At 64.5% G+C, this 111,045-nt stretch carries 110 protein-coding genes, 1 tRNA gene, 1 other RNA gene and 2 pseudogenes (1 of these 114 only partly in view); 76 read left to right on the top strand and 38 right to left on the bottom strand.

Going from position 1 to position 111,045, the window contains the following annotated elements; translation table 11 throughout:
- Nucleotides 1-744, bottom strand: the 5' portion of a protein-coding gene (locus E0501_RS13690) for a PLP-dependent transferase (protein WP_137701951.1). The gene continues 303 nt to the left of window position 1, outside the view; only the first 744 of its 1,047 coding nucleotides appear in the window; its start codon is at nt 742-744; its stop codon lies beyond the left edge, outside the window.
- Between the two features lie 152 nt (nt 745-896).
- Here E0501_RS13690 and E0501_RS13685 point away from each other — a divergent pair, with 152 nt between their 5' ends.
- A complete protein-coding gene (locus E0501_RS13685) occupies nt 897-1,316 on the top strand; it encodes a DUF1330 domain-containing protein (RefSeq protein ID WP_137701950.1) in 420 nt (139 codons plus the stop codon).
- A gap of 176 nt (nt 1,317-1,492) precedes the next feature.
- Here the strand turns inward: E0501_RS13685 and E0501_RS13680 are convergent, their stop codons facing one another.
- The 5 genes from E0501_RS13680 to rpsF all read right to left on the bottom strand — a co-directional run bounded on the left by E0501_RS13680 (nt 1,493) and on the right by rpsF (nt 4,790).
- On the bottom strand, nt 1,493-2,701 hold the full coding sequence (locus E0501_RS13680; protein WP_137701949.1) for a cytochrome P450: 1,209 nt from the start codon (nt 2,699-2,701) through the stop codon (nt 1,493-1,495).
- Between the two features lie 67 nt (nt 2,702-2,768).
- On the bottom strand, nt 2,769-3,395 hold the full coding sequence (locus E0501_RS13675; RefSeq protein ID WP_137701948.1) for a CatB-related O-acetyltransferase: 627 nt from the start codon (nt 3,393-3,395) through the stop codon (nt 2,769-2,771).
- 133 nt (nt 3,396-3,528) lie between these two features.
- The gene (rplI, locus tag E0501_RS13670; protein WP_137701947.1) at nt 3,529-4,170 is read right to left on the bottom strand and encodes a 50S ribosomal protein L9; all 642 of its coding nucleotides are present in this window, start codon (nt 4,168-4,170) and stop codon (nt 3,529-3,531) included.
- Nucleotides 4,171-4,182: 12 nt separating this feature from the next.
- Nucleotides 4,183-4,410: a 30S ribosomal protein S18 gene (gene rpsR / locus E0501_RS13665; RefSeq protein WP_009805008.1), complete on the bottom strand. Its 228-nt coding sequence runs from the start codon at nt 4,408-4,410 to the stop codon at nt 4,183-4,185.
- Between the two features lie 26 nt (nt 4,411-4,436).
- Nucleotides 4,437-4,790 (bottom strand): 30S ribosomal protein S6, encoded by a 354-nt coding sequence (gene rpsF, locus E0501_RS13660; protein ID WP_137701946.1) that lies wholly within the window; start codon nt 4,788-4,790, stop codon nt 4,437-4,439.
- A gap of 308 nt (nt 4,791-5,098) precedes the next feature.
- Between rpsF and E0501_RS13655 the strand changes: the two genes are divergently transcribed.
- The 8 genes from E0501_RS13655 to E0501_RS13620 all read left to right on the top strand — a co-directional run bounded on the left by E0501_RS13655 (nt 5,099) and on the right by E0501_RS13620 (nt 12,113).
- The gene (locus E0501_RS13655) at nt 5,099-5,581 is read left to right on the top strand and encodes a hypothetical protein (protein WP_137701945.1); all 483 of its coding nucleotides are present in this window, start codon (nt 5,099-5,101) and stop codon (nt 5,579-5,581) included.
- A gap of 109 nt (nt 5,582-5,690) precedes the next feature.
- Nucleotides 5,691-6,632, top strand: a complete 942-nt coding sequence (gene fabD, locus E0501_RS13650) for an ACP S-malonyltransferase (RefSeq protein WP_137701944.1) — start codon at nt 5,691-5,693, stop codon at nt 6,630-6,632.
- 52 nt (nt 6,633-6,684) lie between these two features.
- A complete protein-coding gene (gene fabG, locus E0501_RS13645; RefSeq protein ID WP_137701943.1) occupies nt 6,685-7,422 on the top strand; it encodes a 3-oxoacyl-[acyl-carrier-protein] reductase in 738 nt (245 codons plus the stop codon).
- A 127-nt stretch (nt 7,423-7,549) separates the two neighbouring features.
- Nucleotides 7,550-8,131: a TetR/AcrR family transcriptional regulator gene (locus tag E0501_RS13640; protein WP_137701942.1), complete on the top strand. Its 582-nt coding sequence runs from the start codon at nt 7,550-7,552 to the stop codon at nt 8,129-8,131.
- Nucleotides 8,132-8,401: 270 nt separating this feature from the next.
- Entirely contained in the window at nt 8,402-8,635 is a 234-nt protein-coding gene (locus tag E0501_RS13635; RefSeq protein ID WP_137701941.1) for an acyl carrier protein, read from the top strand.
- A gap of 185 nt (nt 8,636-8,820) precedes the next feature.
- Complete coding sequence (gene fabF / locus E0501_RS13630; protein ID WP_137701940.1) at nt 8,821-10,077, top strand: beta-ketoacyl-ACP synthase II; 1,257 nt, start codon at nt 8,821-8,823, stop codon at nt 10,075-10,077.
- A 4-nt stretch (nt 10,078-10,081) separates the two neighbouring features.
- A complete protein-coding gene (gene mltG / locus E0501_RS13625) occupies nt 10,082-11,245 on the top strand; it encodes an endolytic transglycosylase MltG (protein WP_137701939.1) in 1,164 nt (387 codons plus the stop codon).
- Nucleotides 11,246-11,528: 283 nt separating this feature from the next.
- The gene (locus E0501_RS13620) at nt 11,529-12,113 is read left to right on the top strand and encodes an HNH endonuclease (protein WP_137702341.1); all 585 of its coding nucleotides are present in this window, start codon (nt 11,529-11,531) and stop codon (nt 12,111-12,113) included.
- Nucleotides 12,114-12,183: 70 nt separating this feature from the next.
- On the opposite strand, the gene E0501_RS13615 is transcribed toward E0501_RS13620, so the two are convergent.
- From E0501_RS13615 to E0501_RS13600, 4 genes are all read right to left on the bottom strand, one after another.
- The gene (locus tag E0501_RS13615) at nt 12,184-12,699 is read right to left on the bottom strand and encodes a bactofilin family protein (RefSeq protein WP_137701938.1); all 516 of its coding nucleotides are present in this window, start codon (nt 12,697-12,699) and stop codon (nt 12,184-12,186) included.
- Nucleotides 12,689-14,026 carry a M23 family metallopeptidase gene (locus E0501_RS13610; protein ID WP_137701937.1) on the bottom strand — a complete coding sequence of 446 codons (1,338 nt, stop codon included), beginning with the start codon at nt 14,024-14,026 and terminating at the stop codon, nt 12,689-12,691. The genes E0501_RS13615 and E0501_RS13610 overlap by 11 nt, the downstream gene beginning before the upstream one ends.
- 167 nt (nt 14,027-14,193) lie before the next feature.
- The gene (locus E0501_RS13605; protein WP_235857858.1) at nt 14,194-15,027 is read right to left on the bottom strand and encodes a ferritin-like domain-containing protein; all 834 of its coding nucleotides are present in this window, start codon (nt 15,025-15,027) and stop codon (nt 14,194-14,196) included.
- Nucleotides 15,028-15,489, bottom strand: a complete 462-nt coding sequence (locus E0501_RS13600) for a peroxiredoxin (protein ID WP_137701936.1) — start codon at nt 15,487-15,489, stop codon at nt 15,028-15,030. It abuts the gene before it with no gap.
- 108 nt (nt 15,490-15,597) lie between these two features.
- Between E0501_RS13600 and E0501_RS13595 the strand changes: the two genes are divergently transcribed.
- The 6 genes from E0501_RS13595 (at nt 15,598) to E0501_RS13570 (ending at nt 24,204) form a co-directional block, all read left to right on the top strand.
- Nucleotides 15,598-18,909, top strand: a complete 3,312-nt coding sequence (locus E0501_RS13595; RefSeq protein ID WP_137701935.1) for a hypothetical protein — start codon at nt 15,598-15,600, stop codon at nt 18,907-18,909.
- A 4-nt stretch (nt 18,910-18,913) separates the two neighbouring features.
- Nucleotides 18,914-19,969: a tRNA preQ1(34) S-adenosylmethionine ribosyltransferase-isomerase QueA gene (gene queA, locus E0501_RS13590; RefSeq protein WP_137701934.1), complete on the top strand. Its 1,056-nt coding sequence runs from the start codon at nt 18,914-18,916 to the stop codon at nt 19,967-19,969.
- Nucleotides 19,970-20,052: 83 nt separating this feature from the next.
- A complete protein-coding gene (locus E0501_RS13585) occupies nt 20,053-21,300 on the top strand; it encodes an MFS transporter (RefSeq protein ID WP_137701933.1) in 1,248 nt (415 codons plus the stop codon).
- 103 nt (nt 21,301-21,403) lie between these two features.
- Nucleotides 21,404-21,988 carry a DUF924 family protein gene (locus E0501_RS13580; protein WP_137701932.1) on the top strand — a complete coding sequence of 195 codons (585 nt, stop codon included), beginning with the start codon at nt 21,404-21,406 and terminating at the stop codon, nt 21,986-21,988.
- Nucleotides 21,989-22,197: 209 nt separating this feature from the next.
- Entirely contained in the window at nt 22,198-23,607 is a 1,410-nt protein-coding gene (lpdA, locus tag E0501_RS13575; RefSeq protein WP_137701931.1) for a dihydrolipoyl dehydrogenase, read from the top strand.
- Between the two features lie 48 nt (nt 23,608-23,655).
- On the top strand, nt 23,656-24,204 hold the full coding sequence (locus E0501_RS13570) for a methyltransferase domain-containing protein (RefSeq protein WP_137702339.1): 549 nt from the start codon (nt 23,656-23,658) through the stop codon (nt 24,202-24,204).
- On the opposite strand, the gene E0501_RS13565 is transcribed toward E0501_RS13570, so the two are convergent.
- On the bottom strand, nt 24,201-24,563 hold the full coding sequence (locus E0501_RS13565; RefSeq protein WP_235857857.1) for a rhodanese-like domain-containing protein: 363 nt from the start codon (nt 24,561-24,563) through the stop codon (nt 24,201-24,203). The two genes, E0501_RS13570 and E0501_RS13565, sit on opposite strands and share 4 nt — an antisense overlap.
- A 188-nt stretch (nt 24,564-24,751) precedes the next feature.
- Between E0501_RS13565 and uvrA the strand changes: the two genes are divergently transcribed.
- The gene (gene uvrA / locus E0501_RS13560) at nt 24,752-27,613 is read left to right on the top strand and encodes an excinuclease ABC subunit UvrA (RefSeq protein ID WP_137701930.1); all 2,862 of its coding nucleotides are present in this window, start codon (nt 24,752-24,754) and stop codon (nt 27,611-27,613) included.
- 5 nt (nt 27,614-27,618) lie between these two features.
- Nucleotides 27,619-28,518 carry a patatin-like phospholipase family protein gene (locus E0501_RS13555; RefSeq protein ID WP_137701929.1) on the top strand — a complete coding sequence of 300 codons (900 nt, stop codon included), beginning with the start codon at nt 27,619-27,621 and terminating at the stop codon, nt 28,516-28,518.
- A gap of 19 nt (nt 28,519-28,537) precedes the next feature.
- Here the strand turns inward: E0501_RS13555 and E0501_RS13550 are convergent, their stop codons facing one another.
- From E0501_RS13550 to E0501_RS13520, 7 genes are all read right to left on the bottom strand, one after another.
- Nucleotides 28,538-28,738: a YgaP family membrane protein gene (locus E0501_RS13550; protein ID WP_137702337.1), complete on the bottom strand. Its 201-nt coding sequence runs from the start codon at nt 28,736-28,738 to the stop codon at nt 28,538-28,540.
- 66 nt (nt 28,739-28,804) lie between these two features.
- Entirely contained in the window at nt 28,805-29,461 is a 657-nt protein-coding gene (locus E0501_RS13545) for a Crp/Fnr family transcriptional regulator (protein ID WP_137701928.1), read from the bottom strand.
- Entirely contained in the window at nt 29,458-30,330 is an 873-nt protein-coding gene (mmsB, locus tag E0501_RS13540; RefSeq protein WP_137701927.1) for a 3-hydroxyisobutyrate dehydrogenase, read from the bottom strand. The genes E0501_RS13545 and mmsB overlap by 4 nt, the downstream gene beginning before the upstream one ends.
- Before the next feature lie 13 nt (nt 30,331-30,343).
- Nucleotides 30,344-31,372, bottom strand: a complete 1,029-nt coding sequence (locus E0501_RS13535) for a 3-hydroxyisobutyryl-CoA hydrolase (RefSeq protein WP_137701926.1) — start codon at nt 31,370-31,372, stop codon at nt 30,344-30,346.
- Nucleotides 31,369-32,514, bottom strand: coding sequence for an acyl-CoA dehydrogenase family protein (locus E0501_RS13530; protein ID WP_137701925.1), 1,146 nt, complete (start codon nt 32,512-32,514; stop codon nt 31,369-31,371). The genes E0501_RS13535 and E0501_RS13530 overlap by 4 nt, the downstream gene beginning before the upstream one ends.
- Before the next feature lie 99 nt (nt 32,515-32,613).
- On the bottom strand, nt 32,614-33,747 hold the full coding sequence (locus E0501_RS13525; RefSeq protein ID WP_137701924.1) for a carboxylate-amine ligase: 1,134 nt from the start codon (nt 33,745-33,747) through the stop codon (nt 32,614-32,616).
- 93 nt (nt 33,748-33,840) lie between these two features.
- Nucleotides 33,841-34,245 carry a hypothetical protein gene (locus tag E0501_RS13520; RefSeq protein WP_137701923.1) on the bottom strand — a complete coding sequence of 135 codons (405 nt, stop codon included), beginning with the start codon at nt 34,243-34,245 and terminating at the stop codon, nt 33,841-33,843.
- Nucleotides 34,246-34,486: 241 nt separating this feature from the next.
- Here E0501_RS13520 and E0501_RS13515 point away from each other — a divergent pair, with 241 nt between their 5' ends.
- The gene (locus E0501_RS13515; RefSeq protein WP_137701922.1) at nt 34,487-34,933 is read left to right on the top strand and encodes a DsrE family protein; all 447 of its coding nucleotides are present in this window, start codon (nt 34,487-34,489) and stop codon (nt 34,931-34,933) included.
- 73 nt (nt 34,934-35,006) lie between these two features.
- Here the strand turns inward: E0501_RS13515 and E0501_RS13510 are convergent, their stop codons facing one another.
- A complete protein-coding gene (locus E0501_RS13510; protein ID WP_137701921.1) occupies nt 35,007-36,506 on the bottom strand; it encodes a CoA-acylating methylmalonate-semialdehyde dehydrogenase in 1,500 nt (499 codons plus the stop codon).
- Nucleotides 36,507-36,617: 111 nt separating this feature from the next.
- Between E0501_RS13510 and E0501_RS13505 the strand changes: the two genes are divergently transcribed.
- The 3 genes from E0501_RS13505 (at nt 36,618) to coaD (ending at nt 38,595) form a co-directional block, all read left to right on the top strand.
- Nucleotides 36,618-37,514 carry a LysR family transcriptional regulator gene (locus E0501_RS13505; RefSeq protein ID WP_137701920.1) on the top strand — a complete coding sequence of 299 codons (897 nt, stop codon included), beginning with the start codon at nt 36,618-36,620 and terminating at the stop codon, nt 37,512-37,514.
- A gap of 59 nt (nt 37,515-37,573) precedes the next feature.
- Nucleotides 37,574-38,008, top strand: coding sequence for a CBS domain-containing protein (locus tag E0501_RS13500; protein ID WP_137701919.1), 435 nt, complete (start codon nt 37,574-37,576; stop codon nt 38,006-38,008).
- A 92-nt stretch (nt 38,009-38,100) separates the two neighbouring features.
- Nucleotides 38,101-38,595, top strand: a complete 495-nt coding sequence (gene coaD, locus E0501_RS13495; protein ID WP_137701918.1) for a pantetheine-phosphate adenylyltransferase — start codon at nt 38,101-38,103, stop codon at nt 38,593-38,595.
- 18 nt (nt 38,596-38,613) lie between these two features.
- Here the strand turns inward: coaD and E0501_RS21285 are convergent, their stop codons facing one another.
- Nucleotides 38,614-38,757 carry a hypothetical protein gene (locus E0501_RS21285; RefSeq protein WP_170222782.1) on the bottom strand — a complete coding sequence of 48 codons (144 nt, stop codon included), beginning with the start codon at nt 38,755-38,757 and terminating at the stop codon, nt 38,614-38,616.
- A 76-nt stretch (nt 38,758-38,833) separates the two neighbouring features.
- Nucleotides 38,834-39,832, bottom strand: coding sequence for a type I glyceraldehyde-3-phosphate dehydrogenase (gap, locus tag E0501_RS13490; protein ID WP_137701917.1), 999 nt, complete (start codon nt 39,830-39,832; stop codon nt 38,834-38,836).
- 413 nt (nt 39,833-40,245) lie between these two features.
- Here gap and E0501_RS13485 point away from each other — a divergent pair, with 413 nt between their 5' ends.
- Together E0501_RS13485 and E0501_RS13480 are read left to right on the top strand one after the other, a co-directional pair.
- The gene (locus E0501_RS13485) at nt 40,246-41,802 is read left to right on the top strand and encodes a trimethylamine methyltransferase family protein (protein WP_161594619.1); all 1,557 of its coding nucleotides are present in this window, start codon (nt 40,246-40,248) and stop codon (nt 41,800-41,802) included.
- Between the two features lie 85 nt (nt 41,803-41,887).
- The gene (locus E0501_RS13480) at nt 41,888-42,853 is read left to right on the top strand and encodes a DUF808 domain-containing protein (protein WP_137701915.1); all 966 of its coding nucleotides are present in this window, start codon (nt 41,888-41,890) and stop codon (nt 42,851-42,853) included.
- A 169-nt stretch (nt 42,854-43,022) separates the two neighbouring features.
- Here E0501_RS13480 and E0501_RS13475 read toward each other — a convergent pair whose 3' ends face one another.
- Nucleotides 43,023-43,829: a hypothetical protein gene (locus E0501_RS13475; RefSeq protein WP_137701914.1), complete on the bottom strand. Its 807-nt coding sequence runs from the start codon at nt 43,827-43,829 to the stop codon at nt 43,023-43,025.
- A gap of 98 nt (nt 43,830-43,927) precedes the next feature.
- On the opposite strand from E0501_RS13475, the gene E0501_RS13470 reads away from it, so the two are divergent.
- The 10 genes from E0501_RS13470 to E0501_RS13425 all read left to right on the top strand — a co-directional run bounded on the left by E0501_RS13470 (nt 43,928) and on the right by E0501_RS13425 (nt 54,176).
- Complete coding sequence (locus E0501_RS13470; RefSeq protein WP_137701913.1) at nt 43,928-44,707, top strand: IclR family transcriptional regulator; 780 nt, start codon at nt 43,928-43,930, stop codon at nt 44,705-44,707.
- Nucleotides 44,704-45,699 (top strand): thiamine pyrophosphate-dependent dehydrogenase E1 component subunit alpha, encoded by a 996-nt coding sequence (locus tag E0501_RS13465; RefSeq protein WP_235857856.1) that lies wholly within the window; start codon nt 44,704-44,706, stop codon nt 45,697-45,699. The genes E0501_RS13470 and E0501_RS13465 overlap by 4 nt, the downstream gene beginning before the upstream one ends.
- A complete protein-coding gene (locus E0501_RS13460; protein WP_137701912.1) occupies nt 45,699-46,673 on the top strand; it encodes an alpha-ketoacid dehydrogenase subunit beta in 975 nt (324 codons plus the stop codon). The genes E0501_RS13465 and E0501_RS13460 overlap by 1 nt, the downstream gene beginning before the upstream one ends.
- Nucleotides 46,670-48,406, top strand: a complete 1,737-nt coding sequence (locus E0501_RS13455; RefSeq protein ID WP_137701911.1) for a thiamine pyrophosphate-binding protein — start codon at nt 46,670-46,672, stop codon at nt 48,404-48,406. The genes E0501_RS13460 and E0501_RS13455 overlap by 4 nt, the downstream gene beginning before the upstream one ends.
- Nucleotides 48,407-48,440: 34 nt before the next feature.
- A complete protein-coding gene (locus E0501_RS13450) occupies nt 48,441-49,472 on the top strand; it encodes a TRAP transporter substrate-binding protein (RefSeq protein WP_235857855.1) in 1,032 nt (343 codons plus the stop codon).
- A gap of 74 nt (nt 49,473-49,546) precedes the next feature.
- On the top strand, nt 49,547-50,098 hold the full coding sequence (locus E0501_RS13445; protein WP_137701910.1) for a TRAP transporter small permease subunit: 552 nt from the start codon (nt 49,547-49,549) through the stop codon (nt 50,096-50,098).
- On the top strand, nt 50,086-51,453 hold the full coding sequence (locus E0501_RS13440; RefSeq protein WP_137701909.1) for a TRAP transporter large permease: 1,368 nt from the start codon (nt 50,086-50,088) through the stop codon (nt 51,451-51,453). Before E0501_RS13445 ends, E0501_RS13440 begins: the two co-directional genes overlap by 13 nt.
- A complete protein-coding gene (locus tag E0501_RS13435; protein ID WP_137701908.1) occupies nt 51,450-52,229 on the top strand; it encodes an SDR family NAD(P)-dependent oxidoreductase in 780 nt (259 codons plus the stop codon). The genes E0501_RS13440 and E0501_RS13435 overlap by 4 nt, the downstream gene beginning before the upstream one ends.
- 478 nt (nt 52,230-52,707) lie before the next feature.
- A complete protein-coding gene (locus E0501_RS13430; RefSeq protein ID WP_161594618.1) occupies nt 52,708-53,502 on the top strand; it encodes a c-type cytochrome in 795 nt (264 codons plus the stop codon).
- 83 nt (nt 53,503-53,585) lie between these two features.
- The gene (locus E0501_RS13425; RefSeq protein WP_137701906.1) at nt 53,586-54,176 is read left to right on the top strand and encodes a NapC/NirT family cytochrome c; all 591 of its coding nucleotides are present in this window, start codon (nt 53,586-53,588) and stop codon (nt 54,174-54,176) included.
- Nucleotides 54,177-54,573: 397 nt separating this feature from the next.
- Here E0501_RS13425 and tkt read toward each other — a convergent pair whose 3' ends face one another.
- Entirely contained in the window at nt 54,574-56,589 is a 2,016-nt protein-coding gene (gene tkt, locus E0501_RS13420) for a transketolase (RefSeq protein ID WP_137701905.1), read from the bottom strand.
- Between the two features lie 238 nt (nt 56,590-56,827).
- Between tkt and E0501_RS13415 the strand changes: the two genes are divergently transcribed.
- Complete coding sequence (locus E0501_RS13415) at nt 56,828-57,316, top strand: hypothetical protein (protein WP_137701904.1); 489 nt, start codon at nt 56,828-56,830, stop codon at nt 57,314-57,316.
- A complete protein-coding gene (locus E0501_RS13410; RefSeq protein ID WP_137701903.1) occupies nt 57,316-57,717 on the top strand; it encodes a cell division protein ZapA in 402 nt (133 codons plus the stop codon). Before E0501_RS13415 ends, E0501_RS13410 begins: the two co-directional genes overlap by 1 nt.
- 6 nt (nt 57,718-57,723) lie before the next feature.
- On the opposite strand, the gene E0501_RS13405 is transcribed toward E0501_RS13410, so the two are convergent.
- The 5 genes from E0501_RS13405 to ssrA form a co-directional block, all read right to left on the bottom strand.
- Nucleotides 57,724-57,942, bottom strand: a complete 219-nt coding sequence (locus E0501_RS13405) for a ribbon-helix-helix domain-containing protein (RefSeq protein ID WP_137701902.1) — start codon at nt 57,940-57,942, stop codon at nt 57,724-57,726.
- A complete protein-coding gene (locus E0501_RS13400) occupies nt 57,939-58,115 on the bottom strand; it encodes a DUF4169 family protein (protein WP_137701901.1) in 177 nt (58 codons plus the stop codon). Before E0501_RS13400 ends, E0501_RS13405 begins: the two co-directional genes overlap by 4 nt.
- Complete coding sequence (gene fumC / locus E0501_RS13395; RefSeq protein ID WP_137701900.1) at nt 58,115-59,506, bottom strand: class II fumarate hydratase; 1,392 nt, start codon at nt 59,504-59,506, stop codon at nt 58,115-58,117. Before fumC ends, E0501_RS13400 begins: the two co-directional genes overlap by 1 nt.
- Before the next feature lie 78 nt (nt 59,507-59,584).
- A complete protein-coding gene (locus tag E0501_RS13390) occupies nt 59,585-60,049 on the bottom strand; it encodes an SspB family protein (protein ID WP_137701899.1) in 465 nt (154 codons plus the stop codon).
- Between the two features lie 116 nt (nt 60,050-60,165).
- Nucleotides 60,166-60,520: a transfer-messenger RNA gene (gene ssrA / locus E0501_RS13385) on the bottom strand.
- A 119-nt stretch (nt 60,521-60,639) separates the two neighbouring features.
- Between ssrA and E0501_RS13380 the strand changes: the two genes are divergently transcribed.
- Nucleotides 60,640-61,575, top strand: coding sequence for a DMT family transporter (locus E0501_RS13380; protein ID WP_137701898.1), 936 nt, complete (start codon nt 60,640-60,642; stop codon nt 61,573-61,575).
- Here the strand turns inward: E0501_RS13380 and E0501_RS13375 are convergent.
- Nucleotides 61,572-62,312, bottom strand: coding sequence for a FadR/GntR family transcriptional regulator (locus tag E0501_RS13375; RefSeq protein WP_137701897.1), 741 nt, complete (start codon nt 62,310-62,312; stop codon nt 61,572-61,574). The two genes, E0501_RS13380 and E0501_RS13375, sit on opposite strands and share 4 nt — an antisense overlap.
- A 115-nt stretch (nt 62,313-62,427) precedes the next feature.
- Here E0501_RS13375 and E0501_RS13370 point away from each other — a divergent pair, with 115 nt between their 5' ends.
- The 19 genes from E0501_RS13370 to E0501_RS13280 all read left to right on the top strand — a co-directional run bounded on the left by E0501_RS13370 (nt 62,428) and on the right by E0501_RS13280 (nt 81,561).
- The gene (locus E0501_RS13370) at nt 62,428-63,165 is read left to right on the top strand and encodes a DUF2182 domain-containing protein (protein ID WP_137702334.1); all 738 of its coding nucleotides are present in this window, start codon (nt 62,428-62,430) and stop codon (nt 63,163-63,165) included.
- 16 nt (nt 63,166-63,181) lie between these two features.
- Nucleotides 63,182-63,817 carry a DUF1326 domain-containing protein gene (locus tag E0501_RS13365; protein WP_137701896.1) on the top strand — a complete coding sequence of 212 codons (636 nt, stop codon included), beginning with the start codon at nt 63,182-63,184 and terminating at the stop codon, nt 63,815-63,817.
- Between the two features lie 7 nt (nt 63,818-63,824).
- Nucleotides 63,825-64,343: a DinB family protein gene (locus tag E0501_RS13360; protein WP_328591477.1), complete on the top strand. Its 519-nt coding sequence runs from the start codon at nt 63,825-63,827 to the stop codon at nt 64,341-64,343.
- On the top strand, nt 64,334-65,437 hold the full coding sequence (locus tag E0501_RS13355) for a dimethylsulfoniopropionate demethylase (RefSeq protein ID WP_137701895.1): 1,104 nt from the start codon (nt 64,334-64,336) through the stop codon (nt 65,435-65,437). The genes E0501_RS13360 and E0501_RS13355 overlap by 10 nt, the downstream gene beginning before the upstream one ends.
- Before the next feature lie 95 nt (nt 65,438-65,532).
- Entirely contained in the window at nt 65,533-66,528 is a 996-nt protein-coding gene (gene acuI / locus E0501_RS13350) for an acryloyl-CoA reductase (protein WP_137701894.1), read from the top strand.
- 184 nt (nt 66,529-66,712) lie between these two features.
- Nucleotides 66,713-67,165, top strand: a complete 453-nt coding sequence (locus E0501_RS13345; protein ID WP_161594617.1) for a GNAT family N-acetyltransferase — start codon at nt 66,713-66,715, stop codon at nt 67,163-67,165.
- A 48-nt stretch (nt 67,166-67,213) separates the two neighbouring features.
- Entirely contained in the window at nt 67,214-67,639 is a 426-nt protein-coding gene (locus tag E0501_RS13340; protein ID WP_137701892.1) for an HIT family protein, read from the top strand.
- Nucleotides 67,640-67,746: 107 nt separating this feature from the next.
- On the top strand, nt 67,747-69,075 hold the full coding sequence (locus E0501_RS13335; protein ID WP_137701891.1) for a GGDEF domain-containing protein: 1,329 nt from the start codon (nt 67,747-67,749) through the stop codon (nt 69,073-69,075).
- Nucleotides 69,076-69,335: 260 nt separating this feature from the next.
- Nucleotides 69,336-69,752, top strand: coding sequence for a universal stress protein (locus E0501_RS13330; RefSeq protein WP_137701890.1), 417 nt, complete (start codon nt 69,336-69,338; stop codon nt 69,750-69,752).
- Nucleotides 69,753-69,786: 34 nt separating this feature from the next.
- Nucleotides 69,787-71,481 carry a BCCT family transporter gene (locus E0501_RS13325; protein WP_137701889.1) on the top strand — a complete coding sequence of 565 codons (1,695 nt, stop codon included), beginning with the start codon at nt 69,787-69,789 and terminating at the stop codon, nt 71,479-71,481.
- 103 nt (nt 71,482-71,584) lie between these two features.
- The gene (locus E0501_RS13320; RefSeq protein ID WP_137701888.1) at nt 71,585-72,805 is read left to right on the top strand and encodes an aminotransferase class V-fold PLP-dependent enzyme; all 1,221 of its coding nucleotides are present in this window, start codon (nt 71,585-71,587) and stop codon (nt 72,803-72,805) included.
- Between the two features lie 57 nt (nt 72,806-72,862).
- Nucleotides 72,863-74,278, top strand: a complete 1,416-nt coding sequence (locus E0501_RS13315) for a cryptochrome/photolyase family protein (protein ID WP_137701887.1) — start codon at nt 72,863-72,865, stop codon at nt 74,276-74,278.
- Nucleotides 74,279-74,355: 77 nt separating this feature from the next.
- Entirely contained in the window at nt 74,356-75,564 is a 1,209-nt protein-coding gene (locus tag E0501_RS13310) for an SAM-dependent methyltransferase (protein WP_137701886.1), read from the top strand.
- The gene (locus tag E0501_RS13305; protein ID WP_137701885.1) at nt 75,564-76,004 is read left to right on the top strand and encodes a TrgA family protein; all 441 of its coding nucleotides are present in this window, start codon (nt 75,564-75,566) and stop codon (nt 76,002-76,004) included. Before E0501_RS13310 ends, E0501_RS13305 begins: the two co-directional genes overlap by 1 nt.
- A 26-nt stretch (nt 76,005-76,030) precedes the next feature.
- Entirely contained in the window at nt 76,031-77,182 is a 1,152-nt protein-coding gene (locus E0501_RS13300; protein WP_137701884.1) for a gamma-glutamylcyclotransferase, read from the top strand.
- Between the two features lie 57 nt (nt 77,183-77,239).
- The gene (locus E0501_RS13295) at nt 77,240-78,280 is read left to right on the top strand and encodes a cysteine synthase A (RefSeq protein ID WP_137701883.1); all 1,041 of its coding nucleotides are present in this window, start codon (nt 77,240-77,242) and stop codon (nt 78,278-78,280) included.
- Nucleotides 78,277-80,697, top strand: coding sequence for a DUF3772 domain-containing protein (locus E0501_RS13290; RefSeq protein ID WP_137701882.1), 2,421 nt, complete (start codon nt 78,277-78,279; stop codon nt 80,695-80,697). The genes E0501_RS13295 and E0501_RS13290 overlap by 4 nt, the downstream gene beginning before the upstream one ends.
- Nucleotides 80,694-81,410 (top strand): alanyl-tRNA editing protein, encoded by a 717-nt coding sequence (locus E0501_RS13285; protein WP_137701881.1) that lies wholly within the window; start codon nt 80,694-80,696, stop codon nt 81,408-81,410. The genes E0501_RS13290 and E0501_RS13285 overlap by 4 nt, the downstream gene beginning before the upstream one ends.
- Before the next feature lie 61 nt (nt 81,411-81,471).
- Nucleotides 81,472-81,561 (top strand) — tRNA-Ser (locus E0501_RS13280).
- Nucleotides 81,562-81,925: 364 nt separating this feature from the next.
- Here E0501_RS13280 and E0501_RS13275 read toward each other — a convergent pair.
- Genes E0501_RS13275 through E0501_RS21280 form a run of 3 tightly spaced genes read right to left on the bottom strand, consistent with a single transcriptional unit; the run spans nt 81,926 to nt 84,230 of the window.
- Nucleotides 81,926-83,599 (bottom strand): recombinase family protein, encoded by a 1,674-nt coding sequence (locus E0501_RS13275; protein WP_137701880.1) that lies wholly within the window; start codon nt 83,597-83,599, stop codon nt 81,926-81,928.
- Complete coding sequence (locus E0501_RS13270; RefSeq protein ID WP_137701879.1) at nt 83,596-84,003, bottom strand: DUF2924 domain-containing protein; 408 nt, start codon at nt 84,001-84,003, stop codon at nt 83,596-83,598. The genes E0501_RS13275 and E0501_RS13270 overlap by 4 nt, the downstream gene beginning before the upstream one ends.
- Nucleotides 84,000-84,230: a DUF3489 domain-containing protein gene (locus tag E0501_RS21280; RefSeq protein ID WP_170222781.1), complete on the bottom strand. Its 231-nt coding sequence runs from the start codon at nt 84,228-84,230 to the stop codon at nt 84,000-84,002. Before E0501_RS21280 ends, E0501_RS13270 begins: the two co-directional genes overlap by 4 nt.
- A 572-nt stretch (nt 84,231-84,802) precedes the next feature.
- Here E0501_RS21280 and E0501_RS13260 point away from each other — a divergent pair.
- The 4 genes and pseudogenes from E0501_RS13260 to E0501_RS21570 all read left to right on the top strand — a co-directional run.
- Nucleotides 84,803-86,197: a site-specific DNA-methyltransferase gene (locus E0501_RS13260; protein ID WP_235857854.1), complete on the top strand. Its 1,395-nt coding sequence runs from the start codon at nt 84,803-84,805 to the stop codon at nt 86,195-86,197.
- Complete coding sequence (locus E0501_RS13255) at nt 86,190-86,639, top strand: DUF5681 domain-containing protein (RefSeq protein ID WP_137701877.1); 450 nt, start codon at nt 86,190-86,192, stop codon at nt 86,637-86,639. The genes E0501_RS13260 and E0501_RS13255 overlap by 8 nt, the downstream gene beginning before the upstream one ends.
- The gene (gene terL / locus E0501_RS13250; RefSeq protein ID WP_137701876.1) at nt 86,626-88,101 is read left to right on the top strand and encodes a phage terminase large subunit; all 1,476 of its coding nucleotides are present in this window, start codon (nt 86,626-86,628) and stop codon (nt 88,099-88,101) included. Before E0501_RS13255 ends, terL begins: the two co-directional genes overlap by 14 nt.
- Nucleotides 88,102-88,559: 458 nt before the next feature.
- Nucleotides 88,560-88,706: pseudogene (locus tag E0501_RS21570) on the top strand (IS6 family transposase); the annotation flags it as partial.
- Nucleotides 88,707-88,724: 18 nt separating this feature from the next.
- On the opposite strand, the pseudogene E0501_RS21820 reads toward E0501_RS21570, so the two are convergent.
- A pseudogene (locus tag E0501_RS21820) lies at nt 88,725-88,832 on the bottom strand (hypothetical protein); the annotation flags it as partial.
- A gap of 253 nt (nt 88,833-89,085) precedes the next feature.
- Complete coding sequence (locus E0501_RS13240) at nt 89,086-89,505, bottom strand: RrF2 family transcriptional regulator (RefSeq protein ID WP_137701875.1); 420 nt, start codon at nt 89,503-89,505, stop codon at nt 89,086-89,088.
- A 599-nt stretch (nt 89,506-90,104) separates the two neighbouring features.
- Here E0501_RS13240 and E0501_RS13235 point away from each other — a divergent pair.
- Genes E0501_RS13235 through E0501_RS13205 form a run of 7 tightly spaced genes read left to right on the top strand, consistent with a single transcriptional unit; the run spans nt 90,105 to nt 98,698 of the window.
- On the top strand, nt 90,105-92,291 hold the full coding sequence (locus tag E0501_RS13235) for a NosR/NirI family protein (RefSeq protein WP_137701874.1): 2,187 nt from the start codon (nt 90,105-90,107) through the stop codon (nt 92,289-92,291).
- A complete protein-coding gene (nosZ, locus tag E0501_RS13230; protein ID WP_137701873.1) occupies nt 92,284-94,227 on the top strand; it encodes a TAT-dependent nitrous-oxide reductase in 1,944 nt (647 codons plus the stop codon). Before E0501_RS13235 ends, nosZ begins: the two co-directional genes overlap by 8 nt.
- Before the next feature lie 2 nt (nt 94,228-94,229).
- The gene (locus tag E0501_RS13225) at nt 94,230-95,567 is read left to right on the top strand and encodes a nitrous oxide reductase family maturation protein NosD (RefSeq protein ID WP_137701872.1); all 1,338 of its coding nucleotides are present in this window, start codon (nt 94,230-94,232) and stop codon (nt 95,565-95,567) included.
- Nucleotides 95,542-96,429 carry an ABC transporter ATP-binding protein gene (locus E0501_RS13220; protein ID WP_137701871.1) on the top strand — a complete coding sequence of 296 codons (888 nt, stop codon included), beginning with the start codon at nt 95,542-95,544 and terminating at the stop codon, nt 96,427-96,429. Before E0501_RS13225 ends, E0501_RS13220 begins: the two co-directional genes overlap by 26 nt.
- Complete coding sequence (locus tag E0501_RS13215) at nt 96,426-97,247, top strand: ABC transporter permease (protein WP_137701870.1); 822 nt, start codon at nt 96,426-96,428, stop codon at nt 97,245-97,247. Before E0501_RS13220 ends, E0501_RS13215 begins: the two co-directional genes overlap by 4 nt.
- The gene (locus E0501_RS13210; protein ID WP_137701869.1) at nt 97,244-97,792 is read left to right on the top strand and encodes a nitrous oxide reductase accessory protein NosL; all 549 of its coding nucleotides are present in this window, start codon (nt 97,244-97,246) and stop codon (nt 97,790-97,792) included. Before E0501_RS13215 ends, E0501_RS13210 begins: the two co-directional genes overlap by 4 nt.
- A gap of 9 nt (nt 97,793-97,801) precedes the next feature.
- Entirely contained in the window at nt 97,802-98,698 is an 897-nt protein-coding gene (locus E0501_RS13205; protein ID WP_137701868.1) for an FAD:protein FMN transferase, read from the top strand.
- A 58-nt stretch (nt 98,699-98,756) separates the two neighbouring features.
- Here the strand turns inward: E0501_RS13205 and E0501_RS13200 are convergent, their stop codons facing one another.
- From E0501_RS13200 to E0501_RS13190, 3 genes are read right to left on the bottom strand one after another with little or no spacing between them, the layout of a single operon-like run.
- Entirely contained in the window at nt 98,757-101,858 is a 3,102-nt protein-coding gene (locus E0501_RS13200; RefSeq protein ID WP_137701867.1) for an efflux RND transporter permease subunit, read from the bottom strand.
- Nucleotides 101,855-103,153 carry an efflux RND transporter periplasmic adaptor subunit gene (locus E0501_RS13195; protein ID WP_137701866.1) on the bottom strand — a complete coding sequence of 433 codons (1,299 nt, stop codon included), beginning with the start codon at nt 103,151-103,153 and terminating at the stop codon, nt 101,855-101,857. Before E0501_RS13195 ends, E0501_RS13200 begins: the two co-directional genes overlap by 4 nt.
- A gap of 4 nt (nt 103,154-103,157) precedes the next feature.
- Nucleotides 103,158-103,655, bottom strand: a complete 498-nt coding sequence (locus tag E0501_RS13190; protein WP_137701865.1) for a cytochrome b — start codon at nt 103,653-103,655, stop codon at nt 103,158-103,160.
- Nucleotides 103,656-103,793: 138 nt separating this feature from the next.
- On the opposite strand from E0501_RS13190, the gene E0501_RS13185 reads away from it, so the two are divergent.
- Complete coding sequence (locus tag E0501_RS13185) at nt 103,794-104,366, top strand: TetR/AcrR family transcriptional regulator (RefSeq protein WP_235857853.1); 573 nt, start codon at nt 103,794-103,796, stop codon at nt 104,364-104,366.
- Nucleotides 104,359-104,736, top strand: coding sequence for a hypothetical protein (locus E0501_RS13180; protein ID WP_137701863.1), 378 nt, complete (start codon nt 104,359-104,361; stop codon nt 104,734-104,736). Before E0501_RS13185 ends, E0501_RS13180 begins: the two co-directional genes overlap by 8 nt.
- Here the strand turns inward: E0501_RS13180 and E0501_RS13175 are convergent.
- Complete coding sequence (locus E0501_RS13175) at nt 104,715-105,128, bottom strand: RrF2 family transcriptional regulator (protein WP_137701862.1); 414 nt, start codon at nt 105,126-105,128, stop codon at nt 104,715-104,717. The genes E0501_RS13180 and E0501_RS13175 overlap by 22 nt on opposite strands.
- A gap of 118 nt (nt 105,129-105,246) precedes the next feature.
- On the opposite strand from E0501_RS13175, the gene E0501_RS13170 reads away from it, so the two are divergent.
- Genes E0501_RS13170 through E0501_RS13135 form a run of 8 tightly spaced genes read left to right on the top strand, consistent with a single transcriptional unit; the run spans nt 105,247 to nt 110,869 of the window.
- Nucleotides 105,247-105,729, top strand: a complete 483-nt coding sequence (locus tag E0501_RS13170) for a hemerythrin domain-containing protein (protein ID WP_235857852.1) — start codon at nt 105,247-105,249, stop codon at nt 105,727-105,729.
- Nucleotides 105,730-105,736: 7 nt separating this feature from the next.
- On the top strand, nt 105,737-106,270 hold the full coding sequence (locus tag E0501_RS13165) for a DUF2478 domain-containing protein (RefSeq protein WP_137701860.1): 534 nt from the start codon (nt 105,737-105,739) through the stop codon (nt 106,268-106,270).
- A complete protein-coding gene (locus tag E0501_RS13160) occupies nt 106,267-106,953 on the top strand; it encodes a 5-formyltetrahydrofolate cyclo-ligase (RefSeq protein WP_235857851.1) in 687 nt (228 codons plus the stop codon). Before E0501_RS13165 ends, E0501_RS13160 begins: the two co-directional genes overlap by 4 nt.
- Entirely contained in the window at nt 106,950-107,477 is a 528-nt protein-coding gene (ubiT, locus tag E0501_RS13155; protein WP_137701859.1) for a ubiquinone anaerobic biosynthesis accessory factor UbiT, read from the top strand. The genes E0501_RS13160 and ubiT overlap by 4 nt, the downstream gene beginning before the upstream one ends.
- Complete coding sequence (gene ubiU, locus E0501_RS13150) at nt 107,474-108,472, top strand: ubiquinone anaerobic biosynthesis protein UbiU (RefSeq protein WP_137701858.1); 999 nt, start codon at nt 107,474-107,476, stop codon at nt 108,470-108,472. Before ubiT ends, ubiU begins: the two co-directional genes overlap by 4 nt.
- A gap of 5 nt (nt 108,473-108,477) precedes the next feature.
- Nucleotides 108,478-109,389, top strand: a complete 912-nt coding sequence (gene ubiV / locus E0501_RS13145; RefSeq protein WP_235857850.1) for a ubiquinone anaerobic biosynthesis protein UbiV — start codon at nt 108,478-108,480, stop codon at nt 109,387-109,389.
- Nucleotides 109,390-109,409: 20 nt separating this feature from the next.
- Nucleotides 109,410-110,165, top strand: coding sequence for an NnrS family protein (locus tag E0501_RS13140; protein WP_137701856.1), 756 nt, complete (start codon nt 109,410-109,412; stop codon nt 110,163-110,165).
- Nucleotides 110,162-110,869, top strand: a complete 708-nt coding sequence (locus tag E0501_RS13135) for an IS6 family transposase (RefSeq protein ID WP_137701855.1) — start codon at nt 110,162-110,164, stop codon at nt 110,867-110,869. The genes E0501_RS13140 and E0501_RS13135 overlap by 4 nt, the downstream gene beginning before the upstream one ends.
- Nucleotides 110,870-111,045: the final 176 nt, after the last annotated feature.

Genomic DNA, 111,045 nt, shown 5'->3' with positions numbered 1-111,045 from the left:
GGCGCGGGCGTTTTCGCACATGCGGGCGAGCCGTATCTCCAGTGTTTCCAGCCCGCGCAGCAGCAGCCAGGCTTCCATCGGGGCGGGGATTGCGCCGGCCAGCGTGCGGGTGGCGTGCAGTTTTTCCATCAGCGCCGTGTCGCGGCTGGCGACATGGCCCATGAGCAGGTCGGAATGGCCGGCCATCGCCTTGGTGTCCGACACGATCACCGCGTCGGCGCCTAGGTCGAGTGGCTGTTGCAGGAGCGGGGTGCAGACCGTGTTGTCGACGACGAGGCGGGCGCCCGCGGCACGGCAGCGTGCCGAAAAAGCCGCAATATCAACAACCTGCAGGCCCGGGTTCGACGGTGTTTCGATCACGACCATGGCGTAGCCTTCGAGTGGGGCGGTCGCGATACCATCAGCGGGCACGGTATCCATGGAGATGCCGAAGGGGGCGAGGATCTGCTCGGTCAGGGCGCGGGCGGCGAAATAGCCGTCCGACAGCAGAAGCACCCGGTCGCCGGACTGCAGCGCAGCCATGAGCAACGCGCCGTAAGCCCCCATCCCGGAAGGGAAAAGCAGGCAGGGTGCGTCTTCGATCAGCGAAAGGCGCTGTTCCACCGCCGAGACGCTGGGGGTGGCGGTGCGGCCATAGGTGCGGTCGGGGTCTGGCTGCTCGGGCAGGGCGAAAGCCGAGGTCATGACCAGCGGTTCCGGCACCGGATCGCCCGGCGTAAGCGCCGCGGAACGGGCGTGCAACATATTGAAAAAGCGGGATAAAGCCTGAGCCTGGGTCACCGGAATCTCCTTCGGAATCGGGGGCACTATGTCGGCTCTGTCGCGGCGTCACAAGCGGCGATGCGTTGACGCAGGGACAGGGCCGCGACAGGCTGGCCTGAAAGGGAGGTGCTGCCATGGATTACGTCGGGTTTACGGGCGAGGAATTTCGCGGGTTTCGGGATGTGCCGCGGGAGGGGCCGATCCACATGCTGAACCTGGTGAAGCTGAAGGAGAAGGCGGATTACCCCGACGGGCGCACGGCCACTGGTGCCGAGGCCTATGTCGCCTATGGCCGGGAAACATTCCATATTCTCAAGCGGTTGGGCGGGCGGATCGTGTGGCGCGGCCGGATGGAATTCATGCTGATCGGGCCGCAGGACAGCGAAAAATGGGACCTGTGTTTCATCGCCGAATACCCGTCGGTCGATGCCTTTGTCAGCATGATCAAGGACCCGGAATACCGCGAGGCGATGGTGCATCGGCAGGCCGGTGTGCAGGATTCCCGGCTGATCCGGATGGAGCCGCAAGAGGTGGGCGAGGGGTTCGGCGACTAGGGTGTTGCGCCAAAGGTTAACGCCGGAAAAGCAGGGGGCACAGGGCGTGCACGCTGCGTGCACCGCCCGGCTGCCGGGGCGTTTGTGGACCGGACAAGGGTAAACACAAGGTACGATGCCGTGTGCGGACGTGTGGCGGGCTGAAGCCCGCCCTACGGTGCCGTGACCGGAGCGCGTCAGGTCACGCGGATCGGCAGGGTGGCATAGCCACGGAACCGGGCCAGCGGCACGAGGCTGCGGGGGCCGGCCTGCTGCAGTTTCGGGAAGCGTTTCACGAACTTGCCGAGCGCAATCCGCCCCTCGATCCGCGCCAGCGTGGCGCCAAGACAGACATGGATGCCGGTGATGAAGGCGATGTGCCGGTTGGGCTTGCGGGTGATGTCGACCCGGTCGGGATCGTCGAACACCGCCGGATCGCGGTTGGCGCCGGCGATCGAGGTGTGAATGTAGGTGCCGGCGGGCAGGATCTGGTCTTCGAGCTCGATATCGCTGGAGGCGAGGCGGTTGCCGATCTGCAGCGGCGATTGCACGCGCAGGAACTCTTCGACCGCGCTGTCGATGAGGGTGGGATCATCGAGCAGCATGCGGTGCTGCGCGGGTTCGTCGAGCAGGATACCGATGGAGTTGCCGACGAAGCTGGTGGTGGTTTCGTGGCCCGCGTTGAGCAGGAAGATGCAGTTCTGGATCAGCTCTTCCTGGGTCAGCTGCCGCCCGTCATGTTCACCGAAGATGAGCGCTTCGAGCACTTCGCCCCGATGCGCGCCCTCGGGATTGGCGCGGCGGTGGTTGATCAGGTCGTCGAGGATTTCGCTGAATTCCGTGACCGCCCGGTTGCCGGCCTGCAGCCGGTCCTCGGGCACCACGGGATCGAGCGCGCCGAGGATGGCGAGCGAGTAGCCACGCAGTTTCGAGCGGTATTCCTCGGGGATGCCGAGCATGAAGGAGATGATCTCGGTCGGCAGGACCTTGGCGAAATCCTCGATCAGGTCGAGCTCGCCCTTGTCCTCGACGCGGTCGAGCAGGCGGTCGACGATCTCGTCGATGAGCGGCTCGAACTCGGCCAGCTTGCGCGGGGTGAAGGCGCCCGAAATGAGCTTGCGCACCACGGTGTGATAGGGCGGGTCGTTGAAGATGAGCGAGGTGGTGTGGTGGGTGAGCAGCGGGCACTGGCCGAATTTCTTGCCGAATTCCTGCTTCTTGTCGCTGAGCATGTCGCGCGACTGGTAGACCTTGAGGCAATCGGCGTGGCGGGTGAGGAAGACCGAGCCATCGGCGTTGCGGTGAACCGGGCTGGTTTCACGCAGGGCGCGGAGCGTGGGGAAGGGATCTTCGATGAAGTCCTGCCCGATGCTCATCAGGTCGAAATCGCGGATATTGCCGTCCATTGGTGCCTCCCTCTCCGATGCTCATGGTAGGCATGCTTACGATAGAGGGCAAGCGGCAGGTGGCGGGCTATTCGGGATCAACGGGGAGCGGGGCCATCGCCTCGAGTAGGTCGAGAGCCTGTTCGATATTGTCAAAGGGGAGATGCGAGATTTCTTCGAGTGGGCGGTTCCACCAACGCGAAGCCAGAAGCCGGTCGATGATATCTGGCGGGAAACGATACTTGATGATCTTGGCCGGAGCGCCGGCGACAATGGCATAGGGGGGCACGTCGTCCTTGACGACGCTGCCGGCGGCGATGACGGAACCATCGCCCACGGTGACGCCGCGCAGGATGGTGACCTTGGTGCCGATCCAGACGTCGTTGCCGATCTGCGGGCCGCGGGGGCGTTCAAGAGGGACGCGGGTGATCGCCTCCCACTCCGGCTGGCCCGTGAAATGACCGTGCGAATACTGGAACGGGTGGGTCGACAGGAAATGCATCGGGTGGTCGAACACGCCGATTTCGACAAACCGGGCAATCGAACAGAACCGGCCGACATGGCTGTCACTGGCGAGATAGGAGAAATCGGAGATGTAGCTGAGACGCCCCACCGAGCAGTTTGCGTCGATCTTGACGAAGCGCGCGAGGCGCACCGGGGTTTCCAGCTTCGCGGACTTGTCGACGATAACACGCCGGTGGATCACGTTTTCCATGGGGCCTCACTGCTCGGCCGGGGTGGTCTTTGCCCGCAGACTATGACCCGAATGGCAAAGAGAGCAATGCCGGACAAGAAAAAGGCCGCGCCCGTAAGCGCGGCCTTTCCGATTTGTGCGAAGCGGTGAAAGCTCAGCTTTCCTCTTCGCTGCCTTCTTCGGCGGCTTCTTCCTCGGTCTCGACACCTGCGGCTTCGGCCAGGTCCTCGTCTTCCGAGGCGGCGGCGCCGATGTCTTCGAAGAGTTCCGCGATCTCGAAATCGGCGGCGGCTTCTTCTTCCGCGGCCAGTTCCTGGATCGACTTGCCCGACGCCTGGAGCTCGGCCTCTTCAGGCGAGCGGGCGACGTTCAGCTGGATTGTCGCTTCGACCTCGGGGTGCAGGACGATCTGCACGTCGTGCAGGCCCAGCTCCTTGATCGGGGCGGACAGAACGACCTGCTTGCGATCGACCGAGAACCCGTCTTCGGTGGCGGCATCGGCGGCGTCGCGGGTGGTGACGGAGCCGTAGAGCGCGCCGGAATCGGAAGCCGAGCGAATCACGATGAACTGCTGTCCGTCGAGCTTGGCGGCGAGCGCCTCGGCTTCTTTCTTGGTTTCCAGGTTACGGGCTTCGAGCTGGGCTTTCTGGGCTTCGAAGGCGGCGATGTTGGCCTTCGAGGCGGTCAGAGCCTTGCCCTGCAGCAGCAGGTAGTTGCGGGCGTAACCGGGTTTGACGTCGACGACGTCACCCATCTGGCCCAGCTTGGCCACGCGTTCGAGAAGGATAACTTGCATGTCAGTCTCTCCTTACTTCACGGCGTAGGGCAGAAGGGCGAGGAAGCGGGCGCGCTTGATCGCGCGGGCCAGTTCACGCTGCTTCTTGGCCGAGACGGCGGTGATACGGGAGGGCACGATCTTGCCGCGCTCGGAGATGTAGCGCTGCAGGAGCTTGGTGTCCTTGTAGTCGATCTTGGGTGCGTTCTCGCCCGAGAAGGGGCACACCTTGCGACGGCGGAAAAACGGTTTTGCTGCCATGGTTTAGCGTCCTTTCTTCAGGCTGATCAGCGGCGTTCGCGGCGGTCGCCGCGCTCGTCGCGCTTCTGCATCTGGACCGACGGGCCTTCCTCGTGCTCGTCGACCTTGATGGTCAGCACGCGCATCACGTCGTCATGCAGGCGCATGAGGCGTTCCATTTCCTGAATGGCCGGCGCCGGGGCGTCGGTTTTCAGGAAGGCGTAGTGCCCCTTGCGGTTCTTGTTGATCTTGTAGGCCATCGTCTTGACGCCCCAGTACTCGCTGTCGAGTACCTGGCCGCCGTTGTCGGACAGCACAGCGCCGAAGTGTTCGATGAGTCCTTCGGCCTGGGTGTTGGACAGGTCCTGGCGCGAGATGAATACATGCTCGTAGAGCGGCATGCGGTCTTCCTCTTTGTACAAGCGCATTTCAAAGGAGGGGCCCCTGAGATCCTTTCGCGACCCCCTCCACGAGAGACTGCGCGGTTCATGAAAACTGCGAAAGGACGCGGGCGTATACGATGGTTTCGACCACAGCGCAACCCGTGATCGGCACGGGGATCGGCATGGGCGCGGTGCCCCGTTCCTGCCGCAATTGCCGGGAAAAGACCAAATTTGCGTCGAATTGGGGACGCCTTCTTTGGGGATTCTCGTTCAGGTAGAGGTGGCGTCCGCCGCCTTGCCAGGCCCTGAGAAGAGAGGCGAATGACATGGTTGCGCAAGCGAAGGCCATTGCGGCCGAGATCGAGGAAACCAAGGTAATCCCCGGCCATGCGACAAGCGGCTATCTGAGTGCGATCGTCGGCACGGCGCTGTGCGCCGCGGCCCTGGGGCTTTGGTTCGTGCCGGGCGCGAACTGGGATCCGGCACTGATGCTGGTCAAGCTGGGCATGTCGGGCTTTTTCCTGGGCGGCGGGGCGATGTTCATCCTGGCGGCGCGCCGCAAGAGCCCGCCCGAGGTGATCCTGGATGGCCGCCGCGGGCGCCTGACGCTGATCCAGCACGACATCGACGGTGCGCCCTGCGCCACCGAGGTGAACTATGACGACCTGAGCGAGGTGGATTTCCGCGAGGGCATGCTGATTGCGCGCAATCATCACGGCCAGCCCGTGGTGGAGATGCCGGTGGAACATGCCGGCGATCTTGACGAGATCCGCGCGGCGCTTGGCCCGGCCTTTGCGCGCAGCGCCTGATATCACGCGGCATTTCCGGTTCTGAATTGCAGGCGGCGGCCACTGTGCCGTTGCGCCTGAGACGCGGCCACGCTATCCCGTCGCAAAGCGAGAAGCGAGGGAGGGGCAGATGAGCCGCGCATTCGTATTTCCCGGGCAAGGTGCCCAGACCATCGGCATGGGCAAGGACCTGGCCGAGGCCTATCCGGCGGCGAAAGCCGTGTTCGACGAGGTCGACGAGGCCCTGGGCGAGAAGCTGAGCGCGCTGATCTGGGAAGGTGAGCAGGACGAGCTGACCCTGACGCAGAACGCCCAGCCGGCGCTGATGGCGACGTCGATGGCGGCGATGCGGGCGCTGGAGGCCGAGGGGGTTGCCATCACCGATGCGGCCTTTGTCGCCGGGCATTCGCTGGGCGAGTATTCGGCGCTGGCGGCGGCGGGCGCGCTGAGCGTGGCCGATACCGCGCGCCTGTTGCGTGCGCGCGGCCAGGCGATGCAGGAGGCCGTTCCGGTGGGCGTGGGCGCGATGGCCGCGATCCTGGGGCTGGACCTGGCGACAGTGCGGGCGGTGGCCAAGGCCGCGGCGCAGGGCGAAGTATGCCAGGCGGCAAATGACAACGATCCGGCGCAGGTGGTGGTTTCGGGCCACAAGGCGGCGGTAGAGCGCGCGGTGGAACTGGCCAAGGACAAGGGCGCCAAGCGCGCGGTGCTGCTGCCGGTCTCGGCGCCGTTTCACTGCAGCCTGATGAAGCCCGCCGCGAAGGTAATGGCCGACGCGCTGAGCCATGTGGAGATCAAGCGGCCCGCGGTGCCGGTGGTGGCCAACGTGCTGTCCGAGCCGGTGAGCGATCCGTCGACGATCCGGTCGCTGTTGGTCGAGCAGATCACCGGATCGGTGCGCTGGCGCGAAACCATCGAGCACATGGGCGGCGACGGCGTTACGGAAATCTGGGAGATCGGGGCCGGCAAGGCACTGTCGGGCATGGTGCGGCGGATCAACCGCGATATCGCCACCCGCGCAGTGGGTACGGCCGAGGATGTGAAAGCCGCGGCGGAAAGCGTGAAGGGCTGAGCCAGACAAGGTGCCCGGGAAAAGGGACCCGGGAATAGGAAAGGAAAACCCAATGTTTGATCTGACGGGGAAAAACGCGCTGGTCACAGGCGCTTCGGGCGGGATTGGCGGTGCGATTGCCGCGGCGTTGCACGGCGCGGGCGCCACCGTGGGCCTGAGTGGCACGCGGGTGGAGCCGCTGGACGCGCTGGCCGGAGAGCTGGGGGAGCGCGCCCATGTTCTGCCCTGTAACCTGAGCGATGCCGAGGCTGTCGAGGCGCTGCCGGGGCAGGCGGCCGAGGCGATGGGATCGGTCGATATCCTGGTCAACAACGCGGGTATCACCCGTGACCAGGTGTTCATGCGCATGTCGGACGAGGACTGGCAGAGTGTACTGGACGTGAACCTGACGGCGACGATGCGGCTGTGCCGGGGCGTGATGCGGCCGATGATGAAGGCCCGCTGGGGCCGGATCATCAATATCTCGTCCATCGTCGGGGCCACAGGCAACCCGGGGCAGGCCAATTACGCGGCGTCGAAGGCCGGCATGGTCGGCATGACCAAGTCGATCGCCTATGAGGTGGCGAGCCGCGGCATTACCGCCAACGCGGTGGCGCCGGGGTTCATCGCCACGGCGATGACCGACAAGCTGAACGACGATCAGAAGGCCAAGATCAACGCGCAGATCCCGGCGGCCCGCATGGGCACGCCCGAGGAGATCGCCGCCGCGGTGCTCTACCTGGCGAGCAACGAGGCCGGATACGTGACCGGCACGACGCTGCATGTCAACGGCGGGATGGCGATGCTCTGACGGGGTCCGGGCGAGTCCGAAATGTCACGGACGCCGGCGGGATTTCCCCTGCCGGCGTCTTTTCTTTTGCGGCAGGGTGCTGCTTTTGTAGAATCGCGTCACCAATAAAGAAAAAACGGAGCAGGTTATGGGCAGGAAAGCAGGCTTTGCCGATGAAGACGTCTATGCCGTGGTGGCCAAGGGGATCACGGGCGATGCGATGCCGGGAATCAAGGATATTTCGCTGGCCTCGGGGGTGTCCGTGGGCTCGCTTTATCACCGGTTCGGATCGTTCGAGGGGTTGTTGACCGAGGTCTGGGCCTGGTCGGAAGGTGCTTATCTGAAGGGTGTGTTGAACATCATGGAGGCGGGCGGGGTGCGCTCGGGGTTGCGCGCGGCGCTGCACATGGTGCGCTATTGCCGGAAGTCACCCGAGGCGGCGCCGGTTCTGACCAGTGCGCAGCGGGCCGCATTGCGGCAGGCCGCGCTGAGCGGTCCCTATGCGAGCGAGGCGCGTGCGCTGCTGGATGACATGGAGGCGGCGCTGGAAAAATTCGCGTCGGATCATGGCATTACCCGGGAAGAGGCCGAGCTGGCGATCATGGGCTTCCCGCGGGCGATCGTGCGCACCTACCTGGCGCATGGCAGCCTGCCGGGCGACGTGGATGTGCAACTGCGCCAGAGTTTCTGGGGCGTGATCAGCGCCAACCAGCGCAAGAAAGCGGCCTGACGCCGCGGCACGCGCGCCGGGCCGCCGGTGGCGGAAACCGGCGCGGTGCTTGTCGCTGCCGCGCGGCGGGCAAAGGGAAAGCGTTTGCCTTCGGGGTTTCCTGTGCTATAGGCGGCGCAGATTCACTTGCGCCTCTCGTGAAACAGGGGCGGTGATGGCCCGCCTGCGGGGGGCAGACAACGCCCTGAACGGGGCATCACAGGACCGACGACCCCGAGGGGCGAGGGCAAGAACCGGGCCGCAAGGCCCCGAAGTTGTGAGGAACAGAACATGAGCGACGTCGCAGACCGCGTGAAGAAAATCGTTGTGGAACACCTTGGGGTGGAAGAGGACAAGGTTGTCGAGAACGCTTCGTTCATCGACGATCTGGGCGCAGACAGCCTCGACACTGTCGAGCTGGTCATGGCGTTCGAAGAAGAGTTCGGCATCGAGATCCCGGACGATGCAGCCGAAACCATCCAGACCTTCGGCGACGCGGTGAAGTTCATCAACGACGCTGCCTGATCTGAATACGCGCCGCTGGCGCAGGAGGCCCCCGCCTGATTGGCGGGGGCCTTTTTCATGCGCGGGCCGAAGATTCGCCGGGGTGGCCGGGCGCACAGCCGCGCATCGGCGGTCAGACAGGCTTGCCCCGCTGCGCCAAGCCGCGTAAACAGCCCGTCAAGAAAGCGAAAGCAAGGGGCATCAACATGCGTCGAGTGGTTGTCACCGGATTGGGTCTTGTTACTCCGTTGGCCTCGGGGGTCGAGGAAACATGGGAACGCCTGCTGGCCGGGCAATCGGGGGCTGGGAAGATCACCCAGTTCGATACCAGCCGGGTGGTGACCGATTACGCCTGCGAAGTGAAGCATGGCGATGGCAGCGATGGCACGTTCAACGACGATGCCTATTGCGACGCCAAGGAACGCCGCAAGATCGACGATTTCATCCTGTATGGCATCGCCGCCGCCGACCAGGCGGTGAAGGATGCGAACTGGACCCCGGAGGACGAGGAAAGCCTGTTGCGCACCGGCGTAATGATCGGGTCGGGGATCGGCGGGCTGAAGTCGATCGAGCAGACCACGCTGATGATGGCCGAGAAGGGGCCGCGGCGGGTGTCGCCTTTCTTCATTCCCGGTGCGCTGATCAACCTGATTTCGGGGCAGGTGAGCATCCGTTACGGCTTCAAGGGGCCGAACCACGCGGTGGTGACGGCCTGTTCCACCGGCGCGCATGCGATCGGCGATGCCGCGCGGCTGATCAAGTATGGTGATGCCGACGTGATGGTGGCCGGCGGGGCCGAGGCGGCGATCTGCGAGATCGGCATTGCCGGGTTCAACGCGTGCAAGGCGCTGAGCACCAAGCGCAGCGACGATCCGAAGGCCGCAAGCCGGCCCTATGATGCCGACCGTGACGGGTTTGTCATGGGCGAAGGCGCCGGTGTGGTCGTGCTGGAGGAATACGAGCACGCCAAGGCCCGCGGCGCGAAGATCTATGCCGAGGTGGCGGGCTATGGCCTGTCGGGCGATGCCTATCACATAACCGCGCCCAGCGAGGACGGCGATGGCGGGTTCCGTTCGATGAGTGCCGCGCTGAAGGATGCGGGGCTGGAGCCGGGCGCGATCGACTATATCAACGCGCATGGCACCAGCACGATGGCCGACGTGATCGAGCTGGCGGCGGTGGAGCGCCTTCTGGGCAATGCGGCGGCAACCGCGACGATGAGTTCCACCAAGTCGATGACCGGGCACCTGCTGGGCGCGGCGGGCGCGATCGAGGCGATCTTCTCGATCCTGGCGATCCGCGACCAGGTGGTGCCGCCGACGATCAACCTGGACAACCCGGCGGTGGAGACCCCGCTGGACCTGGCCCCGAATGTCAAGCGCGAGCGCGAGGTCAACGTGGCGCTGTCGAACAGCTTCGGCTTTGGCGGCACCAATGCCAGCGTGATTTTCAGAAAGGTCTGAACGCATGTGGCGGCACATCGCCTCGAACGCGATCACATTGCTGATCGTGATCGTTTTCCTGATGGGCGGGCTAATCCTGTGGGGCCAGTCGCAATACGTGGCCGAGGGCCCGCTGGAAGAGCCGATCTGCCTGCGGGTTGAGCGCGGCAGCAACGTGACCCGCGTGTCGCGGTCGCTTGAGGACGAGGGCGCGATCAGTTCGGGCACGATTTTCCGGCTGGGGATGGATTACGCCGACAAGACCAGCCAGTTGAAGGCGGGCAGCTACCTGGTGCCGGGTGGCGCATCGATGGCGGAGATCGCCGATATCATCACCCGCGGCGGGGCCTCGACCTGCGGCACCGAGATCGTCTACCGGATCGGGGTGACGCGCTCTGCGGTGCAGGTGCGCGAGCTGGACCCGGCGACGAGCCGGTTTGTCGAGCTGGCGGATTTCGACCCGGTGGCCGAAGAAGCGCCCCAGGCGTTCACACAGATGCGCGAGCGGGGCGATACGCGCTATCGCATCGCCATGGCCGAGGGGGTGACCAGCTGGCAGGTGGTGGATGCGCTGAACCGGATCGACGTTCTGGAGGGCAAGGTGCCCGAGATCCCGGCCGAGGGCACGCTGGCGCCGGACAGTTACGAGGTGCGCGTGGGCGATGACCGCGCCGCGCTGATCGCGCGGATGCAGGAAGCGCAGCAGGTTCTGCTGGCCGCGGCGTGGGAAAGCCGGGCCGAGGGCCTGCCGCTGGCAAGCCCGGAAGAAGCGCTGATCCTGGCCTCGATCATCGAAAAGGAAACCGGCACGCCGGAGGAACGCGGGCAGGTGGCGAGCGTGTTCCTGAACCGGCTGGAGCGCGGCATGCGGCTTCAGACCGACCCGACGGTGATCTATGGCATCACCGAGGGGCAGGGGGTTCTGGGCCGTGGCCTGCGCCAGAGCGAGCTGCGCGGCGAAACGCCTTGGAACACCTATGTGATCGAGGGTCTGCCGCCGACGCCGATTGCCAATCCGGGCCGCGCCAGCATCGAGGCGGCAGTGAACCCGGCCGATACGGACTTCATCTATTTCGTGGCCAAGACCCTGGACCCGGCCGACGGCCACAATTTCGCGGTGACGTTGGAAGAGCATAACGCCAATGTCGCGGCCTATCGCCAGCTGGAGGCCGAGCGCGCCAACGAGTGATCGCAACGCGTGATTCCCGTGGCGCCGGCGGGGCCAGGGTGACGCGGACGCAGGCCGGGAGGCAGGCCGTGGAAGGGCACGTCGGCCTGCACAATCGGAAAAACCAATGCAACGGCAATGGGTTGCGCGAGCGGCTTGCGGTTGTCACGCAGCTGTCGCAGGGACGGATTATCCACAGGCTGAACCCGGATATCGTGGGGCTTGCCGGATGCCAACCACGATATATAGTGAATGCAAAGACAAGGGCGGATGGCAACGCCTGCAGGCAATGGGCGGCAAGGGCATGGACGGAGATTTCAGGAGCGATTTCGTAAGGCAACCCGGGGCGTTGAGACAGTTTCCCGCACTGGTTCTGAACGCGGATTTCAGGCCGCTCTCCTATTACCCGCTGAGCCTGTGGCCGTGGCAGGAGGCGGTCAAGGCGGCCTGGCTGGACCGGGTGGATATCGTGGCCGAATACGACCATGTGGTCAGGTCCCCCAGCACCGAGATACGCGTTCCGAGCGTGGTGGTGCTGAAAGATTACGTCAAACCCCAGAAGCGCGTGGCCTTCACGCGCTTCAATCTTTTTCTGAGGGACGAATTTCGCTGCCAGTATTGCGGGTCGAAGGGCGATCTGACCTTCGATCACGTGGTGCCGCGCGCGGCCGGTGGCGTGACCAGCTGGGAGAACGTTGTGGCGGCCTGTTCGCCCTGCAACCTGAAGAAGGGCTCAAAAAGCCTGCGGCAGGCGCGGATGCATCTGCGCAAGCCGCCGCGTCAGCCCGGCGCCGAGGAGTTGCGCAACCTGGGCCGCAAGTTCCCGCCGGGGCATCTGCACGAAAGCTGGATGGACTTCCTTTATTGGGATGCCGAGCTGGAGGCCTGACGCTTTTTGCACAAACGAAAAGGGGCGCCGACAGGCGCCCCTTGCATTTCTACCGCGGCTCAGCGGCTGGTTACGAAGCGGGCTTCGCTGCCGGAGCCGCCCCGGTCTTTCCCGGCGAGAGCGGATCGTCCTGACGCTGCACCGAGCCTTCGAAATGAGCGCCGGATTCGATGGCGATCGTCTTGTGAATGATGTCGCCTTCGACACGGGCGGTCGAGGTGAGGCGGACCTTAAGGCCGCGCACGCGGCCGACGATGCGGCCATTGACGACGACGTCATCGGCAACGACCTCGCCCTTGACGGTGGCGCCTTCGCCCACGGTCAGCAGGTGGGCGCGGATGTCGCCCTCGATCGTGCCTTCGATCTGGATGTCACCGGTGGTTTTCAGATTGCCGGTGATGTGCAGATCGGAGGAGAGCACCGATGCGGGCGGCTTGGCCTTGGGCGGCGTTGGCTTGAAATCCGAAGCGCCGGTTGCGGGCTTCGACGCGGCGGCGCCAGAGGCGCTGTCGGGCGTGGTGCCAGTCGGTTTCGGGGTTTCCGGTGTCTTGGTGCCGGGGTCGTTGATTTTGCTTTTAGAAAACATCGTTTGCAGCCTTGATGTAGATCATTGGGTTGACGGCCTTGCCGCCGACGCGGACTTCGTAGTGGAGATGGGGGCCGGTCACCCGTCCAGATGCTCCCATATCACCAATACGCTGGCCACGCGAGACTCTTTGTCCGACGCTCACGCGAATTTTGGACATGTGCGCATAGCGGGTTTCGATACCGAACTCGTGCTGGATCTTGACCAGTCGGCCATATCCCGAGCCCCAGCCGGCATGGGTGACGACGCCGTCGGCGGTGGCATAAAGCGGCGTGCCGACGGGACCGGCGAAATCGACGCCCTTGTGCAGGCGCTTGCCGCCGGTCTTGGGATCGCGGCGATAACCGAAGCCGCTGGTAAAGCGGTAGGCGTTCTTGACCGGGATGGCGAAGGGGGCCTTTTCGGCGGCGATGCGGTAGAGGTTGAGCCGGTCCATCTGGTTGATGATGCGGTTCGCGCGCGTCGCATCGGGCGAGGGTTCTTCGCCCTTGGTGGAAAAGGTCAGCGGTGTCAGCGGGCCGCCCTGGCCGGAATAGCCGCGGCGGACCTGGCTGATGATGCTTTCGGTGTTCATGCCAGCGGCGCGGAACATCTTGTCCAGCGGTTTGACCGAGACGGTCATCGCCTCTTCCAGCTGGCGGAAGATCTGATCGTTCTGGTCCTGCATGAGCTTGATCTGGAAGGCCATGTCGTCGGCCTGTTGCAGGGCGTCCTGCGCGTCGGCGATGACCTTGTCACGCTCGGCCGCGGTATCGGCCAGCGCCATCGCCAGCATGTCGAGCGCGCTGTCGCTGCCCGTGCCGGACTGCGCCACGCCGCCCTGGCCGGCGTTTTCCGCCATGGCCACGCGCAGCTCTTTCTCGGCCTTGCGGGCGAAATCGCGTTCCTTCATGGCGCGGCGCAGGGTGGTCTGGATCACCTCGACCCCGGTTTCCAGCTCGCGCCGGCGGGTTTCGGATTCCAGGAGCTGCGACTGCATCCGCGAAATCTGCTGAAGCGCCGAGTTGAAGCGTTCCTGCGCGGCCAGCGCCTCTTCGGCGCGGCGGTCGCGTTCGCTGGCGAGGTAGTTCAGGCGCGCCTCGTAGGTGCGCTGATCACGTTTGGCCTGTTCACGGAAATTGCCCGAGCCGATCGAGTCCATCAGCAGGATCGCGGTGGCGATGATCGCCCAGGCGACGATCGCGGTGCTGCCCGCGAAGCCGATCAGCTGCACATGCGGGCGCAGCCGGATGAACCTTGTATCCTTGTCCGAGCGCAGGAAGACGCGCCGTTCAGGAAAATACCGCTCGAGAAGCGAATGAACGCGAATAGCCAGTCGTGAACGCAAAGAGCCTGTCCTTGTCCCATCCCAGTTCGGGCGCATGTCCCCGGACGCACCCAGAGAGTGCTTACCCAGTGGGATTTCGAAGGGCAACATTTTTAGGCCAAGTGATTCGATCTGACGCGGGGTCATGCCGATATCCGGCAGAAAACCGCCGATATTTAAGGGCTTGGCTAGCCGCTGCGGTTCTTGACCGGCGTTTCGTCGGCGAGTGGCCAGTAGAAATCGGGGGGCAGGCCGGCCTCGGCGCGCTTTTCCTCGTTGAAGGGCGGCTTGAGAGGGCCATGGAAATACTGGCGCACCAGGCGGTGAAATTCGTCGCGCGGATCGATGTCGTGGCGGCCGCACAGGAAGTGAAACCATTTCGAGCCATAGGCGACATGGCCGACCTCTTCGGCGTAGATGGTCTCGAGTGCGGCGACGGCGCCGGTGTCGCCGGCCTTGCGGAAGATCTCGATCATGCCCGGCGTCACGTCGAGGCCGCGGGCCTCGAGCACCATGGGCACGACGGCGAGCCGGCCCATGATGTCCTCCACGGTATCCTCGGCCGCGCGCCACATGCCGGCGTGGGCGGGCAACGCGCCGTAGTGGCTGCCCAGTGCTTCAAGACAATCGCATACAAGATTGAAATGCTTTGATTCCTCGTCTGCGGCCTTGACCCAGTCATCGTAGAAACCGGCGGGCATCGGGATGTCGGTGAAACGCGCGATGATGTCCCAGTGCAGGTCGACGGCGTTCAGCTCGATATGGGCGACGGCATGCAGAAGCGCGATGCGGCCCTGGGGGCTGCCGGGTTTGCGCTTGGGCACGTCGCGCGGATCGAGGAGCTCGGGCCGGTCCGGACGCGACGGGCGCAGGGGCGGGCTGGCCGTGCCGACGGGAATCTCCCGCCCCGCCTTGCGCGCGGCGAACCATGTCGCGGCATGGGCATGCGACAGGGCGGTCTTTTCGCGGCCGTCCGCGGTGGTCAGCACCTCGGTCGCCATCTGGGCGAGGGTCTGGGCCATTCAGAGCGCCTTTGCGGCCTCGAGCACGGCCTCGGCATGGCCATCGACCTTGACCTTGCGCCATTCGGCGACGATCTGGCCCGCCCCGTCGATCAGGAAGGTCGAGCGCTCGATGCCCATGAAGGTTTTCCCGTACATCTTCTTTTCCTTCCAAACGCCGTAGGCTTCGCAGACGCCGTCGAGTTCGTCGGACAGAAGGCCGATGGTCAGGTCCTGCTTGGTGCGGAATTTCTCGTGATCGGCGAGGCTGTCCTTGGAAATGCCGAAGACCTTGACGCCGAGCGCGTCAAACTCGGGTTTGAGCGCGGAAAAGCCCTTGGCCTCCTTGGTGCAGCCCGAGGTGTTGTCACGCGGGTAGAAGAACAACACGACCGGGGCCGGGCGCAGTTCCGAGAGCTTGACTCGGGGTCCATCGTCGGCGGGCAGCGAGAAATCGGGCGCGGGGCGGGGCAGATCGGACATGGGCGGCTCCTGACTGATTTGAAAATTGGCGCTTTCATATTAATTCCCATGCGGGGAGAATAGAACCGGATAAGATGGCATCGACAAGAAGATGCCGGCACAGGCCCTATGAGCGAAACCCAGGACCAGCAGACCGAGACGCCTGAGACGGCGCAGCAGGACACGGCCCCGCGCAGGCGGCGGGGCCGTGTTGGCCTGATCGCGCTGCTGACGCTGGCGGCGCTGGCGCTGCTGGTGGCGTTGGCGGGCTTTGCCATGATCGGGCGTCCGGTGGCGCTGCCGGACTGGGCGGAAGAGCGGATCGAGTCGCAGGTGAACAGGCAGCTGGGCGGGGCGGCGCTGGATTTCGGCCAGGTGAGCGTGGTGGTCGAAAACGGCTGGCAGCCGCGCATCCGCCTGCGCGACGTGGATTTCAGGGATGCGCAGGGCCGGCATGTTCTGACCCTGTCGGACGTGGAGGGCACGGTGGCGCTGCGCCCGCTGCTGTCGGGCGAGGTGCAGCCGTCGCGCGTCTGGCTGAGCGGGATGCAGCTTGTCCTGCGGCGGGATGCCAGCGGCCAGGTGGGGCTGAGCCTGGGCGATGCCCCGCGAGTGAGCCGCGAGGCCGCGAGCCTGGCCGGGCTGATCGAGGAGATCGACCGCTACCTGGTGTTGCCGCAGCTGGCGCAGTTCGAGGGCTTGTCGGCCGAGAGCCTGACCCTGCGCTATGAAGATGCCCGCGCCGGACGCGCGTGGACGGTGGATGGCGGACGGATCGACCTGGAGCGGGCGGGTGAGGACCTGAAGCTGCGCGGCGATTTCGCGCTTCTGGGCGCGCGCGATTATGCCTCGACGCTGGAGTTGAGTTACCAGAGCCGGATCGGATCGCCCGAGGCGGCATTCGGCATGAATTTCAAGGACCTGGACACGGGCGATATTGCCGCGCAGTCGGCCGCGCTGGTCTGGCTCGACGTGATGCGCGCGCCGGTGTCGGGGGCGCTGCGGGCGACGACGGATGCCGAGGGCAACCTGGGCCCGCTCAACGCGACATTGCAGATCGGCGAGGGGGTGCTGCAGCCCACCGACGAGACCCGGCCGATCCCGTTTCGCAGCGCGCGCAGCTATTTCACCTATTCGCCGCAGACCCAGGTGATGCAGGTCGCCGAGATGTCAGTGGACAGCGAATGGGGCAGCATGCGCGCGGAGGGGCAGGTGATCGTGGGCGAGCTGATCGACGGCTGGCCGGCCGATTTCATCGGCCAGATGCGCATCGCCGAGATCAGCGCCAACCCCGACAGCCTGTACGAGACCCCGGTCAACATCACCGACGTGACGATGGATGCGCAATTGAAGCTGGAGCCGTTCCGCCTGCGGCTGGGACAGATGGTGGTGCGCGATGACGACCGGCGGCTTGTCCTGTCGGGCCAGCTGGACGCGAAGGAGAAGGGTTGGGACCTGGCGCTGACGGGCCAGATGGACCGGATGGGGCCCGAGCGTCTGCTTGAGCTGTGGCCGCGGGAGGTGAAGCCTCGCACGCGCGACTGGATCGCGGAGAATATCCTGGGCGGGACGATGTCGAACATCCAGCTGGCGCTGCGCAGCCTGCCCGAAGAAGATCCCGACGTGTATCTCGGCTTCGAGTTCGAGGGGCTCGACACGCTGTTCATGAAGTCGATGCCGCCGATCCGGGGGGCGCGGGGCCATGCCACGCTGCACCGCAACGTCTTTACCGTGACCGCCGATGGCGGGCGGGTGCGGGCCGAAAAGGGGGGCGAGATCGAGATTGCGGGCACCACATATCGCGTGCCCGATGTGGGCGATCGCCATGGCCCGGCCGAGGTGCTGCTGCAGACCAGGAGCACGATCACCGCCGCGCTGTCGCTGCTGGATCGTGAGCCGATGCAGTTCCTGACCAAGGCGGGGCAGAGCGTGACGCTGGCCGATGGCCGGGCCGAGGCGCAGGGGCGCATCGGGTTCCTGCGCAAGGAAAAGCTGCCAATCGAAGAGGTGGATTTCGACGTGACCGCCACGCTGCGAGACGTTCGCAGCGAAACGCTGGTGTCGGGGCGGGTTCTGGCCGCGCCGGTGCTGGACGTGCGCGCGGCGGGTGGCGAGCTGCGTATCGCCGGGGCGGGCCGGATCGGCGCGGTGCCGTTCGAGGGCCGGTTCGTGGCGCCGCTGGGCAAAGACAGCGGCGGCGGCAGCCGGGTGTCGGGCTGGATCGAGCTGTCGCAGCGTTTTGTCGAGGAGTTTCGCGTGGGGCTGCCGCCGGGCAGCGTGTCCGGGGCGACGCGGGGCGATGTGCGCATTGATCTGAAACGGGGGGAGCGGCCGCGTTTCCTTCTGTCCTCGGACCTGGCGGGCATGGGGATGCGGATCGCGCCGATCAGCTGGACGATGTCGAAGGGCGCCAAGGGCAGCCTGCGGCTGGGCGGGCGGCTGGGCGATCCGGTAGACATCAGCGAACTGGTGCTGGATGCGCCGGGGCTGCGCGCGGCCGGGCGGCTGGAGCTGGGACCGGGCGGCGTGTTTCGCAGCGCGACCTTCGACAGGGTGCGCGCGGGCAGCTGGCTGGATGCGTCCGTGGCGCTGATCGGGCGCGGAGCGGGGCAGGCGCCCGAGGTGCGCGTGACCGGGGGCACGGTGGACCTGAGCCAGACCGAGATCGGCAGCGGCACCGGCAACAGCGGACAGCAGGGCGGCGGGCCGATCACCGCGACGCTGGACCGGCTGCGCATCAGCGAGAGCATTTCGCTGACCGGTTTCAAGGGCGAGTTCAGCACCGCGCGCGGCATGGATGGCAGTTTCACCGGGCGGGTGAATGGCGGCGCGCCGGTGACCGGCCGGGTGGCGCCGCGCGACGGGCGCAGCGCGTTTCGCATCCTGTCACAGGATGCGGGCGGGGTTCTGGCCTCGGCCGGGTTGCTGAAAAGTGCGCGGGGTGGCGATTTCGACCTGACCCTGCTGCCAGCGGGTGGCAAGGGGGCCTATAACGGGGCGCTGGAGATCAAGAATATCCGGCTGCGCGACGCCCCGGCGATGGCGGCGCTGTTGAACGCGATCAGCGTGATCGGCCTGCTGGAGCAGCTGGCCGGCAATGGCATCCTGTTCACCGATGTCGAGGCGCGGTTCCACATGAACGACGACAAGGTGACCCTGACCCGGTCGAGCGCGATCGGCGCCTCGATGGGGATTTCGATGGACGGCTATTACTATTTCGCCAACAAGCAGATGCAGTTCCAGGGCGTGGTGTCGCCGATCTATGTGCTGAACGCGGTGGGCCAGATCCTGACCCGCAAGGGCGAGGGGCTTGTCGGGTTCAACTATATCCTGAAAGGGACGCCGGACAGCCCCATGGTGCGGGTCAATCCGCTTTCGCTGTTGACGCCGGGCATGTTCCGCGAGATTTTCCGTCGCCCGGTTCCGAAGGTGACGCAATAGCCCGATGAAGCTTTCCGATTTCGATTTCGATCTGCCCGAGGCGCTGATCGCGACGCGGCCAGCGAGCCCGCGGAGTTCTGCGCGCCTCTTGGTGGCCGAGGGCGACCGCATCACCGATGCGCATGTTTACGATCTGCCCGGCTGGCTGCGGCCCGGCGACCGGCTGGTGCTGAATGACACGCGGGTGATCCCGGCGCGGCTGACCGGGCAGCGGGTGCGGCAGGGTGAGGCGGGGGAGACGCGCGCGGGCATCGAGGTGACGCTGCTGGAGCCGCAACCCGGGGGGCGCTGGGCGGCGCTGGTCAAGCCGTTGCGCAAGCTGAACGAGGGCGAGGTGGTGGAATTTGCCGCCGGGCTGAGCGCGGTGTGCGTGGAAAAGGCCGAAGGCCAGGCGGTGCTGGAGTTCAACCTGGCGGGCGAGGATTTCGACGCGGCTTTGAACGAGGCGGGCGCGATGCCGCTGCCGCCCTATATCGAGGCCAAGCGCAAGGCCGACGCGCAGGACAAGACCGATTACCAGACGGTCTGGGCGCGCAATCCCGGCGCGGTCGCCGCGCCGACGGCGAGCCTGCATTTCGACGCGCCGCTTCTGGAGGCGCTGCGCGACAAGGGTGTCAACTTCACCCACGTGACGCTGCATGTCGGCGCAGGCACCTTCCTGCCGGTGAAGGTGGAGGATGTGACCACCCACCGGATGCATGCCGAATGGGGCGAGGTGAGCGAAGAGGCGGCGGCGGAAATCGCCGCGACCAAGGCGGCAGGCGGGCGGGTGATCCCGGTGGGGACGACCGCGCTGAGGCTGATCGAGACGGCGGCGCGGGAGACAGGGCAGATCGCGCCCTGGCAAGGCGAGACGGATATTTTCATCTATCCGGGCTTCGTGTTCCGCGTCACCGACGCGCTGATGACCAATTTCCACCTGCCGAAATCGACGCTGCTGATGCTCGTCTCGGCGCTGATGGGGCGGGAGCGAATGCTGCGGGTTTACGAACATGCGGTTGCGGAACGCTATCGGTTCTTTTCTTATGGGGACGCCTCGCTTTTGGTGCCCGGAGACTGAAACCGGCACGAAAACGTCGCTGCGAAGCCTGAAACCCGGGGCGACGGTCTGGCAAGGGGCGGGGAACGACGAAGGGAATGGGTATGTTTCAGGTTCTGGGCTCGATCTGGGCGTTGCTGTTGGGGATGATGCTCCTGATGGTTGGCAACGGCCTGCAGGGCACGCTTCTGGGTGTGCGCGGCGATATCGAGGGTTTTTCGACCTTCGAGATGTCGATCGTGATGTCGGCCTATTTCGTCGGATTCCTGGGCGGGTCGCGCCTGACGCCGGAACTGATCCGGCGGGTGGGGCATGTGCGGGTGTTCGCGGCGCTGGCCTCGTTCATCTCGGCGGTGCTGGTGCTTTATGCGACCTGGGCCAACCCGTGGTTCTGGATGCTGATGCGTGTGGTCATCGGCTTCTGCTTTTCCGGGGTCTACGTGACCGCCGAAAGCTGGCTGAACAATGCCGCCACCAACGAAACCCGCGGCAAGGCGCTGTCGCTTTACATGATCGTGCAGATGGTGGGGATCATCGTGGCGCAGATGCTGCTGCTGGTCGCCGATCCGGCGGGGTTCATCCTGTTCATCATCCCCTCGGTGCTGGTGTCGATCTCGTTCGCGCCGATCCTGTTGTCGATCGCGCCGACGCCCGCGTTTGAAAGCACCAAGCCGATGAGCCTGCGCGAGCTATACGCGATTTCCCCGCTGGGGATCGTCGGCATGTTCCTTTTGGGCAGCGTGTTTTCCGCGCAGTTCGGGATGAGCGCGGTTTACGGCGCCGAGGCGGGGCTCAGCCTGGTGCAGATCTCGATGTTCGTATCGGCCTTCTACGTGGGCGCGACGCTGATCCAGTATCCGCTGGGCTGGATTTCCGACCGGATGGACCGGCGGCTCTTGATCATGGTGGTTTCGCTTCTGGGGGGCGCGGGGGCCGTGGTGGGCCTTGCCTTTGGCGGGGCGTTCCCGGCGCTGCTGGTGGCGGCGTTCCTGATCGGCGGCACGTCGAACCCGCTTTATTCGTTGCTGATCGCCTATACCAACGATTTCGTCGACCTGGAGGATATGGCCGCCGTGTCCGGGGGGCTGGTCTTTACCAACGGGTTGGGCGCGATCGCGGGGCCGGTGGCGACAGGCTGGATCATGGGGCTGGTCGGATCGGGCGGATACTTCTTTTTCCTGGGCGTGCTGCTGTTTGCGCTGGGGGGCTATGCGGCCTGGCGGATGACACAACGCGCCGCGCCGGCGGTGGAAGACACCAGCTCTTATGCGCCGGTGATGATGTCGCAATCGCAGGTCGCGGTGGAGATTGCGGTGGAAGATATGGAAGAGCACGAAGCGGCAGAGTCATAAAATGTCGCATTTGGACACAAAACTTTACTATTCATTCGCGGAAAAAGATGTGTAACACTTTCATGAAAGCTTGGAGCATTTTGCCAGGGTAGGAGGCGACCCGATGCACGGCGCGAACGAGATTTTGGAGTTCTGGCTCGACAAGGTCGGGCCGAAGGGATGGTATGATGCGTCAGACGCGCTGGATGCCGAGGTGCGCGAGAGGTTCGGCGATATCTGGCAGAAAGCGCGGGAAGGGGCGTTTTCGCTCTGGCTAACCTATCCCAGCGGCACGCTTGCCTATATCATTCTTCTGGACCAGTTCCCGCGCAACATGCATCGCGGATCGGCCGAGGCCTTTGCCACCGACAAGATTGCCCGGGCCACGGCCAAGGCGGCGATCCACAAGGGCTGGGACATGAAGATCGACGAGCCGGCCCGGCAGTTCTTCTATATGCCGCTGATGCATTCGGAAAACCTGTGCGACCAGGAACATTGCATTCGCCTGATGAAGGAGCGGATGCCGGAGACCGGGGCGGACAACCTGCTGCATGCGCAGGCGCATCGCGAGGTGATCCGCCAGTTCGGGCGGTTCCCCTATCGCAACGAGGCGCTTCAGCGCGCATCGACCGCGCAGGAGAAGCAATACGTGGCCGATGGCGGCTATGGCAGCACGGTGAAGGCTTTGCAGGTGGCGAAAGCCGCGTGACGCCGGCGCCAACTCGACGGACAAGCCGGAAGCGCCGCGTCTCGCGGCGCTTTTTCGTTGTGGAAGCGTCTGAAAACACCTGAATATTCCAAATCTGGCCGCGTCGGACAAGGCGGACCTGGAGGGAGTGGAGGGCCGCCGTGCAAGGTGCGTTGTGATTGGTGGGATGATAGTTTAATATCAAACTAGTTTTGGAATCGGAGACTCCCATGGCATCGAAATCCTTTGACATGATCGTGATCGGCGCCGGGCCGGGTGGCTATGTCGCCGCGATCAGGGGCGCGCAGCTGGGCCTGAACGTGGCCATTGTCGAGCGCGAGCACATGGGCGGCATCTGCCTGAACTGGGGGTGCATTCCGACCAAGGCGCTGTTGCGCAGCTCGGAGGTGTTTCACCTGATGCACCGGGCCAAGGAGTTCGGGCTGAAGGCGGATGGCATCGACTATGACCTGGACGCGGTGGTGAAGCGGTCGCGCGCGGTGTCGAAGCAGCTCAATTCGGGCGTGGGCCACCTGCTGAAGAAGAACAAGGTGACCGCGATCATGGGCGAGGCGAAGCTGGCCGGAAAAGGCAAGGTTCATGTCGCCACCGAGACGGGCCACGAGGAACTGACCGCCAAGCATATCGTGCTGGCCACGGGGGCGCGGGCGCGTGAATTGCCGGGGCTGGAGGCCGATGGCGAGCTGGTCTGGACCTACAAACACGCGCTGGTGCCGCCGCGGATGCCGAAAAAGTTGCTGGTCATCGGATCCGGCGCAATCGGGATCGAATTTGCCAGCTTTTACAATACGCTCGGGGCAGATACGACGGTTGTCGAGGTGATGGACCGGGTGCTGCCGGTCGAGGATGCGGAGATCAGCGCCTTTGCCAAGAAGCAGTTCGAGAAGCAGGGCATGACCATCATGGAGAAATCCGCGGTCAAGTCGCTGCACCGCAATCCGGATGGCAAAGGTGGCGGCACGGTGACCGCGTCGATCGAGATCAACGGCTCGCTGGAGACGTTGACCTATGACACGGTGATTTCCGCCGTCGGCATCGTGGGCAATGTCGAAAATCTGGGGCTTGAGGATCTGGGTGTGCAGATCGACCGCACGCATGTGGTGGTGGATGAATACTGCCGCACCGGTGTCGAAGGGCTTTATGCGATCGGCGATATCGCGGGGGCGCCGTGGCTGGCGCACAAGGCGAGCCATGAAGGCGTGATGGTGGCCGAGATGATTGCGGGCCAGAAGGTGCACCCGGTGCGCCCCGAGAGCATTGCAGGCTGCACCTATTGCCACCCGCAGGTGGCCAGCGTCGGGCTGACCGAGGCGAAAGCCAAGGAGGCGGGATACGAGGTGAAGGTGGGGCGCTTCCCGTTCATCGGCAATGGCAAGGCGATTGCCCTGGGCGAGCCGGAGGGCATGGTGAAAACCGTGTTCGACGCGAAAACCGGCGAGTTGCTGGGCGCGCATATGGTGGGCGCCGAGGTGACCGAGATGATCCAGGGCTATGTCGTCGGTCGCACGCTTGAGACCACCGAGGAAGAGCTGATGCACACCGTCTTTCCCCATCCGACGCTTTCTGAGATGATGCATGAAAGCGTGTTGGATGCGTATGACCGGGCGATCCATTTCTGAGCCCGGTCCGGAAGGGGCGGTGTGAGTGGAAGCCTGAACAGGATCGTGATGCAGCGGACCAGCCGCCGCTGGCTGAGCGAATTGCCGCTGGCGCAGATGGACGCCGCCGAGATTTCAGGCAAGTGGGGCCGGATGTTCGAGTTTCGCTCGTACCGGCGGATCCGCTATCCCAAGCATGACATCTGCGCAGGCCCGTTCCTGGATGCGAAGGGGCGGGTGCGGCAGTACGATCTGATCCTGGCCAACCAGGTGTGGGAACATCTGGACAGGCCCTTCATGGCAACCTGCAACGTGATGGATATGCTGCGGCCGGGCGGATTTTTCTGGCTGGCGGTGCCGTTCTTCATTCCCTACCACGGGGACCCTGTGGATTGTTCGCGCTGGACGGCGCGGGGGTTGAAAAACCTGCTGGTCGAGGCCGGGTTCGCGCCCGAACATATCCGCGCCGAGCAATGGGGCAATCGCCACGCGGCGGCCCGGAACCTGGAAGAAGACTGGCCGCCGAAATACGATCCAGATCGTGATGACCTGACCAACGATCTGGATTTTCCGATATGTTCCTGGGCCTTGGCCAGGAAAGTTGAAGTCGGGGTTTAGCCCCGTTCGGTGGCACCGCCGCCGCGCACCCAATCGTGCAGGCCGCCCAGGTTGCGCACGTCCTTGAAGCCGAACCGTGTCAGCATCTGCCCTGCCGAGGCCGAGCGCGCGCCGGTGGCGCAATAGACGGCAACGGTTTTTTCCAGGTCGAGCGTCCTGTCGAACTCGGGGTGGCGGGGATCGCATTTCGAGCCCAGCAGCATCATCGGGATATGCTTGGCGCCGGCGGCCTTGCCGGTGGCGGCGACCTCGTTCATTTCGCGCACGTCAATCACCGTGATGGTGCCATCCTTGGCGCCTTTGACGGCTTCGGCCGGGTCGATACGGGCGATGGAATTGCCCATGAGAAATCCGAACATCGCGTGTTTCCTTTTCCGGGTGTCCTGAGTGGCGTTTATGCGCCGTTGGGGTGGATATAACATTCTGGAATTTGAATGTTAAGGGGCGTCGCGTCAGAAAGCCGCCTGTTCACCCTTCGTTCACATTTTTGGGTTGGAAGCGCGCCCCGGCTGGACTATTTGTGCAAGGGAGAGTGCGGGGGCATGTCATGGCCGAATTGAAGAATATCGAAGTACGCGGCGCGCGCGAGCATAACCTGAAGGATATCGACGTCGATATCCCGCGCGATCAGCTTGTCGTTATCACCGGGCTTTCCGGCTCGGGCAAGTCGTCGCTTGCCTTCGACACGATCTATGCCGAAGGCCAGCGGCGCTATGTCGAGAGCCTGTCGGCCTATGCGCGGCAATTCCTGGACATGATGGAAAAGCCCGATGTGGATCACATCACGGGGCTGAGCCCGGCGATTTCGATCGAGCAGAAGACGACGAGCAAGAACCCGCGCTCGACCGTGGGCACGGTGACCGAGATTTACGACTACCTGCGGCTGCTCTTTGCGCGGGCCGGAACGCCCTATAGCCCGGCCACGGGCCTGCCGATCGAGGCGCAGCAGGTGCAGGACATGGTCGACCGGATCATGGCGATGGAGGAGGGCACGCGGGCCTATCTGCTGGCGCCGATCGTGCGTGACCGCAAGGGCGAATACCGCAAGGAGTTTGCGGAGCTGCGCAAGCAGGGTTTCCAGCGGGTCAAGGTGGATGGCGCGTTCTACGAGTTGGACGAGCCGCCCACGCTGGACAAGAAGTTCCGCCATGACATCGACGTGGTGGTCGACCGGATCGTGGTGCGCGAGGGTATGGAGACGCGTCTGGCCGACAGCCTGCGCACGGCGCTGGACCTGGCCGATGGAATCGCGATTCTGGAAACCGCCCCCAAGGAGGGCGATCCCGAGCGGGTGACGTTTTCCGAGAATTTCGCCTGTCCGGTGAGCGGGTTCACCATCCCCGAGATCGAGCCGCGGCTGTTTTCGTTCAACGCGCCCTTCGGCGCCTGTCCGGAATGCGACGGGCTGGGCGTGGAGCTGTTTTTCGACGAGCGGCTGGTGGTGCCGGACGTGACGCTGAAGATCAGCGACGGGGCGCTGGCGCCGTGGCGCAAGGGCAAGAGCCCCTATTTCCTGCAGACCATCGAGGCGCTGGCGCGGCATTACGAGTTTGACAAGAATGCCGCCTGGAAGGACCTGCCGAAGCACGTGCAACAGGTGTTTCTGTATGGGTCAGGCGAGGAGGAAATCCAGTTCCGCTATGACGAGGGCGGGCGGGTTTACCAGGTGACGCGGGTGTTCGAAGGGGTGATCCCCAACATGGAGCGGCGGTACCGCGAGACGGATTCGAGCTGGATCCGCGAGGAATTCGAGCGCTACCAGAACAACCGGCCCTGCGGCGCCTGCGGCGGCTATCGCCTGCGCGACGAGGCGCTGGCGGTGAAGATTGCCGACCTGCATATCGGGCAGGTGGTGCAGATGAGCATTCGCGAGGCCTATGCCTGGATCGAGGAGGCGCCGAAGCACCTGTCGAAACAGAAGAACGAGATTGCCCGCGCCATCCTGAAGGAAATTCGCGAGCGGTTGGGATTCCTGAACAATGTTGGGCTGGAATACCTGACGCTGAGCCGGTCGAGCGGCACGCTGTCGGGCGGGGAAAGCCAGCGGATCCGGCTGGCCAGCCAGATCGGCAGCGGGCTGACCGGTGTGCTTTACGTGCTGGACGAGCCGTCGATCGGGCTGCACCAGCGCGACAACTCGCGCCTGCTGGATACGCTGAAGAACCTGCGCGACCAAGGCAACACGGTGATCGTGGTCGAGCATGACGAGGAAGCGATCCGCGAAGCCGATTACGTGTTCGATATCGGTCCCGGCGCGGGGGTGCATGGCGGCCAGGTGGTGAGCCACGGCACGCCCGAGGCGGTTACCGCCGATGCGGCCTCGATCACCGGGCAATACCTGGCCGGCACGCGGACGATCCCGTTTTCGACCGAGCGGCGGGCGGGCAATGGCAAGGCGGTGAGCGTGGTGAAGGCGACGGGCAACAACCTGAAAAACGTGACCGCCGAGTTTCCGTTGGGCAAGTTCGTCTGCGTGACGGGCGTGTCGGGCGGGGGCAAATCGACCCTGACCATCGAGACGCTGTTCAAGACGGCGAGCATGCGGCTGAACGGCGCGCGCCAGACCCCCGCGCCCTGCGAGACGATCAAGGGGCTGGAGCATCTGGACAAGGTGATCGATATCGACCAGCGGCCCATCGGGCGGACGCCGCGCAGCAACCCGGCGACCTACACGGGCGCGTTCACGCCGATCCGCGACTGGTTTGCCGGGCTGCCCGAGGCCAAGGCCCGCGGCTACAAGCCGGGGCGGTTTTCCTTCAACGTGAAGGGCGGGCGCTGCGAAGCTTGCCAGGGCGACGGGGTGATCAAGATCGAGATGCACTTCCTGCCCGATGTCTATGTCGAGTGCGAGACCTGCAAGGGCGCGCGATACAACCGCGAAACGCTGGAAATCCGCTTCAAGGGCAAGAGCATCGCCGATGTTCTGGATATGACGGTGGAAGAGGCGCAGGAGTTCTTCAAGGCGGTGCCCAGCATCCGCGAGAAGATGGACGCGCTGATGCGCGTGGGGCTGGGTTATGTCAAGGTGGGCCAGCAGGCGACGACGCTGTCGGGCGGCGAGGCGCAGCGGGTCAAGCTGTCGAAGGAATTGGCGAAACGCTCGACCGGGCGGACGCTTTACATCCTGGACGAGCCCACGACGGGGCTGCATTTCGAGGATGTGCGCAAGCTCTTGGAAGTGCTGCACGAACTGGTGGAGCAGGGCAACACGGTGGTGGTGATCGAGCACAACCTGGATGTCATCAAGACCGCCGACTGGATCATCGACATTGGCCCGGAAGGCGGTGATGGCGGCGGCGAGATCGTGGCCACCGGCACACCGGAAGAGGTGGCCGAGGTCGAGCGCAGCCATACCGGGCGTTACCTGGCGCCGATGCTGGAGGCCGCCAAGCGCACGGCGGCGGAGTAGACGCGATGCGGGTCGGGATCGCTCTTGGATCAGGCGGCGCCCGGGGCTGGTGCCATATCGGCGTGCTGCAGGAACTGAAAGCATTGGGCATCGAGCCCGACCTGGCGGCGGGCTGTTCGATGGGGGCGCTGGTGGGGGCGGCCTGGGCGGCTGACCGGTTGGACGCGCTGGAGGACTGGGCGCGGTCGCTGAGCCTGCAGAAGTTCCTGACCTATGTCGATCTGGGCCTGTCGGGCGGCGGCCTGGTCCAGGGCAAGGCGGTGCGCGACATCCTGCGCGATCTGGACGTGCCCGACACGTTCGAGGCGTTGGAGCGGCCGCTGATCGTGGTGGCCACCGACATGAGCAGCGGGCGCGAGATCTGGATGCAGGAGGGGGACCTTTATCGCGCCATTCGCGGCTCGATCTCGATCCCAGGCGTGTTCAGCCCGGCGCGCAAGGATGGCAAGTGGCTGCTGGATGGGGGGCTGACCAACCCGGTGCCCTGTTCGGCCAGCCGGGCGTTGGGCGCCGAGCGGACGATCGCGGTGAACCCGAATGCCAAGCCCGGCCACGACATGTGGCGCGAGAAGGAGCGCAGCGGGGGATTGTGGGATTTCCTGGATGAGCCGGGACTGACGCGATACCTGCCGGATGCGGTGCGGTCTTATCTGAGCGAGAAGAAATCGGAAGCTATGCCGCCGAACTATGTCGACGTGGTATCGACCTCGATCGACATCATGACCGATTTCATGCGCCTGGCGCGGCAGGCCGCGGATCCGCCGCATATCCTGCTTGAGGCCAACCTGATGAGCCGGATGACCGTGCTGGAACTGCATCGCGCCGGCGAAGCGATCGACGAGGGCCGCCGCATGGTGCGCGCCCGCGCTGACGACATCCGCGAGGCGGTGGCGCTGGCCGGTTAGGCACCGGCCAGCGGCAGGATCATTTCATCTTGCAGGTGTTGATGCCGAGGATCGCATAGGGCGGGCACCAGCCGATGAGGCCGGTTGCCAGCGGGATGATGCCCAGCAGGTAGAGCCAGCTATAGGCGCCGTCACCGCCAATGAAATAGCCCAGGATCAGCAGGGCGCCGATGACGATGCGCAGGATGCGGTCGATGCCGCCGACATTCTTGGTCATGATGGGTCTCCTTTTCAGTCCAATTGGCGAAAAGGTTAATCCGGAAATGCGCATTTGTCTGTGACGGCGTCACATTTGCGGTTGTGCAATCTCGCGCAGGGCTTGTGCATCGAGGATTTCGATAGTGCCACGCCCGGTGCGGACATAGCCGCGGCGGGTCCAGGATTCGAGCCGGCGCGAGATGACTTCGCGTGCGGTGCCCACCTGGGAGGCGAGTTCGGCTTGGGTGATGCGCAGGGGGTTGGCGCTTTCGGCGAGCGCCAGCAAGTGTTCGGCCAAGCGGCATTCGACCCGTTGAAAGGCAACTTTTTCAAGAAGTTGCATCATGTTCTGCATGCGATCAGAAAAGGCGCGGAAGACAATGGCGCGAAAGGCGGGCGAGCTGTCGACCAGTTGCAGGAACTCAATGCGGGGCAGCAGGACCAGCGTGGTATCGGTTTGGGTCGTGGCCTCGGCGGTGTAGTCGGACCCGCCCAGAAGGCCCATGGTGGACTGGATGCAGCTTTGGCCGGGAACGACGGAGTAGAGCAGGATTTCGCGGCCCGTCGCACCGGTCAGCGACACGTCGACCCGGCCCGAAAGCACGATGGCGTAGCCCTTGACCGACTCACCGGGGTGAAAGAGCACCGCGCCTGCGGGCAGCTCCATCGGTGCGAGTTTTTCCAGCACCGCCCGGGCCGGCGGTTCGAGCGCGTCGAGCGCCTGGGCCCGGGCAAGCCAGCTCATGTGCGGTGGCGTTTCTCGAAGCGGGGCAGCATGGCCGAAAAATCGCGGCCCAGCCCGTCTTCGTTCTCGACGAACTGCTCATAGAGCCTGGTCGCGGCCTCGCCCAGCGGCGTATCGGCATCGGCGGCTTCGGCAGCCTGTTGGCTGAGGCGCAGGTCCTTGAGCATCAGCTCGGCGGCGAAACCCGGTTTGTAATCGTTGTCGGCGGGCGATTTCGGGCCGACGCCGGGGGCGGGGCAATAGGCGTTCATCGACCAGGAGTAGCCCGACGAGGTGCTGACCACATCGAACATTTTCTGCCGGTCGAGGCCCAGCTTGTCAGCGAGCGCGAAGGCCTCGCAGGTGCCGATCATCGTGATGCCGAGGATCATGTTGTTGCAGATCTTGGCGGCCTGGCCGGCGCCACTGTCGCCACAATGCACGGCCTTCTGCCCCATGATCTCGAAAAGCGGCTCGGCCTTGGCGAAGGCGTCGGCGCTGCCGCCGGCCATGAAGGTGAGCGTGCCGGCCTCGGCCCCGCCGACGCCGCCCGAGACGGGGGCATCGACCGGCAGAAGGCCGGCAGAGGCGGCCTGTTCGGCCACGGCGCGGGCGGATTCGACATCGACGGTGGAACAATCGACAAATCCGGTACCTTCGTCCATCGCCGGGATGATCTCGTTGGCCACGGCGCGCAGGATAGCGCCATTGGGCAGCATGGTGATGACCACGTCCTGGCCTTTGGCGGCCTCGGCGGCGCTGGCGGCCATGGTGACGCCGTCGACACTGACGGCGGCGGTGTCAAAGCCCGTGACGGTGTGCCCGGCCTTGGCCAGGTTGGCGGCCATCGGCGCGCCCATGTTGCCCAATCCGATGAATCCGATTTTCATGGCTGATCCTCCCTCAGAATGTCAGTTCGTTGTCGCCCAGCGGGGCGAGCATGTCGTGGACCGCGCCGGCAGGCAAGTCGTCGAGCGAGTGCCGCCAGTTTGGGTTGCGATCCTTGTCGATGATCGCGGCGCGGATGCCCTCGAGGAAATCGCCATGCTCCATCGCGCGGAAGGTATAGCGGTATTCCAGTGCCAGGGCCGCGCGGATATCGGTGTTGCCCTTGAGCCGGCGCATCATTTCCAGCGTGCAAGCGACCGATAGCGGCGAGTTGCGGCCGAGCGCCTTGAGCGTGTCGGCGGCGAATTCGCTGTCCGTGCCGCGCAGCGAGGCGAGCACGGCGGGCAGCTCCGCCGCTGCGAAATGGGTGTCGATTTCCGCGAGAAGGGCCTGCATTCTGCCTTGCGGCGCGGTCTCAACGCGGTCTGCGAGGCAGGATGTTGAGCCGGTTTCTTCAAGTTCGGCGATCAGACCGGCCCAATGGGCCTGTGGGATGAACATGTCGGCAAAGCCTGCGAGGATCGCATCGGCCGGGCCCATGCGGGCGCCGGTGGTGCCGAGATAGGCGCCGAGATGGCCCGGGGCATTGGCCAGGATCATCGAGCCGCCCACGTCGGGCACGAGGCCGATGCCGACCTCGGGCATGGCGATCTGGCTGGTTTCGCCGACGATGCGGTGGCTGCCGTGACAGCCCACGCCCATGCCGCCGCCCATGGTAAACCCCTGCAGGAACGAGACGATAGGTTTTTCGTATTCCGCAATCTTGGCGTTCATGCGGTATTCATCGCGCCAGAAGGTCTGGCCGAAGCCGAAATCGCCGGCCGTGCCAGTGGCGTAGAGATCGGCAATGTCGCCGCCGGCGGAAAACGCCTTATCCCCCTCGGCGTCGATGACGACCAAAGCGACCGCCTCATCGGTGCGCCAGTCGTCGAGGGCAGTGCCGATCGCCTTGACCATGTCATAGGTCACCGCGTTCAGCGCCTTGGGGCGCTGAAGCGTGATGCGCCCGGCGCGGCCCTGGATGCGGACGGAAATATCGCTCATGCCGCGTCTGCGATCATCTGGCGCGAAACGATCAGGCGCATGATCTCGTTCGTGCCTTCGAGGATCTGGTGCACCCGCAGATCGCGCACGATCTTCTCGATCCCGTAATCGGCCAGGTAGCCGTAGCCGCCATGCAGCTGCAGGCAGCCATTGGCGACGTCGAAGGCGGCATCGGTGACCATGAGTTTCGCCATGGCGCAGAACTTGGTGGCGTCATGCGCGCCGTTGTCGAGCTTCCATGCCGCCTGGCGCAGGAAAGTGCGGGCGGATTGCAGCCTGGTCTCGAACTCGGCCAGCTTGAATTGCAGCGCCTGGAACTGGTTGATGGGTTTGCCAAAGGCCTTACGCTCGGCCATGTAGGCCACAGTCTTGTCCAGCGCCGCCTGCGCGCCGCCAAGGGCGCTGGCGGCGATGTTGAGGCGGCCGCCGTCGAGACCGGCCATGGCATATGAGAACCCGCGGCCTTCTTCGCCGATCAGGTTGTCGAGCGGCACCTTGCAATCGTCGAACTGCACCTGGGCGGTGGGTTGGGCGAGCCAGCCCATCTTTTTCTCGAGCGCGCCGAAGGAGAGGCCGCTGGTGCCGTCCTCGACCACGACGGTGGAAATGCCCTTGGGGCCGTCCTCGCCGGTGCGGACCATGGTGACATAGGCATCGGAATAGGACCCGCCCGAGATGAAAGCCTTGGTGCCGTTCAGGACATAGCCGTCATTGGCCTTCTGGGCGCGGGTCTTGAGCGCGGCGGCGTCGGAGCCCGAGCCGGGCTCGGTCAGGCAGTAGGAAAAGACCTTTTCCATGCTGCACAGATCGGGCAGCCATTTTGCCTTAGTTTCGTCCGAGCCGAACTTGTCGATCATGCCGCCGCACATGTTGTGGATCGACAGGAAGGAGCCCACGGCCGGGCAGGACATGGCCAGCGCCTCGAACACCAGCGTGGCATCGAGACGGCTAAGCCCCGAGCCGCCATGTTCTTCGGAGACGTAAAGCCCGCCGAAGCCCAGCTCGGCGCATTTGGGCCAGAGATCTTTGGGGATGGTGCCCTGTTCCTCCCACTGCTGGGCAAAGGGGGCGATGTTTTCTTCGCCAAAGCCCTTGGCCATGTCGAAGATCAGGGTCTGTTCCTCGCTCAGTGCGAAATCCATGTGGCGGCTCCTCCTCGGTGGAATTGAACGAGTGTTTAATTCCCGATTCTTACAGCATTGTTGCAGGCACTTGAAGGCAAACAACGGCCTGATTTGGCTTCAAAGGTCTGCGTGGAATTCCTCGATCAGGTGTTTCACAACGGCCTTCAGCGCGTCATCGGGGGTGTATTCGGCCTCGATGGCGTCTTCGAAAACCTGGCGTTGGCGGTTGGCGGAATTGCCCTCGGACAGGATGGTGCGGGCATGTTCGACCTCGCGGGTGCAGCCCAGGATACCGGCGTCTTCGGCGACGAGTTCGATGATTTCCTCGATGGCGTTGGCAAAGGGCAGGATGGTCTTGGCGCCGAAATCGATCAGGCCTTGGTTGATGCCGTAGCGTTGCGCGCGCCAGCGGTTTTCGGAGATCAGGAAGTTGTCGTAGATGCGCCAGCGCTGGTTCTTCTGGCTGAGCCGCCACAGCATGCGGGTCAGGCTTTGCGTGAGCGCGGCAAGCGTCAACGCGGTTTCCATTCGGGGCGAGACATCGCAGATGCGCGACTCGATGGTAGGGAACTTGTGCGACGGGCGCAGGTCCCACCAGATCTTGGTGGCGTCTTCGATAAGGCCCAGATCGACAAGCGCGGCGACCGAGCGTTCGAATTCGCCCCAGCCTTCGAGTTTGGGGGGGGGGCCAGTGCGCGGCAGGTTATCGAAAACCGTTAAACGATAACAGCTTAGCCCGGTATCTTCACCTTGCCAGAAGGGCGAGGAGCAGCTGAGCGCCAGGAGGTGCGGCAGGAAGTACTTGAGCTGGTTCATCAGGTCGATGCGGCGGTCGTGGTCGTCGATGCCGATATGGACATGGTTGCCGCAGATCAGCAGGCGGCGCACGACGCCCGCCAGATCATCGCGCAGGCTGTCGTAGCGGTCTTTCCGGGTGTGGTGCTGATCGCGCCAGTCGGAAAACGGATGGCAGGACGCGGCGATGGGGGCGAGGTTAAATTCGCCGGCGACGCGCGCGACGGTGCTGCGCAGGCGCTTGAGGTCTTCGCGGGCCTCGTTGATGTCGCGGCAGACCTTGGTGCCGATCTCGACCTGGCATTCGAGGAATTCGGGGCTGAATTGACCTTCGAGCTCGGCGGAGCATCGCTCCATCAATGCCTGCGGCGCAGGGGACAGATCGAGGCTGTCACGATCAACGAGCAGGTATTCTTCCTCGATGCCGAGACTGAATGCGGGTTCGGTGCTGGCCATTCTTGCGACACTCCCCTGGCTGCTTGGTCGTTCAGGGAAGTTTGAGCAGGATTGCGGGGACGGTGCAAGCATGAGCCGCCTGCATGGACCAGGTCAGGGGGCTGGGCTTTCCTCAGTCTTTGCAAGCGCCCATTGGCGGGCGCTGTCCAGATCATCGAAAATCGCGGTCTCTACGACGTCTGAGCTTTCGGCGAGGTTCTGGAAGATCCGGGCCAGGCCGAAGGTGAGCTCTCGCGGGGCGTTGATGGCGATGTAGAGGCGCAGGCCGGCCTGCTCGTAATGGCGCATGAACATGGAGAAGAGCGAGAACACCTCGCTGAAGCCGACCTCGGTTTCGGTGACCTGGGCAAGATCGACGAGGTGCGGGCGATCCATCTGAAAGGCCGGATCGTTCATGTAATCCTGCCACATCGCGGTGATCTGGGTAAGGTCGATGGTGCCTGTGTACGTCGCATAGACGATACGTCCGCTGTCGCGAATGTTGTAGGACACACCCATGCTTCCGTTTCCTTCCCAAATTGCAGCTCTCTGATGGAGTTGCATACAATTTTCCATAACATAAAGTTGAGCAAATTGGCAACTAAAACAACCCAAGCGGTAAAAAGCAGTGTTTCCGAGGCGGTTCAATCACGGGTGCGACATCACAACCTTCCTGCGTGGTAAGGTTTCGAGTTGTGAGGCTTGCACGACCGGGCCTAGGGTGACGGTGAAACGCGACTGCAAGGAAAGGAATCCGGAAATGAAAGCGATTGTGCAACGTGCTCTAGTGATGTTGATGCTGGTTCTCACGCCGTTGGCAGCGCAGGCCGACGACGCCAAGCGCGGCCTTTTTGTGAACCTGACGACAGATGATACCTGGGCCGCGGCCAAGGCGATCATGTTTGCGCATGAGAAATCATTGAAGAACGGCCATCCCACGGCGATCTGGATGAATGTGCGGGCGGTCTATCTGGCCGACAAGAAGCGCCCGAGCCACGTGCATGGCCTGATGAAGGAGAAAGGCGCCAGTATTCAGGACATGCTCAAGGCGTTCATGGCCGATGGTGGAATCGTCATCATGTGCCAGGCCTGTTCCGCTGCCGCCGGTCTGACCCAGGACGACTATATCGAAGGTGTTGAGATGGGGAACTGGCCGCTGGTGGAAAGCTGGCTGTTTCGGGAAGGCATGCAGACACTGTCCTGGTAGGGCGTTCACGCTCGCTTTAACTGAAAAAGCCCCGGTCGTTTGACCGGGGCTTTTTGTTTTGTTAATCCGTGGCTTAGTCCATCGGTTTGAAGTGGAACTCGCCGCCTTCCTTGAGGCCCGACGGCCAGCGCGAGGTGACCGTTTTCGTGCGCGTGTAGAACTTGAACGCGTCCGGCCCGTGCTGGTTGAGGTCGCCGAAGACCGATTTCTTCCAGCCGCCGAAGGTGTGATAGGCCAGCGGCACCGGAATCGGCACGTTGATACCGACCATGCCGATATTGATGCGGTTGGCGAAATCACGGGCGGTATCGCCATCACGGGTAAAGATCGCGGTACCGTTGCCGTATTCGTGGTCCATCGCCAGGCTGAGCGCCTCTTCGTAGCTTTGCGCGCGCACGGTCGACAGGACCGGGCCGAAGATCTCGGTCTTGTAGATGTCCATGTCCTTGGTGACGTTGTCGAAGAGGTGCGGGCCGACGAAGAAGCCGTTTTCATAGCCCTGGAGTGAGAAGCCGCGGCCATCGACCACCAGTTTGGCACCCTGATCCACGCCCGATTGCACCAGGCGTTCGATATTGGCCTTGGCGGCAGCGGTCACGACCGGGCCGTAATCGACATCGTCGCCGTCGGTGTAGGGGCCGACTTTGAGCTTTTCGATGCGGGGCACCAGTTTCTCGATCAGGCGATCGGCGGTTTCATCGCCCACCGGCACGGCGACCGAGATCGCCATGCAGCGTTCGCCGGCTGCACCATAGCCTGCACCAACGAGCGCGTCGGCGGCCTGGTCCATGTCGGCATCGGGCATGATGATCATGTGGTTCTTGGCGCCGCCGAAGCATTGCACGCGTTTGCCGTTGGCGCAGCCGGTGGCGTAGATGTATTCGGCGATGGGGGTCGAGCCGACAAAGCCGATCGACTGCACCGTCGGGTTGTGCAGAAGGGCGTCCACCGCTTCCTTGTCGCCGTTGACGACCTGAAGCAGGCCCTTGGGCAGGCCGGCCTCTTCCATCAGTTCGGCCAGCATCAGCGGCACCGAGGGGTCACGCTCGGACGGTTTCAGGATGAAGGCGTTGCCGCAGGCCAGCGCCGGGGCGAACATCCACATCGGGATCATCGCGGGGAAGTTGAAGGGCGTGATGCCGGCGGTGACGCCCAGCGGCTGGCGCATCGAGTAGATGTCGATGCCGGGGCCGGCGCCATCGGTGTATTCGCCTTTCAGCATCTGCGGCGCGCCGATGCAGTATTCGACCACTTCGAGGCCGCGGTGGATGTCGCCCTTGGCGTCGGGGACGGTCTTGCCGTGTTCGCGCGAAAGCGCTTCGGCCAGCTTATCCATGTCGCGGTTGAGCAGGTCGACGAATTTCATCAGCACGCGGGCGCGGCGCTGCGGGTTCACCGCGGCCCATGCGGGTTGCGCCTGTGCGGCGATTTCGACCGCCTTTTCGACCTCGGCGGTCGAGGCGAGCGCCACCTTGCCGATCACTTCGCCGGTGGCGGGGTTGTAGACATCGCTTTCGCGCCCCGACGTGCCGGCGACGTGTTCGCCGTTGATGTAATGGGTATGCTTTTCCATGGGGTCCTCCCTCCAAATCCGGTATCGCGCGAAATGATAGGCTTGCGAAAATGGATGGAAAAGAGGCAAGTTGACAAAGTTGATTTTGCAAAAATGCAAAAGTGGCCGGGCATGGAACCGCATTGGGATGATCTGAAATGCTTCCTGGCCGTGGCGCGGGGCGAAAGCCTGTCGCGCGCGGGGCGGGTGCTGCGGCTGGACGCGGCCACGGTGGGACGGCGGATTGGCCGGCTTGAGCGGGACATGGATGTGGTTCTGTTCACCAAGTCTCCGCAGGGCTATGCCCTGACCGGCGAAGGCCAGCGCCTGCTGGCGCATGTGTTGCGGGCCGAACAGGCCATGGCAGAGGCCGTGGACGACATGGCCGGGCAGGGCAGCGCGCTGTCGGGGCAGATCAGGCTGGGCGCGCCGGACGGGGCGGCGAATTTCCTGCTGCCGCAGGTCTGCGCCCAGATCGTCGAGGACAATCCGGACCTGGAGGTGCAGATCGTGGCGCTGCCGCGGGTGTTCAACCTGTCCAAGCGCGAGGCCGACATGGCGATCGGTGTGAGCCCGCCAAGCGCCGGGCGGCTTCTGGTGTCGAAGCTGACGGATTACCGGCTGCACCTGGCGGCATCCGACATGTATCTGCGCCGGCACGGGCCGGTGAACCGGCTGGCCGACCTGAAGGGCCATCGGATGATCGGCTATATCCCCGACATGATCTTCGACGCCGAACTGGACTACCTAGGCGAGTTGGGCATCGAGCGGGTGGCGCTGGCCAGCAACTCGGTCAGCGTTCAGTTCAACTGGATCCGGCAGGGCGGGGGTCTGGGTGTGGTGCATGATTTTGCGCTGCCCTCGGCCAGTGGAATCCGCAAGGTCTTGACCCGCGAGGTAAGCCTGACGCGCAGTTTCTACCTGATCCGGCACGAGGATGACCGGCGCGTCGAGCGGCTCAACCGCTTTGCCGCCTTGCTGAGTGAGGGGGTGCGGCGTGAAGTGGCGCGGCTGGAACGGCTGACTTGACAGAATGTCGCATCCCGGCGACGCTGTGGAAAAGCGGCGCGATAACGGAGGGATAGGCCATGCTGGTGCATCAGATCTTGAAGTCGAAGGGCGATCACGCGGTGATCACGGTGGAGCCCGGCACCTCGGTGGCCGACGCGGCGCAGATCCTGGCCGAGCGGCGGATCGGTGGTTTGATCGTGTCTAAGGACGGCAAGAAGGTCGAGGGCATCATCTCGGAGCGCGACATCGTGCGCAGCCTGGCGCTGCGCGGTGCGGTCTGCCTGAGCGAGACCGTGGACCAGATGATGACCCGCAACCCGGTGAGCTGCTCGAAATCGGAAACCGCCGACCAGGTGCTGGAGCGGATGACCAACGGACGGTTCCGCCACATGCCCGTGGTCGAGGGCGACGAGTTGGTGGGGATCGTGACCATCGGAGACGTGGTCAAGGCGCGGCTGGAAGAGCTGGCGATGGAGAAAGACGCGCTGGAAGGCATGATCATGGGGCATTGAGCCCCGCTGTCAGCCAATCTTTCTTGCATTCCGGATCATGATACTGCATTGCAGCGCAAGATTATTGCGCAACCGCAGCAGGGGAGGCTTTCATGCGCATCGGCCTTTACCCGGGCACTTTCGACCCGATCACCTATGGACACCTGGATATCATCAAGCGGGCCACGGCGCTGGTGGACAAGCTGGTGATCGGGGTGGCGATCAACCGCGACAAGGGACCGCTGTTCAGCCTTGAGGAGCGGGTCGCGATGATCGAAAACGAATGTGCCGGGCTGAGCCGCGAGACCGGGACCGAGATCGTGGCGCACCCGTTCGAAAACCTGCTGATTGATTGCGCCCATGACGTGGGCGCGCAGGTGATCGTGCGCGGCCTGCGCGCGGTGGCGGATTTCGAGTATGAATTCCAGATGGTGGGCATGAACCGGGCGCTGGATGACAGCGTGGAAACCGTGTTCCTGATGGCCGACGCGCGGCGCCAGGCGATCGCCAGCAAGCTGGTCAAGGAAATCGCCCGGCTGGGTGGAGATGTGAGCAAGTTCGTCCCGCCGGCGGTGAATGACAAGCTGTTGGCGAAGCTGGGCCGGTAGAGGCGCTGTCTGGGCGTCTCAGCGCCAGAAGGCGAGCCACTCGATCAGTTCCACCCCCTTGCGCAGCAGGAAAACCAGGCCGGACCAATCGAAGAAATACCAATCGAGGCAGAGCAGGGCGACGATGATAAGGCCGAGCCAGATGGCGATCTGATTGGTCATACTTTGCCCTGAGAAACGAAAACCGGCCCCGCGGGTATGCCCCACGCGGCCGGTTGGATCAAGCCGCGCGGTCTGATCAGAGACGGCCCATGGCGACGGCGACGTCGGCCATGCGGCAGGAAAAGCCCCATTCGTTGTCATACCAGGCCAGCACGCGCACCAGGCGCTTGCCGATCACCTTGGTCTGTGCGGGTGCGAAAATCGAGCTTTCCTCGGAATGGTTGAAATCGATCGAGACCAGCGGTTCTGGCGCGTAGCCCAGCACGCCCTTCATCGGGCCATTGGCAGCTTCTTCCATGATCGCGTTGATGTCGGCCTCGGTCACGTCCTTGTCGGCGGTGAAGGTCAGGTCGACAGCAGAGACATTCGGCGTGGGCACACGGATGGCCGAGCCGTCGAGCTTGCCGGCGAGTTCGGGCAGCACCTCGCCCAGGGCCTTGGCGGCGCCGGTCGAGGTGGGGATCATCGACATCGCCGCGGCACGGGCGCGGTAAAGATCCTTGTGCCGGCGGTCGAGCGTGGGCTGGTCGCCGGTGTAGGCGTGGATCGTAGTCATGATGCCCTGTTTGATGCCAACCGCATCGTTCAACACCTTGGCCACCGGCGCGAGGCAGTTGGTGGTGCAGGAGCCGTTCGAGATCATCTTGTCGGCCGCAGTCAGCTGATCGTCGTTGACGCCGAAGACGATGGTCTTATCGACGTTCTTGCCCGGCGCCGAGAGCAGCACCTTTTTCGCGCCGTTGCGGATATGCACGTCGGCCTTGGTGCCGTCGTTGAACTTGCCGGTGCATTCCATCACCACGTCGCAGCCGGACCAGTCGAGTTCATCCAGATCGTAGGTGGAAAACATCTGCATGTCGCCGCGACCGAGATTCATGGTGCCGTCGCCGATGGTGACCGGGCCGGGGAAGCGGCCATGCACGCTGTCATACTTGATCAGGTGCGCGGCGGTCTCGAGCGGGCCGGTGGCGTTGACCTTAATCACCTCGATGTCGTCGCGGCCGGAGGCGGCGATATGGCTGAGCGTGCACCGGCCGATGCGGCCGAACCCGTTGATCCCGACTTTGATGGTCATGGTCTTGGCTCCTTTGGACTGCGTTGGATTTGGCGTTTCCTTATGCGGGTTGGCCCCGGGCGGAAAGAGGCGAAGGCGTGGATTTTTCTTTTGTTAGCGATAACTTGTGTGAGGTTGCGCTAACATCGGCTGTTGGTGGGAGCGCTGCCCCCACACCCCCGAGGTATTTCCGGTCAGATGAAGCGGGGGATCGGGCTTGACCGGTTGCACCGGGCGGGATTAGCGTTTGCCTGCTCAAGTGGGCCCGCAGTGAGCCAAGGCGCCGTGCGCCGCCGCCAACAGGCGGCCGGACACGCCGCCGGGCAACGTTCGGACGTTGCGGGCGTTTTTCGAAAGCCCGGTGGAGTTCCGGGTTTTCGAAAATCGCTTTAAACGGTGTGTGCCATTCTCTGATTTTCGCAATGGAGGATGTCATGGACGAGCGAAAACCCAAACGACGTGGGCGCAAGGCCGAGCGGGCCGCCCCGGTAAAGGCGAACGCGTTCCGCCAGTCGGAGCATGCGGGGCGCATCGGCGCGCGTTACCTGATCGGGGGGCAGGTGTCCGATCTGCGCAACCGGGTGCTGGCATTGCTGGAAGACTATGGCGTGGTGGTGATCCACCCGCAGGCGGCCGAGGCGCTGCGCCGGGCCGGGGCCAGGCCCGGAAACGCGGCCGACCGGTTGCGCCTGCCGAAGGAGCTGGTGGAGGAGGCGCTGCGGGAAACGCCGAAGCAAGCCCGGCTTTGCGGCAAGGGGCCGGCGCGCGATATCGCGCTGCCACGCGCCGACGGCGCGTTCATCATGCGGACGGGGACGGGGGCGCATGGATATGTCGATCCGCGCGACGCGTCCTATCGCAACACCGATCTGCGGGCCGCGCGCGAGATCGCCGCGGTGGCCGAGGGCCTGGACCAGGTGGGGTTCGTGGCGCATCCGTTCGTGCACGGGGTGCCGGAGGTCTGTGCCGATATCCATTCCTTGGCCGAGATGGTTCAGCGCACGACCAAGCACAACTGGATCCAGCCCTATGGCAAGGAAAATGTCGAATACCTGATGCGGATCGCGGCGATTGCAGCGGGGGGCGAGGATGTGCTGCGCGCAAGGCCGCTGGCCAGCTGCATCACCTGTTCGTTTTCGCCGCTCGAATTCAAGTACATGGACACCGAGTGCATCATCCAGGCCGGACGGTATGGCATACCGCTGCATGCCTGTTCACTGCCCTCGGCCGGGGGGACGGCGCCGCTGACCAGTGCGGGCATGGTGCTGATGGCGGCGGCGGAGATCGTGTCGATGGTGGTGCTGGGCCATGTCCTGGCCCCGGGCACGCCGGTTATCGCGACGCCGCTGATGTTTACGCTGGACATGGCGACGGGATCGGCGCTGCAATCCTGCCCGGAAAGCGTGCAGATGGCGGGGATGGCGATCCAGCTGATGAAAGAAGGCTTTGGCCTGCTGGCGCATACTTACGGCATGGGCTCGGACACGCCGGATGCCGATCACCAGTCGATGGCCGAGCGCGCGATGCTGGGGCAGGCGGTTGCGCTGGCCGGGGCGGATATCATGGGCGGCGTCGGTCAGCTCGAGACGGCGACGGTATTTTCGCCGGTGCAGGCGGTGCTGGATGACGAATTGGGCGGGATGATCCGCAAGTCACTGGAACCGCCGGAAATTACCGAGGCCGCGATGAACTGGGACGAGGTGATGGGGATCCGCGTGGGCGGGCATTTCCTGGACAGTCGTCACACGCTGGCGCGTTGCCGCGAGCAGCACGTGCCGGGCGTCTTCCTGCGGCAGGGGCGTGACGATTACGAGGCGAGCGGCCGGCGCACGGCGTTTGAGACGGCGCGCGAGAGGGCGCTTGCGCTGATCGAGGCGGCGCCGGAAGAAGGATACCTGAGCGCGGACCAGAGCCGCGAGATCGCGGATGTGGTTCAGGCGGGCGAGCGCGCGGTGCTGGAGGCAACAAGCGGCAAGATCGACGTGATTTGAACGAAAGAGCCGGGCTGAAGCCCGGCCTACTCAAACCGGATATGCTGCGCTATGTTGCGCGAACGAAGAACAATCGGGGGCTGGTATGAGCGGTTTGTTGGCATTGCTGGATGACGTCGGTGCGATTGCCAAGGTGGCGGCGGCGTCGGTCGATGATGTGGCCGGGCAGGCGGCCAAGGCCGGGGCAAAGGCGGCGGGCGCAGTGATTGACGATGCGGCGGTGACGCCGTCCTACATGCAGGGCTTTGATGCGAGTCGCGAACTGCCGATCGTGTGGCGGATCTCGATGGGCTCGATCCGCAACAAGCTTTTGATTTTGCTGCCTTTAGGGCTGTTGCTGTCGAATTTTGCGCCGTGGCTCATCCCGCCGCTGCTGATGCTAGGGGGGGCGTATCTGTGTTTCGAAGGGGCGGAGAAGGTCTGGCACAAGCTGTTTCCGCATGAGGAGCATTGGGACGCGGCGGAGCATGACGTGGGGGATCCGGCGCATCTGGAGCAGGAGAAAGTGGCGGGGGCGATCAAGACCGATTTCATCCTGTCCGCCGAGATCATGACCATCGCGCTTTCGGCGATTCCGGAAAGCGGCTTCTGGATGGAGGCGGCGACGCTGGCGCTGGTCGCCGTGGGCATCACCGTCGCGGTTTATGGCAGCGTGGCGCTGATCGTGAAAGCCGACGACGTGGGCCTCTTCATGAGTCAGCGTGGACGGCTGGGCGTGACCCGTGCCCTGGGCGGGATGATCGTGCGGGGTATGCCGAAATTCCTCAATCTTTTGATGGTGGTAGGCACTGCTGCGATGCTGTGGGTCGGAGGCTCGATCATCCTGCATGCGCTGCATGAAATGGGCGTGCACGGGCCTTATGAGTTCGTCAAGCACACGGTCGAGGCCGTGCTGGCGGGCGTCACCGGGCCTTACCTGGGCGCGCTGAAATGGACGTTGACGGCCGTGATGGACCTCGTGATCGGGTTGGCGATCGGGGTGCTGCTGATCCCGCTGGCGACGCGGGTGATGGGGCCGGTCTGGCAGGCGGTGTTCAAGGGCAAGGCGTAAGCCGCGCGCACCGTGCGGTGGGGTTAACGCCGCTGCGACGCGGCGAAACGCGGGGGGTGATCCCCGGCTGACATCCGGCTGACATGCGTGCACCGCCGCAGCGCGGCAATTGTTAAGGGAAATTTGATGAACCCGGCGAACGGTGGCCCTTCACCGGCGAGGGCCGCCGTCATCCGCGCGTCGCGGCGATGATCGCGCGCAGCGCATCCGCGTGGGCCATGCCCACCCGCAGGCCGAGATCCCGGGCGGTCCTGTTCGCCGCCGAGACGATGCCATTGGCCAAGGCGGAGGCGGCATTGCCGATTTCGCAGCTCATGCAGTCGAGCGTCGCGGCAGCGATGCCGCGCGCGTCGAGCGCGGGCAGGCGGGTGAGGCCGATATCGTTCTTGCCGCGCCCGGCATCTGAAAAGCTGACATAGAGGGCCTGGGCCTTGCAGGCGCGCGCGGGGTTGCCGCCGATCAGCCCGCCATGCGAGCCGGTGACAATGATCCGCCCGGCATCATCCGGCGTGATCAGCGAGGCCGAGTCGACGCAGAGAACCGGCGTGCCGTCGATGTCTTCGTCCCATCGCGCCTCGGGCACTTCGGCAAGCCTGTCGCGCGGGGTAGGGGCATGTGCCAGCAGGTCCAGCGCGGCGCGGGCCGTTTGCCCGGGCGTGATCCCGAGATCGGCGGCGACGGGATTGGCATAGGAGATGATGCCATGGGCGGCAGCATCGCTGGCCGATCCGATTTCGGCGCTCATGCAATCGACCGCGCAGGCGGCCATGCCGACATCGGCCAGCGCCCGGACCCCGGCGATGCCGGCATCGTTCAGACCGCGGCCGGCATCGTTGAGGATGACGGCCCGCAGCCCCGCGCGCGAGGCCACCGCCGCCGCGTAGAGGCCGCCATGCGATCCGGAAACCGCGATGCAGCCGGCCGCATCCGGTTTCGCATCGGTGATCGAGTCGAAAAGGCGAACATCATCCTGCATGGCTCAAGCGATAATTCGTTTGACTCTGCACCGCAATTGATTCCAACAATCAAAACAATTGTTCCGATAAATGGAACTGCCTGGGGAGGAGACGGGACGTGAACGCGGAAACGCCAGTCGGATCGATTGCGCGCGCGCAAAGCGTTCTGGCCGCTCTGGCACGGATGCCGCTGGGCGCGAGTTTCACCGAGATTATGGCCCGCACGGAGTTCACCAAGACGACAACGCATCGCGTGCTGAGCTCGCTGATGGACGTGAACTATGTCTACCAGGACCCCGATAGCCGCAAATATCACCTGGGCCACGCGCTGGCCGCGCTGGCGCGGGTCGCCAACCGCTCGGACCTGGCGGCGCTGGCGCGGCGCAGCATGCGGCGGCTGGCCGAGGCGTCGGAAGACACGATCTTTCTGTCGGCGCCCGAGGGCGCGGTTTCGATCTGCGTCTGCCGCGAACTGGGCGCGTTTCCGATCCGGACGCTGACGCTGGATGCGGGCGACCGGGTGCCGCTGGGCGTCGGGGCGACGGGACAGGCGCTTTATGCGGCGACACCAAAGCGCAAGCGGATGGCGGCGGCGCGCGCCAACGTGGCCTGGATGGCCGAGTACAACTACACCCCGGAGACGGCCGAGGAACTGGCCGGGGATTTCGACCGGCTCGGCTATGCGCTCAACCCGTCGATCGTGGTGCCGGGGATGAGCGCGATGGCGCTGCCGATCCTGACCGCGTCAGGCCGGCTGGTGGCGGCGATCGGGATCGGGGCGATCAATGACCGGATGAGCCCGGAGCGGATCGAGGGCGAATTGCTGCCGCTCCTGCAGAGCGAGGTGGCGATTTTGTCGGACAAATTCAGCGAACTTGAGCAGGAGAATCTGCTGTGACCCTGTCGAATTTCGACCAAGAAAAGGGCCTGGCCCGGCTGCACCTGATGGAGCGTATCCGGGCCTTTGAGGAGGCCGCACGGCGCGCGGCGGTGGACGAGGGGCTGGTGCTGGGCGCCATTCACCTGTCGATCGGGCAGGAGGCGGTGGCGGCGGCGGTGATCGAGCCGCTGCGGCGCGACGACTACATTCTGTCGACCCATCGCGGCCATGGTCACACGCTGGCCAAGGGCGCCGACGCGACGGCGATGATGAAAGAGCTGCTGGGGCGCGAGGGCGGCTGTTGTGGCGGCAAGGGCGGATCGATGCATATCGCCGATTTCGGGGTGCGGATGCTGGGCGCCAATGGCGTGGTGGGGGCCAATATCACCATCGCGGCGGGCGCGGCGCATGGCATCAAGCTGTTGGGGGGCGACCAGATCGTCGTGTGTTTCTTTGGCGATGGCGCAGCCAATCGCGGGCCGTTCCTGGAGGGCGTGAACTGGGCCGGTGTGTTTGACCTGCCAATCCTGTTCGTCTGCGAAGACAACCAGTATTCGGCCTCGACGCTGACATCCGACATGACTTCGGGTGATGTGGCCGAGCGCGCCCGGGCGCTGGGCCTGCGCACGACGCAGGCCGACGGCAATGACGTGACCGGGCTGGCGGCGACGGCGGCCGAGATCACCGCACGCATCCGCGAGACCGGCAAGCCCGAGTTCCTGCATGCCAAGACCTATCGCTTGTCGGGACACACCTATTTCGATCCGGCCACCTATCGCCCGGAGGGCGAGGCCGACCACATGCGCGAGACGGCCTGCCCGATCATGCGGCTGCGCACCGATCTGACACGCGCGGGCGTGACCGAAGGCGAGATGGATGCGCTGCGCCAGGCGGCCGCCGAGGAGATGGCGGCGGCGCTGGATGCGGCGCGGGCCGCGCCCTGGCCCGCGGATGACAGCGTGTTTGCCGATGTGCAGGATATCGGCTCGCCCGTCGAGGAGGCGTTCTGATGGCCGTGATGAGCTATGCCGATGCCGCGAAACTGGCCATTGCCGAGGCGATGCGCGCGGATCCGACCGTGTGGTGCGTGGGCGAAGACCTGGGCCGGGGCGGGGTGTTCAAGCAATATACCGGGCTGGTCGAGGAGTTCGGCCCCGACCGGATTTCGGACGCGCCGATTTCCGAGGCCGCGATCATGGGCGCGGCCTTTGGCGCGGCGATGGCGGGGACCCGGCCGATCGTCGAGATGCGGTTCGCCGATTTCGCGCTGTGCGCCACCGATGAGCTGGTGAACCAGATCGCCAAGGCGCGGTTCATGTTCGGCGGGCAGAGCCGCGCGCCGATGGTGATCCGCAAGCCGATGGGCATGTGGCGGTCTTCGGCGGCGCAGCACTCGCAATCGCTTGAATCGTGGTATGTGCATATCCCGGGGCTGGTCGTCTGCTGCCCGGCCACGCCGCAGGACAATTACACGATGATGAAAGCGGCCATCGCCTGCGACGATCCGGTGGTTTACCTGGAGCACAAGGATATCTGGCTGACGGAGGGCGAGGTGGATACCGCCCGCACCGGCGCGTTCGGCAAGGCCAATATCCGGCGGGAGGGTGAGGATGTGACGCTGGTGTCGTGGTCGAACACGGCGAACCTGTGCGTCGCGGCGGCCGAGGCGCTGGCGCAGGAGGGGATCGGGGCGGAGGTGATCGACCTGGTGAGTCTGTGGCCCTGGGACAAGGCGGCGGTGCTAGAGAGCGTGCGCAGGACCGGGCGGCTTGTCGTGGCGCATGAATCGGTGGCGGTGGCGGGATTCGGTGCCGAGGTGGTGGCCACGGTGGCGCAGAACGTGATGCTGAAGGCGCCGCCCGTGCGGCTGGGCAGCCCGCGCGGACTGATCGCGTATGCGCCCAATCTTGAAGACCAGATGCGGGTGACGGCGGAGATGATCGCCGCCGCCGCGAAAAAGACAATGGAGACCGAACCGGCATGACCCAATCCAACGAAATGACAGGTGGCGAGGCGCTGGTGCGGATGCTGCTGGCCCATGGCGCCGGGCCGATGTTCGGCATGGGGGGCTTTCAGCTTTTGCCGTTCTACGATGCGGCAAGGCGGTTGGGCCTGCGGCACAATCTGATCAACGATGAGCGCTGCGCGGTGTTCGCGGCGGATGCCTATGCCAAGGTGTCGGGCCGGGTTGGCCTGGTCGATGCGACGCTGGGGCCGGGGGCGACGAACCTGGTGACCGGCCTGGTCGAGGCGCTGAACGCGGGCAGCCCCATTGTGGCGATCGTCGGCGATGCGCAGCGCGACCATGCCGGCAAGAACATGACCCAGGAGACCGACCAGGTCTCGATCCTGCGGCCGGCCTGCAAGGAGCTTCTGAGGGTCGAGGCGATCCACCGCATCCCCGAGATCATGCGCCGCGCCTTTGCCGTGGCCACAAGCGGCCGGCCCGGCCCGGTGATCGTCGATGTGCCCGAGGACATCGCGCACGGGCTGTGGGGGTTCGAGGAGGGCGATTTCGACGTCGATCCGGCGCATGAGGCGGCGCCGGCGCTGCGCTGCCGGCCCGACGCGGCATCGCTGGCCCGCGCCGCCGACATGATCGCGGCGGCGGACCGCCCGATCCTGCTGTGTGGCGGCGGCATCCATATCAGCCAGGCCACCGAGGCCGTGACCCGCTTTGCCGAGGAAAACGGCATTCCCGTCGCCCACACAATGAGCGGCAAGGGCGCGATTGCCTGCACCTCGCCGCTGTCGGCGGGGCTGTTCGGGCGCTATGACCGGATCGCCAACGACCTGATCGCGGCCAGCGACTGCATCATCGTGGCGGGTTGCAAGCTGGGCGAGATCGCGACCAAGCGGTTCACCATTCCGCAGAAAGGCCAGACCGTTATCCACCTGGACAGCGTGGCCGAGGAAATGGGCCGGACCTATGAACCCACCGTGAAACTGTGGGGCGATGCGCGCGAGGGGCTGAACGATCTGACCGCGACGCTGGCCGACAGGGCAGGGGCGCAGCGCGCGCGCCGGGCCGATTACCTGGCCGAGATCCCGGTGAAGATGCAGACATGGCACGACGAGGTCGCCGCCGAGCGGCTGTATTCAGACGAAACCCCGGTCAACATGGCGCGGCTGATTACCGAGCTGAACAACCACCTGCCCGAGGACGGACACCTGATCGCCGATGGCGGGTTCGCCGCGCATTGGGGCGGTTTGCTGTTCAATTCCAAAAGGGCGCGGCGGACCTTCGTGCCGGATCGCGGTTTTGCCTCGATCGGCTATGGCCTGCCGGGCGCGATGGGGGCGCAATTGGCCAACCCCGACGCAGTTGTCGTGGGGCTGACCGGCGATGGCGGTTTCAATATGGTGCTGGGCGAGCTGGAAACCGCGCGGCGGATGAAGCTGGGCCTGACGGTGATCGTGGTGAACAATGCCGCGAGCGGATACGTCAAGGCGCTGCAGCACCTGATGTATGGCGAAGGCAATTACCAGAGTTCCGACCTGGCCGACACGAATTATGCCAAACTGGCGGAGGCGATGGGCTGTCACGGCATCCGGGTGGAGGAGCCCGGCGACCTGGCGGCGGCCCTGAAGGCGGCCTTTGCCGAGAAAGACCGGCCAAGCGTCATCGACGTGATGGTCACACGCGACCCGGCGAAAATGCTGCCGGCTGTCGATAACAGGACCGTTCAGGTCAAGAAAGGCGACCGCGTGGCCTGATACGCGCGGGCAAACCATTGGGAGGAGTTACCAGATGAAGACCAAATTCGTACTTACCGCCTGCGCCGCGGCGCTGATGGCCAGCACGGCCAGCGCCAAGGATATCGAGATGCAGGCGATTTTCCCGCAAACCCTGCCGCTGCTGGGCAAGCCCGCGTGGGATATCTCGGCCAAGGTCGAACAACTGACCGCGGGGGGCGTGAAACTGGACGTCAAGAACCCCGGCGAGATCGTCGCCACCGGCGAGGTCTGGGATGCGGTTTCGACCGGCGCGGTCGAAAGCTCGTGGTACTCCATCGGCTTTGCCGAAGGGGTGATCCCCTCGGCGCCGCTGTTCACCACCTTTCCCTTTGGCCCGGACGTGAAGGAATATGCCGCCTGGTGGTATTATGGCGGCGGTCACGAGCTGTGGTCGGAGATCACCGAGGAAAAATACAACATCAAGACCATCCATTGCGGCACACTGGTGCCCGAGGCCTCGGGCTGGTTCCGCGAGGAGATCAAATCGCCCGAGGACCTGAAGGGCAAGAAGATGCGTTTCTTTGGCCTCGGGGCGAGCGTGATGGGCAAGCTGGGTGTGGAAGCGCAGTCGATGGGGCTGGCCGATACGATGTCGGCGCTCAATACCGGGGCGATCGACAGTGCCGAGCTGGGCTTTCCCTTCCTCGACAACATGGTGGGCATGTATGAGCACGCCGATCACTATTACCTGCCGGGCTGGCACCAGCAGACCAGCTTCCTGAGCGTGATCTTCAACCTGGATACCTGGAACGACCTGAGCGACCAGGAACGCGCGATCATCGAGACCGCCTGTGAGGCGCAGGTGCTACGCACCATGGCCGAGGGCGAGGCGGTGCAGCTGGAAGCGCTGCGCGAGCTGCAGGAAGAGCATGGCGTGAACGTGCACCAGTGGTCGGACGAAATGCTGGGTGCCTTTGAAAGCGCCTGGACCGAGGTGGTGGCCGAAAAGGCGGCCGCGGACGCCGATTTCAAACGCGCCTGGGACAGCATCACCGCGTTCCGCGACAGCTATGCCCAGTGGAAGGAAATCGGCTATCTGAAGTGAGCCGAAGCTGACCGGGCCCGGCGGCGTGATCCGCCGGGCCCGTCACCCAAGGCGCGGGGCAGACGGGACGCAATATGCAAAAAGTGCTGAAACTGGCAGACCTGCTGACCCGGATCTGCGACTGGGCGGCGCGGATCGCCGCGGTGGTGATGGTGCTCCTGGTCTTTGTCATCATCTACGATGTGATCGGACGCAAGTTTTTCGCGACCGGGTCCTTCGTGTTGCAGGAACTGGAATGGCACCTGCATGGCGTCGTGGCGGTGTTCGCTTTTGGCTATGCCTATACCCGCAACGCGCATGTGCGCATCGATGTGCTGGCCGACCGGATGAGCGACCGGTTCCGCCTGTGGCTGGAATTTGCCGTGATCCTTCTGCTGGTGATCCCGTTCTTCGGCTTCATCGCCTGGTATGGATATGAATTTGCCGAACGCGCCTTCGTGCGCGGCGAGGGCGCCAATGGCGGGCGGGGCCTGCCGCAGCGCTGGATCATCAAGTCGGCGGTGCCGGTGTCGGCGCTGATTACCATCGCCGGGTGCCTGGCCGTGGCGCTGAGAATCTATGCGCGGCTGAAGCGGCCCGATCTGATAAGTGACCCCTTCATCGAGAGGGGCCTATGGAAACGCTGATCGAATTCCTGCCCGCGATCATGTTCCTGAGCCTGATTGCCGGGCTCTTCACCGCCTTGCCGGTGCCGGTGGTGCTGTCGGCGATCACGCTGATCTTCGCGGGCATCGCGCTTTGGCTGGGGGAAATGCGCCTGGTGCATTTCTCGCTTATCCCGACGCGGATCTATGGCGGGGTGATCGACAACGCGGTGCTGGTGGCGGCACCGATGTTCATCTTCATGGGCGTGGTCATGGAGAAGACCCGCATTGCCGAGGACCTGCTGCTGACGCTGCAGAAGCTCTTGGCGCGGGTGCCGGGGGGGCTGGCGCTGGCGGTGGTGCTGATGGGCACGATCCTGGCGGCGGCCACGGGGATTATCGGCGCCTCGGTGGTGATGCTGACGGTGATGGCGCTGCCGACGATGATGCGCGCGGGCTATGCCGCGCCGATCGCGACGGGCACGGTGGCCAGCGCGGGGACGCTGGGCATTCTCATCCCGCCGTCGGTGATGCTGGTGTTCATGTCCGATCTGCTGTCGCTGAACCTGGCCAAGGTTTTCGTCGCAGCCTTTCTGCCGGGGCTGTTCCTGGCCGGGGTCTACCTAGTCTACCTGATCGCCCGGTCGGTGCTGCGCCCCGAGGAGACGCCCACCGCCGCGGCGCTGGCGCCGGAGGACAGGCAGGGGCTGTGGCGCGAGGCGATCGTGTCGGTGTCGTTCCCGCTCATCCTGATCATCGCGGTTCTGGGCTCGATCATCGGCGGCGTGGCGAGCCCGACCGAGGCGTCGGGGGTGGGGGCCTTTGCGGCGCTCGTGCTGGGCGCGCTGCGCGGGCGGATCAACCTCGATGTGCTGGGCGAGGCGACCGACTCGTCCCTGCGCACGATCGCGCTGTTGTTCTTCATCTTCGCCGCCGCCACGGCGTTCTCCTACGTCTTTCGCAAGATCGGTGGCGACGATTTCATCATCGAGCTGGCGCGGAGCCTGAACCTGGGCGACTGGGCGCTTCTTTTCACCATGATGCTGATGGTTTTCATCATGGGGTTCTTCTTTGACTGGATAGAGATCACGCTGATCCTGCTGCCGATTTTCGCGCCCATCGTGGGGCTTATGGACCTGGGCGATCACATCGCCAAGGCGGACCTGGTCTACTGGTTCACGATCCTGGTGGCGGTGAACCTGCAGACCTCCTTCCTGACGCCGCCCTTCGGGTTTGCGCTGTTCTACATGAAGGGCGCGGCGGGCGACCTGGTGTCGATGCGCGACATCTATCGCGGCATCGTGCCCTTCGTGCTGTTGCAAGTGGCGGTGCTGTTCATCCTGATCTGGCAGCCCGAAATCGCGATGTGGCTGCCCAACAAGGTGCTGAACCATTGAGCCGGCTGGCGGGAAAACGCGCCGCCATCATCGGCGCCGGATCGGTGGGCGAGGGCTGGGGCAACGGCAAGGCGACGGCGGTGCTTTTCGCGCGGGAGGGTGCGAAGGTGCTCTGCGTCGACCGCAGCCAAGAGGCCGCGGAGGCCACCGCCGAGCTGATCCGCGGCGAGGGCGGCACCGCAGAGACCCTGATGGCCGACGTGACAGACGCGCAGGCCGGTCCGCAGGTGATGGAACGCATGACGGCGTTGTGGGGCGGGATCGACATCCTGGATTACAATGTCGGGATCAGCCAGGCGGGCGGCATCCTTGAGACCGATGACGCGGCCTGGGCGAGGGTGTTCGATATCAACCTGACCGGCGCGATGCGGGTGACCCGCGCGGTTCTGCCGGCGATGCGCGCACAGAACGCGGGCTCGATCGTGTTCGTGTCGTCCTTGGCGGCGGTTTATTCGGCGCCCTATTCCTATGTGTCCTACGAGGTGTCGAAAATGGCGCTGGTGCGGCTGGCCAAATCGGTAGCGCGTGAAAACGCGCCCTTCCAGGTGCGTGCGAACGTGCTGTTGCCGGGGGTGATCGACACGCCGCATGTGGCCGCCTTCGTTGACAGCGAAACCGACGCCGAGACCCTGGCCGCGCGCCGCGCCGCGATGGTGCCGATGGGGCGGCAGGGCACCGCCTGGGACGTGGCGCGGGCGGCGCTTTTCTTTGCCTCGGACGAGTCGGCCTATGTCACCGGTATCGAAATGCGGGTGGACGGAGGCCTGACGGCCTAGGCGTGCGCGCGGTGGGACAAAGCGCCTGCCGGGCATACAAAGGCAAAGCCCGGTCGAAAGCCACGAGTTACCGGGATGTCTGCTTTGCGGGACAATGCTGCCCGATGCTTCGGGTGTCGGTGTTGAGCTTGTTGAGTGTGTCGCCATTTCCTCTCCGCGGCAGTGAGCATATGCGCCATTCGCTGCGGTGGTTTTCCAATCATAACAGGCGCTTGGCCGTTCCAGACGACACTGCTTCAAGCGAAATCGTACCGCAGCCCTGACCGATTGGCGCGGAGTTTACGCGGTGCAAGGGAGCGCATCACTTTCCTTGCGATCGCGAGTTCGAAGTCAGCTGACACGAACCTTTGAAACTCAATCTGAAAGCCAACACGGGTTTCGCGTGATCGAAAGACCGGGGTGATGTTGTAATGATATATCAATGAACAGATGCCGGCGAAAACAGTGCCTCCTGTGCCTTTTTGCACAGAAAAATGACATGGATCAAAGTCAAAATGTCGCAGACGAGTATACTTTTAATGTGGAGGAAAGGCGCAAAAAGGGAGGAACTTCGATGAAATGGTTTGCAAACTTCAGTTTACCCGTCTCGGCGGTCGCCGTTTTCGGCATTCTGGCGGGTGGGTCTGTCGCGCAGGATATCGATGAAGGATCGGTCGCGCGGGGCGGAAAGCTCTATGACAAATGGTACAAGGTCATCAAGGCGGACGTGCCTGAGGCATCGCATCCGCTATACCCGGCCAGCAACGAGAAATACGCGGATGACCCCAAGAACAACTGGCGCTGCAAGGAATGCCACGGTTGGGATGGCCGGGGCGTCGCCGGGGCATATTCCAGCGGAAAGCACGCCACCGGGATCAAGGGCATTGATGCTATGGCAGGCGGCGATCCGGCGGCAGTGGTTGCGGTTCTGACCGGCGATGCACACGGCTATGGCGACAAGATGGATGAACGCGATCTGCTGGATATCGCGAACTTCGTTGTCTACGGGCAGGTGGACTGGGCCAAGTACGTGGATGCGGACACCAAAGCACCCAAAGGCGATGCCGCAAAAGGAAAGCAGGTGTACAACACGGTTTGCGCCAATTGCCATGGGGACGACGGAAAGCAGCCCAAGGACATGCCGCCATTGGGATCGCTGATGGGCAATCCGTGGGAGGTCATGCACAAGATCCTCAACGGTCAACCCGCCGAAGCAATGCCGGCGATGCGGGCGATCGACCATCAGGTGTCGGCCGATGTCATGGCTTATCTCACCACGCTGCCGAAGGAATAGCAGGCAAGCGCAAGTCAGCGAGCCGGGGTCCCTGGCACGGGATCCCGGATTCAGTTCATGGGCGCGAGGAGAGGTGACGAGCAATGCGGTTGATCAAACGAATATTGGGGTGGTTTTTCAAGCCCAGCGTCATAATCGGCCAGGGTGTACTTCTGCTGATCGGGATGGTCATCGGGATCATCTTTTGGGGTGGATTCAACACTGCGATGGAGGCGACCAACACGATGGGCTTCTGTATCTCTTGTCACGAGATGCGCGATACGGTCTACGAAGAATACAAGACGACCGTGCATTACCAGAATGCCTCTGGCGTACGCGCGATCTGTTCTGATTGCCACGTGCCGCATGACTGGGGGCCAAAGGTGGTCCGCAAGATCCGTGCGACCAACGAGCTTTGGCACAAGGTAAGGGGCACAATCAGCACGCCGGAGAAATTCGAAGCGAAGCGCCTGGAACTGGCCACCCATGTCTGGGACACAATGAAGGCCAATGATTCACGCGAATGCCGGAATTGTCACAGTTGGGAAGCAATGGACTTCGAGCATCAGAGCCGACGTGCCCGTGAAAAGATGGAACCGGTGGCTTTGGGTACGGATTTGTCGGAAGGCGAGACCTGTATCGATTGCCATAAGGGCATTGCTCACAAAATGCCGAAGATGGAACGGGACGACTGACGTCTGAAGGGCTCTCGATCAAGAGAGACAGCGCCGGTAATTGATGCTGGATCAATACTTTCGAATGACTGCGTTAGGGTCATGTCAGAGGAAATTCGGTTGAGGTGGAAAGGGGGTGTTCGTGAGTTTCCCTACCGCGATGACGAAAATCCAGCACGCGGGATAGCCGGTCTGGGCTGAGTTCAGCACACCCCCGCCCCCGAAAAACGTCCGCAATGGGCTCCGTGCTGCCGTTCGCCGCAAGCCTCATGAAGCAATGCCGGGCTGAGCGAACCCCACATTCAGACTTGGAGCCCGCGCGAATGGGGCGCGGTGGACAATGGCGGTATCGCCGGCCTGCGAGCCGGCGATACCGTGTTTTGTCACAAGGTTTGTTCCGGGCTATCGGCCCGCCTGCTCAGAGCAGGGATTTCACCTTGTCGGCGACGGCTTGGGGCGTGATGCCGAACTTCTCGAACAACACATCGGCCGGGGCGGAGGCGCCGAAGCCATCCATGCCGACGAATCCCGATTTTGCTTCGCGGCCGCGTTCGCCGCAGAGCCAGCGATCCCAGCCGGTGCGCACCGCGGCCTCGACCGCGACGCGGACGGGACCGGCGGGCAGGACGCGGCGGCGGTATTTTTCGTCCTGCGTCTCGAAGAGCTCCCAGCAGGGCATCGAGACGACGCGGGTGCCGATGCCTTCGGCCTGCAGGAGATCGCGCGCGGCGAGTGCGACGGACACTTCGGAGCCGGTGGCCAGGAGGATCGCCTGGCGCTTGCCCTCGGCCTCGGCCAGGACATAGGCGCCCTGGGCCGTCAGGTTCTTCTGCTTGTGCTCAGTCCGGACGGTGGGCAGGCCCTGGCGGGTGAGCGACAGGACCGAAGGCGTGGTTTTCGAGCTGAGCGCGATCTCCCAGGCCTCGGCGGTTTCCACGGTGTCGGCGGGGCGGAAGACGTAAGTGTTGGGCGTGGCCCGGCAGATGGCGAGATGTTCGACCGGCTGGTGGGTGGGCCCGTCTTCGCCGACGCCGATCGAATCGTGCGTCATCACGAAGGTGGTGGGGATGCCCATGAGCGCGGCCAGCCGCATCGACGGGCGGGCGTAATCGGTGAAGACGAAGAAGGTGCCGCCATAGGGGCGCACGCCGCCATGCAGCGCCATACCGTTCATCGCCGCCGCCATCGCGTGTTCGCGGATGCCGTAATAGATGTAGCGGCCCTTGCGGTTCTTTACGTCGAAAACGCCGAGATCACCGGTGAGCGTGTTGTTCGAGCCGGTCAGGTCGGCCGAGCCGCCGACGGTTTCGGGCATGATCGGGTTGACCACCTCGAGCACCATTTCCGAGCTTTTGCGGGTGGCCACCTTGGGCGCCTCGTCTGAGATCTGCTTTTTCAGCGCGCGGATGCGGCCGGGCAGGGAGTTGGGCACGTCGCGGGCGTAGATGCGGGCGAACTCGGCCTGGCGGCGCTCGGAGAGCTCGGCGAGGCGCGCGGTCCACTCGGCATGGGCGGCGGCACCGCGGCGGCCAACCTCTTCCCACCATTCCTTGATCTCGGTCGGGATCTCGAACGGGCCGGTTGTCCAGCCATAGGCGGCCTTGGCATCCTGCAACTGGCCCTGGTCGGTCAGCGCGCCGTGGCCCTTGGAGGTGTCCTGTGCCGCGTGGCCGAGCGCGATATGGGTCTTGCAGGCGATCATCGAGGGTTTCGACGAGGCTTTCGCCTTTTCGATGGCGGCGTCGATCTCATCGGGGTTGTGGCCGTCGATTTCCTGCACGTGCCAGCCCGAGGCCTTGAAGCGGGCGACCTGGTTGGTGCTGTCGGACAGTTCGACCTTGCCGTCGATGGTGATGTTGTTGTTGTCCCAGAAGACGATGAGCCGGCCCAGTTGCTGGCGCCCGGCGAGGGTGATGGCCTCCTGGCTGATGCCCTCCATCAGGCAGCCATCGCCGGCGATGACATAGGTGTGGTGATCGACAACGCGCTTGCCGTAGCGGGCGCGCTGGATCGCCTCGGCCATGGCGAAGCCCACGGCATTGGCGATGCCCTGGCCCAGCGGGCCGGTGGTGGTCTCAACCCCCGGCGCGTGGCCGTATTCGGGGTGGCCCGCGGTGATCGCGCCCCATTGGCGGAAATTTCTGATCTGATCGAGCGTCATTTCCGGGTAGTCGGTGAGGTAGAGCAGCGAGTAAAGCAGCATCGAGCCGTGCCCGGCCGACAGGATGAAGCGATCGCGATCGGGCCAGTCGGGGGCGGAGGCATCGAACTTCAGATGTTTGGAAAAGAGCACGGTGGCGACGTCGGCCATGCCCATCGGCATGCCGGAATGGCCGGAATTGGCTGCGGCGACGGCATCCAGCGTGAGGGTGCGGATGGCGGCGGCACGCATCCAGTGGTCGGGGTGGGCGGCGCGGAGGGCGGCAATATCCAAGGCTCGGGTTCCTTCGGTTGGCTGTGCGAGTCGTCTACGCTCTTACCAAGGACGCGGGCGGCGGCAAATGCGCTAATTCGCGCCCGGGGCGGCGATGTGGCCCCCGAAATCGGTTTCCTGGTTTGGAAACAAGGCGAAAGGCTTTACTCTTGAAGCAATCCGGCAGGAGACGATGATTCGTCGCGCGGCGGTGCCGTGAAGATGCAGGCCGGAAAAGCGAGGATCGAGGGGGCAAGGCATGAGCCAGGATATCGTGGAACTGGAACGCCGCATCACCGCGGCGCTGGACCGGATCGGACGTGGACTGAGCGGGTTGGCACCCGAGGTCGAGGCCGATGAAAGCGAAATCGAGCAACTGAAAGCGGCGCTGGAAGACGAGAAGCTGGCCAACGCCCAGCTGGAAGAGCGCATCAAGGCCCTGCACGAGAAGCAGGACGGCCGCCTGAAGGAATTGCAGGACAAGGCCGAAGCCCAGGCCGAGGCGATGAGCAAGCTGGACGAGGAATTGCAGCGGCTGCGGGCCGCGAACGAACAGTTGCGCAGCTCGAACGCGGCGCTGCGCGAGGCCAATGAAAAGGGCGTGGGCGAGCCGCACCTGATCAACAAGGCGATGCTGACCGAGCTGGAGGCCCTGCGCGCCGCGCGCGCGGCGGACACGGCCGAGGCGGGCGCGATTCTGGAGGCGCTGGCGCCGCTGCTTGAGCCCAAGGAAGGGGAGGACGCCTGATGCCCGAGGTGGAAATCATGATCGGCGGCCGCAGTTTCGAAGTGGCCTGTCAGGATGGCGAAGAGCATTACCTGCATTCGGCCGCGAAGATGCTGGATGACGAGGCCAGCGTGCTGACCGAGCAGATCGGGCGGCTGCCGGAATCGCGGATGCTGCTGATGGCGGGGCTGATGCTGGCCGACAAGACCGCCGGCGTGGAGGACAAGCTGAAGGTTCTGGAAGGGCAGATGGCCGAGCTTCAGGCCGAGCTGGACCGGCTGAAGAACGCGCCCGCGCCCGAGCCCGAGCGCGTCGAGGTGGCGGTGGTGCCCGAAACCGTGACCGAGACCATGGCCGAGCTGGCCGCGCGCGCCGAGGCGCTGGCCGCGGAGATCGAGGAAAAGGCCGGCGCGGCGGAGTAAGCCGCCCTAGGGCCGGTCGCGGTAATGCCTGAGCACGAAAAGGCGGATCGCCGAGGCGAGGCCCATGTCGGTGCCGCGCGCCTCGTCGATCTCGGCGGCGAGCGCGTTGAGCGGCTGGCCGCGTTCGGCGGCGATGTCGCGGAAGGCCTGCCAGAACTCGGCCTCGAGCGAGACGGAGGTACGGTGCCCGTGCAGGGTGAGCGAATGCTTGACCGGCCGGTTCATTCGTCGCGCTTCTTGCCGTCGAGCTCCTGCGCGGCCTTGTCGGCGCGGGCATTTTCGAGCTGCTTCTGCGCCTTCGTTCGGCCGAATTTTACCGCGTTTTCATCGGCTTGCCGCTTCTTCTTGCTGCGGTTGGCGGTCTTGCGGGCCTTGTTGAAATTGACGATCTCGGCCATCAGTCGGGCCCCAGCATGTTTTCGGGCCGCACGATGCGGTCGAAGGTTGCCTCGTCGACGAAACCCAGGCGCACCGCCTCTTCGCGCAGGGTGGTGCCGTTCTTGTGGGCGGTCTTGGCCACGGTGGTGGCGTTGTCATAGCCGATTTCCGGGGCCAGCGCCGTGACCAGCATCAGGCTTTCGCGCATCAGCCTGTCGATATGTGCTTCGTTCGCGCGGAGCCCATCCACCAGCCTGTCGCTGAAACTGGCGGCGGCATCGCCCAGAATCTGCATGGACTGCAGCACGTTATAGGCGATCATGGGCTTGTAGACGTTGAGTTCGAAATGGCCCTGGCTGCCGGCAAAGCCCACCGCGGCATCGTTGCCCATGACATGAGCGCAGACCTGGGTCAGCGCCTCGGCCTGGGTTGGGTTGACCTTGCCGGGCATGATCGAGGAGCCGGGCTCGTTTTCCGGCAGGATCAGCTCGGCCAGGCCGCAGCGGGGGCCGGAGCCCAGGAAGCGGATGTCGTTGGCGATCTTGTAGAGCGAGGCGGCCACGGTTTTGAGCGCGCCCGACATTTCCACCATCGCGTCATGGGCGGCCAGCGCCTCGAACTTGTTGGGGGCGGTGACGAAGGGCAGACCTGTGATACGGGCGATGTTTTCGGCCACTGTCCGGTCCCAGCCGCGCGGGGTATTGAGCCCGGTGCCCACCGCCGTGCCGCCCTGCGCCAGTTCATAGATGCGGGGCAGGGCGGATTTCACCCGCTCGATGCCCATGGCGACCTGGTGGACATAGCCCGAGAACTCCTGTCCCAGGGTCAGGGGTGTGGCGTCCTGGGTGTGGGTGCGGCCGATCTTGATGATGTCGGCGAATTCGCGCGCCTTGCGGTCGAGCGCGGCGTGCAGCTGGGCCAGGCCGGGCAGCAGAACATCATGCGCGGTGGTCGCGGTGGCGATATGCATCGCGGTCGGGAAGGTATCGTTCGAGGACTGGCCCATGTTGACGTGATCGTTGGGATGGACCGGCTCTTTCGAGCCCAGCGTGCCGCCCATGATCTCGATCGCGCGGTTGGCGATGACCTCGTTGGCGTTCATGTTCGACTGCGTGCCCGAGCCGGTTTGCCAGACGACCAGCGGGAAGTGATCATCGAGCGCGCCGTCAAAGACCTCGCGCGCCGCGGCCTGGATGGCGGCGGCGCGGTCGGCGTCGAGCTTGCCCAGGGCGGCGTTGGCCTGAGCGCAGGCGAGCTTGATCGCGCCGAGCGCGCGGATGATGGCGACCGGCTGACGCTCCCATCCGATGGGGAAATTCATCAGCGAACGTTGGGTCTGCGCGCCCCAGTAGCGGTCGGCGGGCACGTCGAGCGGGCCGAAACTGTCGGATTCTGTGCGGGTGTCTGTCATGTGCATGCGCCTTTGTGCTGTGGCGCCAGCATGACGGTTGCGGCGGCTGGGATCAATGCCCCGGGGCCGGGCGCGGGCCTATTTGCGGAAGCTGTCGAGGCTGACGACCTCGGCATCGTGGGGTGCGTCTTCTTCGGCTTCGATATCGGCCTCGTCGGTCGGGCCGTCATCATCGCCGTCGTCATCGTCGTCATGGATTTCGAAGCGCAGGCCGAACTCGACCGAGGGATCGACGAAGGTCTTGATCGCGTCGTAGGGGATGTAGAGCGGTTCGGGCGCGTCGCCGAAATTCAGCGTGACCGAGAATCCGTCATCGGTGACGTCGAGATTGTCGAACCAGTGCTGCATCACCACGGTCATTTCATCGGGATAGCGATCGCGCAGCCAGTCGGCCAGCTGCGCCTCGGGATGGGTGGTGTCGAAGGTGATGAAGAAATGATGCGCGCCGGGCAGCCCGTGCTCTGCGACATCGGTCAGAACCTGCTGGATCAGGCCGCGCATGGCGCGGTGCATGAGGCTTCCGTAATCGATGGAACGCGACATCAGGCTGAGCCTTTCCCCAAGGTAAGCGATGGCTCAAGCATAGGCGATTCTGGGCAAAGAAAAAGGCCCTTTTTCCCGGTGAAATTTCCATTGGAAACCGACGATTTTTTTTTGGAAGTGCAGGCTTCTGTTGCCAGGTGCCTGCGAACCCCGCCAGCCCTTGCTAGAGGACTGGACTTAGATTTTCGGCTTTTCGCACCGCATTAAGCGGCGAGAGCAACCGGAGCACGATTGTCGTTGGCAATTATGCTTTACGGACCGATAACGGTGGTACCTCACCGGGACAAAGCATTCCCCTTTACACGTTCGTCGATCCTGTTTCGGCCCCATGGTCCCTCCAACGAAAGGGGTTTTGGTGGAGCCGCCGGGTACCGCCCCCGGGTCCGATCCGCTTATTACGAGCGCGTTTATGTCCATAGTCCCCGAGGGGACAGGGTGAATATAGGGCCCACGCGGCGGCATTTAAAGGGGCAAAACGCGCGCGCGAGGGGCACGCGAACGCAGCGTCGGCGGTTGCCGGGCGCAGGGGGCCGCCTATAGTGACGCGCATGCGGGCGCAATTACGCGGCTCGCGGGGATTTTAGCGGACCATGCCACGGACATCGATTTCCCAATCCAGCCTTGCGGCGCTCTGGGCGCAGCAGCCGGCGGCGATGCGCGGCATCGTGATGATGTGCGTCTCGACGCTGGCATTCTCGGTGATGCATGCGCTGGTACGGCTGGTGTCGAAGGATCTGCCGCCGGTGCAGGTGGCGTTTTTCCGCAACCTTTTCGGCCTGGCCGTGCTGGTGCCGCTGATCCTGCGCTCGCGGTTCGAGATGCTGCGGACGGCGCGGATCGGGCTGCACGCCCTGCGCGGGGTGCTGAACATCGTGGCGATGGTGATGTTCTTTACCGCGCTGAGCCTGACGCCGCTGGCCAAGGTGACGGCGCTGAGTTTCACCGCGCCGATCTTCATGGCGGTGATGAGCGTGATGTTCCTGGGCGAAAGTTTCCGGCTTTATCGCTGGCTGGCGATTTTCGCGGGGTTCGCGGGCACGCTGATCATCCTGCGGCCGGGGTTTGTCGCGCTTGAGACCGGGCCGCTCCTGGTGATTGGTTCGGCGGCGCTGTGGGCGGTGGCGATGGTGGTGATCAAGATGCTGTCACGCACCGATTCCAGCGTGACGATCGTGGCCTATATGGGCATTTTCCTGTGCGTCTTTTCGATTGGGCCGGCATTGTGGGTGTGGCAGCCGGTGTCCTGGGCAAACCTGGGCTGGATGGCGCTGTTGGGATTGTGCGGGTCGATCGCGCAGGTGTCGCTGAGCCAGGCGCTGAAAGAGACAGACCCGACAGCGGTGCTACCGTTCGATTTCCTGAAACTGGTGTGGACCGCGCTGTTGGGCGCGTGGTTCTTTGCCGAGATCCCGGATCTTTTCACCTGGATCGGGGCGGCGGTGGTGTTTTCGGCCGGTCTGTTCATCGCCTTTCGCGAGCGCCGGGCGGGGCGCAAGGCACGCGATAGCGGGGACGTGGCGATTTAACCGCCCGCACGGACGCGGGCGCGGGTTTCCATCACGTCGCGGGCGAGGCTTTGCGTGTAGGTTTCAAGGGCGCTGAGCGCAGACTCGACAGCGGAGCCGTCATGGGCCTCGAGCGCGTCGGCGATGGCGGTGTGCAGGCGGATGATCTCGGCGCGCGACCGGGCGGTGAAGGTGATCATGTTCATCAAGGGCTGCATCGCCTCGACCGCGCCGGCGAGCTGGTAGGAAAGCACCGGGTTGCCGGCGCCATCGACCAGCGCGCGGTGAAAGGCCACGTCGCTGTCGCAGAAGCTTTCATCGGACAGGCCGGGCTGGCCCTGGCGGTGGATCTCGGCGCGCATGGTGGCGAGGTGATCGGGCGTGCGGCGCGCCGCCGAGAGCGGCGCGCAGGCGCGTTCGAGCGCGTAGCGGGCTTCGCAGGCGGTCTCGAAGCTGACCGCGTTCATGCTGAGCAGGAGGGTGGAGGTGGTGATCTGCTGGGGGTAGGCGTCCTTGTATTCCAGCCGGTTGACGAAGGCGCCGCCAGAGGCGCCGCGCTGGGTGCGGATGAGCGACTGCGCGGCCAGCCGTTTCAGCGCTTCGCGCACGGTCGAGCGGGAGACGTCGAACTGTTCGGCCAGCTCGGCCTCGGAGGGCAGGCGCTCATCGACGATGAGGACGCCGGCGACGATCGCGTCGCGGATCGCCTTGGCGATCTGGGCCGAGAGATCGGCGGGGCTGTTGGGGTCGATTTTCATATGTCTGACATTTAAGCCTTGCGCCGTTTCGTCAATTGTCTGACATTAATCAGGAAACGGCTGAGTCGCCAAGGGGAGAGCGCAGGTGTCGGCATTGGTGCAACGGATCGGAGCGATGCGCGGCGTGCATTGGCTGGCCTTGTTCGCGCTGATCCTGGCCGCCTGGGGCGCGCTCTATGCCATGGCGCTGCCCGAGGAGTTGCGCGCGGCGCAGCGGATCTATGGCGCCGAGTTCTGGAAAAGCCTGTGCACGGTGACGCCGGACGCGGCGGGGTTCGCGCGTGTCGTGCTGATGTGGGTGCTGATGTCGGCGGCGATGATGGCGCCGACGGCGCTGCCGGCCTTTGCCACCTATGACGACCTGTCGAAGCAGGCGCCCGACGCGCGGTTCCCGCGACTGGTGGGCGGTTACCTTGTGGTCTGGCTGGGTTTTTCGCTGGTCGCGGCGGGGCTGCAGATGGTGCTGTTCCAGGCCGGGATGTTGAGCCCGATCGGTGACAGCCTGTCACCGATCCTGTCTGCGGGGTTGCTTCTGGGGGCCGGTCTTTACCAGTTCAGCCCGCTGAAGGAGGCCTGCCTGTCGAAATGCCGGATGCCGCTGACCTTCTTCATGCAGCACTGGGACGAAGGGCCGTTCCGCAACGGGCTCAGGCTGGGCGCGGTCTGCCTGGGGTGCTGCTGGGCGCTGATGCTGCTGGCCTTTGTCGGTGGCGTGATGAACATTGCCTTCATGGGGCTTGCGACCCTGTTGATGGCGCTCGAGAAGCTGCCCGATATCGGGCGCTGGCTGACCAAGCCACTGGGGGCGGCGCTGATCGGCACGGGCCTGTGGCTGGCGCTGGGTGTAATCTGAAAAAGGGAGATAAAACATGGCTTTGGACGGTGAAGTTGGAACAGTGCCCTGGGCGATCAAGGGCGAATTGATCCTGAACTGCAACTGCACGGTGTTTTGTCCGTGCGTGGTGAGCCTTGGCAAGCATCCGCCAACGGAAGGGCACTGTCAGACCTGGGGCGGTGTGCGCATCGACGGCGGTCAGTATGGCGATATCGACCTGAGCGGCCTGAACATCGGCCTGATGATCGAGATCCCCGGCATGATGAGCCGCGGCAACTGGAAGGTGGCGCTTTTCATCGACGATCGGTCGACCGAGGAACAATACGATGCCCTGGTCGCGATCTTCTCGGGCGCGGCAAAAGGTACGACCGGCCTGTTCCAGGTTCTGGTTGGAGAAATCCTTGGGCATGAGCGCCAGCCGGTCACCTATGAAACCGAGGGCAAGACCCGTCACATCACCGTGGGCCGCAAGATCCAGGGCGTTGTGACCCCTGTGCAGGGCAAGGATCCTGAAAACGACCTGGTGATTACCAATACGGAATACTGGATGGGCCCCGATATCACCGTAGCCTCTGCCCAGAAGGGCAAGCTGCGCGCATACGGCCGGGTCTGGGATTTCGACGGGCGCAGCGCCGAAATCTGCCAGATCGACTGGCACGGGCCGCGGTAACGGGCGCATGATGGTCACCCCCGAACATGTTCTGAGCATGGCGCGGTACAACGCCTGGCAGAACAAGCAGATGAAGGCGGCCCTGCGGGAGCTGGGCGACGCGGCCTGCCGCGAGGATCGCGGCGCGTTCTTCGGCTCGATCCTGGGCACGGTCAATCACCTGCTGTGGGGCGACGGGCGCTGGATGGGGCGTTTCGACGGCGGTGAGGCGCAGACCCTTGCCATCGAAAAAAGCCCCGGGCTGACCCCGAACCTGTCGGAATGGGCGGTTGCGCGGTTCCACATGGACGGGCGTATCCTGCTCTGGGCCGAGAAGCTGCATGCGGTGGACCTCGCGGGTGATCTGACCTGGACGAGCGGTGCGGGTGAGGCGCCCCATCACAAGCCCATGGGGCTGTGCGTGGTGCATATGTTCAACCACCAGACACACCATCGCGGGCAGGTGCACGCGATGGTGACGGCGGCGGGCGGCAAGGGGTGGGTCACGGACCTGCCCTTCATGTCCGAGGAGGGACCATGGCTGTAATTTCGCTGTCGCGGCGGCTGCGCCGCACGCCGTTTTCCGAGGGCGTCGAGGCCGCCGGGGTCAAAGGCTACACGGTTTACAACCGCATGCTTCTGCCCACCGTCTTTCGCAGCGTGGAGGAGGATTACCGCCACCTGAAACAGGCGGTGCAGGTCTGGGACGTGGCCTGCGAGCGGCAGGTGGAGATCCGCGGGCCTGATGCCAGCCGCCTGATGCAGATGCTGACGCCGCGCGACCTGCGCCGGATGCTGCCGGGGCAGTGCTATTACGTGCCGATCGTGGACGAGACCGGCGGCATGCTGAACGATCCGGTGGCGGTGAAGCTTGCCGAGGACCGCTGGTGGATCTCGATCGCAGATTCGGACCTGCTTTTCTGGGTCAAGGCGATCGCCCATGGCTGGCGGCTGGATGTTCTGGTGGACGAGCCGGACGTGAGCCCGCTGGCAGTGCAGGGGCCGAAGGCGGATGACCTGATGGCGGCGGTCTTTGGCGACCGGGTGCGCGACATCCGCTTTTTCCGCTTCGACATGCTGGATTTCCAGGGCCGGTCGCTGGCGGTGGCGCGCTCGGGCTATTCCAAGCAGGGCGGTTTCGAGATTTATGTCGAGGGCGGCGATATCGGCATGCCGCTGTGGAACGCGCTGATGGAGGCCGGGCGCGACATGGATGTGCATGCGGGCTGTCCCAACCTGATCGAGCGGATCGAGAGCGGGCTCTTGAGCTATGGCAACGACATGACCGACGACAACACGCCGCATGAATGCGGGCTGGGCAGGTTCTGCAACACGCAGACGGCGATCGGCTGTATCGGGCGCGATGCGCTCTTGCGGGTGGCCAAGGAAGGCCCGGTGCAGCAGATCCGGCCGATCGAGATCCACGGCGCGGCGGTGCCGGGTTGTGACAGGCCCTGGCCGCTGATGGCCGGGGGCCGGCAGGTGGGGCAGGTGACGAGCGCTGCCTGGTCGCCGGATTTTGAAACCAACGTGGCGATCGGCATGGTGCGCATGACGCATTGGGACGAGGGCACCGAGCTGGACGTGGTGACGCCGGAGGGCGCACGGGCGGCGACGGTGAACGAGATGTTCTGGAACTGAGCCGGGGACGGGTGGGGGCGCCGCCCCCACACCCCCGGGATATTTTGGGCAAGATGAAGCAGGGGGCGGACCCCTTGCCGGAAAGGAAGGATGATATGTTCAACGCATTGGTTGTGGAAAAGGACGAGGAAAGCGGCAAGACGAGCGCCGGGGTGCAGCAGCTGTCGGTTGACGACCTGCCGGAAGCCGAGGTTCTGGTGGCGGTCGAGTATTCGACGGTGAATTACAAGGACGGGCTGTGCATCGGGCCGGGGGGCGGGCTGGTGCGCAAGTATCCGCATGTGCCGGGGATCGACTTTGCCGGCACGGTCGAGGCGTCGTCGGACGACCGCTACAAGCCGGGCGACAAGGTGGTGCTGACCGGCTGGCGCGTGGGCGAGGCGCATTGGGGCGGGTATTCCCAGAAGGCGCGGGTGAAGGCCGACTGGCTGGTGCCGCTGCCCGAGGGGCTGGACGCGCGCGCCGCGATGGCGGTGGGCACCGCCGGTCTGACCTCGATGCTGTCGGTGATGGCGCTGGAGGATCACGGGCTGGAGAAGGATCATGGCCCGGTGCTGGTGACCGGTGCCGCGGGGGGCGTTGGATCGGTTGCGACCGCGATCCTGGCGAACCTGGGCTACGACGTGGCGGCGGTGACCGGCCGGCCGGAGACGGAAGGCTATCTGCGGGAACTGGGCGCCACCCAGATCGTGCCGCGCGAGGAACTGACCGAGGTGACCCGCAAGCCGCTGGAAAGCGAGCTTTGGGCGGGTTGTGTCGACGCGGTGGCCGGCGCCATGCTGGGCCGGGTGCTGAAGCAGATGAAATACGGCACCAGCGTTGCCGCCGTGGGCCTGGCCGGGGGCGCGGCGATCGAAGGCGCGCTGATCACGCCCTTCATCCTGCGCGGCGTGAACCTTCTGGGCATCGACAGCGTGATGCAGCCCTATGCCAACCGCGTGCGCGCCTGGGAGCGGATCGCCAGCGACCTGCCGATGGACAAGCTGGAGGCGATGATCCAGCCGGCCACGCTGAGCGATCTGCCGGGGCTGGGCCGCGACATCCTGAAAGGCCAGGTCAAGGGCCGCGTCGTGGTGGATGTGAACGCCTGAGCGGATTGACAGGCGGGGCGGCGCCGCGCAGGGTGCCGCCCATGAACCATAGTGCACAGACCGCCCGTTATTGCCGCCGATCCATCTGAGATTGGCGGGAGGATGATGTGCAGCAGACAAGACCGCCACGGGCGGTCTTTTTCTTTGGAGCGGCGTCCCGTGGCTTCACCAGGGAGACATGGGAATGAAGATCAGGAGCCTGGAAGAGCGAGACCTGGAGGCGCTGTCGGAGATGGTGGCGCGCCTGGCGCGGCATCACGGGGACACGCCTGTAACGGGCGTTTCGGTGTTGCGGCGCGATTGCCCGGGGCGTGCGGCCTGGCTGCCGGTCTGGGTGGCCGAACATGATGGGCGGTTGTTGGGGTATGCCGCGGCGCTGCGGCGGGTGCAGATGAAGTTCGGGCAGCGGGGTTGCGAACTGCATCACCTGTTCGTAGACGAGGCGTGGCGCGGGCAGGGGGTGGAACAGGCCCTGGTGGCGGCGGTCAGGGACTGCGCGCGGGGGCAGGGCTGTGGCTGGATGACGGTGGGCACTGATCCGGAGAACCATGCGGCGCAGCGTTTCTATCGCGATCTCGGGTTCGAAGAGGTCGAGAGCCGTGGGATGCGGTTCCGGCGGAGGCTTGAGGCTGGATAGTGGCGAGGCGATACTCTGGCCCGGACAGACGATTCTGGAGGCAGGCCAATGGGCTATGACAGTGACAACATCTTTGCCAAGATCCTGCGCGGCGAGATTCCGAGCGAGAAACTCTATGAGGATGACGAGACCTATGTCTTCATGGATATCATGCCGCGCGCGGACGGGCATTGCCTGGTGATCCCGAAAAGCCCGGCGCGCAACATGCTGGATGCGAGCGACGCCCAACTGGCGGCCTGTCTGCGCACGGTGCGGCGGATGGGCCATGCGGTGATGGCGGCCTTTGACGCGGGCGGCGTGACGGTACAGCAATTCAACGAGGCACCGGGCGGGCAGGAGGTGTTTCACCTGCATTACCACGTGCTGCCGCGCCATGACGGTGTGAAACTGCGCCCGCCGGGCAAGATGGAAGATATGGACGTGCTCCGCGCCAATGCCGACAAGATCCGTGCGGCGCTGGCCGAGCTGGACTGATCGGTGCCCCCCGGGGCATGCACGTTCATTTCACGTTAAGGCCTCGGGCCTAGGATCGGGGCAGGCTGTGCCTGTGTCCCGTTCCCTGATCCGTAAGTGCCGCACCCGTGAAGACCAGACCGATATCCAACGCGCTCACGCTCGGGGCACTGGCGTGCGTCACGGTCGCCGCGTTCGGGCATTTGCTGGATGTCGAGGAGTTCTATCGTCCGGTTCCGGGCCTCGCGGCGATGCATGAGGCAACCGCCCTGGCGCTGGCGCTGGTCGGTTGGGCTTTGTTGCGGCCGGCCACGGGCATTTGCGAGTTGCGCGAAGGCGGGCTGCTGGCGGTGGCGCTGGCCGTCAGCGCGATGGATCTGCTGAACCCGACGGCGTTTTGCCAGAGCGGCAGCGCGTTCGATGCGCTGACGGGTCAGGGTGATCCGGGCAACCGGATCTGCTTTGGGCGCAACTCGGCGGTGATGGTGGGCGCGCTGGCCGTGGCGGTCGGGTTGCTGCGGCAGGTCCGCCCGCGCGCCGCGCAGGCGGCGACCGTGGTGGCGATGTTTCCGCAGCTGGTGGCCATGACGGCGATGCTGTTCGGGATCGGAAAATATGCCGGAGACATGTCGCCGCTGACGATGGCGGCGGGGCTGATGGTGGCGCTGGCAGTCCTGGTGCGGACCGGCGAGCACGGCGTGATGGCGCTGCTTCTTGCGCGATCGGGGGCGGCGGCCTCGGTCAGGTGGCCGATGCTGGCAGTGATCGCGGCGGTTTATGCTTTTGGTGCGGTGTTACGGGTCACGGCGCGCGAGCCGATGGTGGTCTACTGGCTGGCCCTGGTCACGGTGATGGCGTGCTATGGCCTTGCCGGGGTGATGATCTGGGCACAATGGCGGCTGCGCAAGCTGGACCGCAACCGCGATGACATGGCCCGGGCGATGAGCGACCTGGCCTTTGCCGACCCGCTGACGGGACTGAAAAACCGGCGCGCCTTTGACATGGCGGCGCGGGCGCAACTGGACCCGCGCCCCGTACCTGCCGCGGTCATGATGCTGGACATCGATCATTTCAAGGTTGTGAACGACCGTTACGGACATGCCGCGGGCGATGCGGTTCTGATCCGTGTGGCAAAGGTTCTGAGATCGGTTCTGCCGGCGCAGGCGATGAGCGTGCGGCTGGGTGGGGAGGAGTTTGCCGCGGTGTTGCCGGAGATGACCCTGGCCGAGGCCTCGGCGCTGGCTGAAGATGTACGGCAGGCGATTTCTGATCATCCGGTGACGCCGGAGAGCGGCCAGCCGGTCGCGGTGACCGTGTCGATCGGCTGTGCCGCGCGCAGCGCCGGAGAGCCGATCTGGGTGACGCTGGACCGGGCGGATGCCGCGCTTTACGCGGCCAAGGCAGAGGGCCGCAACCGCGTGGTGCGGAACGGTCTGAAGGCGGTTGGTGACGTATAATTCCATTTGAATATAAAGATTTGCCGATAAGCCCGTTTCGCGTCCGTGTCGGCCCGGCAGATGCCGCAAACGGGGCCCAACCCGGCGCACCTGTTTGATTGATCGGGCGGTTTCGGGCTAGTCTGGCGTATCAAGGGGCATCCCGTGGAGCCGCCGCGGACCCCCGAAACCCACTGCGCGCGGGGGGCGGCAGCGCAGATGCGCAGCCCCGCCCAAAGGCCGGCAAGAGCCTCTACCCGCGCCGGACTGGAGGGAGAGACGTGTTTTCGAAAATCATGGTGCCGGTCGATCTGGCACATCTGGCAGACCTGGAGCGGGCGCTGACATGCGCGGCCGACCTGGCAAACCATTACGGGGCCGAGATCACTTATGTCGGTGTCACGGCCCCCGCGCCAAGCGCGCTGGGCCACAACCCCAAGGAATACGAAGCCAGGCTTACCGCCTTTGCCGAGGAGCAGGCCAGGAGCCGCGGGATCAAGGCGCATGAATTCACCGCGATCGCCCACGATCCGACCACCGATCTGGATGACACGCTGCTGAAGGCCGTGAAGCAGACGGGGGCCGACCTGGTCGTGATGGCGAGCCACCTGCCGAACCTGACCGATTACGTCTGGCCGTCGAATGGCGGCAAGATCGCCGCGCATGCGGCGTGTTCGGTGCTGGTCGTGCGCGGCTGAGAGCGGGAAACGGACAAAACAGGGAACGCATTCCATGAGTGATACGACAAACCAGGGTATTCCCGAGCCGGAAGGCGCGTCGGATATCATCGAGACCGATTACGTCATCGGTCAGGACAATATCGAAACCAAGATCGGGCCGTTCGGCCTGGACATTCATAACCCCGTTTTCGTGATTTCGGGGCTGGCGATCGTGCTGTTCGTCGTCTTTGCGCTGTTCGCGCAGGACACGGCGAACGCGATCTTCAACGGATCGGACGTGAGCGAGACCTGCCTGGCCGGATCGTTCTGCGACCTGGGCATGCGGGCCTGGCTGACCTCGAAGCTGGACTGGTTCTTCCTGTGGTCGGCCAACATCTTCGTGATCTTCTGCCTGCTGCTTATCGTGACGCCCTATGGCTCGGTCCGGCTGGGCGGTGCGGATGCGACGCCGGATTACGGCTATGCCGGCTGGTTCGCGATGCTGTTCGCCGCCGGCATGGGCATCGGGCTGATGTTCTTTGGCGTGCTCGAGCCGGTCTATTACTTCGGCACCCCGTGGGGTGACGAGCCGCTGGGCGTTGTCCGGCCCTTCACCGAGGACGGCGTTCTGATCGAGGAAAACATCGCCGAGGCACGGCGCATGGCGCTGGCGGCGACGTCCTATCACTGGGCGCTGCACCCCTGGGCGATCTACGCGGTGGTGGCGCTGGCGTTGGCGCTCTTCACCTATAACAAGGGCCTGCCGCTGACCATCCGCTCGGCCTTCTACCCGATCTTCGGCGAGCGTGTCTGGGGCTGGACCGGCCATATCATCGACACGCTGGCGGTGTTTGCCACGCTGTTCGGCCTGGCCACGTCACTGGGCTTTGGCGCGCAACAGGCCAATGCGGGATTGGAACATGTCTATGGCCTGCCCAACAACGTGACGGTGCAGGTGATCCTGATCATCGCGATCACCGCGGTGGCGCTCATTTCGGTGCTGCGGGGCCTTGATGGCGGCGTGAAGGTGCTGTCGGAGATCAACATGGTGATCGCGCTCTTGCTGCTTCTCTTCGTGCTGTTCGCCGCGGGGGCAGGTGGCATCCTGGCGGAATTCTTTGCCGGACTGGTCGCCTATGCGCAGGAGGTGATCCCGCTGAGCAACCCGCATGGCCGCGAGGATACCGGCTATATGCAGGGCTGGACCGCGTTCTACTGGGCGTGGTGGATCAGCTGGTCGCCCTTCGTGGGCATGTTCATCGCCCGCGTGAGCCGGGGCCGCACGGTGCGCGAATTCGTGATCTGCGTGCTGCTGATCCCGAGCCTTGTCTGCGTGCTGTGGATGGCCGTTTTCGGTGGTGCCGCGATCAACGACGTGATCGCCAACCCCGAAACCAGCGCGGTGAAGGCGCAGGTGATCGACAGCTACAACCCGCCGCTGTCGCTCTTTGCGATGCTGGAGAGCCTGCCGCTGGCGGCGATCACCTCGACCATCGGGATTATCCTGGTGATCGTGTTCTTCGTCACCTCGTCGGACTCCGGCTCGCTGGTGATCGACACGATCACCGCGGGCGGCAAGATCGACGCGCCGGTGCCGCAGCGGGTGTTCTGGTGCACCTTCGAGGGGCTGGTGGCGATCGCGCTGTTGATCGGCGGGGGCCTTGGGGCCCTGCAGGCGATGGTGATTTCCACCGGCCTGCCGTTCACGGCGATCCTGCTCTTGATCTGCGTGGCGATCTTCAAGGGGCTGCGCGCCGAGCGGCGCTGAGGCCAACGTGAAGCGAGACGGAAGGCCCCGGCGTTTTGCCGGGGCCTTTTGCATGCGCGCAGAGGGGATTGACCCGGGACGCAAAGCCCGTAACGTGCGCGCCATGACACTGGATATCGAATATGTTCGTGCGCAGTTTCCCGCCTTCGAGGTGCCTGCGCTGAAAGGCCAGGCCTTCTTCGAGAATGCCGGGGGCTCTTACACGTCGCGTTTCGTGATCGAGCGGCTGGAGCGGTTTTACCGCGAGCGCAAGGTGCAGCCCTATGCGCCCTACGAGGCGAGCCGGCTGGGCGGCGAGGAGATGGACGAGGCGCGCGCGCGGCTGGCGGCGATGCTGGGCGTGGCCAATGACGAGCTGAGCTTTGGCCCGTCGACGACGCAGAACACCTATGTTCTGGCGCAGGCGTTCCGGCAATGGATGCGCCCGGGCGAGGCGATCGTGGTGACCAACCAGGACCACGAAGCCAATACCGGCCCCTGGCGGCGGCTGGCCGAGGCGGGCATCGAGGTTCGGGAGTGGAAGATCGACCCCGAGACCGGCCATCTGGACCCGGCGGCGCTGGAGGATCTTCTGGACGAAAGCGTGCGGCTGGTGTGTTTCCCGCATTGTTCGAACGTGGTGGGCGAGGTGAACCCGGTGACCGAGATCACCGTGATGGCCCATGCGGCGGGTGCCTTCGTGTGCTGTGACGGGGTATCCTATGCGCCGCATGGCTTTCCCAACGTGGGCGAGCTGGGGCCGGATATCTACCTGTTTTCCAGCTACAAGACCTATGGGCCGCACCAGGGGATCATGGTGATCCGGCGCGAACTGGGCGAGCAGCTGCCGAACCAGGGGCATTATTTCAACGCCGGCACGCTCTACAAGCGGTTCACCCCGGCGGGGCCGGACCATGCGCAGGTCGCGGCTTGCGCTGGCATGGCCGATTACATCGACGCGCTGGCCGGGCATCACGGGATTTCCGGGGATGCGGCGGCGCGCGCGGCAGGGGTGCATGACCTGATGCGCGGGCACGAGGTGGCGTTGTTGCAGCCTTTGCTGGATTATCTGTCATCGAAGAACGCGGTAAGGCTGCTGGGTCCGACGGCGGCCGAGCGGCGCGCGCCCACGGTGGCGGTGGAATTGCAGGAGGCCGCCGAGCCGGTGGCGGCGCGGCTGGCGGCGCATGGCATCATGGCGGGTGGCGGCGATTTCTATGCCGTGCGGGCCCTGCAGGCGATGGGCGTGGATGCCGACAAGGGCGTGCTGCGGCTGAGTTTCGTGCATTACACCAGCGAGGCGGAGATCGCGCAGCTGATCGGAGCGCTGGACCGCGAATTGTGATCCGGGCGGCGGTTCCGACCGTAGCCCGTTGATACGATTTGAACGCGGTGAGGAACGATGAGCGGCAAAGCTGTGCAGATCTGGTGGCTGCGGCGCGACCTGCGCCTTGGCGATAACCCGGCGCTGAACGCGGCGCTGGAGGCGGGGCCGGTGATCCCGGTTTTCATTCATGACGTGCATGTTGACGAACTGGGCGCGGCGCCGAAATGGCGGCTGGAGCAGGGATTGCGGGCCTTGGCCCAGCGGCTGGAAGGCATGGGCAGCCGGCTGATCCTGCGCCGCGGTCCGGCGCTGGATGTTCTGCGTGAACTGGTGGCCGAGACCGGGGCCAAAGCCGTGCACTGGAACCGGCTTTACGATCCGCTGTCGCGTGAGCGCGATGCGGACATCAAGCGCGAGTTGAAGGACGAGGGGATCGAGGCAACCAGCCACGCGGCGCATGTGCTGTTCGAGCCCTGGACGGTCGAAACCGGGACGGGTGGGTTCTACAAGGTGTTTTCGCCGTTCTGGAAGGCGGTGCGCGGGCGTGATCCGGGGGCGCCGCTGGCCCCACCGGGCAAGATCGCGGCGCCCGAGGTCTGGCCGGCGAGCGACGCGCTGGCGGACTGGGCGCTGGGCCGGGCAATGAACCGGGGCGCCGAGGTTCTGGCGCGGCATTGCAAGCCGGGCGAGGAAGCCGCCGAGGTGCGGTTGCACGAGTTCGTCGAGGAAGGGCTGGCCGATTACAAGGCGCGGCGCGACATGCCCGGGATGGATGGCACATCGCGCCTGTCGGAATACCTGGCGCTGGGCGAAATCTCGCCCCGGCGGGTCTGGGCGGTGGGCATGCAGGCGCGCGAGGCCGGCAACGCGGGCGCTGAACCGTTCCTGCGCGAGGTTGGCTGGCGCGATTTCGCCCATCACCTGATGTATCACACGCCACATCTGCTGAGCGACAACTGGCGTGAGGGCTGGGACGGTTTCCCGTGGTCAGAGGATGCCGAAAGTGATGCGGTAATGGCCTGGAAACAGGGGCGCACGGGCATTGATTTCGTCGATGCGGCAATGCGCGAGATGTACGTGACCGGCCATATGCACAACCGGGCGCGGATGGTTGTGGCATCCTACCTGACCAAGCACATGCTGGTGCACTGGAAGGTGGGGCAGGCGTGGTTTGCCGAGTGCCTGACCGACTGGGACCCGGCCAGCAACGCCATGGGCTGGCAATGGACGGCCGGTTGCGGACCGGATGCGGCGCCCTATTTCCGGGTGTTCAACCCCGATACGCAGCTGGAAAAATTCGACCCCAAGGGGGACTATGCGAAGGCATGGCTGGCCGAGGGACAGAGAACCCCGAGCGAGACTGCGCTGAGCTTCTTCGAGGCGATGCCGCGCAGCTGGAACCTGTCTCCGGAGGACCGGCGCCCCGAGCCGATCGTCGGATTGAAGGCCGGGCGCGAGCGTGCGCTTGCGGCTTACGAATCTGTGCGATAGCGGACGGTTTCACGAAAAACTTGCCCGAAATCCGATCCCGCCGTAGCCTTTTGGCAATCAATCCGGGGGGATGAGGGATGATCCTGACCACGACGAAGGGGCAAGACGGGCTGCCGCGCTATTTCGCTAACGTGTTCGAGATCGCGGCGAACATGCCCGTTGGGCGGCTGGATTTCGTGCTGGACGACGGCCGGACATTTCGTGCCGAGGGTGCGAAGCCCGGGCCGGTGGCCGAGGTGCATGTGCACAATCCCGACACGTTCAGCCGCCTGATCCGCGAGGGCGACCTGGGGTTCTGCGATGCCTACCTGGAAGGGTGGTGGAGCACGCCGGACCTGCAGGCGTTCCTTGACCTGCTGAATGCGGGCAACGAGGATCTTTACCGCGGGTTTCCGGGCCAGGCGCTGATCCGCGCCTATGAGCGGCTGCGCCACTGGCTGAATTCGAATAGCAAGCCGCAGGCGAAGAAGAACATTTCCTACCATTATGACCTGGGTAACGCGTTCTACCGGCTGTGGCTGGATGAGACGATGACCTATTCCAGCGCGATCTTTGCCACCGGTCAGGAAAGCCTGGAGGCCGCGCAGACGGCGAAATATGCCGCGATGGTCGACCAGATGGGGGTGAAGCCGGGCGATCACGTGCTGGAGATCGGCTGTGGCTGGGGCGGCTTCGCCGAATACGCCGCCAAGGAGCGCGGTCTGCGCGTGACGGGGCTGACGATCAGTGAGGAGCAGTTGAAGTATGCCCGTGACCGCATTGAAAAAGCGGGGCTTTCCGACATGGTGGAGCTGCGGATGCAGGATTACCGCGACGAAACGGGCCGGTATGACGGGATCGCCAGTATCGAGATGTTCGAGGCGGTCGGCGAGAAATACTGGCCGGTCTATTTCGGCAAGCTGCGGGACTGCCTGAAGCCCGGCGCCCGCGCGACATTGCAGATCATCACCATCCACGAGGCGCGGTTCGACATGTACCGCAAGAGCGTGGATTTCATCCAGAAATACATCTTTCCCGGCGGTATGCTGCCATCGAAAACCGCCCTTCAGGAGCAGGTTGCCCACGCCGGGCTGCGGGCCCAAGGGATGATCGAGTTCGGCGAAAGCTATTCCCAGACCTTGCGGCGCTGGCACCAGAGTTTCAACGAAAAGTGGAATGAAATCAGCGATATGGGATTTGATGAACGGTTCCACCGTATGTGGAATTTCTACCTCGCCTCTTGCGCTGCGGCGTTTCATGGCGGTAACTGCGATGTAGTGCAAATTACCGTGGAAAAGCCAAGCTGATGCCGACGACAGCCCGCCTTACAGCCGCCGTGTGCCTGATGATCCTAGCGTGGATCGTGACCAGCCAGGTGATGGCGGTGATGCCCGACTACACGCAGTTCGGCTATTTCCGCACGGTCAACCTGGTGCTGGCGGCGTTGTGCGGCTGGGTGGTGATCGGCAACCGTGTGGGCACCGATTACGTCACCGCCTTCAGCATTGGCCTGACTGGAGCCGCGGCGCTGGTGTTCTGGGCTATTTTCGTGCAGGCGTTCAATGAAATGCTGCGGTTGTCGCTGGCGCGGCGCTATGGCGGGCCGATCGAGGCGCTGGTGGACATGTTCCAGCAGGCAATCAATTACGGCAACAATCTCCTGCATCTGAACATCCTGCTGACGTTGTTCGTTGGGGGTGTTCTGAGTGGCATTATCGCGGAATATGCGCATCGCCGTTGGGCATGAGCCTGCGCCGTTAAGGCATTGGTTTAATGGATAGTATTTTTCTTTATGGCACGCTGTGCCACGCGCCCTTGCTGGAGATCGTGGCCGGTTGCGCGCCACAGGACCTGAGGCCTGTTCCGGGGGCGTTGCGGGACCACCGGGTGACATGGGCCGAGGGCCACGGGTTTCCGCTGATCCAGAAAAGCGCGGGGGCTGTCGCGAACGGCGTGGTTCTGCGCGCGGTGCCCGGTGATGCGCGTGCGCGGCTGGATTTCTACGAGCTGGGCTTTGGCTATGCTCTGGCGGACGTGACGGTCGAGACGGACGAGGGCGCGGTGGCGGCAAAGGTCTATTTTCCGGAACCGGGCCTTTGGATGGCGGGGGCGGACTGGTCACTGGAGGCCTGGGTGCGCGACCACTGGCCGCTGACGCGCCACAGCGCACGCGAGGTAATGAGCTATTTCGGGGTGCTGGACGGCGCCGAGTTGGCCGCGCGTTACCCCATGATCCAGACCCGCGCCGCGGCGCAACTCGCGGCAGAGCGCGAGGATGTACCGGCACGGGTGCGCCAGGACACCGGGCGCGAGGCGGTCGAGGAGGACGCGGAAGAGCCTTTGCATTCGGGCTTTTTCATCAGCCGGCGCTACCGGTTACGGCATCCACTGTACCGTGGCGGGATGAGCGAGTGGGTAACGCGCGAGGTATTCGTGGTGGGCGATGCGGTGACGGTTCTGCCCTATGATCCGGTGCGCGACCGGGTGATGCTGATCGAGCAGTTCCGCATGGGTGCCTATGCGCGCGGAGATCGCAAGCCCTGGATGCTGGAACCCGTGGCTGGCCGGATGGAAGGGGTGGAATCGCCCGAACTGACCGGCGCGCGTGAAAGCGAGGAGGAGGCGGGGCTGACGATCCGGGCGTTCGAGAAGATCGGCAGCTATTACGCCTCGCCCGGCTATTCGACCGAGCGGTTTCATTCGCTGCTGGGGCTGGCCGATCTGCCGGAAGACGCCGCGGGTTTTGGCGGGCTGGACCAGGAGCATGAGGATATTCGCAGCCATGTCCTGAGCTTTGACGCGGCCATGGCGCTGTTGCGGGATGGCGAGGTGGATAACGGGCCGCTGGTTGTTTCGCTTCTGTGGCTGGAGCGGGAGCGCGCGCGGCTGCGCGCCGAGGCGGGCGGGGCGGCTGCGCCCGCTTGAGTTCCCCGGGGCGAGCGCCTACACCTGACAGGGCAGGGCAGTATCAAGGAGCGCGCCATGACATCCCCGATTGCACAGGATCTTTCGCAGGCGGTGGGCAACACGCCGCTGATCAAGCTGCGCCAGGTGAGCGAAGCGACCGGGTGCACCATCCTGGGTAAATGCGAGTTTCTGAACCCCGGCCAGTCGGTCAAGGACCGGGCGGCGCTTTACATCATCCGCGATGCAGTGGCGCGCGGTGAGCTGCAGCCCGGCGGCACGATCGTGGAAGGTACCGCGGGTAACACCGGGATCGGGCTGGCGCTGGTCGGCGCGTCGATGGGCTTCAAGACGGTGATCGTGATCCCGGATACGCAGAGCCAGGAAAAGAAGGACATGCTGCGCCTGGCGGGCGCCGAGCTGATCGAGGTGCCGGCGGCGCCCTATCGCAACCCCAACAATTTCGTGCATTACTCGCGCCGCCTGGCCGAAGAGCTGGCCAAGACCGAGCCCAGGGGCGCGATCTGGGCCAACCAGTTCGACAACGTGGCCAACCGGCAGGCGCATATCGAGGGCACCGGCCCCGAGATCTGGGCGCAGACCGACGGCAAGGTCGACGGGTTCATCTGTGCGGTCGGATCGGGCGGTACCTTTGCCGGGGTCGGCATGGCGCTTCAGCCCAAGGGCGTGAAGATCGGCCTGGCCGATCCGATGGGTGCGGGGCTTTACAGCTATTACACCACCGGCGAGATCGCGATGGAGGGAAGCTCGATCGCCGAAGGGATCGGGCAGGTGCGCATTACCAAGAACCTGGAAGGGTTCACGCCCGACATGGCCTACCAGGTGCCCGATGACGAGGCGCTGCCCTATGTATTCGACCTGCTGGAGCATGAAGGGTTGTGCCTCGGCGGGTCGTCCGGCATCAACGTGGCCGGTGCCGTGCGCATGGCCCGCGAGATGGGCCCGGGCCATACGATCGTGACGGTGCTGTGTGATTACGGCACCCGGTACCAGTCGAAACTGTTCAACCCGGACTTCCTGAAAGAAAAGGAGCTGCCCGTGCCGCTTTGGCTGGACCGGGTGCCCAAGAACCTGCCGGGGGTCTTTGTCGAAGAATGAGACACCTACGCGCATTTTTCCTTTGGTTGCCGCTGGCTCTAACCCTGATTGCCGGCAATGCGCTGGCGCAGGACAGGAACGGCTTGCCCGATTTCGAGGCTTGGGAGCGGACAGCGACCCGTGCCGAAGAGGCGATCGAAGCTGGCCGGGCCTCGGACGCCGCGTTCCAGGAGTTGCGGCTGCAGCTGGTCGACTGGCGCTCGCAGTTCGTCGATGCACAATCGGCCAACGCCGCCACGATCCAAACCATCGAGGAGCAGTTGGCCGCGTTGGGGCCCAAGCCAGAGGAAGGCGACGAGCCGCCCGAAATCGCGGAGAGCCGCGCCAAGTTGAATCAACGCCTGTCCGAGTTGCGCACGCCGGGCAAGACGGCGGAATTGGCCTATACCAGGGCCGATGGCCTGATCCGGGGGGTCGACGGCATCCTGCGGGAACGGCAATCGCGCCAGTTGTTGGAGCGTGGGCCGTCACCGCTGAATCCGGCCTATTGGCCAAGGGCGTTGGCGTCGCTTCGGACGGCGGTCCACAACATCTGGGGCGAAGCTTCGATTGCCTTCAACAACCCGGTGCAGCGGGAGCGGTTCACCAGCTTCCTGCCGGCCGTGATCGTGATCTCGCTGATCGCGTTCGTGTTGCTGTTGCGCGGGCATCACTGGCTTGCGCGCCTGACGCGCAGAATTCACGACAAGGGCCGGTCATCGGGCCGTTGGCTGGTGGAGTTCATCGTATCGCTTGGTCAGCCCATCGTGATGAACATAGCGCTTCTGATGCTGATCGAAGCGGCCTATCTGACAGGTCTTCCGGGGCTGCGGATTGACCAGATCCTCGCCAGTCTTGCCCCCGCGGGATTCCTGTTGTTCGGAGCCATGTGGATCGGCCTGCGCGCTTTTCCCCGCGTCGAGCGGGATATTCCGGTTCTGGACCTGCCCCCCGAGCAGCGTAGAGAGGGCCGGGTCGTTGCCGGCCTGATCGGTCTTGTCCTTGGTTTGTCGCTGATCTTGCGGGTGGTTGCGCAGTTCGAGGCGTGGGCGGATTCAACGGTTGCGATCGTTAATTTCGCCCTTGTCGTTCCTGCGGCGCTGCTGGTCTGGAGGATGTCGCGTCTGCTGCGTGAGCATGGAAAGAGAAAAACCGGCGAAGCGACGGAGGCGCCGAGATACATCGACCGGCTGCTGATCCTGTTGGGGCAGGCCCTGGTCCTGGTAGCGTTCGCGGGACCGGCGCTTTCGGCGCTTGGCTATCTCGAGGCGTCGCGTGTGCTGACTTTCTCGACGATGTTCTCGCTGTTGTTGTTCGCGCTGCTGATGATCCTGCAACGGCTTATGGCCGAGTTGTGGGTGTTCGTGCGGGGCGGTGACGAGGATGCACGCGAAGGGTTGGTGCCGGTTCTGGCAGGGTTCCTGCTGGCGATCGTGTCCGCGCCGTTCTTTGCCCTGATCTGGGGCGCGCGCAGCACCGAGCTGGACGAATTGTGGACGCGCGTGAAAGAAGGGTTCGTGATCGGCGATACGCGGATCAGCCCGTCGGATTTCCTGGTTTTCGCGATCGTGTTCGTGATCGGTTACACGATCACGCGGTTGTTGCAGGGCACGCTGAAGAACACGGTGCTGCCGAAAACCAAGATGGATGTTGGTGGGCAGAACGCGCTGGTTTCGGGCGTGGGCTATGTGGGGATATTCCTGGCAGCCATCCTCGCCATCACTTCGGCCGGGATCGACCTGAGTTCGCTTGCAATCGTGGCCGGGGCCTTGTCGGTGGGCATCGGTTTCGGCCTTCAGAATATCGTGTCGAACTTCGTCTCCGGTATCATCCTTCTGATCGAGCGGCCGATTTCCGAGGGCGACTGGATCGAGGTCGGTGGGCAGATGGGCTATGTGCGCGACATCTCGGTGCGGTCCACCCGGATCGAGACCTTCGACCGGACCGACGTGATCGTGCCCAATGCCGATCTGGTGTCCGGGACGGTCACCAACTTTACCCGCGGCAACACGGTGGGCCGGGTGATCGTGCCGGTGGGCGTCGCCTATGGCACTGATACGAAGTGGGTCGAGGGAATCCTGATGGAGATCGCCAAGGCGCATCCGATGGTCCTGATGAACCCGGCTCCGTCGGTGGTGTTCCAGGGCTTCGGCGCCGACAGCCTGGATTTCGAGATCCGCGCGATCCTGAAGGACGTGAATTACGTGCTGAGCGTAAAATCGGACATGAACCACGAGATCGCCAAACGCTTTGCCGAGGAAGGCATCGAGATTCCGTTCGCACAGCGCGACGTCTGGCTGCGCAACCCCGAAACGCTGACTGGCAATAGCCCGGCAGGGGACAGCGCGGTGGCAGAGGCCGAGCCCGCCGACCGTGGCCATCTGGATCTGGACGATCTGGGAGATGGCGATACGGATGCCGACGGGGGGGAAAGATGACCGAGACGCAATTCCTGCAGGATGCCTATCTGCGCGAAGCCGAGGCGACCGTGGTGGCGCATACGCCCGAGGGCGGCATCGTGCTGGACCGGTCGATCTTCTACGCCACAGGCGGCGGCCAGCCCGGCGACAATGGGCGGCTGGAATGGTCAGGTGGCGCGCTTGAGGTCGCCACGACGGTCAAGGCTGAGCGGGGGCAGATCGTGCTGGTGCCCGCCGAGCCGCAGCCTTTGCCCGCCGTAGGGACGACGGTGCTGCAGCAACTGGACTGGGAGCGGCGGCACCGGCACATGCGGGTGCACACCGCTCTGCATCTTCTGTCGGTGGTGCTGCCGTTGCCGGTGACCGGTGGGCAGATCAGCACCGAGAAGGGGCGGCTGGATTTCCTGATGCCCGAACCGCCCGAGGACCGTGACGCCATCGAAGAGGCCCTGAACGCCCTGATCGAGCGGGACCTGCCGGTGAGCCAGGACTGGATCACCGACGCGGAACTGGAGGCCAATCCGGGCCTGGTCAAGACGATGTCGGTGCAGCCGCCGCGCGGGGCCGGGCGCATCCGGCTGGTCCGGATCGGCGCGGGCGAAGACCAGGTCGACCTCCAGCCCTGTGGCGGCACCCATGTGGCGCGCACCGCCGAGATCGGCCGGATCCGGCTGGGCAAGATCGAGAACAAGGGCAAGCAGAACCGCCGGGTGAACATCCATCTGGATTAAGCCGGGGTTTTTACCCTTTGCCCCTTGCGCGTCCCTGCCGATTTTCGCTAGACCCGTCGGCGGAGCGGTGGCCGAGTGGTCGAAGGCGCACGCCTGGAAAGTGTGTAGGCGGGAAACCGTCTCGAGGGTTCGAATCCCTTCCGCTCCGCCACCGACATTCGTCTCGCATTCCGGTGTCCATTTCGCGTAGAATTCCCGCGGAATTCCCGACGCTTACGTCGCTCTGCGACGTTCAGAGACACATAACTTTGCATTCCATTGAGTAAAATTCCCCGAAGTCTCAGTGCGCCGGAATGGTGGGTCCGCTTTTTCGCGTATTTCCCTGTTATGGCTCGATTTACAGGGAATTGCGGATGTTTTCAGGCAATGGCGGCATCTCGATATGCAATTATGCTTTGGAAACCAACGGTTTGTGATCTGATTTCCCTAAAGGCAGAAACAGGGAATTTTTTTCTTGGAACAGGGAATAGTCTGGGCGCAACAGGGAGCACGTCAATTCGAACAGGAAGCGATGATCAGCCTTCGAAGCCGAGGAGCCTTTCCTGCTCGGCCCAGTCCAGGGGCAGGTTCGTCTTCAAAAGACGTCGGACCGTGAGGCCGTCGGGCTGGGAGCCGTCAATGATCGCCGCCTGAATTTTGGGCGAAAGACCCGACAAGGCGATGATCCTGGCCAGATAGCGCTCTGTCCGATTCATGTCTGAGGCGAGGCGCTTCAGTGCGGTTCCGGATTTGATGGCATCCGCCCAGCAATGCGCATTGCGCAGCGCACGGAGCAATGCGACGTCCGGCACGGGCTTCTGTGTGCCCGCCACGATCTTCATCTCGACACCGCGCCGCCGATGCGTGAACGGATTATTGAACCGGAGAACCTCCGGGTTCAGGGTATCGACTGCAAGACCGAGACCCGCCGCGAGGGCCCGAGAGGAAAGCTGGACGTCGATACGACCATTGCCCAGTGTTGCAGTTTCGATCAGCGCAGCCGCCTCCCGGATGCCTGCGTCGCGAACGTACCGCGCAAGTTCGATGGTTCGATCCACGATGGCGCCCGACAGGCTGACATCACATTCCTTGAGAAGCGCGTGGCGATTGGCACAATTGTCAAGGTGATCGGCAACGAGCGTGACCATGGCGGCCTCGACGCCAGGGGCCGGCGCGCGCCATCCGGTCGGATCGGTTCCGCCGGATACCAGCCGGTTGGAGATGTAATAGCGAAGGATCTTGCTACCCTTCTTCGTATGGGTCGGCGTGAGGAGATCACCGGTCTCGTCCCGGATTTTGCCTTTCAGGGGAGCGGTATCAGGACATGGCTGCCCGGCAGTTGCACCACGGCGGCGCGCGCTGGCAGCCTGCAACGCGCATTGTACGTCCTCCCACAGATCTGCGTCGATAATGGCGGGGTGCTTTCCGGCAAAGCTTTGATCTTTGTGACGGATCAATCCGCGATAGACGGGGTTCGTCAGCACCTTGTGGATCTGTCCCCGGCTCAGGCGGCCACCGCCCTGGGTGCGGCCGCTTGCGAAGACATGATACTTTGAGCGCAGACCCAGCGCCTCTGCGTGGTGCGTGACTGCATTGAGACAGCGGTGCTCGGCATAGAGGGCGAAGAGTTGCCGGACGACCGCGGCTTCGGCCGCGTTCACAACCAGCTCCCGCCGGGTCCGGTCGGGATGCGGATCATACCCGAGCGGAGGGACGCCCCCCATCCAGAGCCCTTTTTTCTTCGAGGCGGCGATCTTGTCACGGATGCGTTCGGCGGTGACCTCGCGTTCGAACTGGGCGAAGGAGAGCAGCACGTTGAGGGTGAGGCGTCCCATCGAAGAAGAGGTGTTGAAGGCCTGTGTGACAGAAACGAAAGAGCACCCCACCTGTTCCAGCCGCTCCACCAGCTTGGCAAAGTCCGCCAGCGACCGTGTGAGCCGGTCGATCTTGTAGACCACGATCATGTCGATGCGCCCGGCGTCGATCTCGTCCATAAGCCGCTGCAGGGCAGGGCGCTCGAGCGTGCCCCCGGACAGCCCGCCATCGTCATAGCGCCCAGGCACGAGCTTCCAGCCTTCATGACGCTGGCTGGCGATATAGGCGGCACAGGCCTCGTATTGGGCGTCGAGCGAGTTGAAATCCTGGTCGAGCCCTTCGTCGGAAGACTTGCGGGTGTAGATTGCACAGCGGATCTTCGGACGCTGGCTCATTGTGAGGTCTTCCTACCCAGCCCGAAGAAGCGTGGGCCCGACCAGTGTGCGCCGGTGATCTCACGCGCGATCACCGACAGTGAGCGCCAGTTCTGTCCGTTCCATTCGAAGCCGGTGTCAGTCACCTCGACCACATGGGTGACACCATTCCATTCACGCAGAAGGCGGCTGCCTGGCTCGAGACCAGGGCGCCTTGCGCGTTGTGCAGCGGTCTCGTCCTGCGCCAACGCTTTGCGCATGCGGGGAGACAGGCCTCCTGACATGCGTGTCTGGATCTCCGTTGCGAGAAACCGCCGCAGGAACGGCTTGCTCATGCCTTTGGGCACCGGCTTTCGGACAATATCCGTCCAGGCCGCCATCAACGCGGCCCGGTCCATGTTCTCGAGATCGCTGACCCGTATCATGCTGCATCCTCAGGTCCAGCGGTGATGCGGTAAACCGGGTCGCCCCCTTCTTTCCGGGCGGCTTCGCGATCTATGGTGAAGCCTGCCTTGCGCAACCCGCTCAGGGCGGCCCGAGCCGAATGCGGTTGCCAGCCCGTGACGGCGCAGATCGCGTCGAGGCTGGCCCCGGACGGGCGCTTGAGCATTGCCTGCACCGTTCCAATCTTGCTCTGTTTCTGTTTGGACATTGTGTGTCTCCTCGGAGTGTTTGGACCGGCAGGATGCCGATCCCTGTACCGAGGAACGCCCGATCTCCTGCGGGCGTGATGACAGTGATGCGTGGTTCGGGCCGGTAGTCCAGTCCTGTCTGGCGGCCAGGCGAAGGGTTTTGCACGGGCCCTTGGGCAGGGGGATGCTGAACCTGCTTTTATGTCCCCTTCTCCCATGAGAATGGGCCGTGTCTTGTGCGTCAGGCGCGGCGCGTTTGCGTTGATGGGACAGCGGGTGTCGGCAGACCCTTGCGCGGGAGGCGCGACCTGTCGGTACCACACCCATGATTCTTGTTCATAAACAATGGCTTGACGGATCCCTCCGCCGTGGATATACAGGCGGAGCCCTGCACGGAAATCCTTCCACAGGGCCGATGTTGTCCTTCAGGCAGCACTCCGGGCCGTGCGTCGCGCGGTTCCGCCGAGAGCATTCAAAGGGGCAACTCACCGGATCGTACGGTCCGGGGGTTGCTGTGTATGCTCACTCCGACTTCCCCGCGCGATCCTTTCAATCGAAGCGCCGAACCGGCGCTGTCTGAAAGGAGGCTGTTATGCCTGAAAAGAAACCCCAACCCGATGCGGCGGCATCGACCTCGACCGTCTGGATGGCCGACAAGGTCATGCAGGTGCCGGTCACCGACCTCAAACCCTACGCGCAGAACAACCGTGTCCACACGGCCAGGAACATTGGCAAACTCAAGGCTTCGGTTGCTCAGTTCGGCTTTGTCACCCCGATCCTTGTCGATGCGCAGATGGGTATCATCGCCGGGCATGGCCGTCTCGAGGCGGCGAAGGCCCTGGGCATGCAGAATGTGCCGATTGTGGTGGCAGATCACCTGTCGCCGGCTGAAGTGCGCGCCCTGCGCATTGCCGATAACAAGCTGGCGGAACTGTCGGACTGGAACGAGGCGGCCTTGCAGATCGAATTTGCCGAGTTGATGGACCTCGGCCTTTCTGGGGATCTCGGCTTTGATCTCGACATCACCGGCTTCGAGTTGCCCGAGATCGACATCATCATTGAGGGCGCTGCCGGTTCGGAAGATGCACCGTCGGAAACAGTCACCGATCTAGATCTGGCCATTCCGGCCGTCACCCGGCCCGGGGATCTCTGGATCCTCGGAGATCATCGGATCCTCTGCGGCGATGCGCTCGAACATGACAGCTATGCCCGGATCCTTGATGGCGAGACGCCGCAGATGGTGTTCACCGACCCGCCTTATAATGTCCCCGTGCAGGGGCATGTGCGCGCGGGCAACGGGGGTGGGCATCGCGAGTTTGCGATGGCGTCCGGGGAGATGACGCCGTCCGAGTTCCGGTCTTTCCTTGGCAATGTGCTGGCCCAACTGTTCGATACCCTGCCCATGGGCGGGATTGCCGACATCTGCATGGATTGGCGCCACGTGGAGGATCTCATCACGGTCGGGAAGTCCTGCGGCTTCGACCTGATCAATCTCTGCGTCTGGAACAAGACCAATGGCGGCATGGGCAGCCTTTATCGCTCCAAGCATGAACTGGTCTGCATCTTCAAGAAGCCGGGCGCGCCGCATATCAACAACGTGGAACTGGGCAAGCACGGGCGCAACCGCACCAATGTCTGGGACTATGCCGGTGTGAACAGCTTCGGCAAGGGACGCGCGGCCGATCTCGTGGACCATCCCACGGTCAAGCCGACGGCACTGGTGGCCGATGCGATCATGGACGTGACCCGGCGCGGTGACGTGGTGCTCGATGTTTTCGGTGGCTCCGGTGCCACGCTGCTCGCGGCGGAACAGACCGGTCGTCGGGCGCGGCTGGTTGAACTTGACCCGCTTTATGTCGATGTCGCGATCCGCCGCTGGCAGGAGAAAACCGGGCAGGAGGCCGTGCATGCTGCGTCCGGGGAGAGCTTCACTACGCGTGCTGCCATGTCGAACGAGCCGCTGGAAGAGGAGGCTGGCCATGTCTGACAAGAAGAAACAAGACTACGACGTGGGCTACGGCAAGCCGCCGAAGCACAGCCAGTTCAAGAAAGGCCAGTCCGGCAATCCCAAGGGGCGCCCGAAAAACGCGCGTGGTGTCCTTGCAAGCGTGAAGCGCGAGTTGGACTCGAAGATCACGGTGCGCGAGCGCGGGCGCCAGGTCACGATCACCAAGGCCGCGGCTATGGCCAAACGCATTGTTGCCAATGCTTTACAAGGCGATCCGAAAGCCTTGTTCGCGCTGTTGAAACTTGACCCGGATCTCTACGGGCGGCTTGTGCCAGAGGTCGAGGCCGAAGAGCAGGTGCCCGGTCCTGAGGCCGTCGACTTCGACATCCTGCGCGACTACTTCACGGCGACGGAAGGCAGGGATACGGAGGACGAGGCGGACGGCGACACAGTTGGGAAGGAAAACCATGAAGATGCTTGATCCCCGCATGGTCCGGCAGGCGTCTCTTGCGCTCTGCCGGGAACACTTCTTCGCCTTCGTCTGGAAAACCTTCGAGACGCTGAACGGCAGGCCGGAGGACAGGTTCGTGCCGGCCTGGCACGTGCGCGCCATGTGTCACGAGCTGGACAATGTCCGCACGGGCGAGAACAAGCGCCTTGTCATCAACATCCCGCCACGCTGCCTCAAATCCGTGACCGTGGCGGTCGCTTATGTCGCCTTTATTCTCGGCCATCAGCCCGGCGCCAAGATCATTGTGGCCAGCTACGGTCTCGATCTCGCCCGCAAGCATTCGGAGGACTGCCGGCGCGTGATGACATCGCGCTGGTACCAGGAGATGTTTCCGCAGACGCGGCTTGCAACAAGGGGCAACACCGCCGACGAAATCCGGACCACGCAAGGCGGCAGCCGAAAGGCTGTCTCCATTGGCAGTGCGGTGACCGGGCACGGCGCGGATTACATCATCATCGATGACCTGCTGAAAGCCGGCGACGCCAATTCTGAGGCGGAACTGGTGCGGGCGCAGGAGTTCATCGATGGCACCTTGCTGTCGCGTTTTGACAACCAAGCCGAGGGCCGGGTGGTGATGGTGGCGCAACGTCTCCACGAAGCCGACCCGCCGGGATACCTGCTCAACAAGGGGACCTACCGCCATCTCAACCTGCCGGCCGTAGCGGAAGAGGCAGAGGTCGTTCCGGTCGGGCAGGGTAGGGTGCACCGGCGCGCCCCGGGCGATCTGCTCTTCCCGCAGCGGCTTGACCGTGCGACACTCGATGGCCTTCGCCGGGAAATGGGGGCGGCGGTCTTCAATTGCCAGTACCAGCAGAACCCGATTGCCCCTGACGGGTCACCGCTGCGCTGGGAGTGGTTTGGAACTTATGCGGAACTCGAGGATCGCCGCTGGTATCAACTGGTAGTCCAAAGCTGGGACACGGGGACCTCCGCGGATCCGCGTTCCGACTTCTCGGTCTGCACAACATGGGGCTTCCGGGAGAATGCCTGGTACCTGCTCGATGTGTGGCGGGGGCAGCTGGATTATCCTGACCTGAAGGCGAAGGTGCTGGCCTTGGCAGCCTGTTGGGACCCGGAGCGTGTTCTCATCGAGGATGCGGCGACAGGCCGGCCCCTTTTGCATGAACTCTTCCGGGATGACCGGCGGTTCAAAGCCATTACCCCTGAAAAGGACAAGGAGATACGGTTCAACGCGGCCTGCGCACCGGTGGAAGAGGGCAAGGTCTTGCTGCCCGCTGAGGCGCCGTGGCTGGCCACCTTCAAGCGGGAGCTGCAGTCCTTCCCGCGCGGTAGCCACGACGACCAGGTCGACAGCTTCAGCCAGTTCCTGAACTGGTCAAAGGGGCCCGGCTTTTATCGCGCCCTTGGAAGGGATCACGCGATCAACCGAGAGCGCCGCGAGAGGCAATTGGCGCGGGTCAGGCGGCGGTGATGAGGCGGCCCTGATGCGAACCTGGCGACGCGCCCCCCTATGTCGGTCCGTATCGGCACGGAGCCGCGCGAGTGCGTGTTGCTTACTGTGCTTGAGTCCCGTGATCCGCGCAGGGCCCCGTCAAGGCAGGCGAGGTGCATTGTGTCCTTTGGGCGACATGCGCCAAAAGTACTGGGCGGTGCCCGGAAATGCAGGCGCTGCGCCTTGTTGCATCAAGGTAGACGACTTAAACTCACTAAAGCAGGCGACGTTTTGAGCGAACTCGCGTCGCCTTTTACCTCCCTGTTGGACTGTGGCCGGGCTTGTCCCGGCCATTTTTTTGCCTGGACGGCAAGGGGCGGCCGCATGTAACGATGGCTACTGCGTGGTTTCGCCAGTCGGTCGTTATGATTGTGCGCGCAGACCTTGTCAGATGAGACTTGGTTGAGCGCGGGCAGGGCGCGGCGTAGCGTCAGCCCATGGCAAAGCGCTCCCCGTTTCGAACTTTCAAAACCAGCCCTGAGATCATCCGTCTGGCGGTGATGCTCCATGTCCGGTTTCCGTTATCGCTTATAAATGCCGAGGATCTGCCGCATGCACGCGGCATTGACGTCAGCCATGAAACTGAATGTCCGTGTTTCCAACTACTCGATTGCTGCGAGCCGAGGAAAGATTTCGCGGTTGAGGCAAAATCTTGGAGGCGATGCGCGATCCATCTGCATTTCCTGCCACTTTATGCAGTCAGTCGCATGTCCACATTTTTTCGCAGTTAATCATACTTTGTCGGATGTCATCTTCCACGGCCTTGGGAAGTCGTTGTTTGGGGAGGTCGATACCCAATACGATCAACATTCCTCGCCGAATATTGACGCGTCTTTCAAAGGCCTCTGGGTCGAGTTGCCGAAAGTTTAGTGCCAAGTCGTGGAGTTCTCCATTTTTTGAACTCAATCTCGCCGTGTCTTCAGGTATGGCGCTTGGGGACGTCTACGTCCTAAGCTTATCGGATCATGAAACTGGAAAGATTGAGCCGTCGATTACGATATCGGCCAGACTGTAGTGGTCAAAAACCTCGAGCAGCGCTTCGATGGCGCTATTGAGGATTTGCGGGAGACGGCATGAGCACGTTATCAAGCATTGGTTATCTTCGCGGAAGCATTCGACCAGCGCAAAATCCGGTTCAGTTGCCCGGATGACCTTGCCAAGGTTAATCTTCTCCGGCGGCGCCGCCAGACGGAAGCCGCCCGAACGTCCTCGCTGAGCCTTTAGGAACCCTTCGTTCGTCAGCGTCCGAACGACCTTTTTCAAATGCGGTGCGGAAATTCCGTAGACCGCAGCGGCTTCCTCGATGGTCACGTTGTTCCCGTCCTTGCTTGCTGCAAGGATGAGGATTCGTAAGGCATAGTCGGAAAACTTCGTCAATCGCACTAGCGACACCTCCTTACGCGGCAAGCGTCAGTAACCCTGTGTTGCCCATCCTGGAAACACTACTACGCAAAAAGATCATTTTACTTGATCTTGATCAAGGTGCCTTCCTGACCCGGATGAGACAAGCCTCCAGAAAAGGGTGATTTAGAATCGCCCAAATATCGGGAAATCGGAATGTTCATTTCTGGTCCACATAAGATGACGGCATGTACTTGGAGCCTGCGAAAGGTTTTCTGCCGCGTTTTTGTGGCTCTCGTGGTATTGGGACTGGTTACACAATTCGCGCAACCCGGCCGCGTCCATGCGGGAGAGCGCGCTAATGGATTCGAGATCGTCATTTGCTCAGGTGACGGCGCGATAACGATAACCGTAGACAGCGAAGGTAACCCAATCGAGGCACCCGGCGACGCGACCTGCGACTGTGGTTGTGCTGCATGTCCGTCGCCCGCTGGAGTTTGTCTGATCCCAAAAGCCTCCGTCTTGGAAATATTGAAGTCGTTAGCAGCAGTTGTTCCATACACGTGGAAATCGACAAACCGCGCCCTTGAACGCGGGCGCTTGCCGGTCCCGCGCGGCCCCCCGACCGAGAAAGAAACCTGATGTTGCTGTTCCGAAGCCTCCTTCGTATCCTCTTTCTGCTTGCCGCAGTGGCGGCGCCCGCATACGCGCAGAGCCCGGTGCTCGGCCATTTCCTGGGCGAAGTATCCCCTTCCGAGCTTATCGAAGGCGCTGACGCCTTCGGACCGATCCGTGACGACCTACCGGTCGTCCCCGTTCAGAGCGGCGCCGAAACCGTGGGCTGGGCTTTCGTCACGTCGGATTTTGTCGGCACGACCGGCTATTCCGGCAAACCCATCCACGTGATGGTCGCCATCGGACAAGATGCCGTGCTGCGCGCGGTCCGCCTGGTCAAACATTCCGAACCCATCGTCCTGATCGGCATCCCCGAGGCCAAGGTGCAAGCGCTGACTGCCTCTTACGCCGGTCTGGACATAGCGGCCGAAGCGGTGGCCGGTGGTGTTGCGCATGATCTCAACATCATTTCCGGCGCGACGGTCACCATCATGGTCATCGACGACTCGGTCGTCCGGTCCTCGATCCGGGTGGCGCGCGTCCTCGGTCTGGGTGGGCTCGCCCCTGAAACCGCGCCCCAAGGGCCGAAATACGCGATCGACGCCGAGGCGACTGCGGCAGGGGACTGGCAGACGCTGGTCGGGGACGGCACGGTCCGGCGCCTATCGCTGGATGTCGGACAGGTGAACCGCGCATTCGAGCAGGTTGAAGACCCGCGCGCGGCGGCGCGGCCCATTGCCGGCGCGGAAGACGACACGTTCATCGATCTTTACGCCACGCTTGTCTCGATCCCGGGGATCACCGACGCGCTGCTTGAGCAGGCCGAGGGCCAGAACCTGCGCGACTGGCTGGCCGAGGGAGAGCATGCTCTGCTGGTCGCTGGTCGTGGGCAGTATTCCTTCAAGGGTTCAGGCTATGTCCGTGGTGGTATCTTCGACCGCATCCAGCTGATCCAGGGCGATATCTCGGTGCGCTTCCGCGACCGCGACCACCGCCGGGTGGGCGCCATCGCGTCGGACGGAGTGCCGACCCTGTCCGAGATGGACCTGTTCCGAATTCCGGCCGGCATCGACTTCGATCCGACCGAGCCATTCCGCCTGCAACTTCTGGTCCAGCGCGATGTGGGCGCCATCGAGCGTGTCTATACCACCTTCGAGATGGGCTGGCAGCCACCCGCCGACTTCCTGGAACCGATCACACCCGAACCCGCGCCCGCCGCAGCGATCGCGCCCGAGCCAGACGAGGCCGCTGCCAAGACGGCGCTCTGGCAGCGCATCTGGCGCGACAAGACGGTGGAGATCGCCGTTCTGGCGGTGATGCTCACAGTTCTGACGGTCGTGTTCTTCTTCCAAGATCTCGTCACGCGCTCGGCCCGCGCCACACTCTGGTTCCGCATGGGCTTTCTGACGGTCACGCTGGTTTTCCTCGGCTGGTATGCCAATGCGCAACTGTCGGTCGTGAACCTGATGGCGCTGGCCAATTCGCTCGCGAACGACTTCACATGGGAAGCGTTCCTGCTGGACCCGCTGACCTTCATCCTGTGGTTCTCGGTCGCTGCCGCACTGATCTTCTGGGGGCGCGGCGCCTATTGCGGCTGGCTCTGCCCGTTCGGCGCGCTCCAAGAGCTCTCGAACCGCATCGCGAAAATCTTCAAGGTGCCGCAATGGGAGCTGCCCTGGGGTCTTCATGAACGCCTGTGGGCAGTGAAGTACATCCTATTTCTGGGCCTGTTCGGCGTCTCCCTCGCCTCCATCGAACAGGCCGAGCATCTGGCCGAGGTCGAGCCGTTCAAGACGGCGATCGTGCTGAAGTTCGACCGCGCCTGGCCCTTCGTGCTCTATGCCGGTGTCCTGCTATTCATCGGGCTCTTCGTCGAGCGGTTCTACTGCCGCTATCTCTGCCCGCTGGGCGCAGCCCTCGCAATTCCGGCCCGGATCCGGATGTTCGACTGGCTCAAACGCTACCGCGAATGCGGCAATCCCTGCCAGACCTGCGCCAACGACTGCATGGTGCAAGCGATCCACCCAACCGGTGAGATCAACCCGAACGAATGCCTGAACTGCCTGAACTGCCAGGTGCTCTACCGGTCGAAATCGAAATGCCCTGTCGTCCAGCGCCGCGAGAAACGCCGAGCGAACGCCTCGGTGAGCGCCGAGGTGCTCGACAGGGTTCTGACCAATCACCCCAACAGAAAGGAGACTCAAAATGTCTGACAAGATGGGGAAAAGCGGCATCAGCCGGCGCGGACTTCTGGGCGCGACGGCCGGAGGGGCCGCACTCGGAACGCTGGGCGTATCCGGCAGTGCCATGTTGGGCGGCGCTACGGGCGCGGCCTTACTGGGATCGGCCACGCCGACCCGGGCCGCAACCGGGACCGGCCATGTCGCGCCGGGCGAGCTGGACGAGTACTACGGCTTCTGGTCGTCTGGCCAGACCGGCGAGATGCGTATCCTCGGCGTGCCCTCGATGCGCGAGTTGATGCGCGTGCCGGTGTTCAACATCTGCTCGGCCACCGGGTGGGGGATCACGAACGAATCGAAGAAGATCCTGACCGAGGGTCTGACCCAGAAGACCAAGGACTACCTCGCCGCAAACGGCTTGGAATTCCCGCGCAATGGCGACCTGCACCACGTCCACATGTCCTTCACCGAGGGCAAGTACGATGGCCGCTTCCTGTTCATGAACGACAAGGCCAACACGCGCGTCGCCCGGGTGCGCTGCGACGTTATGAAATGCGACAAGATCATCGAGATTCCGAACGCCAAGGGCATTCATGGTCTGCGTCCGCAAAAGTGGCCGCGCACCAACTACGTCTTTGCCAACGGCGAGGACGAAGCACCCATGGTCAACGACGGCATGATCCTCGACGATCCGTCGAAATACGTGAACTTCTACACCGCGATCAATGCCGACGAGATGACCGTCGCATGGCAGGTGATGGTGACGGGCAACCTCGACAACACCGACGCCGACTACGAGGGCAAGTACGCTTTTTCCACCTCGTACAACTCAGAAATGGGCATGAACCTTGCCGACATGACGGCAGCGGATATGGACCATGTCGTGGTCTATAACATCGCCGAGATCGAAAAGGGCATTGCTGCGGGTGACTACATCGAGCTCAACGGCGTTAAGGTGATCGACGGGCGCAAGGGGTCTGAAAAGAACTACGTTCGCTACATTCCGATCCCGAACAACCCGCACGGCTGCAACATGGCACCAGACAAGGTGCACCTGTGCATCGCCGGAAAGCTTTCGCCTACGGTCAGCGTGATCGACGTGCGCAAGCTGGACGCGGTGTTCTACGAAGGGGCCGAGCCGCGGTCTGCCGTAGTGGCAGAACCGGAACTGGGTCTCGGTCCGCTTCACACCTGCTTTGACGGTCAGGGCAATGCCTTCACGACGCTCTTCCTCGATAGCCAGGTGGTTAAATGGAACATCGAGAAGGCAGTGCAGGCCTATGCCGGCGAAAATGTCGATCCGATCATTTCCAAGACCGATGTGCACTATCAGCCCGGGCACAACTCGACGGCTGAAGGCGAAACTCTTGATGCGTCGGGCAAATACTATTTGTCGATGAACAAGTTCTCGAAGGACAGATTCCTGAACGTGGGCCCATTGAAGCCCGAGAACGAGCAGCTTTTTGTCATTGACGGTGACAACCTGACATTGGTGCACGATGGTCCGACTTTCGCTGAACCGCACGATTCGATCCTTGTGCACCGCTCCAAAGTCAATCCATTGCATGCATGGAACCGTGACGACCCGATGTGGGAAGACGCGCGCCAGCAGGCCGCGGCGGATGGCGTTGACCTCGACTGGGGCCATGACGAGATCATCCGCGACGGCAACAAGGTGCGGGTCTACATGCATTCGGTTGCGCCGCAATTCAGTCTGGAGAAGTTCACAGTCAAGCAGGGCGACGAGGTGACCGTCTATGTCACCAACATGGACGACATCGACGACCTGACACACGGCTTCACCATGGGCAACCACGGCGTCGCGATGGAGGTCGGGCCGCAGCAGACTGCCTCGGTGACCTTCACAGCGGCGCAGCCGGGTGTCTACTGGTACTACTGCCAGTGGTTCTGCCACGCGCTACACATGGAGATGCGCGGTCGGATGTTCGTCGAACCGCAGGGCGCGTGACGATGTCGCGCATCCGGTACATCCTTGCCGCAGCCCTGATCGTCTTGGCGTCGCAGGTCCCAGCGGAGATGCGGGAGGTCCTGCCCGCGCCGGGTGCGCTTGTCTCCGCCGTCGCCGGGGCTGGCCCCGGCGACGTGCTGTTACTGATGCCGGGCCTGCACGAGGGTCCGGTATCCATAGATATTCCGCTGACCCTTGAAGGCCACGACGGCGCCATCCTCGAAGGCAACGGAACGGGCAGCGTCGTTTCCGTAAGCGGCGACGGCGCGGTGGTTCGCAACCTGACGATCCGTGGTTCGGGCAATGACGGCGCAGAAATCGATTCAGGAGTAAAGCTCGAACGGACGGCCACGAACGCGCTTGTCGAAAACAACCGCCTGATTGGCAACCTGCACGGCATTACCGTGCATGGCGCGCGCGACAGTATCGTGCGCGGAAACCGGATCGAAGGCCGCCGCGATCGGCGGGTGAATGACCGGGGCAATGGGATCTACGTCTGGAACGCGCCTGGAACGATTGTTGAGGCCAATGACGTGATCTGGGGCCGGGACGGAATTTTCGCCAATGCCTCGAAAGACAACACCTTTCGCAGCAACACCTTCCGCGACCTGCGCTTTGCCGTGCACTACATGTACACCAACAACTCTCAGGTCATCGGTAACATCTCCCTGGGTAACACGCTTGGCTTTGCGCTGATGTTCTCGAACCGGATCGAGGTGCGCGACAACCTCTCGCTGGGCGACCGCACGCATGGGATCATGCTGAACTACGCCAACAACGCGCAGGTTACCGGCAACCTGGTACGCGGCGGCACGCATGAAAAGTGCACCTTCATCTACAACGCGCACAAGAACCGGATCGAGGGCAACCGCTTCGAGGGATGCGAGATCGGCATTCACTTCACCGCCGGGTCCGAGCGCAACCAGATCACTGGCAATGCCTTCGTCGGCAACCGCCACCAGGTGAAATACGTAGGAACCCGACACATGGAGTGGAGCGCGGAAGGCCGCGGCAATTTCTGGTCGGACCACCCGGCCTTCGATCTGGACGGTGACGGGATCGCGGACGGTGCCTTCCGGCCGAACGACCTGATGGACCACATCCTGTGGTCGCAGCCTTCGGCCAAGCTGCTGCTGGGCTCGCCCGCCGTGCAACTGGTGCGCTGGAGCCAGTCGGCCTTTCCGGCGACCCTGCCGGGCGGCGTGCTGGACAGCGCGCCGCTGATGACGGCGCCCGAGATCGCGGTGCCGGCCGACATCGCGGCGCTGGAGGCCGATGCGCTGGCCCGCGCCGGAGACATTGAGGAGATGAGCGATGCTGACCTGCTCTCGGGTCACTAGGACTTTTGGCGCCGTCGAGGCGCTGCGGGATGTCAGCCTTGCGGTGGCCGAAGGCGAGCGCGTTGCGCTGCTGGGTCACAACGGGGCGGGCAAGTCGACCCTGATGAAGACCATCCTTGGCCTGATCCCGGCAACCTCGGGCGAGATCCGCGTGGCGGGCGCCGCGCCCGGCGACCGCGCCGCGCGCGAGGCCACGGCCTATCTGCCGGAAAACGCGGCCTTTCACCCGGCCCTGACCGGGCGCGAGCAGATCGCGCTGTACCTGCGGCTGCGCGGCGAACCGGCCTCGAAAGCCGGCGCCCTGCTGGAACGGGTCGGGCTGGAGCAGGCCGCCGACCGCCGGATCGGCACCTATTCCAAGGGGATGCGGCAGCGCGTCGGGCTGGCGCAGGCGCTCATCGGACGGCCGCGGCTGATGGTGCTGGACGAACCGACCAGCGGCCTCGACCCGGTGTCGCGGCGCGAATTCTACGCCATCCTCGCCGACCTGGCGCGGGACGGCACGGCGATCCTGCTGTCCTCGCATGCCCTGACCGAGGTCGAGGCGCGCACCGACCGCATCGCCATCCTGTCGAAGGGGCGGCTCGTCGCCAACGACACCCTGGCCAACCTGCGCCGCGAGGCCGGTCTGCCGATCCAAATCCAGGTGGCCGCCCGGCCCGATACGGTGGGCGACGTGGCTCGGCGACTGGATGGCACCCGCGTCAACGGCGTGCGGGTCGACCTGACCTGCGCGCACGGCGAAAAGCTGTCCCGCCTCGGACAGATCGCCCGTCTCGGCGGCATGATCGAGGACGTCGAGGTGATCCCGCCGAGCCTCGAAGACCTGTACACCCATTTCAGCCGGAGGGCAGATCAATGACCCGTGTGATGGCTGGGGCCGGATCCGAGATACGCATCGCGATGCGCAACCGCTGGGTCGCGATCGCGGTCGCAATGATGGCGCTCTTTGCGCTTGTCCTGTCGGCTGCGGGCAGCGCACCAACCGGGCAGATCGGCGCCGACAAGCTGTCGGTCACAGTTGCCAGCCTCACCTCTCTTGCCGTGTATCTCGTTCCGCTTCTCGCGCTGCTGATCTCCTTCGACGCGGTGGCGGGCGAGATCGAGCGCGGCACCTTGCCGCTGATCCTGACCTATCCCGTCAGCCGGGGCGAGATCCTTGCGGGCAAATTCCTCGCGCATCTGGCGGTTCTGGGCATCGCCCTTCTGACCGGCTACGGCGTGGCCGCATTGGCGGCCTTCGCTTTCGATCCCGGGGCGGCGGCAGGCATGCACGCGCTTGTGCGGCTGCTGCTGTCCTCCCTGTTGCTGGGCGCAGCTTTCCTCGGGGCGGGATATGCCGTCTCGGCGGTGTCGCGACGCCCGGGCGCGGCCGCCGGCGCAGCCATCGGGCTTTGGCTGGTCTTCGTGGTGCTGTACGATCTCGGATTGCTGGCTGCCGTGATCGCCGATGGAGGCGGGCCCTTCACCACGCGGGTTTTTCCGTGGCTTCTGCTGGCCAACCCGGCGGATGCCTTTCGGCTTTACAACCTCGCCGCCTCCGAGGCGGCGGGCGCGGCGGCGGGCGTCGCAGGCGCGGCGCAGACCATTCCGCCGGCCTTGGCGCTGTCCTCGCTGCTGGTCTGGGCGGCGGGCGGTTTTGCCCTTGCCCTGCTCGCCTTCCGGAGGGTGCGACCATGACCCGCCTCATCGCTCTCGCGCTTGTCGCTCTCGTGCTGTCGGGCTGCAAGGAAGAGGTGGCCGAACGGCCGTTGCCCGTCACCATGACCGCCGAGGCGGTGGGCCATTACTGCCAGATGGACCTGCTGGAACATCCCGGCCCCAAGGCGCAGGTCCATCTGGCGGGTCTGCCCGATCCGCTGTTCTTCAGCCAGGTGCGCGACGCGATCGCCTACCAGCGGATGCCCGAGCAAAGCCACGCCATCGCCATGATCTATGTCAGCGACATGGGCGCTGCCCCCAGCTGGGAGGCGCCCGGCACCGACAACTGGATCGCCGCCGAGACTGCCGTTTACGTCGTTGGCGCCACCGTCGCGGGCGGCATGGGGGCGCCCGAGCTTGTTCCCTTCGCCGATCGCGCCGCCGCCGAGGATTTTGTCGTCCGCAACGGAGGCGAGATCCTGTCGCTGCTCTCGGTGCCGGACGAGAAGGTGTTGGCCCCGGTCGAGTTTGCGCTCGACGAGGAGGGCAATTTCATCCCGCCCGAGGGGGCGGCCATCGACTAGGAGACCACCATGCCGAGCCTTTCCCGCCGCCGTTTCATCGCGATCTCTGCCGCCGCCGCGCTGGCGGGCCCCGCCGCGGCGGCACCGAAGCGGTACTGGAGCGGTACTGCGCTTGGAGCGCGGGCATCGATCACGCTGGACCACCCGGATGCTGCCAAGATCGTGACTGCCGTTTTGCAGGAAATCGACCGCCTCGAGGATGTATTCAGCCTCTATCGGCCGGGCTCGGCCCTGTCGCGGCTGAACCGCGACGGGTCGCTGGATGTGCCGCCGTTCGAGCTTGTCGAATGCCTTGGCATCGCCGATGCCGTGCATGACGCGACAAACGGTGCCTTCGACCCGACGATTCAGCCGCTCTGGGCGACCTATGCCGAGGCATATGCCGCGGGCGGCACGGTGACGGGCCCGATGCTGGAGGAAGCGCGATCGCGCGTCGGCTGGTCACTACTGAGAGTCGCCCCGTCGCGGATCGCCTTCGCACGGTCGGGCATGGCCCTCACGCTGAACGGCATCGCGCAGGGCTATGTCGCAGATCGTGTAGCGCGGATGCTGGAGGCGCAGGGCCTCGACCGGATCCTGATCGACACGGGAGAGGTGCGCGCCTTGGGGGGCATGCCGTCTGGTGCACCCTGGTCGGTGTCGCTGCCGGATGGCAGGGCGTTTAGGTTCCGTGACCGCGCGCTGGCGACATCGGCACCGCTTGGCACGTCCTTCGACGCGGCTGAAACCATCGGCCACATCCTCGACCCCCGGACCGGACTACCCGCCCCGGCAACGGCACGCACCGTATCGGTCACCGCACCCACGGCTGCCTTGGCCGACGCCCTTTCGACCGGACTTTGCCTGCTCGCCGACGCAGAGGCGAAAGAGGCCATTGGAAGGCTGCAGGACTGCCGCCTGGTTTGACGCAGCGCCTGGGACTGCGCCGCAAGGCGGCAGGCCGCTCGCGACCGTCGATTCCGGGTCAGGGGCCCTCCCGTCCGCGACTGATCGCCGGATCAGCTGTTTTCGGTTCGCGAATATCCTCCAGCACTGCATAGAAGGCAGGCAGGATCACGAGGATCAGAACCGTGGCGGCGAGCAGCCCGAAGACGACCGAGATTACCAGCGGCTTGAGCGTCTGCGCCTGCGTCGAGGTTTCGAGGAGTAGCGGCGCCATTCCCATGATGGTGGTTGAAACTGACACGAAGATCGGTCGGAACCGGGACCGAACGGCTTCGCCCGCGGCGCGCGCGGCGGACAGACCCTCGGTGCGGCGGATCTTGATGACACCGACCAGCAGGATTGCGTTGTTCACCACGATCCCCGCGAGCGAGGCCGCCCCCACCAGCGAGGGCATGGAAATGATGTAGCCCATCAGGACATGGCCCCAGATGACGCCCAGGAACGCGAGCGGGATGGTGAGCATCACGATGAGTGGCTCGACATAGCTGCGGAACTGGAAGCTGAGGACGATGTAGATGCCCACCAGCCCGATCAGGAACCCGCGCAGGATCGAGGCGACGGTTTCCGCGGAATTCGCGGCCTGTCCGCCGATCTCGAAGCCAAGGGTCGCCGCCAGATCGGGCACAAAGCCCTCGGCCAGCCGTGCGGTGATCGCGTCGGCATTGCCGATCCGGCCGTCCACATCGGCCGCGACGGTCAGTGTGCGCAACCCGTTGCGCCGCGTGATGGTGCCCCAGCCGAGCGCTTCGTCGATGGTGACTATGCTGGACAGCGGCACGGTGCCGCCACCGGGCAAGGCGACTTCGAAAAGGCTCAGGTCGGCGCGGGTGGTGCGGTCCTCATCGGCCAGCCGCACCTCGATATCCCAGGCCAGATCGCCGCGCCGGATTTCCGCAAGTTGCGTGCCAAGGAAGGCTGCGCGGATCTGGCCGGCGACGTCCGTGGCGGTCAGTCCGAGGGCTTCGGCACCTGGCGCAAGTCTTAGCCGCAATTCGGGCGCGCCCGGGCGCAAATCGAGGATCGCGTTGCGCACACCGGCATAGGTCTCGAGTTCCGCCAACAAAGTGCGGCCTGCGGACTCAAGGGCGGCGAGGTCTGGGTGGGTCAAGCGCAATTCCACCGCGATGCCCTGCGGGCCGATCCCCGGCTCGGTCAGGATTAGAGAGTTCACACCGGGCAGGGGGCCGATTTCGTCACGCCAGAGCGTGACGATTTCGTCTAGCGTACTGGTGCGCGTCTCGGCACCCAGAAGGTCCACCGCGACGGTGGCGACATGGGCGCCGGTCTCGCCCGCCGACAGGTTGCGGCCCAGCCGCGTGATGCGGCGGATCACCAGCGGTTGTGCCTGGGGCTGATCGGGGGACAGGCGGGCGTTCACGCGCTCCAGCGCCGCCTCTACCTGGGCGACGGCCTCGGTCGTGCGCCCAAGCGGTGTGCCCGCGGGCAGCATCAGCCGCGCCTCCAGCACGTCGCCGTCGATCTCGGGCATCGCCTCGCGCTTGACCACGCCGCCGCCCAAGGCGCCGACGGTCACGATCAGCGCGCCGATGGCCAGCCCGACAACAAGCCAGCGCGCCTTGATCGCGGTGTCTGCCAGGCGGCCCACGCCACGTTCGCGCAGGGCATCGAAACCCGCCTCGAAGCGGATGCGAAAACGGGACGCGGTGGTGTCCTTCATCCCGCCTTTCAGGTGATGGGGCAGGATCAGGAAGGCCTCGATCAGCGAAGCGGCGAGTGCGGCCAGCAGGACCACCGGAAGAACCTCCAGCACCGCCCCCAGTTCGCCCGCCAGAAAGGCCAGGGGCAGGAACACGGCCAGCGTCGTCAGGAAGGACGAGATCACGCCCGGCGCCACGGCGGCGACGCCCGCCGCGACGGTTTCGACCGTGGCCCCCTTGGCCGAATGAACCGCGATGGAATCCGCGATCACGATGGAATCGTCCATCACGATCCCGATCGCCATCAGAAGCGCCACCAGCGTCATCATGTTAAGGCTGAGCCCTGTCAGTGCCATCCAGACGAAGGCGCCCGCAAAGGCCATGGGCAGGCCCATCGCTGCCCAGATCGCGAAGCCGGGACGGAAGAACAGGCTCATCACGGCGATGACGAGAACCAGCCCGATCACCCCGTTCTGAACCAGCATCACCAGCCGGTCGCGGATGATGGAGGTCACGTCCTGCACCACCTCCACCGTGATCGTGTCGGGCAGGCGGGCGGTTTCCTCGGCCACCAGCGCCGCGACGCCGTCGAGCACCCGCAGCGCGTCGGCATCGAGCGCCTTGGCGACATCGAGCACGATGGCGGGGATGCCATCGACAAAGGCGCGATCCTGTGGAGGCTCGAAACGTTCCTCGATCGCCGCCACATCGCCGAGCGTCAGGGTCGCGCCATTGGGCAACGCCAGAACGGGGATCGTGGCAAGCGTCCTGACCGTTTCGCGTTCTGCGGTGAAGCGGAGCGTCAGCTCCGCGCCGGGCCCCTCCAGCATGCCGGTGGGCAGGTCGATGTTCTGCGCGGCGATGGCAGCGGCCAGCGTGGCAGGTGTCAGGCCGTGACTGTCGAGCAAAGCGTTCGAGGAGGTGACGGAGAGTGTCCGGCTGCCGAGCCTCCCGCGCGTCACGCGGGCGACGCCGGGCAGGGCGGTCAGTCGGTCCGACAGGACGTCGGCATAAAGGTCCAACTCGCCCAGCGGCAGATCGCCCGAGATGGCGATCGATGTAACAGGATCCGAGCGGTGCAACTCGCGTACCACGGCGGGATCGGCGCGGTCGGGGAAGGTATCGATGGCCGAAACCTCGGTGCGCAGGGAATTGACGAAGCGCAGCGCGTCATTGCCCGGCGCCATGGTCGCCACGGCCCGCGCGCGGCCGCTCTGCGCGGTGCAGGTGAGGGTTTCCAGCCCCTCGACACCCTGCACTCCGTCCCAGAGCGGCGCGCAGATCGCGGCCTCCACATCCTCGGCGGCGGCACCCCGGTACGGCACCGTGATCTCGGCCTCGACAGCGCGGAAATCGGGGAAGGTCTCGCGCAGCAGGCCCGGTGCGGCAAAGGCACCGGCGGCAAGGAACAGAAGGAGCAGCAGATTGGCTGCCGTCGGGTGGCCGGTGAACCAGCGTATCATGGCTGGACCTCGACCGGGGTCAGGGCCATGCCGGGGATGGCCGGAGCGATATCGTCGATCACCACGCGGTCGCCCGGCGACAGGCCAGCGGCGATAACGACACGGCCATCCTGCGCGAAGGCGGCGGTGACGGGGCGCAATTCCAGCAGATCGCCGGGGCCGGCTATCCGCACCCTGCCCATGTGCAACGCCGCCTCGGGGATGGCGATGACGCCGGCGATGGAAGCGCCCGAAAAGGCAAGCTGCACCTGCATGTTGGGTACTAGCGGCAGGCGGCGGGGCGGGTCGGCGCCCTCATAGGGGTCGTCAACCCTGACCACGACCGGCACGGTGCGCGCACGGGCATCCAGCGTGCCCTCGATCCCGACAACACGGGCGCTCCAGATCTGCCTCGGGTCCGACAGAGGGCTAAGCGTCACTGCAATCCGCGTGGCGGGCATGTCGCGCATCATGTCGGCAAGGGTGATGCCCTCCGGTGCATCTCCCAGCAGCTGTCGAAAGCTGTCGATGGGCAGATGCGCCACGACCTCGGCCGCCGCGATCCCGTCGGCACGGATCACCACCTGACCGGGGGCGACGGTCTGAAACAGCTCAGCATTCACCTCGGTTACGCGCAGGTCGAACGGCGTCGTCAGGGTCGTGCGGTCGAGCGAGCGGCGCGCCCGGTCGATGGCGGCCTCGCTGCGCGCGACCTGTGCCGCGATCCGCGCCTCGCGGGAGGGGATCAGGGCGAGCGTGTTCTCCAGTTCCGCCACCGTGCGGCGGGCCAGAAGGGTCGCGCGCTCGGCCTCGTCGGCGCGCGATTGCGGAACGGCGCCTTGCGCGACGAGTGTGCGCGTGCGTTCCAGATCGGTCTCGGCCAGGGCCAGCCGGTTCTGTTCCAGCGAAAGGATGCGCCGTGTGTTGTCCGCCTCTGCCGTCAGCTGCACGCGCTCGGCCTCCAGCACCGCGAGGTCGGCCTGCGATTGCGCCAGCGCCAGCTCGTAGTCGGCGGGGTCGGTCCTCAGCACTTCCGCCCCCGCCGGGATCAGGCGACCGGGCTCAAGGTCCGGATGGCGCCAGATCACCTCGCCCTGCACCTCGGCCACGGCGACCCAGGTCTCCGCCGCGCGCAGGCTGCCCCAAGCGGTCGCGGCGGGCCGAATATCCTGCGCCGCGACCGTCATCACCCGAACGGGCAGCGCGGGCGCGTCGCCCCCGACCTGCGCGGGGCCGGGGGCAGACGCGATCATCCAGACCGCCGCGGCAATGCCGAGCGCGATGGGTGGCAGCGCCAGGAGCGGGGCGAGGCGCATGGGTTCAGCCCTGCGCCCGGCGCATCCGCGCCAGCGTGCCGTCGCGCAGGATGAACTGGTGGTAGAGCGCGCCAATCACATGCAGCGCAACCAGCGCCAGCAGGATGATCTTCATCACGTTATGCCCCTGCGCCGCGGCCTCGACCCCGCCGAACCACGCGACAGACCCGCTGAGTGGCATCAGGATCATCAGCGCGTAAAGCCCGACATGGGTGAGCTTCGCGAGAATGCCTTGCACCTTGCTGGCCTCGATCGCCGGGGGCACGCCGCGCCTGGCGCGCAGGGACAACCGCCACAGCGCGAAGATCATCACCAGCGCGCCGCCCGCCACATGGGCCAGCACGAGCGGGTCGAACCCAGCCTCCAGCCCATCGGTGATGCGGTCCCATGCGGCCGACATCGCGTCCTTGAAAAGATATTGCTGCGCGATCAGTGCGAAGATGAGCCAATGCAGCGCGATCTGAAGGCGGGAATAGCCGGTGGGGGCGGTCTTGGCGGGCATGGCGAGGATCCTTTCGGTCAGGGTGCGCGACTCGGGATAGAGGTTGCGGTTGTCATAACTATATGTTAGTGAGTTATAACTAACAAGAGGTGACACATGTCGGGCCGTCAAAGTGCTGAAGAGAGAAAGGCGCAAATCGTGGCCGAGGTTCTGCGACTGGCCGATGAGATCGGACCCGACCGGCTGAGCACCACGGATGTCGCGCGTGCCATCGGCGTCAGTCAGCCTGCGATCTTCCGGCATTTCCCCACCAAGGGCGCGCTCTGGCTGGCGGTGGCCGAGGATATCGCTGACCGGTTGCAGAGTTACTGGGCTGCGGCCGAGGCGGGCGCCACCGGGCCGCAGGCGCGCCTGAAAGCGCTGATCGGTGCGCAACTGACGGCCATTGCTGAAACGCCTGCCCTGCCGTCGATCCTGTTCTCGCGCGAGTTACAGGTGGAAAATCCAGTCCTGCGCGAGGTGTTTCGCAAGCTTCTAGGCGCGTTCCAGGGCCGTCTTGTCGCCGCGATCCGGGATCTTCAGGCGGCGGGTCACCTGCGCCGGAACGTCGGCCCGGAGGATGTCGCTATCCTGTTGACGTCGCTGGTGCAGGGCGTTGCGATCCGCTGGACGCTTGGCGCGCGGGGCTTTGCGCTCGTGCCTGAGGGGTTGCGGCTGTTTGACTTGCAGATGGAACTTCTACGCGCGAAGGAGGGCGCTTGCGATGCCTAGAACCAGTCTGACGCGCCGCATAGCGGGCGGTGTTGCGATTGCCTTTGGCGTGCTGACCGTTTTCTCTGGTGGCCGAACATTGCTCGGATCAGCCGACATGGGGGCAGTCGTACCCTTCGTGCTGTGGTTCAACACTCTAGCCGGGCTTGCCTATGTCGTCGCGGGTCTCGGCCTGTGGCAGGGGCGGCGATGGGCCTGGCCACTATCGTTCGCGATTTTCGCCGCAACGCTGTTGGTCTTCGCGGCGTTCGGTTTGCATGTGGCGCAGGGTGGAGCTTTCGAGATGCGCACCGTTTTCGCCATGACGCTGCGCAGTACGGTCTGGGGCTGGATCGCGTGGGTGGCGCGTCAGGCGTTTTCCGGTCGGTAAACGCAATCGGCCAAGGTACTGCGGTTGAGGTCGGCGACAAATGCCGCCTCGGCATGGACTAGCCGCGCTTTCAACCGACATTGCGGAGTCAGGGTGCAGCTGTTGGTGCCGGCGGCGAAGCATTCTACCAGAGCCTGATCAGCTTCGAGGGTCGCCACCACATCGCCCAGGCGGATGTCCTCGGGCGCGCGGGCCAGCATGGCGCCTCCCCCACCGCCGCGCCGGGTTTCCAGAAGACCTGCGGCGGCAAGCGCCGAGATCACCTTGGCCAGATGGTTGCGCGACACGCGGAATTCATCGGCCAGTTCCGCGGTGGTGAAGGCCCGGTCGGGTGCGCCCGCCATCCGCATCAACACGCGCAGGCCGTAATCGGTGAAAGAGGTGAGGCGCAAGGTCGCGCTCCTGATTTGGTAGTTGAAGTACGCATTCGCAAGAGGTATGCGTATTGCAAATACCAATTCGCTTCGGACCATGCAAGGACCGGGCGATTCGCCAGTGAAAGGGCTCGCGATGAACGACCTCCTTGAAACGGAAGTGCCGCAGGACACGGGTGCCCTGATTGATCATATCCTGACGCGCTACCACGAGATGCATCGGGAGGATCTCGCCTCGCTCATGCCGCTGGCCGACCGGGTCGAGCGGGTGCACGCGGACGATCCCGACGCGCCGACGGGGCTCGCCGCCGCCATCCGGACGCTCGCCGGCGAGATGGAGAATCACATGATAAAGGAGGAGATGATTTTGTTTCCGGCCTTGCGCGCAGGCGGCGGGCCGGGCATCGAGCACCCCATCGCAGTCATGCGCGCCGACCACGACGATCACGCCGAAAACATCGCGCTGATCCGGCGGCTCACCCGCGATCTGACGCCGCCCGAGCACGCCTGCGGCTCCTGGCGCTCGCTCTATGGCGGCCTGGCGGCGCTGTTCGACGACCTTGCTGCCCATATCGCGCTGGAGAACGATGTGCTGTTCCCGCGCTTTGAGCCCGCTTGAGGCTAAGATGCGGTTTGCGGGAGTGACAGTCGAGGAGCGCGGCGGGATGGATCGTCTTCTGGACGCGGTGGCTGACCGGCTGACGCGGGACGGCGTCCGGCTGGTGGGCGCGTTGCGCGCGGCCTCGCCCGATGCCGGATCGGGGTCGTGCGACTGCGATCTCTGGCTTCTGCCCAACGGGCCGCGCTGGCGCATCACGCAGGATCTCGGACCCGGCGCCACAGCCTGCCGGATGGATGCGGGCGCCTTCGAGGAGGCCGTCGGGTTGGCGATGTCGCGGCTTCTGTCCGGCCGGGCAGATCTCGTGATCCTCAACAAGTTTGGCCTGAGCGAGGCAGAGGGGCGCGGCTTCCGCGCGCTGATCTCCGAGGCGCTTGCCCGCGGCGTTCCTGTCCTGACGGGCCTCTCCGAAACCCACAGGGCCGCGTTCGACCGCTATGCCGATGGCATGGCGACGATCCTCGCACCGACCGAGGCTGCCGTCACGGACTGGTGCAACGCCGCCGTCGGAACCGTGGCCGAGGAGGGCGCGTCTCCATGAGTGGACAGGGAGCCTATGCCTCGCCCCCCTGCATGGCGGCGGAGGTGGACCCGACCTATTTCGATCCGCTTGGCACGGATGTGCAGCAGGCGCACGACGTGGCGCGCTGGCGTCGAGCCGAGCGGGCAAGGCTGGCCAGCCTGAGGGAGGGGTTGGGCCAGACAGGACGGGCGCAGGTGAGCAGTTCCATCTGCGGTCATCTCGGAACGGTCCTCGCCGCGCGCGTGACCCTCCGGGAGACCGTGCTCGCCGGCTACTGGCCGATCCGAGGAGAACCGGATCTGCGCCCGATCCTGTCCGATCTTCACGCGGCGGGCGTCTGTATCGCGCTGCCGGTGGTGGAGACCACCGCAGCGCCGTTCGTGTTCCGACGATGGATGCCGGGCATGCGCATGCTGCGCGGCCATTGGAACATCCCCGTTCCGCCGCCCGAGGCGGAGGTCCTGACGCCCGATATCGCGCTTGCGCCCTGCCTCGGCTGGGATGCAGGCTGTTATCGGCTCGGCTGGGGCGGCGGCTATTACGACCGGACACTGGCCGCGCTCTCGCCGCGGCCCGTCACCATCGGCATCGCGCTGGCGGCAGCCCGACTGACCACAATCTACCCGCAGCCCCATGACATTCCCCTCGACAGGATCGTGACCGAGACGGGCGTACCGGGGGAGCGAAAGGACCCATCATGATCCCGACGAGCGAACCAACTGCCCGGTTGCGGCCCGGCGAGGGCGCGATCGCACGGCTTGCCTGCCTTGTGCTGCAACCGGTCCTGACGCGCGTTGTCCGTCGGGTCGCGACGCGGCACCCGTCTCTCTTCGCGCGGCTCGGTCCGCACCAGGCTACCGACTTCCTGATCGACCCCGTGGAACTGCCCTTTGCGCTGCATCTGCGCCCCGACCCGCAGGCGCTCGTCTTCCGCGCCGTGCCGCGCGATACGGCGCCGCAGGCCGGGGCCACGATCCGCGGGCGGTTCCTGCTGCTTCTGGAACTGATCGACGCCGAGCAGGACGGCGACGCGGCCTTCTTCTCGCGCGATCTGGAAGTCAGCGGGGACACCGAGGCCGTCGTTCGTCTTAGGAATGCGCTCGACGACATGGACGGCTCGCTGGCCGAGGAGGCGTCGGCGATGTTCGGAGCTCCCGGACGGGCGGTTCTCGCACGGTTGCGGCGGGCCTATCCGGATGCCACCAAACCGCAGGAATACGCATGAGCCTTGCCGAACTGATCTGCCCCGCAGGCACCCCCGCCGCGCTGCGCACTGCCGTCGACGCGGGCGCCGATGCCGTTTATTGCGGCTTCCAGGATGCGACCAATGCGCGGAACTTCCCGGGGCTGAACTTCACCCCCGATGAACTGGCCGAGGCGGTGACCTATGCCCATGCGCGCGGCACCAAGGTGCTGCTGGCGCTGAATACCTATCCGCCTGCGGGCAAGGTCGATCTCTGGCGACATGCGGCGGACACCGGCGCGCGCTTGGGCGTTGATGCCTTCATCGTGGCCGACATGGGCGTGGCCGACTACATCGCCCGGACGTATCCGGGCATCCGGCTGCACCTGTCGGTACAGGCCGCGGCCTCATCGCCCGAGGCGACCCGCTACTATTGTGAGAACTTCGGTGTAAAGCGTGTGGTCCTGCCGCGCATCCTCACGATCCCCGAGATCCGCCAGCTCCGCCGCGAAATTCCCTGCGAGATCGAGACCTTTATCTTCGGCAATCACGGGCTGATGGTGGAAGGGCGGTGCAGCCTGACCAATTACCTGACGGGTCAATCCACGAACATGGACGGGGTGTGCTCGCCCGCCTCAGATGTGGAATATGTGCGCGACGCTGACGGGTCGATGTCCTCGCAGCTCGCGGGTTTCACCATCGACCGGTTCGGAGTCGATGAGAAGGCCGGCTATCCCACGATCTGCAAGGGCCGCTACGCCGCGCCCCATCGCCCCGAGGGCTACTACGCCTTCGAGGAACCGATCAGCCTGAATCTGTCGCGGCTCCTGCCCGAATTAATCGAGGCGGGCGTGCATGCTTTCAAGATCGAAGGGCGTCAGCGCTCGAAGAGCTATGTCCGCGGCGTTGTGCGTGCGTTCCGCGCAGCGGTGGATGACATCAAGGCCGGACGCGAGGCAAACATCGCCGACCTGATCGCCCTGACCGAGGGGCAGAAGCAGACCCAGGGCGCCTTCGAGACAAAGAAATGGCGGTGAATACCATGACGAAACTGACGCTCGGCCCGATCGCCTACCACTGGTCCGCGGATGCACGGCGTGACTTCTACGCCCGCATCGCGGATGAGGCGCCCGTCGACGAGGTTTATCTGGGCGAGGTGATTTGCTCCAAGCGCGCGCCCTTCCACGAGGCAGACCTGCCGGCCACGATCGAGCGGTTGGAGCGCGCAGGCAAGACCGTGATCCTGTCAACGCTGGCCGAGGTGATGCTGAAACGCGAGCGCAAGGCAACCGAGGATCTGGCCGCGATGGACACGCCCGAGATCGAGGTGAACAACGCCGCAGGGCTTTACGCGCGCGGTAAGCGTCCGCATCGGATCGGCCCCTTCATGAACGCCTACAACGACGCGACGATAGCCTGGATGGCCGGGCAGGGCGCGACCCATGTCTGCCTACCGGCCGAGATGCCGGCCCCGGCCATTGCAGCCGCGGCGCAGGCAGCAGTTGCGTTGGGCCTGGGTGTCGAGGTGCAGGTTTTCGGCCGCGCGTCTCTGGCTGTGTCAGCGCGGTGCTATCACGCCCGCGCGCACGGCCGCACCAAGGACAACTGCCAGTTCGTCTGTGAAGAAGACCCCGACGGCATGCCGCTCCGCACCCGCGACGACCGGCCGATCCTGCGGGTGAACGGCATCCAGACCCTGTCGGAAAGCTATGTCGACCTGCTCCCCGAAGCGGCCCATCTGATTGCCGATGGCGTCACGCACCTGCGGCTGATGCCACAGGCCGTGGACATGGTCGCGGTAGCGCAGGTGTTTCGTGATGCGCTCGATGGGCGCGTGCCGACAGGCGAGGCTGATGCTCGCCTTGCGACGCTGATTGGGCATGCGGGCCTGAGCAACGGTTTCTATCATGGCACGGCAGGCTACCGCCGCATTTCCGCCGCCGCGCCGGCCTGAGCGCGCAAGGGACGCCACAAATGACCTCGACCGCCGAACAGATGCGCGCCTGGACCGGACCCGCGATCCTGACCTACGGGTTCCGCCCGTTCTTTTTTGGCGCGGCGGTCTGGACCGTGCTCGCGATGGCGCTTTGGGTGCCGATGCTGTCAGGGCACCTGATGTTGCCCACAGCCTTCGACCCCGTGTCATGGCACGCGCACGAGTTCCTCTACGGTTATCTCGGCGCCGTTGTCGCGGGCTTTCTCCTGACAGCGGTGCCAAACTGGACGGGGCGCCTGCCAATCGTCGGCTGGCCGCTGGGCGGACTGGCGGCGCTGTGGCTCGTGGGGCGCGTGGCTGTGATCTTTTCGGCGGGGTTGCCGGGGCTGCTGGTGGCGGCGGTCGACCTTGCCTTCCCGGTCGTACTGGCCACGGTGATCGGGCGCGAAATCGTGGCGGGCCGGAACTGGCGCAATCTAATCGTGCTGGCGATGCTCGCGGTCTTTGCCCTCGGCAACGCGCTGTTTCACTGGGAGGCCGCGCAAGGCGAGTATGCCGCGCAAGGTTACGGCCTGCGACTAGGCCTGGGCGCGGGCGTGATGATGATCGCGGTCATCGGCGGCCGCATAGTGCCGTCCTTCACCCGTAACTGGCTGGTGAAACGGCGCAGCGCCGTACTGCCCGCAGCGCCGATGCAGCCCTTCGACAAGGGGGCGCTCGCGGCTCTTCTAGTGGTCATGTCAGAGGAACTTGGCTTGAGGCGGGCAGGGGGCTTGCGTAGCCTCTGGCTATGACCAAACGCTCTCCATTCAAGTACTTCAAAACCAGCCCCGAGATCATCCGCCTGGCAGTGATGCTCTATGTGCGTTTCCCGTTGTCACTCCGCAATGTCGAGGACCTGCTGCATGAGCGAGGCATCGACGTCAGCCACGAGACCATCCGGTTCTGGTGGAACCGGTTTGGCCCGATGTTTGCATCTGAGATCCGTCGGCGGCGTGTGCAGCAGCTGCGTGCATTCTCGCCATGGCAATGGCATGTCGACGAGGTTTTCGTGAAGATCAACGGTGAGCGGCACTATCTTTGGCGGGCCGTCGATCACGAAGGCGAGGTCCTGGAGAGCGTTGTCACGAAGCGAAGAAACAAACGCGCCGCATTGAAAATGCTGAGAAAATTGATGCGGCGATATGGTCAGCCAGAAGTGCTGGTCACCGATCGGTTTGCTTCATACCAAGCGGCTTTGCGCGACTTGGGTTGCGATCATCTCCAATCCTGTGGCCGCTGGCTGAACAACCGCGTTGAGAACTCGCACTTACCATTCCGACGACGAGAAAGGGCAATGCAGCGCTTTCGGAGAATGAGAAGTTTGCAGAAATTCGTGTCCGTTCACGCCTCCGTCTTCAACCACTTCAACCAGGGCCGCAGCCTCTCAAGCCGAGATCATTTCAAACAGAATAGAACCGCTGCTCTGGCCGAGTGGCGCGGTCTCTGCGCGGCATAATGGACAGCGCTACTGTCCTTGCAGAGACGAGTTCGAATTCGTCTGACAGCACCGTTTGTTTTCCTCGGTCATGGGGGGCGGAAGGCCGTTCCTCGGTACCGGGAAGAGCCCGAACGGTTCGGGCATGAGACCAGTGATGCGTGGTCTTCGCGGGTAGTCCAGTTGTTTTCGAGCGG

The organism is Marimonas lutisalis (genome assembly GCF_005434965.1).
Taxonomy (GTDB): domain Bacteria; phylum Pseudomonadota; class Alphaproteobacteria; order Rhodobacterales; family Rhodobacteraceae; genus Marimonas_A; species Marimonas_A lutisalis.
The sequence above is the reverse complement of the archived record's forward strand: the minus strand, read 5'-3'. Positions and strand labels throughout refer to the sequence as shown.

Bases quoted from the DNA above. Each gene is read 5' to 3' on its own strand.
- E0501_RS13685 (WP_137701950.1), top strand. From the start codon at position 897: ATGGATTACGTCGGGTTTACGGGCGAGGAATTTCGCGGGTTTCGGGAT.
- E0501_RS13680 (WP_137701949.1), bottom strand. From the start codon at position 2,701: ATGGACGGCAATATCCGCGATTTCGACCTGATGAGCATCGGGCAGGAC.
- E0501_RS13675 (WP_137701948.1), bottom strand. From the start codon at position 3,395: ATGGAAAACGTGATCCACCGGCGTGTTATCGTCGACAAGTCCGCGAAG.
- rplI (WP_137701947.1), bottom strand. From the start codon at position 4,170: ATGCAAGTTATCCTTCTCGAACGCGTGGCCAAGCTGGGCCAGATGGGT.
- rpsR (WP_009805008.1), bottom strand. From the start codon at position 4,410: ATGGCAGCAAAACCGTTTTTCCGCCGTCGCAAGGTGTGCCCCTTCTCG.
- rpsF (WP_137701946.1), bottom strand. From the start codon at position 4,790: ATGCCGCTCTACGAGCATGTATTCATCTCGCGCCAGGACCTGTCCAAC.
- E0501_RS13655 (WP_137701945.1), top strand. From the start codon at position 5,099: ATGGTTGCGCAAGCGAAGGCCATTGCGGCCGAGATCGAGGAAACCAAG.
- fabD (WP_137701944.1), top strand. From the start codon at position 5,691: ATGAGCCGCGCATTCGTATTTCCCGGGCAAGGTGCCCAGACCATCGGC.
- fabG (WP_137701943.1), top strand. From the start codon at position 6,685: ATGTTTGATCTGACGGGGAAAAACGCGCTGGTCACAGGCGCTTCGGGC.
- E0501_RS13640 (WP_137701942.1), top strand. From the start codon at position 7,550: ATGGGCAGGAAAGCAGGCTTTGCCGATGAAGACGTCTATGCCGTGGTG.
- E0501_RS13635 (WP_137701941.1), top strand. From the start codon at position 8,402: ATGAGCGACGTCGCAGACCGCGTGAAGAAAATCGTTGTGGAACACCTT.
- fabF (WP_137701940.1), top strand. From the start codon at position 8,821: ATGCGTCGAGTGGTTGTCACCGGATTGGGTCTTGTTACTCCGTTGGCC.
- mltG (WP_137701939.1), top strand. From the start codon at position 10,082: ATGTGGCGGCACATCGCCTCGAACGCGATCACATTGCTGATCGTGATC.
- E0501_RS13620 (WP_137702341.1), top strand. From the start codon at position 11,529: ATGGACGGAGATTTCAGGAGCGATTTCGTAAGGCAACCCGGGGCGTTG.
- E0501_RS13615 (WP_137701938.1), bottom strand. From the start codon at position 12,699: ATGTTTTCTAAAAGCAAAATCAACGACCCCGGCACCAAGACACCGGAA.
- E0501_RS13605 (WP_235857858.1), bottom strand. From the start codon at position 15,027: ATGGCCCAGACCCTCGCCCAGATGGCGACCGAGGTGCTGACCACCGCG.
- E0501_RS13600 (WP_137701936.1), bottom strand. From the start codon at position 15,489: ATGTCCGATCTGCCCCGCCCCGCGCCCGATTTCTCGCTGCCCGCCGAC.
- E0501_RS13595 (WP_137701935.1), top strand. From the start codon at position 15,598: ATGAGCGAAACCCAGGACCAGCAGACCGAGACGCCTGAGACGGCGCAG.
- queA (WP_137701934.1), top strand. From the start codon at position 18,914: ATGAAGCTTTCCGATTTCGATTTCGATCTGCCCGAGGCGCTGATCGCG.
- E0501_RS13585 (WP_137701933.1), top strand. From the start codon at position 20,053: ATGTTTCAGGTTCTGGGCTCGATCTGGGCGTTGCTGTTGGGGATGATG.
- E0501_RS13580 (WP_137701932.1), top strand. From the start codon at position 21,404: ATGCACGGCGCGAACGAGATTTTGGAGTTCTGGCTCGACAAGGTCGGG.
- lpdA (WP_137701931.1), top strand. From the start codon at position 22,198: ATGGCATCGAAATCCTTTGACATGATCGTGATCGGCGCCGGGCCGGGT.
- E0501_RS13570 (WP_137702339.1), top strand. From the start codon at position 23,656: ATGCAGCGGACCAGCCGCCGCTGGCTGAGCGAATTGCCGCTGGCGCAG.
- E0501_RS13565 (WP_235857857.1), bottom strand. From the start codon at position 24,563: ATGTTCGGATTTCTCATGGGCAATTCCATCGCCCGTATCGACCCGGCC.
- uvrA (WP_137701930.1), top strand. From the start codon at position 24,752: ATGGCCGAATTGAAGAATATCGAAGTACGCGGCGCGCGCGAGCATAAC.
- E0501_RS13555 (WP_137701929.1), top strand. From the start codon at position 27,619: ATGCGGGTCGGGATCGCTCTTGGATCAGGCGGCGCCCGGGGCTGGTGC.
- E0501_RS13545 (WP_137701928.1), bottom strand. From the start codon at position 29,461: ATGAGCTGGCTTGCCCGGGCCCAGGCGCTCGACGCGCTCGAACCGCCG.
- mmsB (WP_137701927.1), bottom strand. From the start codon at position 30,330: ATGAAAATCGGATTCATCGGATTGGGCAACATGGGCGCGCCGATGGCC.
- E0501_RS13535 (WP_137701926.1), bottom strand. From the start codon at position 31,372: ATGAGCGATATTTCCGTCCGCATCCAGGGCCGCGCCGGGCGCATCACG.
- E0501_RS13530 (WP_137701925.1), bottom strand. From the start codon at position 32,514: ATGGATTTCGCACTGAGCGAGGAACAGACCCTGATCTTCGACATGGCC.
- E0501_RS13525 (WP_137701924.1), bottom strand. From the start codon at position 33,747: ATGGCCAGCACCGAACCCGCATTCAGTCTCGGCATCGAGGAAGAATAC.
- E0501_RS13520 (WP_137701923.1), bottom strand. From the start codon at position 34,245: ATGGGTGTGTCCTACAACATTCGCGACAGCGGACGTATCGTCTATGCG.
- E0501_RS13515 (WP_137701922.1), top strand. From the start codon at position 34,487: ATGAAAGCGATTGTGCAACGTGCTCTAGTGATGTTGATGCTGGTTCTC.
- E0501_RS13510 (WP_137701921.1), bottom strand. From the start codon at position 36,506: ATGGAAAAGCATACCCATTACATCAACGGCGAACACGTCGCCGGCACG.
- E0501_RS13505 (WP_137701920.1), top strand. From the start codon at position 36,618: ATGGAACCGCATTGGGATGATCTGAAATGCTTCCTGGCCGTGGCGCGG.
- E0501_RS13500 (WP_137701919.1), top strand. From the start codon at position 37,574: ATGCTGGTGCATCAGATCTTGAAGTCGAAGGGCGATCACGCGGTGATC.
- coaD (WP_137701918.1), top strand. From the start codon at position 38,101: ATGCGCATCGGCCTTTACCCGGGCACTTTCGACCCGATCACCTATGGA.
- E0501_RS21285 (WP_170222782.1), bottom strand. From the start codon at position 38,757: ATGACCAATCAGATCGCCATCTGGCTCGGCCTTATCATCGTCGCCCTG.
- gap (WP_137701917.1), bottom strand. From the start codon at position 39,832: ATGACCATCAAAGTCGGGATCAACGGGTTCGGCCGCATCGGCCGGTGC.
- E0501_RS13485 (WP_161594619.1), top strand. From the start codon at position 40,246: ATGGACGAGCGAAAACCCAAACGACGTGGGCGCAAGGCCGAGCGGGCC.
- E0501_RS13480 (WP_137701915.1), top strand. From the start codon at position 41,888: ATGAGCGGTTTGTTGGCATTGCTGGATGACGTCGGTGCGATTGCCAAG.
- E0501_RS13475 (WP_137701914.1), bottom strand. From the start codon at position 43,829: ATGCAGGATGATGTTCGCCTTTTCGACTCGATCACCGATGCGAAACCG.
- E0501_RS13460 (WP_137701912.1), top strand. From the start codon at position 45,699: ATGGCCGTGATGAGCTATGCCGATGCCGCGAAACTGGCCATTGCCGAG.
- E0501_RS13455 (WP_137701911.1), top strand. From the start codon at position 46,670: ATGACCCAATCCAACGAAATGACAGGTGGCGAGGCGCTGGTGCGGATG.
- E0501_RS13450 (WP_235857855.1), top strand. From the start codon at position 48,441: ATGAAGACCAAATTCGTACTTACCGCCTGCGCCGCGGCGCTGATGGCC.
- E0501_RS13445 (WP_137701910.1), top strand. From the start codon at position 49,547: ATGCAAAAAGTGCTGAAACTGGCAGACCTGCTGACCCGGATCTGCGAC.
- E0501_RS13440 (WP_137701909.1), top strand. From the start codon at position 50,086: ATGGAAACGCTGATCGAATTCCTGCCCGCGATCATGTTCCTGAGCCTG.
- E0501_RS13430 (WP_161594618.1), top strand. From the start codon at position 52,708: ATGGATCAAAGTCAAAATGTCGCAGACGAGTATACTTTTAATGTGGAG.
- E0501_RS13425 (WP_137701906.1), top strand. From the start codon at position 53,586: ATGCGGTTGATCAAACGAATATTGGGGTGGTTTTTCAAGCCCAGCGTC.
- E0501_RS13415 (WP_137701904.1), top strand. From the start codon at position 56,828: ATGAGCCAGGATATCGTGGAACTGGAACGCCGCATCACCGCGGCGCTG.
- E0501_RS13410 (WP_137701903.1), top strand. From the start codon at position 57,316: ATGCCCGAGGTGGAAATCATGATCGGCGGCCGCAGTTTCGAAGTGGCC.
- E0501_RS13405 (WP_137701902.1), bottom strand. From the start codon at position 57,942: ATGAACCGGCCGGTCAAGCATTCGCTCACCCTGCACGGGCACCGTACC.
- E0501_RS13400 (WP_137701901.1), bottom strand. From the start codon at position 58,115: ATGGCCGAGATCGTCAATTTCAACAAGGCCCGCAAGACCGCCAACCGC.
- fumC (WP_137701900.1), bottom strand. From the start codon at position 59,506: ATGACAGACACCCGCACAGAATCCGACAGTTTCGGCCCGCTCGACGTG.
- E0501_RS13390 (WP_137701899.1), bottom strand. From the start codon at position 60,049: ATGTCGCGTTCCATCGATTACGGAAGCCTCATGCACCGCGCCATGCGC.
- E0501_RS13380 (WP_137701898.1), top strand. From the start codon at position 60,640: ATGCCACGGACATCGATTTCCCAATCCAGCCTTGCGGCGCTCTGGGCG.
- E0501_RS13375 (WP_137701897.1), bottom strand. From the start codon at position 62,312: ATGAAAATCGACCCCAACAGCCCCGCCGATCTCTCGGCCCAGATCGCC.
- E0501_RS13370 (WP_137702334.1), top strand. From the start codon at position 62,428: ATGCGCGGCGTGCATTGGCTGGCCTTGTTCGCGCTGATCCTGGCCGCC.
- E0501_RS13365 (WP_137701896.1), top strand. From the start codon at position 63,182: ATGGCTTTGGACGGTGAAGTTGGAACAGTGCCCTGGGCGATCAAGGGC.
- E0501_RS13360 (WP_328591477.1), top strand. From the start codon at position 63,825: ATGATGGTCACCCCCGAACATGTTCTGAGCATGGCGCGGTACAACGCC.
- E0501_RS13355 (WP_137701895.1), top strand. From the start codon at position 64,334: ATGGCTGTAATTTCGCTGTCGCGGCGGCTGCGCCGCACGCCGTTTTCC.
- acuI (WP_137701894.1), top strand. From the start codon at position 65,533: ATGTTCAACGCATTGGTTGTGGAAAAGGACGAGGAAAGCGGCAAGACG.
- E0501_RS13345 (WP_161594617.1), top strand. From the start codon at position 66,713: ATGAAGATCAGGAGCCTGGAAGAGCGAGACCTGGAGGCGCTGTCGGAG.
- E0501_RS13340 (WP_137701892.1), top strand. From the start codon at position 67,214: ATGGGCTATGACAGTGACAACATCTTTGCCAAGATCCTGCGCGGCGAG.
- E0501_RS13325 (WP_137701889.1), top strand. From the start codon at position 69,787: ATGAGTGATACGACAAACCAGGGTATTCCCGAGCCGGAAGGCGCGTCG.
- E0501_RS13320 (WP_137701888.1), top strand. From the start codon at position 71,585: ATGACACTGGATATCGAATATGTTCGTGCGCAGTTTCCCGCCTTCGAG.
- E0501_RS13315 (WP_137701887.1), top strand. From the start codon at position 72,863: ATGAGCGGCAAAGCTGTGCAGATCTGGTGGCTGCGGCGCGACCTGCGC.
- E0501_RS13310 (WP_137701886.1), top strand. From the start codon at position 74,356: ATGATCCTGACCACGACGAAGGGGCAAGACGGGCTGCCGCGCTATTTC.
- E0501_RS13305 (WP_137701885.1), top strand. From the start codon at position 75,564: ATGCCGACGACAGCCCGCCTTACAGCCGCCGTGTGCCTGATGATCCTA.
- E0501_RS13300 (WP_137701884.1), top strand. From the start codon at position 76,031: ATGGATAGTATTTTTCTTTATGGCACGCTGTGCCACGCGCCCTTGCTG.
- E0501_RS13295 (WP_137701883.1), top strand. From the start codon at position 77,240: ATGACATCCCCGATTGCACAGGATCTTTCGCAGGCGGTGGGCAACACG.
- E0501_RS13290 (WP_137701882.1), top strand. From the start codon at position 78,277: ATGAGACACCTACGCGCATTTTTCCTTTGGTTGCCGCTGGCTCTAACC.
- E0501_RS13285 (WP_137701881.1), top strand. From the start codon at position 80,694: ATGACCGAGACGCAATTCCTGCAGGATGCCTATCTGCGCGAAGCCGAG.
- E0501_RS13275 (WP_137701880.1), bottom strand. From the start codon at position 83,599: ATGAGCCAGCGTCCGAAGATCCGCTGTGCAATCTACACCCGCAAGTCT.
- E0501_RS13270 (WP_137701879.1), bottom strand. From the start codon at position 84,003: ATGATACGGGTCAGCGATCTCGAGAACATGGACCGGGCCGCGTTGATG.
- E0501_RS21280 (WP_170222781.1), bottom strand. From the start codon at position 84,230: ATGTCCAAACAGAAACAGAGCAAGATTGGAACGGTGCAGGCAATGCTC.
- E0501_RS13260 (WP_235857854.1), top strand. From the start codon at position 84,803: ATGCCTGAAAAGAAACCCCAACCCGATGCGGCGGCATCGACCTCGACC.
- E0501_RS13255 (WP_137701877.1), top strand. From the start codon at position 86,190: ATGTCTGACAAGAAGAAACAAGACTACGACGTGGGCTACGGCAAGCCG.
- terL (WP_137701876.1), top strand. From the start codon at position 86,626: ATGAAGATGCTTGATCCCCGCATGGTCCGGCAGGCGTCTCTTGCGCTC.
- E0501_RS13235 (WP_137701874.1), top strand. From the start codon at position 90,105: ATGTTGCTGTTCCGAAGCCTCCTTCGTATCCTCTTTCTGCTTGCCGCA.
- nosZ (WP_137701873.1), top strand. From the start codon at position 92,284: ATGTCTGACAAGATGGGGAAAAGCGGCATCAGCCGGCGCGGACTTCTG.
- E0501_RS13225 (WP_137701872.1), top strand. From the start codon at position 94,230: ATGTCGCGCATCCGGTACATCCTTGCCGCAGCCCTGATCGTCTTGGCG.
- E0501_RS13220 (WP_137701871.1), top strand. From the start codon at position 95,542: ATGCTGACCTGCTCTCGGGTCACTAGGACTTTTGGCGCCGTCGAGGCG.
- E0501_RS13215 (WP_137701870.1), top strand. From the start codon at position 96,426: ATGACCCGTGTGATGGCTGGGGCCGGATCCGAGATACGCATCGCGATG.
- E0501_RS13210 (WP_137701869.1), top strand. From the start codon at position 97,244: ATGACCCGCCTCATCGCTCTCGCGCTTGTCGCTCTCGTGCTGTCGGGC.
- E0501_RS13205 (WP_137701868.1), top strand. From the start codon at position 97,802: ATGCCGAGCCTTTCCCGCCGCCGTTTCATCGCGATCTCTGCCGCCGCC.
- E0501_RS13200 (WP_137701867.1), bottom strand. From the start codon at position 101,858: ATGATACGCTGGTTCACCGGCCACCCGACGGCAGCCAATCTGCTGCTC.
- E0501_RS13195 (WP_137701866.1), bottom strand. From the start codon at position 103,153: ATGCGCCTCGCCCCGCTCCTGGCGCTGCCACCCATCGCGCTCGGCATT.
- E0501_RS13190 (WP_137701865.1), bottom strand. From the start codon at position 103,655: ATGCCCGCCAAGACCGCCCCCACCGGCTATTCCCGCCTTCAGATCGCG.
- E0501_RS13180 (WP_137701863.1), top strand. From the start codon at position 104,359: ATGCCTAGAACCAGTCTGACGCGCCGCATAGCGGGCGGTGTTGCGATT.
- E0501_RS13170 (WP_235857852.1), top strand. From the start codon at position 105,247: ATGAACGACCTCCTTGAAACGGAAGTGCCGCAGGACACGGGTGCCCTG.
- E0501_RS13165 (WP_137701860.1), top strand. From the start codon at position 105,737: ATGCGGTTTGCGGGAGTGACAGTCGAGGAGCGCGGCGGGATGGATCGT.
- E0501_RS13160 (WP_235857851.1), top strand. From the start codon at position 106,267: ATGAGTGGACAGGGAGCCTATGCCTCGCCCCCCTGCATGGCGGCGGAG.
- ubiT (WP_137701859.1), top strand. From the start codon at position 106,950: ATGATCCCGACGAGCGAACCAACTGCCCGGTTGCGGCCCGGCGAGGGC.
- ubiU (WP_137701858.1), top strand. From the start codon at position 107,474: ATGAGCCTTGCCGAACTGATCTGCCCCGCAGGCACCCCCGCCGCGCTG.
- ubiV (WP_235857850.1), top strand. From the start codon at position 108,478: ATGACGAAACTGACGCTCGGCCCGATCGCCTACCACTGGTCCGCGGAT.
- E0501_RS13140 (WP_137701856.1), top strand. From the start codon at position 109,410: ATGACCTCGACCGCCGAACAGATGCGCGCCTGGACCGGACCCGCGATC.
- E0501_RS13135 (WP_137701855.1), top strand. From the start codon at position 110,162: ATGACCAAACGCTCTCCATTCAAGTACTTCAAAACCAGCCCCGAGATC.